This is a genomic window from Bacillus sp. FJAT-27445 (assembly GCF_001510665.1).
GTDB lineage: Bacteria > Bacillota > Bacilli > Bacillales > Cytobacillaceae > Bacillus_D.
Map to the genome: position 1 here is coordinate 580,262 of NZ_LMTI01000001.1, position 107,140 is coordinate 687,401.

A 107,140-nucleotide genomic window follows, 5' to 3' on the forward strand; every position below is an offset into this window, starting at 1 on the left:
CATTTCTGACAAGCAAGAGCCAAAATCCGGCTTGCTTGTCATAATTAGCCATGATTTCTGACAAGCAAGGGCCAAAATCCAGCTTGGTTGTCATAATTAGCCATGATATCTGACAAGCAAGAGCCAAGATCCAGCTTGGTTGTCAGAAAAAGCCGAGATATCTGACAAGCAAGAGCCAAAATCCAGCCTGGTTGTCATAAAAAGCCGTGCTACGTAAAAACCAGAGAGGATAATCAAAACCCCTATGAGTCTATCGTCCTATGTTCTTCTAAGTTGAACAGGACTCTAGAATCATTTATATCAGAATTTTTAGAAAATTTGTATTTTTAGAAGGAAAAGGTAATAAGCTTATCGTATTCTTTCGATTATCAAACTAATGGAGGTGCAATTATTTGCCGTTTTTACGAAAGAAATCTATGAGAAAGTGGTTTGCTGTCCTGTTGTCGCTTTTGGTTCTATTTTCAACATTTGCGCCGCAAAGTTTCGCGGCGGAAGCAAAGCCAGGCACTTTTTCCGAGGAAGATCTTCAGCTTGAAAAAAAGCGGGAGCAGGGTGCCAGGGCCGTTGACCTGAAACAAGGCGACCCCGAAACGAGCGGCAACAGTGGCACGGATGAGCTTCCCGATCTTCTGAAAGACCTTGGGATAGAGCCGGCACCGCTTGAAAAGGCTCCAGACCCAAAAAAGGAGACAGACCTTCAAGAAGCTTTTGAGAAAAACAGTGAAGTAGACGTCATCATCCGAATGAAAGAGCAGCCAGACCTCCAGGCAATTTACCCCCAGATGAAACAAAAGAACAACCGTACCGAAAAAATCAAAGCCATCAAAGACCACCTCACACAAAAAGCCAACAACTCACAAAAAGGGATTCAACAAGCGCTTAACGCGATGGAATCAAAAGGAAAAGCAAAGAAGAAGGATACGCTGTGGATCATAAACGGCATATCCGCTACCGTAACGAAGGAAGGCTTCGATGAACTGAAGCAGCGCGATGATATCGCTGAAATTACACTGGACGAAATCCTGACTGTTCCGGAAATTACAGTAGAGGAATCTTCCCCGCGCCTTCCAGAATGGGGTCTTGAGAAAATATCCGCTCCAAAGGTATGGGGCCAATATGGCATGAAGGGCGAAGGGATTGTCGTCGGCATCATGGATACGGGTGTTGACGGAAACCATGAAGCACTCCGTAAGAATTACCGAGGCCGCGATGGCAATCATCAATATTCCTGGATTGACGTATCGGGTAATAAGTATGAAACGCCAACTGACGGGAACGGACATGGCACCCACGTTGCCGGAACATCTGTCGGAGGCGGTGATGGTGAACCAATCGGCGTTGCTCCGGGAGCGCAATGGATTGCCGCGAAAATTTTCAACGACAGCGGGTCGGCGACAACTTCGGGCATTCACCAGGCGTTCCAGTGGTTCCTCGCACCAGGGGGAGACCCATCGAAAGCGCCGCATGTTGTCAACAATTCATGGGGGAATTCGAATACATATAACCTCGAATTCTATGAAGATGTAAAAGCTTGGGTCGCTGCGGGCATTTTCCCATCCTTTGCGGCGGGAAATGACGGGCCGGGCTCCCAGACCATCGGTTCACCGGGCAGCTTTCCGGAAACGTTCGCGGTTGGAGCGACCGATATTTATGACCAGACGGCTTCCTTCTCGAGCCGGGGACCGGTATATTGGCAGGATGGAAATGGTGAAACGAAACGGCTCATCAAGCCGGACATTTCAGCACCGGGGCACCGGATTTATTCCGCTTGGCCAACGAAACTGAATAAAGGGAAATATAACACGATTAGCGGAACATCAATGGCAACTCCGCACGTAACCGGGGCACTGGCGCTTCTTTACCAGGCAAATCCGGACTTGACGGTTGATGAGGCTAAACAAATCCTCAAGGATACTGTTCGCAAGGAACCTCACATGGGCACTTTGCCGAATGATTCATACGGAAGCGGCATCATCAATATTTACCAGGCCGTCACCGAAGCGGCGTTTGCCGGTGAATTGAAGGGCACTGTCAAAAACAAAAAGGGCGAATCAATTGCCGCAAAATTGGACATCCAGGCTGAAGGGCTTTCCTACCCAATCGCGAAGGCTCGCGGTTTTTCTTTTAAAATAAGGGAAGGGTCGCACAAAGTAACAGTTTCATCCTTTGGCTACAAAACATATGAAGGGACAGTCACCCTCAAGAAAGGGGAAGTAACAAACGCCAATTTCGTTCTTGAAGATGCGGAAGCTTACACGGTTAGCGGAAAAGTCGTTGATGAAACCGGAAAGCCTGTACCTTATGCATTTATCCGAATCAAAAATACGCCTCTTACCGCAATACGGACCGATGGCTCGGGCAATTTCGAAATCCATCGGGTTCCGGCAGCTGCTTATGGCCTTCAAGTAACCGGTGAGGGCATCAAAGCTAAAGCGGAAGAAATCACTGTAAATAAAAACTTATTGCTTGAACTAAAGGTTCAGAAACTGGCAACAGCACCAAACAAGCAATGGGGCGTCGCGAATGGAAATGTCCAACGGAATGCTGTTTCCGGAAATGCGATTGACGTCCAAGCGCTTGAAAAAGGCTGGGAATACAGCACGGAAGCGAAAGGCGAAATCCTTTTCTCGACTCCTGCCGCTTCAGATGGAAAAGTTGTTTTAACAACAGACAAGGGCTGGGTCGTCGCGCTTGATTCCAAATCGGGCAAGGAATTATGGACAATCAGGATTGGCAGTACGAACCGCTCATCACCTACGATTGAAGATGGCACCGTCTACCTTTCCGGCGGCCAGGATGGGAAGATTTATGCTCTTGACCTGAAATCCGGCAGCATCAAATGGAGTACCGTGGTCGGGTCAATGGCAATCTATGAATCTCCTGTTTACTACGATGGCACGCTGTTCGTCTCCTCGGATTTAACAGCAAACGCCCAATTGCATGCATTGAATCCTGAAACGGGCGGCAAGCTGTGGAGCGTGAAGCTAGGCGCGCCAACATATTTTGGGCCAAGCATCGGAAATGGCCTGATTTATGTAGGAAGCTATGACAATCAAACCATCCGCGCTTTGAAAATAAAAGACGGCACAGAAGTGTGGCAGAAGAAACTTTCCGGGGAAGGGATTGCTTCCAAGCCGGTGTATGACAACGGGGCCGTTTATTTTACAGGAATCAATTTTGATACGGACGGCGGCACTCTTTATGCATTCGATGCAGCCACAGGCGCTGAAAAATGGAAAGTTCCCGGCATCGGGGACACCCAGGCGGGATCACCGATTGTCTATGAAAATATGGTAATCATGGGTTCGTCCGCACAGTCCAATTTACGCGCTTTTGAGCAGGAAACAGGGAAAGAAATTTGGAGCAACAAGTCGGTTGGAACGACGTTGAATAGCGGCTCTGTCACTGCCAACGGACTTCTGTTCTTTGCTTCGACTACTGGTTCTGTAACTGTCCTGGATGCTTTTACAGGAGAAAGGCTGAAGGATATCATTTTGCCGGTCTACAGTACATCAGGAATACCGATCCTGCCGGGCCAGGCCATTCTCCCGCATTTAAAAGGCGTTCAAAGTTACCATTCTCCTGGAATCCTTACCGGGTCATTGAAGGATGTCAGTGGCCAGCCGGTCAAGGGAACGCTGACTGTCGAGGAAACAGGTGAAACTGTGGCGGCGGAAACGGACGGCCGCTTTGTGCTGAAACATGCACCTGGCGAAAACAACGTCATTATTTCGCATTATGGCAAAAAGCAGATTTCCGAAAGGTTTCAGTTTGTATCTGGCTACACACTTTCAAAAGACTTCAAGCTTGAAGATGCGAAAATAGGAACAATGGCGATTACCGTAAAAGACAAACGTACCGGAAAACCTCTTAAAGGCGTAACGGTCGATATGAAGTCCACCGGCATTAGCGGCGTGACGAATGACAACGGCATTTTTGCCAAGGAAGATGTCTTCGAAGGCACATGGGACATCGCATTCTCCCTCGGCGGCTTTAAGGACGGCACAGGTAAAATTACAGTCAAGCCAGGTGAATCGGCAACACTAACCTTTGAGCTTCAGCCAATCGATGTGGCTGTTCTGAATGATTACAAAGGCCAAATTACAAGCCTTCTTGAAGCGAACGGCTATACAGTTGAGGAACGTGGCTGGGATGTCATTGGCGATATTGGCCGGTATAAGGTTTTATACATGAACGGCGCATACGGTTCGGACGGAGTTAAGCCAACGGAGGCAGAGGTCAAGAATTTGATTAATGAAGCGAATAAAAATGATGTGAGCATCATTTTCACCGACCAATGGGGTGGAAACTACGGTTCGATCCACCACCTGAAGGATTTTTTCCAAAATCCGGCCGACCTTGGACACAGCTATGATGATGGCGCGGTATCCTTGAAGGTGGAAGCCGAACATCCGATATTGAAAGGTTACAAGCAAGGGGCTGAAATCCCGATTCTAATGCACAATGCGGACTTTGCCTGGTTCAACCACTATTCAGGACGTACGATTGGCAAAATTGGCGCAGCTAAAATCGGCTATGTAGGCTCAGGCGTTGCCTATCAGGCTGTCTCGGAAAACAGCGCACACCTCTTGTTATCCAGCTTTGCATCAGCACCATGGGAAACAACGGATAACTGGCTGCATGGCCAAAAACAAATCCTTTTGAACAGCCTTGACTATTTGTATGGCTCACAATTTGGAAAAGTTTCCGGGACAGTGGTGAACTCGGACGGGGTACCGGTGGAAGCGAGCCTTGAAGTAGTCGAAACAGGCGTGAAGGCGAAAAGCAACGCAAAAGGGGAATTTGAGTTTTTCCATGACGAAGGCACATTCACACTTGAAGTACGAGGTAAAGGCCTTGGCACGTATTCAGGAAAGTTCACTACAGCAAAAGGCAAGGCTGCACAAGTCTCAGTGAATCTCGGCACCTCGGAAAAAGGAATTTTGTCCGGAATCGTTACAGATGCTTTGACCAACCTTGAGATTGCTGGCGTGAAGGTTGAAGTGACGAATGCCGCCGGGGAAAAAGTTTTCGAAACCGAATCAGCCGCAAACGGCCGTTATGAATTCACTGGACTCCAGGAAGAAACGTATAAGCTTGCCTTCACAAAAGCAGGCTATATTATCCACTTGGAGACGGTCGATATTGCCCGCCATACTGGCGACATCGATGTTAAGCTTCATACGATGCCATCGGTGGGGGTAGTAGGGGACTATAGTTCAAGTACCACCAACTTTAAAGCGTTTCTCAAGGAATTTGGCATCCCGGCTGTCGATGTCCTGCCGGCCGACCTTCCGAAGAGAATGGCGGAATTTGATGTCGTCTTCATAAACGATGTAAGCTCGAGCTCTTTTACAAAAACAATCTTTGAAAACTCCATGAAAGCCGCCGATGAAGTGGGAACGAGTGTGATTTTTGGCGAAGCATACTGGAGCAGCTCGGGACTCAACCATCTTGTAAACTACAGGAAGGATCCCGAATCCCGGACGACCGTCCGCAGCACGACACAAGCGGCTGTCTACAAAATCCTTTCCGAACATCCGATTTTTGCAGGCGCAAAAGCAGGGGATTCTGTTAAGATTTTGGCTCCGGCCGCAAGCACCTTCGCTTATTTTAAAAATTACAGCGGCTACTCGCTAGCTGAAATCGGGCTTGATGGAACAAACGCAACCCACGGCCTCGGCATGGCGTATAAACCGAGGACCAACAACAGTGTCGAGCTGTTAATGGGCGGGCACGGATTCGCCTCGTATCATGGTTCGAAGGATTATACTCCGGAAGGAAAACAGATTTTAATCAATGCCATCCTTTGGGCAGCCAATGCGAAGTTCGATACGATCACAGGAACCATCCTCGATGAAAATGGGGAACCATTGAAAGCTGATATCAAAGTTGACGGCCATCCGTTTGCCACCCAATCTGATGCTGAAACGGGCGCATTCTCGATCGCTCTCCTTGAAGGCGACTACGATGTAACCATCAGCGCATACGGGTATGAAACGAAGACGGTCAAAATATCGGCTGCGGTGGATGGGGAGCCGCAGACAATTTCGATGAAAGTTGCCGGAAATGTCGCTTCGATTACCGGTACAGTCGAAAACGAAAGGGATGGCAATGCGATTTCCGGGGCGAAAGTTACACTGGTAGGCAAGCCGAGATCCGGGGAGTCGACTACACAGGGGCAGTTCAACTTAGCGAAAATCGAACCAGGAACCTATACCATTAGGGTTGAAAAGGAAGGTTATGTCCGAGAGGATGTTCAAGTGCAAGTGGCTGGAGGAGAAAAGCTTGCCTTGAATGTAAAAATGATGCCATCCCCGACCATCGGGATCATCGTTGACCTTACAGCTTCAGGAACCACCTTTAAACAATACCTTGAGGAGCGGGGCTATAAAGTCGAATACCTGGACTTCAAGGAAATTGACAAGCTGGATACTGTCGACCTTGTATTCGCAAATTCGGATTATAAAAACGAAGCCATACCGAAGAAAGCGGATTTCAAAGCTTTCCAGGCAGCACTGGACCAAAAACGCAAATCCGTTATCTGGACCGGCCAGGCTGGCGGCCGCGGCTCGATCCGTTATTTGTGGGAATATGATGGAGATCCATCAGCCATTTTCGAAGGAACGAACAAAACGGGATCAAAAGGAATCGTAATGGAAGACCATCCATTAACGGCAGGCTATAAGGCTGGGGATGTGATTGAGATTCCTGGCAAAACCGGATACTACTACGGATTCAATGGCTATTCTGGTAAAACAGTTGTCAATTTTGAACAGAGCCAGACCGGTCAAAAAGGATCGATGGTTGCCTATAATGGAAGGACCAGTGAATCGGTGGAAATCCTTCTATCGAATATGACAATCGGCCATGTTTTCCATCCGGGTGATCCAACCCTCTTTGACGCCGGGAGGGAAAGGCTTATCATGAACGCCATCGACTGGGCACTTGCAGAAAAGGCTCCATTGGTTGGTGAACTGCATGGCGCAATAAAGAACGAGAAGGGCAACCAGCTAAAAGGAGAAGCTTTCATTAAAGAAACGGGCAAAAAGCTGACGGTTGATGGAGAAGGCAAATTCTATACAGCTCTTGAAACAGGGACCTACACGATTTCGGTGAAAGCGTTTGGCCACCACGAAAAGGATTTCACTGTTTCAATCAAGAATGGGCAAATATTGGATGAAACCTTTGTCATCCAATCGGAAAATGCAGGCACGCTGAAAGGCAAAATCATTGATGCGGCTACAAAGGATGTAATAGAAGGTGCTACTATTGAAGTTCTTGAAACTCCGGTTATTGGAAAAACCAATGCTGCTGGAGAATATGAGCTTACACTTCCATTGGGATCTTACGAAATCCGGATAAGCGCATCAGGATACAAGCCGATTTTTGAAACGGTCTCAATAGTGGAAGGGCAAGTGACTGCTATCAATAGTTCAATGTTTGCTACTGAAAAAATTGCTGTCCTTGCAACAGCGGTAAACGAAGGCAGGATGGCGCCACTTTTAAAATCGTACGGCTATGACTATGATTTTTACCTGAATACCAATTTTGAAGCGCTGATTGAAAATATTGGCGATTACAAGCTCATCATCGCCAATGACATATCAAGCACAATGAAAGACCGCTTTAAATTCATGGTCGAAAAGGCAAATGAAAATGAAACCAGCATCATGTTTGTTGGGCAATATTCGTCTGGCTCAATAAGTGAACTTTCTAGAGCCTATGGAGACCCTCTGAAGACGACATCCAATTTTGTTGAGAAAGAACTCAATGTCCGCGTTGAGCAGAACCACCCGATTTTCCGAGGCTTTGAGGCGGGCAAGGAGTATCCGCTCATGGTTAATATTAAAGGCGCGGTACAGTATTCCAACTTTGAACAATACAGCGGATCTATCCTTGGGACTTTGGCCAATCCGGTAAAAGGGAATGTTGGCGCTTCCGTGGCTGTTAAGTTCAGTTCGGCGAACAGTGTTCATATCCTGTTGTCGGCCCTGCAGATTGGAAGCTACGGCAATCCGGCGGACCGCTGGACTGAAAATGCGGTTCAGCTTTACCTGAATGCCATCGATTATGCGTTAATTGCCAGCCAGGGTGAAATCAAAGGTTCTGTGGCAGATGCACAGGGCAAGCCGATTGCCAATGCGCTCGTCACCATCCCGGGCACAAATGTTAAAACCGCGACCAACTCAGCAGGACTTTACAGGATTGGCATCGGTATCGGCAAATATGATGTGAAGGTGCAGGCGCGCGGTTATGCTGAGCAAACCGGCCAGGTGGAAATAGTGGAAACCGGCAGTAGCGCAGAATTGAATTTTGTTCTCGAGGCCATCGAAGGCTCCGACCTAAAAGGGATGGTAGTCGACAAAAAGAACGGTACTCCAATCACCGGTGCCGCGGTGAAGCTTATTCCTAAGGATGACCCGGATTTCATTGGCACCACGGCAAGCGGTGCGGATGGCTCGTTTGTGTTCGAGAATCTGCTTCCGGGAGAGTATGTAGTTGAGGTTGCCATGAATGGCTACCTGCCGTCGAGGATAGAGGTTCTAGTCGGTGAAGAAGATACAAACGTGAGCCTTGAACTCAACGGTATCGAAGTGGCTGTCCTCGGTGACCATAATGGTACGTTGAGCAGCTTCCTGAACGAACAGGGAATGTTCGCGGAGGAAAGAGGCTGGGATATTCTTGGCCAATTGAACAAGTATGAAACGGTCGTTGTTAACACAAATTCGGGTACGAAGGAACAGATAGACCAGTTGATCAAGGAGAGCGATGAGCATAAAGTCAGCTTGATCTTTACTGGAACATGGGGCTTGAAGGAAGGTTCAATCCACCTTCTGCAGCAGACTTTCGGTACGCCTGAACCAGATCAGCAAGGCTACAACGAAGGAGCAGTCTATCTGAAAACAAGCGCTGGACACCCATTGTTTGAAGGACTCCAGGCAGATGAAAACGGGCTAATTAAAATTCATAGCGAAAAGAGCCCATATGCAACCTTCAAAAATTACAGCGGGATTCCGCTTGCAGGACTGAATGTTGATGGCGTGGACAAAGGTACATCCATTGCCTACGAATTCAGGGGCAAAGATCATCTCCACCTGCTGCTGTCATCGTTCACTGCAACCAATATCATCGGGCCAGAACTCGGCTGGACAGCGGGAGGCAAGCAGTTGTTTACAAATGCGGTTCGCTGGTCGATGAACGCGGAACAGCAAGTTCCAAATGCGCCAGCTTGGGACGTTGACAATGTAATGGTAAAAGGTGAACCCGTTGTCCTTACAGGAAAATCAGACCCTGCAACAACAGTTTATGTGTACGAACAAGCGGGGAATAAGCGGAACCTTCTAGGTTCTGTAAAAGCTGCGCTCGATGGAACGTTCTCGATTCAAATTGACCTTCCGAACGGCCAGCATACACTATCCGTAGCCGCTGAAAACTTCGCCGGAATAACCGCGTCTCCGTCAACTATGAAAGTCGTAGTGACCGGAAAACCGGAAAAGAAAGCGGGTTAAATGTATAGTTGATTTGATTTAGTCGGGCTTCCCTTAATTGGGGGAGCCTTTTTTTGACTTTATGGATTAAAAACTAGGTTGAGTGTCAAGCAACCCCGGTTTGAATGGCATCAAGGTTCCAAATCGGGATTCGTTTTTCATCAAAAGCCCGGGTAAGTGACAATAAATAAGTAAAATCCGTTTCAGATTTGAGCGAATCTGGGTTTTATTAGGAAAAAGTGGTACCCGGGGAGACTAATTCGGGTTCACTTCTTCGGATATCGCCAACTTTTTGAATTTTATCGCTAACTTTTTCAATTATATCCACAACTTTTTCAGATATATCGAGGATTTTTTTAATATATCGAGAACTGTCACTTTTTAGAATTAGGCGAGAACCCTCGTGACTTCAGTCATGAGATGAATCGCCTTCGGATACGGTCTAGTGCTATAAATCATTTGGTTTTTGTACTAGACTAAGTATCCGACAGGTAAGCCAATCTTTCGTAAAGCTCAATATAGATGCTATAATATAACTAGAAATTGTTCTTTGAAAACTGAACATACAGGGTTGATGCAGGAAAAGCTCTGCATCGTCAAATGTTCAAGCAACAAGAACAAAAACCGTTACATGTAGCGATAGCCAAGCACATGTAATAGATTAAACGGGGTTTGCTTGGTTCCTCGTCAAACAGTTCACCTCTTAAAGAAGGTGATTAATTCGGTATGCCAACGGGCGTATATTGGGCTGTTGATACCAGAAGGCGATTTTTGCCTTCACAAGCTCGTGACTTCAGTCATGAGTTGTTGACACACAAATACCCACCGGTTGGATAGCACTTTTCAATTAAATAGGATGGTCTTATGCTAGCAAAATAGAAAGCTCTATCCCTCTAAAAAAACAGGCACACATAGGCCTCGCGCGCAAATACGGTAAATAAAGCAAGAAACGGATAGATGCCGATGCATCCGATGTTGCCATGGTCTCTTCCAACCATGAAGTGTTTAAAAAGAGGAACGAGAAGCTGGTATTGGAAATGTTGAAGAAGTAAAAGGAAAGCTGCCTGGACAATAGCCAAGGCAGCTTTTCCAATGGAACCAACTGGCTATTGGCCTTGTCGGTTCCGCATTGCTTGTTCGCCGAGGGCGACAAGGCGTTTCGTCATCTCGCCTCCGACCGAACCATTTGCCCTTGCGGTTGTGTCCGCACCAAGTTGTACTCCAAACTCATTGGAAATTTCTTCTTTCATTTGGTCAAGAGCATTGCCTGAACCAGGAACCAACAGTTTGTTTCTAGCCATGATCGATCACTCCCCATCAAGGTTTTGAGCAAGTTGAACTCGCTCAGTCTTACTGTATCCAATAAGAAAATCTTCATTCGAACAATGAACTTGTCGACATTTGAAATATATCCACTCTTTTTGAAAAGAAAGATGATAAAATAGACCTTACTAGAAAGGGGGAACCAAAATGGAAGAGAAAGAACTGTTGACGCAAATCGTGCAGGCTTTGGGCGAATTTAGGTCAGAATTCAAAGAATTCAAGACAGAAGTAAATGAATTCAGGAAAGAGGTCTCTGAGAAATTCTCTATCATCGACACACGTTTGTCTGGTGTTGAAAACCGTATGTCTGGTGTTGAAACACGCTTATCCGGTGTTGAAAACCATTTGTCTGGTGTTGAAAGCCGTATGTCCGGTGTTGAAAACCGTGTGTCGGGTATCGAAGGAGAGCTAAAGGAAGTGAACCAGAAAGTTACGCGAATTGAGAAGACAGTGGATGGGCACACCGACATTTTGAAATCTTTTAAATTCGACACTGATTACCTCGTTGAAAAGCAGGCGAAGAATGAGATGAAAATCAACAGGATTGAAAAAATGTATAACTCTTGATTTAGCGTTATTTTTACCAAAAAATAACGACTCAGTCCTGTTGCAAACTCCATTTTAAAAGGAAAACTTATACTTACTATTTACAAAAACCCCCAACTTCTCTGAAACACTTCTGTAACAGTTTGTAAAATTCCATCCAACTCTTTCACACACTGGTTTTCTCATCCAAAATTGGTTTCCAGGGAAGTTTTTTCCTGCTTCCTTGCCAGCTTGCTTGCCAATAGGCTTTATAAGGTTAGTTTTCACCTTGTTAAATTTTGGGCAATGAATAACAATGTTACAGCTGATAGCCTAGTAGTTGAGAAAACAACTGAAACTACTAGGGGGAAAAAAGATGAATAGATTTAAAAAACTAGTAATTGCAGCTGGTTTGATCTTTTCCTTGTCAGCTTTTACAATGGCAGGCGAAACAGAAGCTGCCACAACTCACCAGGTTAAAACAGGTGAAACTTATTATAAAATTGCAGTGAAATATGGCGTTCCAGTTAATACACTAATGAGTACAAACAATGCGAAAAGCTCTGCCTTGAATGCAGGCAAAAATTTAACAATCCCAAACTCTATCGTTACATCTGCTGAAAAGGATTTAATGGCGCGCCTTGTCCGCGCGGAAGCAGTCGGTGAACCGTATGCAGGGAAAGTCGCAGTTGCGACAGTCGTCCTGAACCGAGTAGCAAGCAAGGATTTCCCGAATACAGTAAAGGGCGTTGTTTACCAGGTTTCCAACGGCCACTATGCTTTCTCGCCAGTCCAAAACGGCCAAATCAACAAGCCGGCAGATGCCGAATCCAAAAAGGCAGTAAATGAAGCACTTGCTTTCAATGGCCAGGGAAAAGGTAGCCTGTTCTTCTATAATCCAAAAACAGCAGTAAGCAAATGGATTTTCTCAACGAAAACAACCGTCACAATCGGCAACCACCGATTTGCTATATAGCTATGTACGAGAGCACCATCCATCATTGGGTGGTGCTTTTAATTTTGAGTGCAACTTTTACATTGGAAAAAGGCTGAAGCGGAAAGGGCTTCAGCCTTTTTTCTATTTTGTAGAGATTTGTCATCTCTTATTGAATTTGGGAAGAGTGTTTATTTCGCTATAATGAAGTACATTATGGCAGAATCATCCCGAAATGAATGAAAAAGTTGTTTCTACCTCTAAAAAATCTTTTTTGGGAACAAAATAATTCTGTATAGTGAATTTCTTGTGAAAAAGAAGATCAGTTCATATGTTTTAAATAAAATTCAGGTGCGTTCATTGTCGTTTTTATTCTATTCTAGTCATTTTTCAAATGATTCTAGCGATTTTTTTAGATATTCTAGTTATATTTTTGCTTATTCTAGTTTTTCTAAATATTCCGAAAACTAGAAAGGTTCTATAGGGAAAATTACCTTTTCAACAATTTTCCAAAAATGGTATCCTTGAGTTAGAAACCTTGATGGGGGATGCTGTATGAAAAAATATATTCTTCCGCTGTTTATATTGATAGTAACGATTTTCTTTTTGAATAATGTTATCGATCCTGATGAAGAGAAAAAGCCGATAACAGAGGCAAAGACCCTTCCAATTCCAGAAATCATGACAACTCAGGGTAAGGAAAATGTGGCGTTGCTTTATAAGGGGAATAAGAATCCTAAAAAGCTTTCGAAGGAACAGGTTGAGAAGGCAGCACGGGAAATACAGCCGGTTATCGCCATGCCTTTTGAAGAGGCAATTGTTTCTTTTTCAAATATGCCGGCCAGTTTGTCCATCACTGAATGGGACAATGGCAAAGAAACAAAAGTAAGCGATAGCAATATCATTACAACTGTAGGGGCTCCTAGCTACAAAATCTTTATTATCAGGGGTGAATGGCTTAACGATGGCCAGGCTACGTATGTCGCGAAAATAAGGGTGACGAAGGTTTACTCGTACCAGGAACTTTTAACGCCAAGGGTAAATCACTACACAGTCGTTGGCTTTTTTGATGAAAATGACCAAGTAAAAAAAATGCCGGCCAAAAATGGGAATCCGCTTGATTATAGGGAAGTCAGCAGTCCACTCGGGCACCTTACATTTACATTTCCTGATCTGGCTTTCGAAAAGCTGCCAACGTATTATGTGTTTGGAAAAGGAAGTGTTCCGATTCGATTCGATGATTATGAAGAGCTTACAGCGTTCCTTGGGGAAGGCCTGAATTATGTATTCAGCGGCGAAACTGAAAATTGGAAGATTGAAATGACTTCAAACCAAAAACTTGGAGAAGGGAAAATTGAAACGGCCATTACCTATATTGGGAACGAAGAAAAACCAGGCTGGGACGTCTCTTTTCGTCTTGCAGGCACTTCTTTAACCTGGGGCGAAGAAGGATTCCCTCTAGACCAAAATGGCAGGTACCTTTCCGTATTGTATGGCTACCAAACGGTTTTAAAATCGGATTCCATTTTAGCCACAGTCAATTGGAATGGAAAGGAAGAGCTTATTCCACTGGAATTTAAAGCGGAAGTGGGTCAATGAAAAAATCCATTCTGCCGGCTATCATAATACTTCTATCAATCTACTTCATCAATACATTCATAGATAAAAAGGGAGAAGATGTAGAAAAAATTGTTGCAAAGAACATGCCTGTTCCTGTTATCACTTCCGGAAATCAAACTGTCAAGCCCGTATTACTTTTTGAAGGGGAAGGAAAGGTTACGAAAGCCTTGGTTGATAAAGCAGTTAAGAAGGCACCCGCCATTAAAGTAGATCCCTATGGTGAAGCTGTTTTCAATATACCAGATAAAGAGTCGAGAATCACATTGTCTGAATGGGATTTAAAAAACGGTAAGGAAATCAAGCAGTTCGATGAAAATTACATATCAGGAATGGCAAACGAACATGGGACCAGGATTATCCTTATTCGTTCGGAAACGGAGGAAAGCTCGGCAGTATATGTCGGAAAAATAAATATGTTAAAGCAATACTCTTATCAGGAATTGCTCAATCCAGCAAGAAATATTTATACCATTCTTATTTTTAAAGAGGGTGAACCCGGAATTAGGGAGGTCCCATCCGACAATGAAAACAAATATGTTACGCGCGAAATAAGAGCCTCTATTTCTGAGTTGCGTAAACGTTATCCCGACCTTGAATTTAAAAGTCTCCCCGCCATCTATGTCTTTCACCAAGGTTTCATTATTTTTAAAAGCCAGGATATGAGGGAACTGCAAACCTTTATTACAGATATGGAAACAATGGTTTTCCGGGGAGAGAGCGAAAACTGGCAGGTTGAATTTAAAGCGAGACAAAACTTGACTGAAGGAGATGCGGAACTAACCGTAACGTATAAAGGAATAGGACCCATGCCAAAGAGTGTCGACTTTGGATTGAGCGGCCGAGGATGGAGCTGGGGGAGCGGCGGGAGCAAGCTGGATGATTCGGGTAAAATTTTCATTTCTAACGAGATGAGATTTAAATTATCCGAAAACGATTCCATTCCCGTCGAGCTAACGTGGGACGGGAAAAGTGAGGAAATCATCCTTGCGTATAGGAAAGACAGGTAATGAAAGGAGGAACTTATGAATAATAAATACCTTCTGCCTGCAGCCATTTTGATTTTTTCGATTTGGGTCTTGAATACGTTTATTGATAAAAAGGAAGCAGTGGACCAGCTTGAAGCAAAGGATAGCCAAGTACCGGAAATCAGCTTCTGGGATAATAAAGTGAATGCTGTTTTTTTGTCTAAAGGGAATCGGAAAATCACGAAAAAGATGGTTGCCAACGCGGCAAAAAAGGCTGCTGTCCTTGAGATTGAACCTTATGAAAACGCGTCAGTGCAATTGGCTGATAACCAAAGCGGGATGGAGTTAAGCGAATGGGATTTAAAGGCAGGCAAGGAAACACAGAAGTTGGAACCATACTCTATCCACGGAACACTTAACAGGCTAGATACCAGGATTATTCTGATTCGAGCAAAAACGGACAAGGGGCCGGTAACTTACCTGACAAAAATAAAAGTGAAGAAATTATACTCCTATCAGGAATTGCTCAATCCTGATTTGCAGGGTAATACACTCGTTGTTTTCTCCAATGATAACGAAGGAATTGGCGGCCTGGCACTCAATTCACAAAATTACATTACCCGGGAAGTGAATGGGAATCTCCCGGAACTTCAGAAAAAGTACTCGGATCTCGGAATTCGGAATCTTCCTTCCATCTATATTTTTCAGGGAATGATGAGGATTTTTAAAAGTGAGGATATGAGTGACCTGCGTTCCTTAATAACCGATGTTACAACCTTGGAATACGTGGGTGAAAACGTGAATTGGCACGTTGAGGTAAAGGCAAAACAAAGCATTTCCAATAGGCACGCTGAATTTTTATTAACGTATAGAGGAAAAGAGGATTTTACTGGGGATGTCGATATTACTATGAACGGGGACAATTGGGGTTGGGGTGTCGGGGTCGGGATGCTGCAGTCAGGAATGCTTACAGTCTCCGGTAAATCGCCGGTTTTCCTATCTAAAACGGATAAACTCTCCGTCGTTATTAGATGGTACGGAAAAGAAGAGGAAATTGCCCTTGAATATAAGGGGGAGAAATGATTTTTTAAAAAATTTAGGGGAGTGGTCCGTATAAAAAAATACATCATTCCAGCGGCCATCGTATTGTTATCAATCTTTTTCCTTAATAATGAAATTGAATCGAAAAAAGAAGATAAGCTTACCAGAAATGAAAAAACGCTTCCTGTATTGGAGTTAATTAACCCATCTGGTGATAAAACTGAGCCCGTATTATTAGCCAGGGAACTAGTTGCTCCCGGGGAACTGTCGAGCGAAGCAGTAGCCGAAGCAGCAAGAAATGCGGATGCTTTGGTGATCGAGCCCTATTCCGAAGCTGGTCTTATTTTTTCAAAGAAAGAAAAGAGCCTCTCTGTGACTGAGTGGGACAGGGAAACCGGTGAAGAGTCGGAAAAATTGCCGAATAATATTTTGCTGGCTGGGGGAACCTCCGGGGTTAAAATTTTGATTATCAGGATAGAATGGCCGGAATCCGGGCCGGCTACGTATGTGGCAAGAGTCAAAATCAAAAAAATCTATTCCTATCAGGACCTTTTGTCGAGGGACAGGGAAAAATATACCGTATTTAAGTTATTGCCTCCTGAGGACGAAGAATTGGATTTGCCTCCCGTCAATAAGCCCCTATATGAAGAACGGAGAATTGGATGGACGCTTGAACAGCTTCAGCTATCGTTTCCGGAGCTGGAAATCACGATATTACCATCGTATTTTGTTTTCCATAAGGGAATAAAAGTAGCCGCCACCGAGGATGAATCCGAACTTCATCGCTTTCTGAACGAGACGATAACGATTACCCACGCAGGCCAAGGGGAGAATTGGGAAGCAGAGTTAATTGCCAAACACAAGCTAGGGGAAGGAGTAGTTTTGCTGGCAATGCAGTATATTGGAACCGAAAAACCGATACCTAGTGAAATCTCTTTTAATGTGCAGGGAACGGAATGGAACATGGACCAATACATCGAGGAATTGGATGCTGCAGGCCAGGCACTTTTGTCATTCGATTTTAAGAAGATAATTCGGAAGGAAGATAAAATCAGCCTGACAATGAAGTGGTCCGGCAAGGAAGAAATGATTTACTTAACACATAAAATCAACTTGAGCAGTTTGGAACCGAAAGTTTCCATCAAAGCAAAAGTAAGTAAATTGACAGATGAGCAGTACGGTGAAGTAGGAACAACTGGATTGGAAAACCCCCAGAAGGATGATTTTCGCTATTTTACATTTAATTTGAAAACCAGCGATTCGGAAAAAGCAATACAGAAGATTGACTTTCCTATCGCAAGTGTATTTAAAAGAGCAATCGACAATATCGATGGCAAGGAGCGATATTGGTACGGCAACGGGTACAGAAATCCGGACGGCGAGGAACATTGGGAATCCGTCTTCTACTCAAAAGGTCTATCCGAAGTACAAATCAGGAAAGCGTTTGACTTAATGTTTTTGGCTGTTCATTTTACCAACGGGAAAAAGGAATACAAACTTGGGGATTACCTGCAAATTGAAGAGTAACTTGTAGGACGCATGTGGTGTTCGATAGTTGGAAATGTGATATCTTGATTGATTCGAAGGGGAACCTCTTAATATGGGGATTCTCCTTCCTTTTTTTCTTAATTTTTCGGGGTGAATTATTATTTTTTTCGTTCAGGACATATGTCCTTTGCAATAATACTGTTCCAGATTGATAATAGGGTCATCACAGTTTGGGAGAGTAGAACATGAAAGGTATATTATTTGCTTTATTGGGTGGGGCATTTATTACTTTGCAAAGTGTCGCCAACGCGCGGATCAGCGAGGATATCGGCATGTGGCAAACGGCAACGCTTACTCAGCTGACCGGATTTCTTACGGCCCTGCTTATTCTCCTGGCCACTAGGGATCGAAGTTGGCGAGAATTCAGAAACGTGAAGCCACTCTACCTGCTTGGTGGCGCTTTTGCCGCTTTGATTTTATCGAGCAATGTGGTGGCGATTCAGCTTGTTGGCGTGACCCTAACGACATCGGCGACGTTGATAGCCCAGCTGGGTTCTGCTTTTATCATTGATGGTAAAGGCATTTTTGAAGTGCCGAAGCAGGACATGAAGTTACCTCAATTCATTGGAATAGGGCTTATGATCGCTGGCGTTATGATTTTGCAATTATAAAAGAATAATTTTATCCCGTTAAAAAATTTCGAGGAGGCTCGTTATGCAGGAATTGCTTGACCGAGATCTAAAAGAGAGCTTTCTGGAAGAACATGGGCTCCGGGAAATCTTCGAAGAATCATTAATGCCGCATCTTGGGCTCTATAGTTTCGAGCAGGGGGAACTGGTCTGCTCACAGGGAGACCATTCCGAGTTTTTGTACGTTTTGGTAAAAGGAAAGATTAAAATTTTCACCACCTCTCCGGAAGGCCGGACGCTGATTCTTTCCTTCAAGACGCCGCTTGAAATCATCGGCGATATTGAATACATCCAGGAGCGTGACATTATTAATACGGTGGAGGCCGTATCGCCGGCACTTTTTCTTGGCATCCATTACCGCTGGCTGAGAAAATATGCGGAAAACCACGCGCCGCTTCTGAAATTCATTCTCGGCATTATAACAGAAAAATTTTATGCCAATTCACACGCGGCTAACTTTAATTTGATGTACCCCGTCGAAGTGCGGCTGGCCAGTTACCTTCTTTCTGTTTCATACGATGAATCGGCTGGAGGGAATAGCGGGAGGCTGAGCACAGAGGAGCTCGCCGATGCGGCCAACCTGATTGGGACAAGCTATCGGCATATGAACCGGGTCATCCGTAAGTTTAGCGAGGCAGGGCTTATTGAAAGGAAAAAGGGATTCGTCTGGATCATTGACCGGGAAGGCATGCAAGGGCTAGCTAGCCGAAATATATACGAGTAGGATTTTTTTAATGTTTAAGGGCGTTATTTTAAAAAAAGTCCAGTTCTTCACGTTGTCAAAATTACGTAATAAAAGGAGAGTACAGTATGATTACCGGACTCGTTTTAGCGTCTGTATCCGGGGCGCTGCTCAGCGTCCAAAATGTGTTTAACAGTAAGGTTAGCTTCCGTGCGGGAACAAAGGCAACAACAGCGCTCGTGCTGTTCCTTGGGTTTCTCGCATCGTTTTTGATTGGCTTCGCGGTTGAAGGAAAATTGATGTTCGCGCTGCATAATATGCAGCCTTGGTACTGGTTTAGCGGGATGTTAGGTGTTGGGGTAGTCGTTTCGGTCGTCCAAGCGGTGATGCGGCTTGGTCCGACATATGGCATTTCAATTGTTATGGTCTCGCAGCTCATATACGCACTGATTATGGATTCGTTCGGGCTGATGGGGCTTGAAAAAGTTGCTTTCTCCGCAAAGCACATCGTTGGAGTACTCGTCATTGTGGCAGGCATACTTTTATTCAAATTTGGCGGCGTGCGGAAAACGGACAATAGTTAAAAAGTGATGATTGCCATTTGTATCAAAATGCCCTTCTTGAAAAAGTGGAAAAACCCTCCTTGCATTGAATATACATATAGATAGAGGAGGAGGAAAATATTGAAGAAGTTAAAGTTAATGGCATCCATATTATTACTTTTAGCGCTAACAACCCTGACATCTTGCAGCAAAGAAGAGGGAATAGAAGCAAAGCAAAAAACAAAAGAAGCTGTAACTGAGAACGTTAAGCAAGACCCTGCGAAATCAGAACCAGTAAAATCAGACCCAATGATTAAATCTGAAGGACTTGCAGAATTAATTAGTTATTTTAAGTCATCTGGCTTTACTATTGGTGAAGTTAAAGAAAAAGCCTTCGAAATGTTGGGGGCAAAAGACGGATTCGGAATAGAAATTAACGGACATGAAGTCGAGTTTTATGAGTTTGATGTAAATGCCGAAAACCTTAAAGAAGCAGAGTCAAAAGGAACAGTAAGTATGGATCAGATTTCATTTCCGGTTCTTTTGAATGGAAGTATTATTTTAGTTCATGCCCAGTATCATCCTGACAAAGAAAGTTTAATTAATACGTTTAATAATTACAAATAAGGCATCCTTCCCAGGGTGCTTTTTTATATTCCTAATCTCCTGGTCACGGCCGACTGTTTGAAGCATCAGACCGTGTCTTTTGAATTCCCTTCTTTTTGCGCCTGTGGCTAAACCGAATATGGATTGGTTCGCAGCTGTTGCTTCTACCGAAATAAAGATGATTTCCATATGAAAACATGGAATCGGGCTTGCTTCCGCTGTTTAAAGGAATTTTTGTATTCGAGGAACCCCAAATTTTAGCTCGCAGTCCAATGCCATTATTAACCGCCATACCAAAAGAAAGGTGCCCAGCCATCCCATCCTAGGGTGCAGGCACCTTTCATTACTGCTTAAACGCAGTGTTTTTAATGGAAATGATAGTGTTCTTCATCTCGATTTCAAATACGAGTTCATAAATATCAGATATGCGGTCGCCTGACAGCTTTTTTGTTCGCGGTTTTGCTTCGCCTTTTTTAATGTAGGTGACGATATATTGTGGCATCCAATTTTCCTCCCAGCTATTCGTGTTGGTAAGCTCTAAAACTATACCCGATTTGTGTGCAATACTAACAGGCCGCTAGGAAAAATTAGCATATGAATCTGGCTCGAGCCACAATTTCTCCAAAGTGGTACGAGGCATGTCTTTTTTACAACCGCAAAACTTTTCAGAAGTACTGTCAGTAAGATACCTGCTAAAACCATCTCAACTATACGGTAATCCTATACATATTGATATAAATATTTTAGAATAATTTTATACATCTTCGACTGCAAGTTTCTTGCGTGTAATGGGAGAGAGCGATACAGCTAAGATTTAGGGGAGTGTTGGTTATGCGCGCGAAGGGGCTTGCGATGATTGTAATTGGCGCGATGCTGTGGGGGACCACCGGGCCAATTATGGAATGGATTTTATCAGAAACAAAAATTACGGTACCATTTATGCTGACAATCCGTATGCTCGTTGCCGGTGTTTTGTTAGTGGGAACATTGGTAATCTCAAAAAAGCCGGTGCTTGAAGTGTGGAAAAACCGCTACTGGGCAAAGCATCTCATCATATATAGCATTTTCGGAATGCTCGGGCTCCAGTACACCTTCGTTTCCGCCATTCATGCCAGTAACGCGGTCATGGCAACTTTGATGCAGTTTTCCGCGCCGATTTTCATTATTATTTTCGTATCGGTAAAAGCACGGAAGTTTCCGCCTGGCTATCAGGTGATCGGCATCCTCGGGACACTGGCCGGGCTTTTTCTGCTTTTGACGAATGGCTCGTTCAACAATCTCTTGGTTAGCAAAGAAGCGCTGATTTGGGGAGTACTTCTCGGGTTAACATTTACTTTCTATACACTCCATCCAATCCGACTGATGAATGAGTGGGGAGTATTGATTGTTGTCGGCTGGGGGATGTTGGTCGCTGGAGTTGCCCTAAGTTTTGCCAGCCAGGTTTGGAATTCAAATGAGTGGGGCGAGCTTGCCGACCCTAAAATATTGGCGCTGATGACGGTTCTGATTATCTTTGGCACAGCCGCATTCGTCCTGTTCCTCGGCAGCCTGAAATATATTACTCCTGTTGAGAACAGCGTGCTGTCCAGCATCGAACCGCTGACCGCGATGCTCGTCTCGGTCATCTGGCTCGGCGTCATGCTCGAAGGAATCCAGCTTTTAGGTGCGTTCCTCATGCTTGTTTTTGTCATAAGGCTTTCTTTGAAAAAATAAGGACACCATAAATATTGTAAACTGCTTATCTTAAAATAGTTCTTTAAGTTGCAAAACTATTTAACTGAAACTTTTTTTACCAAAAGGTATAATGTCTTTAATCAATTTCCTTAGAAAAGGAGCTGACGCTTTGAGGAAATGGTTGGGAGCCTTGTTGTCGGGGTTTTTGCTGCTTTCTGGCTGCGGTTTTGATAAAGAAAGCCGTCCGGTTCACGATGAAAAGGAGAGTGCAAAAGTGGGAAAAGGGTTGAATGAGCAGCTGTTTGCTGCAGCGGAACATGGAAATGTGGATGAAATCAGCCGCCTGATTGAGAAAGGCGCGAATATCAATGCCCAGGATTCAAACGGCAAGACGCCAGTCATGATTGCTACATACAACAATGATGTGGCGGCGGCGAAAATATTAATTGACGCTCGAGCCGATGTGGACATCCGCGACAATATGAAAAACAATGTGTTTTTGTATGCCGGCGCGGAAGGATATATCGATATCTTGAAGCTGGCCATAAATGCAGGCGCGGACCCGCACATTACGAACCGCTATGGCGGGGTTGCGGTAATTCCAGCAGCGGAACGCGGACACGTCGATGTTGTGGAATTGCTTCTAACCGAAACGGATATTAATGTGAACCATGTCAACAATCTCGGTTGGACAGCGCTCATTGAAGCGATCATTTTGAACAAAGGCGGCAAACGGCAGCAGGTAATTATCCGACTGCTAATCGACCACGGTGCCGATGTAAACATTCCGGATGGCGATGGCGTAACGCCGCTCGAGCACGCTCGGAACAAAGGGTTTAGAGAGATTGAAAAAACGCTAATCGAGGCAGGCGCTAAATAGTGCCTGCCCTTTTGTTTATATAGCAAGTTTTTTCCTCTATTATTTTATATACATAATGCACCATCTTCGTTTTTCTGCTATATTAATTTGGATATTTTTTCGTTTGAAAATCTTTCTAAATATTAGTAAATTAGTTTCTATAGGAAAATCAATTTAGTATACAAATATAACTTGATGTGATGATTACAATTTAATAACCAAAGGAGTCATTCTACTAATGTCCAGTTCAACACATTCTGATAACCATGCCCACACGGACACTGAAAGTGAATATACAATTTTCAAAACATACTTTTTCTTATTTTTAATTCTTTTCATAATTAAAAGGGTTGCTTTTAATTCCCTGATTTTTTCGGAATTTAGCATTCGTTATTTTTTCGGGCTTGAAATTGTTACAGTGATAAGCATTTTCCTTTTCGTGGAGTTACTATTTAAGAGGAAGAAATTATGGGGATACTTAATTTTTAATCTTCTTTCTTCTTTCTTCTTTATATTCGTTATTGTATATCACAACTATTATGGGACCATTCCCAACTATCAGGTTCTGCTTCAATTTTCCGAAGCAGGCAAGTTAGGCGAAAGTATCGGTGCGTTACTAAATCCCGTGTATTTTTTATTTATGCTTGATACAGTAATACTTGTACTATTGCATAAAAGAATCGACTTAAAAACAGATATTTTTAGTACGATTAAACCCAAAAAGCTGTTTTTCAGTTTTCTCCTATTCTGTATTTTTTCAATCGCCGTACCAATCACTCATGCTTCGGAAATAGCGAAAGAAAGAGACAAAAAAATTCAAGGCATGGGTATTATTAATTACCAATTAGCTAGTACCTATAGCCAGCTATTTGCTGAGCCGGTAATTACTGATGCTAATCAAATCACCAATAAATTAATAAGTGAAACCAAGGGAATAAAAGAAATTCCAAACCCTGAATTGTTTGGGGCAGCTAAGGACATGAATGTCATCATGGTCCAGTTGGAGGCTTTTCAAAATTTCCCTATAGGCAGAGAAATCAATGGACATGAAATAACTCCAGTACTGAATCAACTGTCTGGTGAAAGTTATTATTTTACTAATTTTTATCAACAGATTTCACAGGGGAATACGGTGGATGCGGAGTTTCTAGCTAATACGTCACTTTACCCGTCCGGACAATTCGTCACTTCCAAGCGATATGCAGAAAAAGAGATACCTAGTTTGCCAAGACTGTTACATGGCATCGGATATGAAACAGCAACTTTGCACACTAATGATAAAGAATTTTATAACAGAGGCGAATTTTATAAGGCTTTAGGTTTTGACAGAGTATACGACAAAGAGTTTTTTGGCGAAGATCGCACTCTGCTATTTGGCGAAATAGATGAACTGCTTTATCGGGACTCAATCAATGAGTTAGTCAAGCTAAGCGAAAACCATACCAGGTTTTATGCGCATTACATCGGAATGTCTAGTCATCATCCTTTTAAAATCCCAAGAGATTTACAGACACTGAACTTACCGAATAGTTATAAAGGGACCTTATTAGGAAATTATTTGCAATCCATCCATTATGCTGATTCCGCTCTTGGCATACTAGTCGAAGAATTAAAGAAAAATAACTTATGGGATAATACGCTCCTCGTTATTTATGGAGACCACTTCGCGATTCATTCCGATACCGTTCAGAAAAAAGATAGAACGATGTTAGAGGACTTCATTGGAGATACGTATACGAAACAAACAATGATGAACACACCTTTACTCATTAGAGTTCCAGGAGTAAAAGGTGAAAAGAGGGACAACTTAGGAGGCCAAGTTGATATTTTGCCAACTATAACAAATTTATTAGGCGTCAATCTTAATTCGGTTCATTTTGGCCAGGATCTGCTTAATGTACAACCGAATCTGCTGCCTCAGAGATTTTATATGGAAACCGGTTCATATATCAATGACCAAGTAATATATTCATCCTCTGATTCTAAAATACTTTCCTTAAACGGAACGTCAGACGGAATTGAAAAAAGTAAAATCGAGGAAGATTTTAATAAAACACTAAGACTACTCGAATACTCCGACCTTTACCTTAAAAATTTACCAAATAGATAAAGCTTAATAGAAAGCAGCCTTTAAATTGGCTGCTTTTTTTCATTGTGTTATTACTTTTTAGAAGAAATTTGTAAATAAGTTTTGATTTTGTTTTTCATCTATGACTAAGATGGTAGAGTGGGCGAATGCACAAATTTTTCCTGTTACTCTTGCCCTGTTCGTAGTAAATACAGTTACAAGACCGTCTGTTTCCTGCATGAGTTTAAAGTTACAATTTTCATAAAAAAAGAAAAGGAGCCTTTATGGAAAATAAAATCCTTTATACAAGCGAAGCTCCAGTGGATTTCGGGCAATTGGTTGAGCTTTACGAATCGCTGGATTGGAATTCATTGAATCTGACAGCCGAAGAGATGGAGAAGATGTGCCGACAAAGCTGGTTTGCTGTTTATGCGTTCGATAGTGAAAGGCTGATTGGCATGGGTCGGGTGATTTCGGATGGGATTATAAGCGGCGTCATTTGCGGGGTTTGCGTTCATCCGGAGTTCCAATCCAAAGGGATCGGGACCGAAATCGTAAACAAGCTTGCGCATCATTGCGAGCTGAATCGGGTTATTCCGCAGCTCATGTGTGTGGAAAGTCTGGAACCGTATTATGAAAAGCTTGGTTTTCACAGATTTACGATAGGGATGAAGAAGGATATTATTAGGTAAACCTTAAGGTGGAGTACTTTTATAAATGATTAGAAGAATACTTTTTTATTTATTTTGGGCTTGCATATTAATTGCCATTGTCTTGGGCTATGATTTTGTATTGTTTATTCCGGGAACTTGGTATTTATTAATAGCAATATATATTAAAAGAAATGAATGCAAGATTTTAAAATTATTGTTGGCTGATTTCCTGATTGGGGGGGAATACAATAGTAAAAAAGCTTTTGTTTCAGGTACACTTTTACTATTGTTAGGGGGCATTTCTTATCTATTATAATAGAAATTCATGGATGGACGAAAAACATGATGACCGGAATCATCATGTTTTTTCGTGTTGTATGAAAGGTTCATTTAAACGTTTGCTTAACCGTGCCTTTGACGCCTTCGAATTCGACCTCCGCAAACGCGCCGTTAATCAGTGTAAGCTGCGGAGGCATATGGCCGCAGTCAATATCGTATAGGATCGGCACGCCAAGTTCGTCATGCAAATCGTGATACACATCTTCTATTGTATAATTATCTACCGGTTCGTTCGCAGGGCTGCGCCCGAACAGAATGCCCGAACAGCCTTCAAACCAGCTGGCGAGCTTCATTTGCACAAGTGTTCTCCGTAAATCGGTCGTTTTCATATTGCAATTTTCAAAATACCAGATAATCGACTCACCAGGTATATGGCTTTCACGGAAGCGGCGGACATCCCCATAAGGCGTACCGACGAGATGCCTGATGATATCGATGCAGCCCCCGAGCAGCCTGCCGTTCATTTCTGATTTGCCAGATGAAACGGACTTCCAAACAGTAGGTTCAGTCAGGTGGAAGAGGAAAGGAGTCGGATTTTCATGCTGCCATTCCGGTTGGTACTTTTCCGAAGATGCTTGCAGGACGGATTCGCTCGGTTTGGTCGAAAGGACGGTTTCCCACATGGCGGTGACAGGATCGGAGTATTCCCCGCGCAGGTCGACAAGGTTGGTGCCATGGGCCGTCGCGATGCCGGTTCTCAAGGTAATCGCGAGGAGCAAAGCGCTCGTGTCCGAGTAACCAAGCACCCATTTATTTTTCAACAATTGAAAGTCGAGGTGCTCGAGCATTTCAATCAGCAGTTCGCCGCCCCATGGCGGGATGATGGCACCGATTTCATCATTCTGCATCAGCTCGGTAAATTCGTCGGCACGCTTGATTGCCGGGGCGGACCGGGTTTTGTCGTCCGTCCATACCGTTTCGCCGACCGCCAGCTTGTAACCTTTCGCCTCAAGTCTCTTTACCGCCTGCTTCACGATACCATGCAATTCCTCCGGGACGCCTGATGATGGCGCCGTGACCCCGATTGTCGTGCCTTTTTGTAAAAATGGATACGTAATCATCTGCAATAACCCCATTCGCTCTATCTTATCTCTATACTTCTATTCCAAAGGCTTATTTCCTCTATTTAAAAAACAGTCTTTCTATTTCATAAAGTCTATTTTTCGTTTATTCTGATATTATGGAACCTACATTTGGATAGATAGTCATTTTTTTACAATAAGAGAAAAGAGGTTTGCATCATGTTTAAAGATATTCTTACGAGCGAGGAACAATTTCTGGAATTGCGCGCGCAAGCGGGTAAACCAAGCGTTCGCGCGTTTAACAAGGTGATTAACCATCTGGATGAGCATTGCAGGGAATTCATTTCGAAATCGTCATTCCTCACCATGGCTACCTCTGGCCTAGAGGGCAGATGCGATGTTTCGCCCCGCGGGGATGCGCCGGGATTCGTACTTGTTTTAGACGATCATCATTTGTTCATTCCCGAGCGGCCAGGCAATAAGAGGATGGATTCTGTGCAAAACATCCTTCACAATCCAAACGTCGGGCTTTTGTTTATGATACCGGGGCTCGGCGAAACGCTGAGGATTAACGGGAAAGCGTATGTGTGCCGCGATCAGGAGCTGTTGGAAAGGACAGCGGCGAATGGGAAAACGCCGTTATTCGGAATAGGGGTAAAGGTCGAAGAGTGTTTTGCTCACTGTGCGAAGGCATTCCTCCGGTCAGGGCTTTGGAAGCCTGACACCTGGCTTTCCGAAGATTCACAGCCTTCCATGCCGAAAATGCTCGCAGATCATTGCAAAATCCCGGATATGACAGCGGAGGATGTAGAAAAGGCCCTCCAGGAAGGCTATGCAACAAGGCTTTATTAAGCATGGGGGTGAAATAATGGGACGCAGGATTATCTGGGTCATCTTTTTCGGCGTCTTAGGCGTGCTATTTTTCGAAAAAGGAATGAGTCTGCTTGGCGCGATTCATATGGTGGACGGTAACGGAATCGGGCTTTCATTTTTAGGATTTGGAGTAAGTGATAGTATTCCTGTCGGACAAATCATCTATTATTCAATTGGTTTTATTCTATTGGGGATAAGCCTGTTCTGTACTGCCTTTTTAATGGTCTTCCAGTCCATAAGAAAAGTAGCATTCAGAGACAATTATTAAGGAATCATGGACAGATATCTTTGGAATTCTATGTGGTATGTCGGTCTTTTTGTTGTATTTTTCTATTGGATGTGGAGTGGAATGGCTTCTGGCAATATTGGCCGATTAAACATCGCTTTATTGTTGTTATTCCCACTTTTTGGAATTTTAAAAGTGAGGAAAAGCCCAAACCGGGTTGGAAAAACCCTGCTCATCATCCTGCACATTATTGCAATATGTACTACCGTCTTTTTGTTATTGCTCGGTTTTGGGATGGGCGAAAAATAAAAATAGAAGTTTTCTAGGGGGAAATTGTTTTGGAGTTGATTATCATACGCCACGGTGAATCAGAAGCTGATCTGTTGGGAGTCCATGAGGGGAGGGCCGATTTTCCATTGACTGAACATGGCCGGGAGCAGGCCGGGAAAATGGCGGCTTATATAGCTGCAAAATGGAAGCCGGATATCATACTGGCCAGCACACTGAAACGCGCATGGGAAACGGCCCAATTTTTACAGCAAGCGTCTGGATGCGATTTATTCGCGGAACCTGACCTGATGGAGTTTAACAACGGGGTGCTCGCGGGGCTACCGAGGGAGATTGCCGCAACGAAATATCCACTTCCTCCAGGAGGGCGCCCGCCTCATATCCCGATTGAAGGCGGTGAATCGGAACTTGAATTCCGGTTCAGGGCGGAGTCGGTTTTACAGAAAATCCTTTATGAACAACCTTCTGATGGTCGGATTGCCATCGTTTCTCATGGCGGGATGATTTCGAAGCTCATCAATGCGTTTCTTGGGCTCTCAGCCATCAATGAGACGATTTTTCCAACGGGGGACACGGGATTTCACGTGCTCGAAATTAAGAATGGCAGGAAAATGATACGAATATTGAATAGCCAAGTCCATCTTGTTTAAAATTGGTGATCGGGTCGTCGCTGTAAATGGAGTTGACACGAAAACTTACCTTAAGGAGGCCGAGGCAAAAAAACCCGGTTCTCCGCAAATGAAAAGATACATGGCCATTGCTAAAATTTGCATCACTGACTCATTCGAAAAGGAAATTACATTGACTTTAAGCAGGGATGGCAAAGAATTAGCTCCGATTACGTTGAAATACGATGGATTTTTTTATGGATGAATTCAAAGGGAATCGAAGGAACCAATTCATGAAATTGAGGAAGGCATCTACTATGTTGATTTGAACAGGGTGAACTCAGAACTATTTAATGAATATATTGCGACGCTTGCAACGGCCAAGGGAGTCATTGTAGATTACCGCGGCTATCCAGCAGATTTTCAAATGAATGTTTCTTTGAAAAGCTATTTAATTGACAGTACTGTTAAATCGCCAATCATCCTGGTTCCGAAAATCTTTTACCTGGATCAGGAAAAGGTGGACTTTGAGAATGTCCAGTGGCCAATCGAGCTGGCCAGTCCTAAATTTACCGGGAAAATGTTTTTTAACATATCCGGGTGTAATGAGTATGCCGGAAACAACCCTGGCTATTGCAAAAGTATACAAACTCAGTGAAATTGTTGGTCAGGCCACTGGCGACAATAATGGAGCATAAGCACGGTAAATTTACTTGAACTAAACACAACAAAAAACTTTACTGGCGCAAAAGTTCTCAACCAAGACGGCAGCCAGCACCATCTTATCGGTATTCAACCGACCATCCCGGTAACACGAACCATTCAAGCTGTAAAAGAATGCAGAGACGAATAAATTGAAAAAGCACTCGACTTTAATAACAATAATAAATAATCCAAGCAAGACCATCCAGTCAATTAAATAGGATGGTTTTTTTAGTAGTCGCCGAACAAATAATTTACGATGAATGACAAAGATTTGTACAAAAGCAGAAAAGGATGTCACTCAAACCCCGTTGAGTGACATTGTCTGTACAAAATTCGGAAAGGTTGTCACTCAAATCAAGATGGGCGAACAAAAATATCTTGGAAACCCCCAAACCTACCTGCCGTCCAGGAAAATCTTTCTTGCAAACAGCCTCCTTTGTGATTAAATGGAGATTAGAGGAAGACCGTTTTTAGTTATCATTCGTGATTTCATCAAAAAAGAGAAACCTATTCGGGTGGGGGTTGCATCATGTACCAGTTTGCAGGTTATTTGGCCAAAGTGCTGTTGGCTTTTTTTACAAGGCCAAAGATTTATAATCGGGAGGTCTTCCCCAAGGAAGGCGCCTTTGTCCTTGCCTGTACTCATACAGGCTGGGTTGATGTGCTCGTCCTCGGAACCGCGGTACTCCCGAGGCAAATTCATTATATGGCAAAAAAACAATTATTCCGCAGCCGGTTCGCCGGGTGGTTTTTGAAGAAATTGAACGGTTTCCCTGTTGACAGGGATGCGCCGGGGCCAAGTGTGCTTAAAATTCCACACCGGCTTTTATCAAAGGGAGAAATTGTCGGCATTTTTCCTAGCGGGACACGCATTAAAGAACAAGCAGAGCTGAAGCAGGGGGCAATCACGATTGCAATGCGTTCTAAAGTACCAATCATACCTGCTGCATTCAATGGCCCAAATACCATGAAGGAATTATTCACGTTCCAGCGTTCAACCCTAATATTTGGCGAACCGATCGATATCCCGTCAACCGCGAGAGTGGAAAGGGAACATTATACCCAGCTTCTCGAGGAAAAACTGAGTACCCTTCAGAAGAAAATTTCGGCATAACCAGTAATGTAACGGCTGTTTTGGAATAGCACACTCTTTTTTGGAAAAAAATAAAAAGGCAGTTTTAAAAGGAGGGTTCCAAATGGCCAGGAAGAATACCGAAAAGAATCGTTCTACCGACAAAATGAGCGGCGGCCCGGTCGGCAACGAGTTTACCAGTGACAATGCCTTCAGCGACCACGGGTTAGCCAATGAAGAACGCCTAAACCAAGCTTTAACAAAAGGAAAAGGTTCAAAATAAGGGATGAACGTAGGGCCGGATATCGGCCTTTTTTATTTTATGGCATTTACCCTATTACCCCAATTAAAGGCAGTTTTACATTTCAAACAGGTCTCCTTCATACATAATAATGTACATAAAACGATGAAATCGGGTAGAATGGCTTAAACAAAGGAGGTTACGCATCTATGTCAATTGAAAGCGTGAAAGAGCATCTGAAAAACTGGAACAGGGAACAAGATATTATGCAGTTCGAAACGTCGAGTGCAACGGTCCAGCTTGCGGCCGAAGCGGTTGGCGTCATTCCCGCGAGGATTGCAAAGACACTGTCCTTCAGGGGCGAAGGTGATGAAGCCATTTTAATCGTCGCCGCCGGGGATGCAAAGATCGATAATAAAAAGTTCAGGCAAACGTTTGGATTCAAAGCGAGGATGCTCGACCCTGATGAGGTACTAGAGCAAACGGGTCACGCGGTTGGCGGAGTCTGCCCGTTTGGCTTGAAAAACGAACTAGCCGTCTACCTGGACGAGTCGCTGCAGCGGTTTACAACCGTTTTCCCAGCTTGTGGGAGTGCCAACTCCGCTATCGAAGTAACTCTCGAAGAATTGTATACATATTCCTCTGCAAAAGGCTGGACCGATGTCTGCAAGGGCTGGGGGGAGCCACAGGAAAAAAGTGAATTTGCAGCCCAAACGATTGAGGGGCGTTAAAAACGAAACAGGCAGCTGAATGGATGGCTGCCTGTTTTCTTAATTGGAGTGATTAAGCATGGACATTCCATTTAATATGGAATTTTCTTTTGATGAAAGTTTAAGGGAAGTCCCTGTTTCAATACCTGATATGAAATCGGGGGTCTCATTCTTGAAGGACCAGCTGCACACGAAGGATTCCGAAACGAAGGAGCAGGCGGCCCTAAACGGGCTGATTGGCGTTTACTGCAGAATCTTGAAAAATTTTGAAGAAAGCAAAAAATATTTGCTGCATGCAATTGAAATAAATGAGAAGTTGAACAATAAAAAGGGCTGGTTCGTAAATGAACTCAGGCTGGCGCATACGTACCAATGGGAAGGGGATTTCCAAAAGTCTAATGGGATGTTCGGAAAGCTCCTTAAGGATGCGGAATGTTCACAAGATACGAATGACTACCTGGACTTTTTGTATCAGCATCAGGGGAAGAACCTATTCGAGCAGCAAAATTACGAGCTGGCAGCGGTTTTTTTTGAAAAAGCATTGGTTATCAGGATGGAAAAAGGGAATGAGGAATTGATTGTTTCCACTCGTCATGCTCTTGAGGTTTGCTCAAATAAGAAAAATGATTCTTTACACATAGGAAAAAAGAAACAGTTTTCAGAATAAACTGCAAACTTATAGGTCGATTGCGGCATGGACACGGCACTTATTCCTTGTTACGGTTAAAATGGCGGCAGTTGTAAGCCTTTACATATAAAAATACATTAAGCCGCGACTGCCCAATGTTCCCATTTAGCCACTAAGGAGGAGGAAGATTTTATTGAAAATTAACCGATTTTTAATTATGGCAATGGTATTGTCCCTTGCCTGCCTAAGTCTGCCGTTTTACGCACAGGCAAACTTGCAGGATGCGACAAAACCTGGCTGGAAAGCTGGGGAGGTAAAGAAAGGCTGGATTCAGAGCAAACTTCAGCATATGACACTTGAAGAAAAAGTCGGCCAGCTTTTCATCGTCCACGTGTATGGAAAGAAAGCGGAAGACCCGGCTTATGAAACAACAAATCTAAATAGCAACCGTGGAGGCAAAAACTTTAAAGAAGTAATCGAGAAATATAAAATTGGCGGAGTCATTTATTTTAACTGGAGCCAAAACATCACCACTCCCGCTGATCCCGTACAAGTAAATACGCTGTCCAACGAACTGCAGGAAATTGCGATGTCACAGCGCATGCCAATCCCGCTGTATATTTCAACTGACCAGGAGGGCGGAATCGTCCAGCGGCTGACTTCGCCGGGAACGGTCTTTCCTGGAAATATGGCACTAGGAGCGACTCGCTCAACAGACTATGCTGCGAAAACTGCTGATATTTTAGCAAAGGAACTGAAGGCAATCGGCGTAAACATGGACTTTGCGCCTGTAGCCGACGTAAATATGAATCCCGCAAACCCAGTTATCGGAGTCAGGTCTTTTGGGGAAGACCCGAAGCTAGTGTCCGATATGACCGTCGCGCAGGTGAACGCTTTCCAAAACCGAAATGTAATCGCTACGGCAAAGCACTTCCCTGGCCATGGGGATACGGCAGTGGATTCGCATTATGGTTTGCCAATCATTAATCATGATTTAGAAACTCTTCACAAAGTTGATTTGGCGCCTTTTAAAGCTGCGATTGCAGCCGGTGTCGATTCCATTATGACGGCGCATATTGTCGTTCCCGCCCTTGATGATTCGGGTCTCCCGGCAACACTGTCTAAACCGATCCTGACCGATTTGCTTCGTAAGGAACTTGGATTTGATGGGCTGATCATCACGGACAGCCTCGATATGTCGGGTGCAAATGTTGTTCCAGCCGACCGGATCGCTGTAGAAGCATTTAAGGCAGGCTCCGATATTTTGCTGAACCCGCCAAATGTTGAAGTTGCATACAACGCAGTCCTTAATGCTGTGAACAATGGGGAAATCAGCAAAAAACGCCTGGATGAATCGGTTTTTCGAATCCTGGAATACAAAATGAAACGCGGGATTTTTGAAAATCCGTATACGGATCCTGCTTCGGTTAAGGATGTAGGGGCACCCGAACACCTGGCTGCTGCTGAAGAGATTGCCAATAAGAGCATTACGCTTGTAAAAAATGAAGGCGGGCTGCTTCCTCTAAAGAAAACGGAATCTGTCTTGATTGCCGGTCCATCAACCGGAAAGCCAGCTTTATTGGCAGACCAGCTGAAAGCGAAGGGGTATACTGTTAACGGATATGCCGCATCTGCCTCTCCAACGGCTGCACAGATTTCGACTGCTGTAAACTTGGCAAAACAGGCTGACAAAGTAATAGTCACCACCTATAACGGCGCCACTAACTCGGCACAGCAACAGCTAGTTAAAGCGCTGCAGGATTCAGGCAAGCAGGTAATTGTCGCGGCAATCCGCAATCCGTACGATTTAATGGCATTTCCAACTGTTCATGCCTATCTGACAACGTACGGGGACCGCGATGTCTCAATCCACGGGCTTGCAAGGGTACTTGCTGGGGAAGTGATTCCATCCGGAAAACTTCCGGTCAGCATTCCAGGCCTTTATGGATTTGGAACGGGCTTAAGCTATTAAAGGGATAAAAAAGGGGATATATAAAAAGCAGGCGTGTAAAATGCGCCTGCTTTTTTGCGATGTTTACTGGCAATCAATCCATAAAAATGGTCGAAGCGACATCGATGCGCTGCAGGATGCCGGTCTCCGGATCAAAGGTAAAGAGAACATATACTTTTTCGCTAAAATAAGAACGAAATTCAAATTCACTTGTCGTGTTCGTTTCTCCCTCGCCGAAAATCGCAAGGACGTCAGGAAGGGCAACTTCTTTATTAGGGCGCATCCGGATGACGAGAATTATATCCCCATATCTTTCAACTACAAAGCTTCCAAAATCGTAATTGTTTTTTTCTATCTTCAAAGGGGCAGAGAATTCAGATCTTGAAATAAACTCGTTAAAATCTCCACCAATCGTAATACCGAACAATTCATTTGTCTTTAGAGCACCCTTTATTTCTCGAAGTATTTGGTCCAAATTTACGCCTCCTAAAGTTGTATAACGATTAATTCTACGTTAAGTTTGTTTAACCCTTCGGGAAATGCGTAATATTTATGATAGAAACTAAAAATCGGGGGTAAGTGTTATGAGTTTTTCAAAAGCTGCGGAAATTGTCGGGAAATCTAAGAACATTGTTGTCCTAACTGGAGCGGGAATTAGCACGGAGTCGGGGATTAAGGATTTCCGCTCACGAACGGGACTTTACCAGATGGCGCCTGAATACATCCTTTCGATTGGCTATTTTTTTGACCATCCGAAGGAATTTTACCAATTTGCATTGGAAAATTTATATCACCCCGAAGCAAAGCCGAATATGGGACACGCAATTTTGGCAAAATGGGAGAGGGATGGGAAGGTCAGCCAAGTTATAACGCAAAATATTGATGGCCTCCACCAAAAAGCGGGCAGCAGGGAGGTCATAGAATTTCACGGTACAATGGCAACTGCCAGCTGCCTAAACTGCGGAGCAAAGTACAGTTTGGATGAAATGCTGCGGCGCTTTCAAGAAATGGACGATTTTTATGTGTGCGACAGGTGTGAAACGAGGAAAGTGCGCGACCGTTACATAAAGCCGGACGTTGTTCTGTTTGGCGATGCCGGTGAATGGTTTACGCCGGAGGGCTTTTCCACGATTCTCGGTCTAGTTGGCGGGGCTGACTGCATATTGGTACTCGGAACCAGTCTGAAAGTGGTCCCGTTTTCGTCCTTTCCGCAGCATAGGGGACCAAAAGTGCCGCTTATCATCATAAATAGGGATGAAACGCAATATGAACATGCCCATAACACGGTTGTTATCAAAGATTCCATAGGGAAAACGCTGTCCGAAATTGATAAATTGCTGTGAATTTTTACGCAGGAAAAATATATCGCCCACTTTTTGCTACATATCGAAAGTTTTTACCCATATATCGAAAATATTTTTGTTATATCGAAAATTTCAACCCGGATATCGAAAACTGTCACATTTCCGCCACATCCCAAGCTTGGTTAGCACCAAATCTTAGTACCAAATCATAAAAATAACTCTCAAATATGACATTTGTCATGTATGTCACATGACAGCTGCTACTGCACAGCTTTCTCTCTTTCCTATATACTCATGGTAATAAGATTGTAAACGGAAGGGGCTTTTACAAAATGACTGTACAAAACCAGCAAAAAGCATTAAAAAAACAGGTCGCTCCTTATGAGAAATCGGATACTAGGAAAAGTATCCAACAAATAATAAATACAATTATCCCGTTTTTGGGGCTATGGTTCCTTGCTTACAAAGCTTTATCAGTCAGTTATTTGCTAACACTCGTTTTGGGTGTCCTGGCTTCAGGGTTCATGATCCGAACATTCATCATTTTCCATGACTGCTGCCACCATTCATTTTTCAAGAACAGAAAAGCGAATAAAGTTGTCGGCACCATTACTGGTGTTCTAACACTTTTCCCTTACAGTCAATGGGGCCGTGACCACAACATCCACCACGCTTCGAGCGGAAATCTTGATAAGCGGGGAACAGGCGACATTTGGGTGATGACGGTTGAAGAATATGCCGCAGCTTCCCCAATGCTAAAACTGGGGTACAGGCTATACCGTAATCCGCTTGTCATGTTCGGGATTGGGCCGATTTGGCTTGTAATTATTAAAAACAGGTTCAACCGCCGTGATGCACGTATGCCAGAAAAAATGAACACATGGTTGACTAATGCAATCATTGCCGCAATTGTCGCGCTCTTAGTATTGGCGATAGGCTGGAAGGCATTCTTGATGGTACAGCTGCCTATCATGTTCATAGCGGGGTGCCTGGGCATTTGGTTATTTTACATCCAGCACACGTTTGAAGATTCTTATTTTGAGCATAACGAGGAATGGGAATATGTATCGGCTGCTGTTGAGGGAAGTTCATTTTACAAGCTGCCTAAAATCCTTCAATGGGTAACGGGAAACATCGGCTATCACCACGTCCATCATCTTGCACCAAGGATTCCGAATTACAAGCTTGAAGAAGTCCATAACAATACACAGCCGCTTCAGCATGTACCGACTGTCACATTGTCAACGAGCCTTGAATCATTAAAATACCGCCTATGGGATGAAGAGAAGAAGCGATTCGTCGGATACTCGGCAGCAAAAGCATTTTCAAAAAAACCATCTGGCATTAAAATGAAGCCTAATGAAATAGGCGATTAAGTGAAATCCTCCTTATCCGCTCCCCTCACTGAAGGGGAGCGTTTTTGTATATCCTAAGTGGAGAAAGGCATGTTCTATGATAAAATATTGGTAGAAGATTTCATTTGAATGAGGTTGAACTATGTTTAAAAAATATTGGGCTTTACTTGGAAGTACAGGAATTTCCCCTTATATATGGACAATACTCGGGATCCTCCCGTTTTACTTTATCTACCTGTCTTCCTCGACAATGAAGATAATGGCCGGAATCATCCTGACTCTCTCATTTTTCGCAATATACCGGCTGGCCTTTATTTCTAAAGGGTGGACGGTTTATTTATGGACCTTGTTGCTGATTGGCATTTCGATTACGCTTACCAGTATGTTCAGTTATGTGTATTTCGGATTTTTCATCGCTTATTTTATTGGCAATATCAGGTGGAAAGTTCCTTTTTTCATCCTTTACTTTATTCATATTGTCGGAATGGTTATTGCTATAAATTTGAAAATCATTCTCCACGATGATTTCTTCCTGAAGCAATTGCCGCTAGTCGTCATTGTTGTCCTTAGCCTGATTCTCCTGCCCTTCAGCCTTCGCCACCGGAATGAGCGGGGCCAGCTGGAAGAGAAGCTTGAGGATGCTAATAAACGGATAGGCGAGCTCATAAAATTGGAGGAGCGCCAGCGGATTGCCCGTGACCTGCATGACACACTAGGGCAGAAACTTTCCCTTATTGGGTTAAAAAGCGATCTGGCAAGGAGGCTTATCTCACAAGATCCGAATCGAGCAGCGGATGAAATGAGGGATGTACAGCAAACGGCGAGGACCGCCTTGAATGAGGTCCGGAAAATGGTCGCCCAGATGAAGGGAATCAGGCTTAGCGAGGAAATTATCAGAGTCAAACAGATGCTTGATGCCGCGCAAATAGAGTTTTCAGGCGGTTCGGAGTGGTCATTGCCAAACGTTCCACTTTTGGTTGAGAATATTTTAAGTATGTGCTTGAAGGAAGCTGTTACAAATGTTGTCCGGCACAGCAGCGCGACCCGGTGTGAAATAACACTTTCATATACGAATAAAGAAATTACCCTTTCTGTGAAAGATAACGGAGTCGGGAATATAGACAAGGTCCATTTTTTGAAAGGCAGCGGGCTTTCTGGCATGAGGGAGCGTCTTGATTTTGTAAATGGTACACTCGAAGTACTCTGCATTAATGGAACGGAATTGCTGATTCGTGTACCGACAGTTGTGAAGCATTTGGAGACGGAGGGTATGAGATGATTCAGATTGTAATAGCGGAAGACCAGCGGATGCTGCTCGGGGCGTTCGGCTCCCTGCTGAACCTGGAGGAAGACATGGAGGTTGTCGGTATGGCCGCGAACGGTGAGGAGGCGGTCGCGCTCGTCCGCTCGCTTAAGCCGGATGTGTGTATCATGGATATTGAAATGCCTGGTAAAAGCGGCCTTGAAGCTGCGGAGGAATTGAAAGACTCTGACTGTAAAATCATGATTCTGACAACGTTTGCCCGCCCCGGCTATTTCAAGCGGGCGTTGAAAGCGGGAGTAGCTGCGTATTTACTGAAAGACGGCCCAAGTGAAGAACTGGCCGGCTCAATTCGAAATGTAATCGCAGGAAAACGTGTATACGCGCCCGAATTGATGGATGATTTATACAGTGAGGACAATCCGTTGACGGAAAGGGAAATGGATGTGCTCGGGCTGATTGCCGATGGGAAAAACACAAAGGAAATCGCAAGCGAACTGACACTTTCCGCCGGAACAGTGCGCAATTATATATCAACCATCCTCGATAAGCTTCAAGTCAAAAACCGGATTGAAGCCATCACCCATTCAAAAGAAAAAGGGTGGTTTAAGTGAAAGGCGGCAGGATTATCCGGCCGCCTTTTTTGCCTTTATAGTAAACGTTTGGGTCCTCTTGTACAGATTAAGCAAGCATGGCCAGAAGAAGCAGCAATTCAGTATAAGAGGGAAATTGCAGGTTGAACTAAATTCCTACAACTATTATATGGAAAAGTAAGTTAAATGAAGGAAAGTGGCTGCAGCTGAGAGCAACCAAAAAATTCAACCTCAAGAGGAAAATTCTATAGGTTAATTGACCGATAGAATTGTAGCTGTATGCCTTGTGTAGAAATTGCTATATCGATAGTATATTTCCACTTCAACCTTATGGCTTTCATAAGGAAATAGATAGGTTGTCTTGAAAGGGGAGCTTTTTTTAGCAAAATGAAGAGAATGGTGCTTTGCCAGTTCCTCAAGATAAGATTCCAGTTCTTGCTTCTTTATGGCTGGAGTTAGCGCGGCAGCCTGCTTGGCCGCTTGCTTTTCTTTTATAATTCTCTCTATTTGCTCAATTATCTCATTTTCCCTAACTATATCTACATCGTTTCTCATTAAGTGTAAATCCCACCCCTTCAATTTTCATTAATTTAGGCAGCAAATGGAAAAAAGAAAAAGCCAGAAAAGGAGAAGTGTTTCTTTCTCCTTTTCTGACTTATGTTTGGCGCATGTCCATTCATTACCATCAGAATATAATAAATTAAACTGTGTTTACGTGTTTGTAAAAATACTGGGCAGGATTTTTGTCTTGCCCTTACTCCTATTGTACCATTGCTAATAAGGGCAATCAATAGAATTCGTTATATGTGGCCTTTATTTCATTTTAAGATGAAAAGGGCGTAGCTTAAGTCTTTTTGAAAATTCCAATCCACAAATATGTCTTCAACCTGGCATTCCAAATATTTTTCCAAATTTGGCCGATGCTCATCTATCAATTTCTTTTCAAGGCTTCTCTTTGCGAGCTTCAATGTTTCCTCAAAACCAAGAAGGATTAATTCCTTCTCTATTTTCACAAGAATGCCTGTCCTGGCAATAAGGAGTACGCGTGGGCTCAACAGTGAAGAGTATGTTGCCTCTGGATGCTTCTGGGCCTCAATACTCAAATCAATGATTTCCTCATGAACTTTCTCTTTGTTTCCGTACGATTCAGTAAGTGTCAAAAAGCCAGTTGGGGAAAGAACAACTATAAAAACCCCCGATTTCAGCTCGAGATTCCAATCATAGTAAAACTCTTCAACGTTACGGCCAATATTCAATATAAAAAAACTTTTTATCTCTTCTATTAACGTTTCCATCATTAGGTCGCGGGTCTTTTCTACATAAACACTTTGCTGGCTGCCCATTAGCGACTTTTCCATTGGTGACAGGAAATTTGTAATGTGAATCGTAATGAACGGTTCGGCATACGTGCAATGGACCGATCCAGGGCCACGGCCGAAATTATCCCTAAGCAGCCTCCCAATATAGCCGCATACTTCTTTCTCCAAGGTCAAGGTTTCCATAAATATCCACTCCAAACAGTATTTACCCTTTAATTATGTTTCCTCCTTTTTACCCAATTTAAACGTTTTGAAAAACACATATGAAAAAAAGCCCGCTCTAAGAACGGGCTTTGATGCTATTCCTATTTATACAGCCTGGCCTTTTACCTGAGTCATACTGATGGTGTTCCAGTCTGTCCGGTAGTAGCGCACCATAATGGTGAGACCGCAAACAGTCAGGTAGGAATAGAGGGTAATCCAAGCTCCATAACTGGACATATCCAGAACGAAGACAAACACATAAGTGACCGGGACAAAAAATCCCCATGCAAGGGCCAGCGATGTTCGAAGGAGGAAGGTGGTGTCTCCTATTCCTCTCAACCCACCGGAATAGAAGCTATACAAGCCATCAAACAGCTGGAGAAAAGCGGAAATCATAATTAATTTTGCAGTAAGCTCAAATACAAGTGGTTCATTCGTATATATACGGGCAATTTGTTCGGCGAAAATGAATTCAATAAACCCGAGGGACAAAATGAACAGGCTTCCCATGATAGCAGTCTGCGTTCCCATACTTTTTGCAATCGCTGGCTGCCTGCGTCCAATTTCCTGTCCGACCAGAATGGTTGCAGTCGAACCAAATGCCGCCGCGGGCATAAATCCAAAACTCATGATACTTAAGGCGATTTCATTTGCGGCGAGAGCATTGGTTCCAAGCCTTGTTACAAAAGCTGTAAAGACAAACATCGCCATGCTTTTCGAAAATTCCTGCATCCCGATCTTGAAGCTTTCGATCGAAATCAATTTCGCTTCCGCTAATTTCACAAACGGCAAAATGGAAGGTTTTATTCGTTTCAAGAAAAATACGGCGGTATATAAAAGCCCAACGACTTCCCCTATAAAAAGTGCCCAAGCCGCGCCGACAAGGCCAAGCTCGGGAAAACCCATTTTTCCATACGTTAGTGTGAATGTGAAAAAGATCATTACCACGTTTGCAAGCAGGGAGGCAGCCATCGGTGTTCTTGTATTTCCTATACCCCTAAAAAACCCATGAATGGTGAAGCTGAATATCGCAAATATCATTGCAAAGAAGCGGATTTTCAAATAGTCATTCCCTTGGCTAAGCATTTCAGGCGAGCTTCCCAATAAATAAAAAATGGCTTCGGTCCCTGTAAATCCTAGAAGGATGATGAAAATTCCCGCAATTGTCGCAAGCAGCAGCGCTATGTATGTCCGCTGAAGCCCTTTTTCCATATTACCTGAACCATAATTTTGGGCGACAAGGTAATTTACTGTATGTCCAATCCCCGAAAATAGGGCCCATACATTATACATGACAATATTAGAGACTCCTACGATGGCTATGGCCATAGCTCCCAGATTCCCAATCATAATGAGATTGATTGTGCCGGTTACCGTCATCGATGCAAAGGAAGCTATTGATGGAATTGCGAGCAATAAGATTGTTTTCCAGTTTTTAAGCATGTAGGTTCTCCTAATTTGAATTGCGATTAAAGCCGGCTTGTGTTATAACTCCCAAGTACCTGGACCTCATGGCCAAACGCACGAAGAATGGTCAGCGCCTTTCCTGTTTTGGCTTCATCTTGGCCTGTTTCAGCTTCAATAAAGAAGTGATAAGTGCCCAGCCTTTTCTTCGTCGGGCGCGATTCAATCCACGTCAGGTTGATGGAAAGGGCGGAAAACACGTTCAAAATGGAGGACAAGACGCCGGATTGATCGAGAGCTGGCGCTATAAGAAGCATGATTTTGTTTCGTTTATGGAAAGGGAGGACCTCGGCGCTCCGTTTTCCGACAACGAGGAACCGAGTATGGTTTTCACCATTGTCCTGTACGGAGCTATTGGCAACCTTCAGCCCGAAAAGCCTGGCCGCTGCGCTAGAAGCAATTGCCCCGGCGTCCATTCGGCCCTGTTCCTTCAAAGCTTTAGCCGCAGAAGAGGTGCTGTCGAATTCCTTTGTTATCACCCGGGCTTCCTTTATGAATTCCTTGCACTGGGCGAGGGCAGGATAAATCGACCAAACCTCGCGGATCTCTTCCAATGAAGCTCCTTCATTGACGAGGAGATTAAGCGTCACAGGAAAGATGACCTCCGATTCAATAAAAAGGTTGTTCGCCAGAAGGCCGTCCGCGGTAATATTGATGGTTCCTTCAATTGAATTTTCAATTGGCACGATGCCTTTATCCACTTTCCTGTCACCGACTGCCTCAAGTACTTCGAGGATTGAGTCGCATAGCTGCCAATCGACATCCTTGCCGGTAAACGTCCGTAACGCAGCTTCTTCTGAAAAACTTCCATGGGGTCCTAAATACGCTACTTTCATTTCTATACACTCCTTTTTTGCCATGTTAATAAGTATACACAATAGCGGCGGGAGGTCTAGCATTTTTCGAATTTCCACGAAATTTGGCGAAAAACGGGGGCAACCTTTCAAGGAGGGGTTCTGGTTTGAGGTGGATTTAAATTTGCATAAAGATTCGTTGGCATTATGGAAAGAAAATTAGCACAAATAAAGCCTGGAGACCGACTGGCTCCAAGTTTTATTGTTTAAAATTACTTTATTGAATTAAAGGGGACCAGATGCATAATAAAAATTGTCTACTATTCCTATTATTCAATTGCGTATGGAATTTCTTCCTTCTTTTCCGTTTTGCCATTACGAATAACCACAAAAAAGCGGGGGTTTTCCTTTATAGATAAACCATGAATCACATAGGGGTGGGGTACCTCCCCGTTTTTTGCCTTATGGCTCGTCATTTCAATAATCAGGTTTTCACCTTCAATCCGTGCCGCAGCATTCTGATAATCTCCTTCTGATACTTTAGAAAATATTTGAAAGGACTGTCGATTTCCGTGGGCATGTACTCCGGTAACATACACACCATTCTCCACCTTTTCAATAGGAGTAGGGTTTTGATATCCTATATAAAAACCTACGTCAGTTGGACTCATTGGAAAATTAGTATTAGAGGACATATCCAGAGTCCCATTTGGTTTAATGGAACAACCGATTGTCCCGAACAAAAATAATATAAACAGGCTGATCCAGCAGATTCTTTTCATAACACATCTCCTTTAAATAGATGTTATCTTTGACCACAAAAAGTGGTTTTAGCCCAATGTGTAGATATGCGCTCATTTCCTCAAATAAAGTAGGCATTTTCAAAATAAATTAGCACTTTTTTTGAATAACCAATTCCTATAAATTTTAACATAAATATCCAATAACTCCCCGAAAATTATCGTTAATGCACAAAAAACAAAATCAAACGCTGACAATAACGTCCGTCAACCTGCCATAAGGGTTGTGATTTAGGTTCTACTTCGTTCTCAATGTGGTAAAACCCCATTTATATCAACAAAAACAAGCAGTCAAATTCAGGTGCGAATTGGACTGCTAATTATTATGCAAATTTAGTGGCTCGTCAACTTCACAAACCAGGGTTTTCTACTCCTATTCTAAAATAACCCCATCCTGGTAACCGGCCATGAAGCTGCCGAGGGTTTCCTCAAGCGGCCCATTATTTTCCGGTATCTGCACAATGAGTTCATTCCTTTGCTCAACGGCTGTAATCCCAATATTGTCGAACCTGTTAATGCTCAGCTGGACCTTTAGCGCTTCGGCGATATTTTCGGCATCATAGCCATCCTGGATGATATAGCGTACGTTTTTCATTTGTCATCCTCCTTCCTCTCGTGTAGTCTTTGCCGGTTTTGAAGGCGCTAACCGTTTAAGGGCAAGGATTTCTTCTTCGTGTGAAACTCCGAGGTCGGACGGGGTTTCCAGAATAAATGGAATTTCCGAAAACGCAGATATTATTGATTCCATTTGTTCAGGGAGGATTTTACCGCCTCTATAGATATTGGCGTGACGGTCTTTCCGGGAGCCATACGGGTGCATTGAGTTATTGAGATGGATGGCCTTCAAATGCTCCGTATAGCCGAGACCATCAGCTTTTTCTTTGAATGTACGCGTATTTGAACCATCCCACATCCCACTCGCGAACGCATGGCAGGTGTCCAGGCAAAAGCCAATTTTTGCTGGATACCCGCACAGGTTCCTCACTTGGACCAGTTCCTCGAGTTCCGTGCCGAGTGCCGCTAGCTTTCCCGCGTTGTTTTCAAGTAGAAGAAGGCAGCCGCCATTCCAATTTTCAAGGATTGCATTTAGCATTTCAAGCATGAGGTGATAGCTTGCGAGTGGATCTTCTTCGCTGACGCGGCTCCCGAAATGGACAACAATTCCAGCTGAACCGCATGCATCCGCGATGGTGAGATCGTTCAGGATTGAGGCTATGTTCAGCTCTTTTTTGGAGGGAGAAGGGGTGATGCTCGTTGGATAAGGAGTATGGGCAATCGAAAAAAGACCGTTCTCTTCACAAAATCGCCGGCAGCTTTCCGCGTCAGCAAGGTCAAACTTCTTCACTGAAAGGCTCCGGGGATTTTTCGGGAAGTACTGGTACGCCTGGGCGCCAATTTGCTTTGCATGCTTGGCGGCGGAAAGATAACCGCCTCTTATGCTCACATGGCAGCCGAACTTCATTTCGAGCCACATCCTTCCTTTTTGATTAGCGTTCAGCAGAAGGGAGGTTTCTATTCGTATTCAAGACCGTGAATAGCTCCAATGTTGGCTGCGTACCGGATAATCGGACCAGGAATTAGAGCGCCGGAACGGTATCCCGAACATAGGAATCTTCGGACTTATGACCGCTGGTTTTTCGAAAAGCTGTCCGAACTTGGGGCATATTCGGACTCATGACAGCTTGTTTTTTGAAAAGCTGTCCGAACTTGGCTCAGATTGGTACACTCCCGTAGGATTGGCACTCGGAAGGAAAGCGAATAGGGCCCACCCCTAAAGGGTACACTACCGTGGGATTAACAGTTACCAGGAAAGGGGATTGAAGATGAAGGAAATTTTGCAGCAGGTGAAAAAAGAAATGGAAAAGGCGTTTGACCACCCTGAAATGCACAATTTAGATGAGAGTATTGCCAAGCTCCGTTCCGCTCTTGAGCAGCACGGCGATAAAGGGACGATGATAGAAGATGCGATTACGTCACTCACCCAGGCGAGGAATGCGGCTGCAGAACTCGAGCATGCCGGAACTATTTCGTCTTCGGCGGCTTTCGGGGAAGCATTCAATGCATTGGATCAGGCAATTGAGTCCTATATTGACCCAAACAACGATCCATATTAAAAGACAAAAAGCAACCGCTGTGGTTGCTTTTTAATTTTAGGCAATGAACCGGCATTTTGGGTAGTTTGAGCAACCTTTGAATGAGCCGCCTTTTCCGTTTCGGGTGACAAGATGGCCGCCGCAGCGTGGGCAAATATTGTTGGCGATTTGCAATTTCCTCTCTTGCAAGTTGTTTTTTATTTCACTTATGTGGTTTTCGCTCTGAATTTTTCGGGCCTGCTTGTCACGTATGTATAATTTTGTTAAAAGGAGCTTGATTTTTTCCTGCCGAAATTTTGTGACTGGATTTGCAGCGGGTTTCGCTTCAATCAGATAAAGAAGATCCCTTAATTGTACAACATCCGCATTTTTGAAAGGATTCTTTAACTTTAATGTGGCATTATGGCAGAAGACAACAACGGAATAATAGGGGACATTGGCCGCCGCTTCTCCGAGATAATCCTGTATTGCTTTGATATGGCCGTAATTTTGCCAGATTGGGTTTGGGAAATATGTACGGTGCTTAAATTTGATGATAGTCCAGGTGGGGTTGTTTTCCGAACCGACAATCCATCCGTTATAGTTCTTTGTTTCAATGACAAATATCCCTTTGCTGCTCAACAGCACATGGTCTACTTGGCTCGTTTGTCCATTTTCTTTTGGGATATAAAGATCATTTAGGACGACATTGGTTTCCGGATCAAGAGTTTGCAGTAGCCTGATAACTTGTTTTTCACCCATTCTCCCCTTAAAAAAAGCGGGATTGAAGAGAAGATCTCGGAAAATATCAAAAATTTCGGCAAGGAACGCGGCCACAAAAACAACTCCCATTTTACCTTTATAGGACAATTATACCATATTTAGACAATTGAATAAGACGAAATTTGCACAAAGGAACCAAAAGCCCGGGTAAGTGAAAATAAATAGGAAAAACCCGTCTCTGCTGTCAACTATCCTAGGTATTTTTTGAACAAACGGCACCCGGAGAGACAAATTCGGGTTCACTTCTTCGGATATCGCCAACTTTTTGAATTTTATCGCTAACTTCTTCAATTATATCCCCGAATTTTTCAGATATATCGAGAACTGTCACTTTTTATGCCCCCGGTTGGATAGCACTTTTTAATTAAATAGAATGGTCTTTTGCTACCAAACTAGAAAGCTCTATGCTGCTGAAATCTAACGGGTTTGGATTAGGAGTACATTTAGAGCATCAATCTTTGGTCCAAATCGCATATGATTTGGATCTCTTATTTTTGTTGATATAATATGCTTTTTTACATTTATATTTCGAATTTCAATCTTAATAGCAACTTATGTCAAAAGGACCTGAAAAAGGATGTTTTTTGATTTAGGAAATCCACTTTTATGATAGTATGAGAATAGGAATTTTCTTACAAAGGAGAACGGATATGAATATCAGTCGAACAAACGATTTTGAATTAGTGGCTAAATTGAATAAATATGTTCACGATTTACACGCGAATTTATACCCTGAGTATTTCAAAGAATATAATTTTGAGGAAATTAAGATTTTCTTTCAAAAGATTATTGATAAAGAGGAATTCTATTTCCTTCTGTTGGAGGACGATGACCAATCTTTAGGTTATGCTTGGATTGAGTTAAGAAATTATCCCGATAATGCCTTTAAAAAATCATATAAATCGGTATATGTGCATCAAATAAGTATCGTGGAGAGCCAAAGAAAAAAAGGATACGGTTCTGAATTGATGAACAAAATTACGGATATTGCAAAAGAAAACGGCATTAATAAGATTGAATTAGACTATTGGTTCAAAAACGAAATAGCAAAGAACTTTTATAAGAAGAATGAATTTGTGAAATATCGAGAGTTTGTCTACAAAGACATTTAATTCTAATGCTAATTCATTTGTTAAAGGATAAATAAAGGAGGTGCGAATTGCACCTCTTTCTTAATGCCTAATTAAAGTTTTGCACTTCTAAACCGAACCCGTTAAACGATAGCCAGGCAGCTTTCCTTCCGTCCTATTTTAAAAATACCATGACCTTTAAAAACCGGACTTCAAAAATCTTTTCCTTGGAGGATATTAGCCGCCTCACTCTTAAGCCATCCCACAGGAATAAGAAGAGGACTCCAATTATGGAGTCCCGGTTATTTTATCTTTTAAAAATAAAGAACATAAATCACGACTGCGATTACGATCCTGTAAATCGCGAACGGAACAAGTTTAATCCGGTTGATCAGCTTCAGGAAGAAACGGATCGAGATGAGTGCCACAACAAAAGCGGCAAGAAAGCCGACAATGAAAAACGGAAGCGCATCAAGGCTAAAGTATTCCCAGTTTTTCAATAGGGAGATTCCGCTCGCTCCCATCATGATAGGGACTGCCATGATGAAGGTAAAGTCAGATGCAGCACGGTGGCTCATCCCAAGCAGGACACCGCCCGCAATGGTTGAACCTGAGCGGGAGAATCCCGGCCAAAGTCCGAAGCACTGAAAAACACCGATTCCGAACGCTTGCTTGTAGCCGACCTGGTCGACTGTTTCCACTTTTGGCGTCTTTGGTCGGATAAAGTCCGCAATTAGCATCAGCACAGCACCAAGTACCAACCCGACAACGACTGTTTTTACCGAGAAAAGGTGCTCATCGATGTAATCCTCAAACAGTAGGCCAGTAATTCCCGCAGGCAGCAAGCCGACGAATATTTTCAGAAGGCTTAAGCTTTCGCCGGTATCCTTGTCGGTTGTTTTTTTGGCAAGACCAAGCAGCCCTAAAATACGGTCCTTGAAGACAATGACGACCGCAAGGATTGAACCCAGCTGAATGACAACTTTAAAAGTGTTGGCCACCGGCGGAGAAAAAAGCTCTTTAGAATGCAGCAGCAAGTCATCGACCAAAATCATATGCCCTGTCGATGAGACAGGCGCAAACTCCGTTAATCCTTCAACAATCCCAAGTATCAGTGCAACGAAAAATTCCCACAAATCCATAACATAAACTCCAATTCTAGCTGTTTTTAGTTTGCCTAAGAGTAAATGATAAAGGAATTTAGGAAAACAGACAAGGAAAAGGGGTATGAAAAATAATAATGTTTACATAACCTGGTTATAGTAAATCAACTCTTAAATCCTTCACTTTCCAAAAATGAATATGGTAAAGTAACATAAAGGAAGGCTTGGCTGTTTTTAGGAGGTAAAAGAGATGGTGCTATGGTATCTTGGATTATTCATTGTTGCATTTTTACTTGGAATGGGGGACGTTTCACCGCTCATAACTTTTTTTGCCGTTGCCCTGTACATAATTATAAGCATTCCATTTATCATGCCGCTGATCTGGAGTAAGAATCCGGCAAAAATGCTGGACTATTTGCGAAAGTCGCGAAGTCCTTATTACAAGTTTCTATATTTATTTTTTAGTGAAGAATATGAACCGGCCGAAAAAATTGCTCGAGCTATGCGTCCTGGGAAAATTAAGGATATGGCTTTGGCGATGCTTTACCTGAAACAAAAGCAATTTGCGGAGGCAAAAGAAATTCTGGCGGGAATGAAAGAGGGCACTTTTAAAAATTATTACTTTGCGGTGATAGCCCTGGAGGAAGGGGATCATTCGGAATTCGTTAGGCTTAAGGAAAAAGTTAGTGATTCCGATTACCGAAGATGGCTTGATATTGAAGAACTCGCCTATCAACGAAAATTCGCTGAAGCCATTTCAATGATGGATGCCGATATTTCCAGGCTGAAAGGCATAAAGCTTTTATCGGCCATAAAATATAGGGAAGAGCTTATAAAGCGTGAAAGCGGAGAAGGAGAGTGCTGAAATGGCAGGCTTTGGGGGAGAATCATTTATGTTCGAGATGGTACCGATCTTTATTTCCGCAATTTTTGTAATTGTAATCGGGTTTATACTCGTTTCGGTCGTTAAAGGTGTAGGGCAATGGTCGAACAATAACAAGCAGCCCCGCCTTACCGTTAAAGCGGTGGTGGTGGCAAAACGGACAAAGGTTAGTGGTGGATCCGGGGAATCTTCTGCAAGTACCTGGTATTATGTAACTTTTGAGGTCGAGAGTGGAGACCGGATGGAAATGCATGTTGGCGGAGCGGAATACGGGCAGCTTGCGGAAGGAGATGTCGGGGACCTGACATTCCAGGGTACCCGCTACCACGGATTTACCCGTACAAATGGACTGGCGGCAAAAGACTTTTAATATTTATATATAATCCATGATTCCCCTTTTGAAGACCGTTTTAGTATTGCCTCCATCAAAACGGTCTTCATCACTCAAGAACGAAGCCACCAAAAAAACCCTTTAATTCACTTGATGTCCCTATTGGTAAATTTTCCCCAACTTGAGCTGCTCCACCGGTTTGAATTCACCTGATTTTCCTGGATTCATACTGGCATTTTTCGGACTGATAAATTATACTGAATAGTAGGAATATTGTAAATTGATATGCTTCATTATATGTATTAAAACACGGCCAGCGTGGAAAGGTAAGTGAACAAGGAGGGAAGCATATGGAAACAAAACCAATTCACTTTGATGGAAGCGTGCATCCTCAGGGAGAGGAAGAGGACCAGGCCCTTTCACAGCCCTTTGTGTTAACGGATGAAGCCAGAATGAATATTGGAAAGAATCCGTATTCACTCGACATGGGAGAATAAGAAAAAGTTGATTTGACTGGCCGCCAGTATGGTTTTAAGGACTATAATACGGGGAGGTATGAACTGGATGGAGAAGCAAGAATTGATGAAAATTCTAGTGCTGATCGAATCTGTTTATCCTGAGTTTACAGTAAAAAATGAAACAGTGGAGAACTGGTTTGCTGTTTGCCGGGACATGGAGTACCCCCATGTGATGAAAAAGCTTTCCGCTCATATAAGGAAAAGCCCTTATCCACCCCTTATGGCTGAAATAGCCGCCTACTGCGATGATGATTTTTTTGCCGGAGGGAACGGATTGCTTTTAGAAGAGGAAGGCAGGATCCAGTTGAAGCATGACCGCCTGCTTCCAAAAGTGCCTCCGCAAATGGCGTGGCAGAATGAATATTTTGTCGGCTTATAAAAAATATAGCGGCGCAGCAACGTTTAATCGGCAAGCGTACCACATGAAAACCAATGATAAATACCAAAAGCCTGGCTTTTTGCGGGCTTTTTAATTTGATAAGAAATGGCGAATTGTAGCGTTATTTGTTTTCAATTAATTGAATTTTCGATACAATAAGGAGAACATGGCAAATGGGGGAAAATTCATGACTTTAAACGAAGAATTGTTCGACTTTTTTATGAGCAAAACATTGCAGCTATCAGAAGATTGGTATGCCATGGTGGATGATAAAGATCCTTCCTCCGTCTATTCAACAGACAGTCACGGAATCATTGCCGAACTAAAAAGGCAGAACCAGGAATATTTCCTACACTTTTATAAACTGTTTATTGAAGGGGAGGACCATCTCCAAGGAGAATTCAGGAAGTGGTCGCAGGACTTAGCTGATGATGGAAAGCACCTGGATACACCTTTGCATTACATCATCCGGGAATACATGAACAGCCAAAAGGTAGCTCTTAAGTATATCAATCAATTCATCGAGGAGAACGAAGATCGCGTTCCCATAAAACAGGCGCTTTCCTGGTATGAAACTACCATCAATGCGTTTAATCTTTCCATCGCAATCTTTGTTGAAAGCTATCATAAGAACACGATGGTAAGGCTTATGTCGCAAAAAGATTTAATCAACGAACTAAGTTCTCCGGTCATCAAACTTCAGGGCGATTCGGCACTCTTGCCCCTGATTGGTGATATCGACACAGCAAGGGCTAAAATTATTTTGGAAAACACACTCGTTCAATGTGTTGAACAAGGCGTCTCAAGCCTGTGCATTGACCTTTCTGGTGTCGCAATCATGGATACCATGGTCGCCAATGAGCTTTTTGGGCTAATAAAAGCGTTGAAATTGATTGGCGTCCGCTCAACTATATCGGGAGTTCGCCCGGAAATCGCTCAAACAGCCGTCCAGCTGGGCTTGAAATTCGAGGGTGTCGATTTCCTGCCGTCACTCTCACAAGCTCTGGATGCGGTAAAGAAATATTAAGCATACATAAGCAAGCCTCCTGTCAAATCCAAACTGGCAGGAGGCTTTTTCACTATTACAAAATCGGTTTGACTTCTTCAAAGCCCTTTGTTTTTTTTGAAACCATCGCATTCGACAATTCTATCAAACGGCATCTTTCTGCTAGCAACCTCTATCCAGTTGATAGCATCATCGTATTCATGGTGGATGGATGTGAGCAGAGCAGGCTTAATCGGCAGCCCCATTTCCAAACCCTCCCATATAACTGACATTATTATTATCACATCTGAAAAAATGATTTACAATGGGAAGGTGCATTTCTTTGAAAGGGGTTGATGGTGTTGCGGTTTAAAAAAGTATTCATTTGGACTTGTTTTTCTCTGTATCTGTTCGTTTTGTTTTATCTGTTATTCTTTTCAGCCTACAGGAATGGCGTGAGAGGAATAATTGCCTTTAATTTGGTTCCCTTTCAAACGATTGGCCGTTACTTTGCCAATTTCAAGGGGTTGTCGCCATGGATGGTGACGGATGAATTTTTCGGTAATATTCTCGCCTTTTTGCCCTTTGGCTTTTTTATGCCATTCTTTTTTCAACAAAAGAAGGTCCTCAAAAGGGTTGCTTTAAGTTCGTTTCTTCTTTCCTTTGCAGTTGAAGCAGCACAGTTCACCTTCAGAGTAGGCGCATTCGATGTGGACGACATTATTCTTAATACGATTGGAGGCGCAGCAGGATATGTGGTTTGGCTATTTCTTTACAGAAGAAGAAGGTGTCGGAAAATAAATTGACATTAACTATTTACATATGGAAATATACATTGTAGTATTTCTATATACATAAGATTTCTAGGTAGGTGAAAAGGATGTTTAATCGTGAACTAGTTAAAGGAAGTACATCGCTTTTACTGCTTCAGCTCTTGGATAGCAGGGATATGTATGGATATGAGCTTGTCAAGGAACTTGAGGCGAGAAGCGGGAATGGTTTGACCGTTAAAGAAGGAACACTGTATCCGGCTCTTCACAAGCTTGAAAAGCAGGAATACATCGATTGTTACTGGCAGGAGCAAGAAAAAGGACCGGCTCGTAAATATTACCGGATTTCCCCTGAAGGCAGGGAGCTTCTGAAAGAGAAAACCCAGGAATGGCAAGACTTTGTTCAGGTGATGAACAGAGTGATAGGGAGAACCGATCATGGAACGGCTGAAGAATGACTTTTTAATGGAACTTGACCGGAGGCTGGGTAAGTACAAAGAAAAGGAGTCCATTCTCCTTGAATATGAATCCCATCTTGACGAAATGCTCATGGAATTAATGTCATTGAGCACGGAGGGAGCACGCCAGGCTATAAATTCCAGGCTTGGCACTCCCGAAGAAATAGCGGCAATGTGGAAAGAGGAGCTTTCGGAAACGCCCAGTAATATGAAATGGCTGTTTGTTCTCTTGAATGTACTCCTGTTTTCAGGAGGAGTCTTCCTTACCGCGGCGCATAATCTATATGACTGGGCGTGGATTACTTTTGTCTGGAGCCACCTTACTTCCATTCCGTTTATCATTGCATTTGTTTACATATTTTTTTGGGCGCTGCTCGGCTATGAAATTGGACGGAGCTTCGGCCACAAGGGTAGGGAACTCGTAAAAAGAACTTTTTTTCTCGCCATTATTCCCAACCTGACACTTATGGTCCTTACTGTGTTCGGTATTATACCGCACCATTGGTTCCAACCGCTTTTGACAAAAACGTTTATTATAGCTTGTATCCTATTAACAGCCACTCTCTATCCCGTATGCATGCTTGCCTATAGATGGGGGCGAAGGGCTTCGGTATAAGCTTTTTTTTGCAAACATACCTAGTAATTCTATATACAAAGACTAACTATGTAAAAGGAGGATGAAAATATATGATTTTAAGAATGAGAAAAGAGGATTGGCTGTTTTTGGCCATTTGCCTAGGCTTGGGAATTTTGGCACAAGAAGCTTTTACACGCACACAGATTGGGATTTCGTATTTTGTATTTATCGCTGCTTTTTATTCAGCATTCTTTTGGAGGTTCCGTAGCTTCCCCTTTAGGCATCAGCGCCTCGGCTGGCTTGTACTCATAGCGGTGTGGCTGTTGTCGGCGAGTTATTTCCTCTACGATACCGAGGTTTTCTATGCATTGAACATTCTTGCAATTCCGGCATTGGTTATTTTCCATATTGCCCTCATCACTGGGCCAAACCAAAAGCACTGGGCCAAACCTGTATTTTTGGTTTATATCTTAAAAAGGATTGTTCAAAGCATTGCCTTTAACGCAGCCTTTACAAGGATCTTGGCAAGGCTAGCATGGAAAAAGACAGACAACAAAAACGCCGCAGTCATTAAAAAAATACTAATCGGAGCGGGCATTTCAATTCCTGTCCTGGCAGTTGTACTCTCATTGCTCATTTCTGCAGACAGCCAGTTCGAGCGAATTGTAACAGGATTTCCGGGTTGGTTCAGCATAAGCGGTGAGAGCATCTTCCGAACATTGGCCAGCCTGTTTTTCGCCTTTGCTATCTTTGGATTCCTACAGGTGAATTTAAAAAAGAGAATGGAAATCACGCCGATTAAAGGCAGCGGAATCGGTTTTGGAATTGACCCCGTTATAGCCTTGACTTTGCTTATCCTGCTTGACGCGGTTTACGCGCTGTTTGTCGCAGTGCAATTCAAATACTTTTTCAGTGGAACACTAGGCGAAGGGTTCACGTACGCAGAGTATGCTCGCCGCGGCTTTTTTGAGCTCGTTTTCGTTTCGCTCATCAATTTGACTGTAACAGTTGCGGTTGTTTCTTTTGTTAAACAAACTGCAAGTGGAATATGGCGGGCCATACAAGGGACCTTGTCCGTTCTTCTCATCGCGACGGGGGTCATTCTATCATCAGCATTCATGCGTCTTATGATGTATGAGGAGGCTTATGGATTTACATTCACCAGGGTGCTGGTCCATTCCTTCATGATTTTTTTACTGGTCATTTTATGCTATACATTCGCAAAAATCTGGCTCGGCCGCCTGTCACTGATCCATTTTTACTTCATTGCGTCACTCGTTTATTATTCAGTGATCAATGTCATCAACATTGACCAAATTGTAGTCGATCGAAATCTGGACAGATACACGCAGACGGGGAAAATTGATATTCCTTATTTGGCAAACATGTCCGATACCGGGCTGCTTGGCCTTGTCGGCCTGTACAATGAACATCCCGATGTCCCAAACCTACAGGGCGTATTATATGAAAAGAAAACCGGCATTTCTAAAAGTACGGCCTGGCAATCGTATAACCTGACAAGGGCGAAGGCTGAAGAGGCGTTAAGGAAGCTTCAGTTTGATTAGCACGGTAAAAAAAAGCGGCAACCTTCACAGGTGCCGCTTTTGCCATTTCAATTAATATTCTGGAATTTGCTGATCACGGTTTTCAATTAGCTTTTGGTAAAAGGAAGCGAGAGACGCGGTAATATACGGAACAAGCCAGATTAATCCTATACCAAGCGTTAAAATAGATAGGAGGAACCAGCCAATGAAGCTTAGGTTCAACAGGAAATACTTCCCTTTGTAGCCATCCATCAGCTTTCTGCTTTCGGTTATCGCATCATTGATGACGATGCCTGGATTGTCTTTTAAAATAAAGTAAGCTTGTGAATAGGCAATTCCCTTAATGATTCCAGGTACAATCAGGAGCAGTGTCCATAGAATGGTATAAATAGTTGTCAACAGGGAAAGTCCAATCATTTTTATGTAAGTCCCTGCAGACAGGTTCCTAAATAAGCTGCCGATATTAATTTCATGCCCTCGGCGCATGTCAAGGAAAACCCAGTAATAGCTGAACAGAAGCGGAGCAAGTGCCAAATTAAACACAAATGAAATTCCCTCTGAAGCAGGAGATACCCCTTCTTGATCGATCCAATTAGTGAATCCCCCGCTAACGAGGATATCTGCGGTTGTTGGAAGAATCAAATATATCCCGTAACAAATAATCGTCAACAGAATCGCAATTCCCCATCGTCCTTTAAGTGAATCCAAAGCATCTCTTTTAATGTCTCTAATTCTCAAAAACCTTTCCCCCTATGATAATAGTATTTACAATAAGTAGTATATAGTAAATTATATGGGAAAGGTTCATAATATTTACTGGAAATTTTTGTTGTTGATTAAATAATTAAATATGGGGACCGCCTAGTGGGGTGTAAAAAGATTAAATAGCGTTGGAGGGGAGAGGAAAATAAAGACCGTTTCGGGATGGAGCCTCGGAAACGGTCTTGAAAAAGATTTAATGGGGGGAAAAACTTTATTCCTGACTACTGTTAGTGTCACTGTTAAGTTCCTTCATTATTTCAGCTGCGATTTCAAATGATTTGAGCCGTTCCTGGTGATCGTAAATTTGTGCATTGATTATCACTTCTTCTATGCCGGTTTCATCAAGAAATGCATGCAGCTTTTCTTTTACCTTATCCTTCGTACCTGTAATAGTAGACCCTAGCCTTCCTTCTAGAAGAGTTAATTCGTAAGGGCTAGCGACTTCTTCCATATTTTCTACAGGCGGCTGCAGTTTGCCAGGGCGGTTCCTTAGAAGGGAAAGGAATTGCTGCTGCATCGATGTAGCAAGGAATTCTGCCTTTTCATTCGTTTCGGAAGCAATGATATTTATACCAGCCATGCTGTATGGTTCCTTAAGTACTTCTGATGGCTGGAAGGATTGCCGGTAAAGGTTTAATGCAGCCAGGGTATGTTCTGGTGCAAAATGGCTAGCGAACGCAAATGGAAGGCCAAGCCTTCCTGCGAGCTGGGCGCTGAAACCGCTTGATCCTAGGAGCCAGATTGGGACCTTGAGTCCTTCACCGGGAATTGCCCGGACATGGATGACGCCTTCCCGTCTTGTTGGGTCAAAAAAAGCACGTAGTTCTTCCACTTGGTTCGGAAAATCATCAGCACTCATTCGCCAATCCCTTCTGAGTGCGGAGGCGGTAAGCTGGTCGGTACCCGGAGCCCGGCCAAGGCCCAGATCAATTCGCCCCGGGAACAGTGACTCGAGAGTTCCAAATTGTTCCGCTATCACCAACGGCGAGTGATTCGGCAGCATGACTCCGCCTGAACCAACCCGGATTTTTTCCGTATTGGCTGCAACATGGCCAATTACTACAGCGGTTGCGGAACTCGCAATCCCAGGCATATTATGATGTTCCGCTAGCCAGTACCGGTGATAGCCCCATTTTTCAGCACACTGTGCAAGGTCGACTGTATTCTGAAGCGAGGCTGCCGCTGTACTGCCTTCAACAATAGGGGAGAGGTCCAAAACTGAAAACCGAATTGCTTTCTTTTCTTCATCTATCTTCATCTAAATCACTTCTTTCAAAGAGTTACTATAGTGATTGTAACAATTCCCAGCCCTTTCTCAAAATGAGTTGCCTAAGAAAGCCTTGATAATGGATCCATATCTAGCTTCTTTTATGATATGAATTTAAACTAATTAATGCCAGGCAAAGAGAATTGTAGTATATAATGGTTAAAGAATAAGTTGAAAAAGGGGAGTTAAATGTCTAATTATTTCTTAATACTCATGGCCTTTTTTATTGTAACTGCAAATATTATTGGATTTATAACCTACAAAAAAAAGAAAAATCTGTATTATGCCGGTTTCATAATATTGCTGCTGGCAGTTTTATTTGGGTCAATCGGTGGGTTATTAGCGCTATTTGTAATTCGTGATGCTTTTGCAATATTCTATGGAATGCAACTAGGGTACTTTTTAGTAATAAATAGTGTTATCGTCTTTTTAATAGCCATTTTAGCAACGGTTGTAAAAAAATATATCAGCCCCAATATGTGATTCACAAGTAGAATTACAAAAGGAATTAATCGGCTTAGATAAATTAAAAACGCGGTTGATGTTAATAAATCAACCGCGTTTTCCTATGTGTTTATTTATTTGAAATACTATTCGAGGGGAAACAAAGTGTTAGTTCAAAATAAGTGTTAAAACCCAAAGAACATTCCCATGATTTTACGTTTTTTCTTCCTCTTTCCTGGTACGGTCGGGTCGAGTAGGATTGGCGGCACACTTTGAGGTTCTCTTTTTCCCACAAGAGGTTCCATCTTTTCAATGGCAGCTGCCAAAGTAGCCACCTGGGACTGAAGGTCTTCGATTTCCCTGCGGTGCTGAATCAGCTGATAAGCGGTGACCGAATCGGCTTTTCCATCGATGCGCCTTTCAAGGTCGGAAAACATCAAAAATAACTCGTCGAAGTCAGGATGCACTTCGACGGACTTGACCACTCCGGTTCTGGTGCTTTTTTCATTTACGGGTGCGATTTCCTGCAATAGTGCGCCATTTTGGATTTGTTCACGGATGCTCTCGAGAAGGGCGATGTCTTCTTCTTTAAATGTATAGTGGCCGCGTTCATTCCGTCCCATAGGCAAATTCAGCTGTTTGACCCATCGTTGAATTGTGCTTGTAGACACTCCGAGAAGTTTGGCAACTTCGCTTGAATTCATGTTTATTCCCCCGTTTTTGGTAGTGAGCTATTTTATAAAAATAGTATGAGTCCGCACCTTATCCCCAAAACTTCCACCATTTCTTTTCTTTTGCGGCGGCCGTATTCCGAAGGCTTGAGACGATTTCCTGAAGCAATTCTTCACGGCGGTCCATTTCCTGGCTGTGGACCATTCTTTCCATATGAAGGGTTTCGAGATAAAATTCTCGATCCTTTATTAGCGTTTCATTGAAACTCTCGACAACGCTTTCGGTAACAATATTGGCATCTGCCATTGATTTAATGAGTGCTTTCATTTCTTTGGAAGACCGGTCAGAATTCTGGGATAGACGCTTGTTTAAGCTTGCTAATTGTTCGGAGGTTGCTTTCGAAACGCTCGAAATGCTGCTTGAAAGGAAACGTGCTGTTTCGGAAGCTTGTTCCGAGGTTCTCGAAACCGTTGTAGAAAGCTCCGCAACTTCCGAAGCCACCCTTTCCCCAGATTTGTAAATCGAATCAGATAGGCTTTTTACTGTATGGAAGGAGCCTTTTGAGACTTCCTTTTTGACTTCTTCGACTATCTCCTTCCTAAGTGAGCCCCTAATTTCTTCCCTAACTCCAGCAAGGAAATCCTGCTTGTAAACATCCATTGCGGTAAAAAAGGCTTCCAAGTCGAAGGGGGTCTGAATTGAGGCATCCGCGGGTACAGGTTTTGAATCTTCTACCACAGAAATGTGGGTTGCGATTGATTCGGAAGCTGTCTCCGAACTTTGCCTGAAATGTTCCATGATGAGCTCCTTAATCATTTCCTTCCCAAGATTTTTTTCACGCATTTGTTTTATTTTTACAAGTAGGTTGATTTCAGTGTCTGTATAAAAACGTGAGCCCTGCCTAGTCCTGGGGATAGATACCAGACCATTGAAGTCTCGTTCCCACTGGCGGAGCGTACCCTGCGGAACATTGATGAGTCTAGAAACCTCCTGAATTGTATAAGCCTTCATGATTTGTCCTTCTTTCATTTGCACGCATCCTTTCATGATAAATTATTTCTTCAAAGGGGAAGGAAGTATATAAAACGATACTAGATAAGTTTGCTGAAAAAGAGGCGTTTTCCTGCATCATGACAAAAGCTATCAAAACTAGTGGGAAACTGAGCAATTTAAACAAATGCCAAGGAATTTGCCGTGTAAACACGAAATCGGGCTTTTGTAAAAACTTCCTCACAAAATATAGACAAATTTCTCAACTGCAGATCTTGTAATTCCCTCACACTAACTTGATTTACTAGCAAACAGAAAAAATCACCACTGCATCCATCCGCCCATATACTAATTTTGAAGAGGAGGGGAAGAAGATGTATCCATATTATTATGAGGGTGATTATTTAAGGCAGCAGGAAAAGCTTGTGGGTGACGTGTTGCGGGCAATTAATGGGGAGTATTCCGCTATCCAGTGCTATGAACGGATTGCAAGGCTTGCTCCGAACGAGGGTATCCGGCGGCAAATCAATGAGATTAGAAAAGATGAGCAGAGGCACTATCAGGAATTCGTGAGAATCTATACCAATCTGACAGGGAGGCAGCCGAATGTAAAGGCAGCGGAAACATGTCCGGCAACGTATCGCGACGGCATCGATTTTGCTTTCCGGGATGAGCAGGAAACCGTTGATTTTTATCACCAAATAGCAAAAGAAGCAACATCGGCGGAAGTCAAGGAAGCTTTCCGGAATGCTGCGGCAGATGAGCAAAATCATGCAGTTTGGTTTTTATTTTTCATGACGGCTGGTCGTTAAAGTGAATTTTTCGATCCTCCCTAAAAATACGAATGCCAGGCAACTGCCCGCCCCTGGCTGAATATGCTAATGGAAAAGGCGTGAAAAAACATGGTGCATATAGTAAAACCAGGTGAAACGCTTGCCATCATTGCGATGAATTACAGAGTCAGCCTCCACATGCTCCAGAGAGCCAATCCGGGAGTTGGGGCTTTGCGGGCAGGGCAGCGGATTGTTATTCCGGGTCTGCCTGATCCCTCAGCAATTCCATACGGTATTGAAGTCTCCGTTAAGAAACGGACTTTGGCGCTTTTTAAAAGCGGAAAGTTTGTGAAAATTTACCCTATTGCAGTTGGAAAGATGCTTACATCAACACCAACAGGGGAATATGTCATTGTCAACCGGGAGCCGAATCCCGGGGGACCTTTCGGGGTGATGTGGCTATCACTATCTAAAGCCGGCTATGGCATACACGGAACAAACCGGCCTTCTTCAATTGGAAAGGCTGTCTCGCATGGCTGTATCCGAATGTACAACAAAGATGTTCTTGAGCTTGCGTCCATTGTACCGAATGGAACGAGGGTCATCACTCGGAACTAATCCGGCAAGGTGGCCTTCCTTTTTTTAAAAAAATGTTAAGGGTGCTTTTTAAATTTATGAAAATATGTGAAGGGTTTCTTTTGTTCTTGTCGAATGTAACGAATAGGGTTCTATCATTTTTTGGAAAAACACGCAGAGTCTTTATGCAAAATGGCTAATAGTTTATTACCATTCAGGGTTGGGGTGCTGTATGAAGATGTTTGGACGAATTACAATTGTAATCGTATCACTCATTTTATTGATAGTGGATAAAGCTTATCACGGTGAAAATTTTTTCAGGCTTCATACTCTTGGCTATACTGCAATGGCCATTCTGGTTGGCTGGCAATATGCCCGGCTAACATTCTATATCACAAAGACTAGGGAGAGTGAGGAAAGCTATAAGCGTTTAATCGAATCCCTCCCGGAGGCTGTTGTTATCCACCAAAACAATAAAGTCATTTATGTCAATAAAGCGGCAGTAAGAATGATGCGGGCTAAAAACAAGGAAGAACTGATTGGCCAACACATTTTAGACTGTATTGCTCCTGAATATATTGACCGAATCAAGGAAAGGATGCGACTGACGGAACAGGAACGGAAGCCACTATCCCCAATTGAATACAAACTGCGGAGGATGGATGGCGAATACATATTTTTCGAAGTATCCTCAATGGCTATTACATTTGGCGGGAAAGATTGCCAGCTTTCATTAGGAAAGGACATTACAAACAGAAAGATAGAGACAGACCGCTTGCTTCAAAAATCTGAAAAGCTCGCACTCCTTGGGCAAATGGCGGCAGGCCTTGCACATGAAATCAGGAATCCGCTTACATCCATTAAAGGATTCATCCAGCTTTTTAAAGCGGAAAATAAGAAAAAGGAATACTATGATATCGTTTTGGCAGAACTCGATCGAATTAACAGTATCGTCAGTGAGTTTCTTGTCCTGGCAAAGCCGTCCTCCGCAGTATTTAAGGAAGGGAATCTTGTCCAGCTTCTAAAAGACGTTGTTACCTTGATCAATACACAATCGGCGCTGAATAATGTTGAAATCAGCACAGCGATTGGACCTAATATCCCAACAATCATTTGTGAAGAAAATCAATTAAAACAGGTTTTTATCAATCTATTAAAAAATTCAATCGAAGCAATGCCTCAGGGCGGAAATATTTATATCAGTGTCCAAAAGTCCGGCCCCGAGGAAATTATGATTAAAATTGTTGATGAAGGTGTCGGAATTCCAGAAGATAGGATGGGAACGATTGGAGAGCCCTTTTTTACGACAAAGGAAAAGGGGACGGGCCTTGGGCTGATGACCTGTTTCAAAATTATTGAAAGCCACAATGGAAAGCTTAGCTTTTCCAGCCAGGTCGGTAAGGGGACGACTGTTATCATCCATCTCCCGGCCCTGACACAGGACTTCCTTAAAAAGGAGCAATAGATTAGATAAATAGATGTAATTTTTAAAATAAAAAAACCCCTTCAGTATGCCGGCCCGGGGGAGTTGGGCGGCGGCTACCAAAGGGGTTTTTCCTAGTATTGCCAAAACTTTTATCTGTTATGCAGCATTTTTTTCGATATGATTATTTTTGAAAACAGTCTTGCGGATGAACGGAACAACCCAGCGGTCCAAGCCGTAGCGGCCAGCGTTGTAGCCTGCGAACAGAATGATTGCACCAAGGAAGATGTCCGTTGGGTTATGGGAAATGGTTCCCGCGAGCATAAAGCTGAAGTTCATGACAAGACCGAAAAACATTGCGGCAGTTGTCAGGCATCCAAGAAGCAAGCCAAGGCCGACGAGAAATTCACCAATCGGAATTAAAGTGTTAAATATATCCGCGTTCGGGATGGCGAAAGAATTCAGGAAGTCCACGTACCAGCCATATACCAAAGATCCGTCTGGCCCTTTAATAGGGTTTGCGGCCGCTCCTTTCAAAAATCCTGATGCATCAAATCCGCCTGTAAGTTTATGATAGCCTGCTGTCACCCAAGAATAACCAAGATAAAGGCGAAGGACTGTAAGAATCCCTGCTGCGATTTTGTTGTTCCTTAAAAAATTTACTACCATGATATTTCACTCCTTAAAGGTTAATTACTGTTTCTATGGTTAGAATATAACATTTAATTTTTCTCTTGCGGGAGTTATGTTTACCGTTTCACAAATCTGTAAAAATGGTTTGAACAAATTATGACTAGTGAGAAAGAGCTATTGAAAGGAGAGAACAAGAGCGTTTTATAGGGCTTTATAATTGAGTAAAATAAACAAGGCACCCGGAATGCGGATGCCTTTAAAAAGTTAGGAAGTGATGAAGGATTTTTTCACCATGATAGGCTCTAAATCAAGCATTTCCTCTAGAATCCGGCCATCCGTATCGCCAAGGCTGAGGCCTAGCAGCCTTGCAAATGTAGGACCTTCGTCAACAAGCCTCATAGATGGTATGCGAACGCCTGACAGGACGCCCTTACCTTTTGCAAAAAAGACTGTACTGTATTTTTCCTTGAACGGAGAATAACCGTGGCACGCAAATGAATAGTTCTTTTTTGTGGTTGATTCTTTGGTAACCTTCTCAATGAACTCCCCCTCATGGCTATCCTCAAAATAAAATCCTCTTAATGCCTCCAGTATGAAAAGTGCATTGCCATCAGCACCCATTCGTGCCGCTTCCTGGCCAGTATAGGCAGTTTCTATCCCGTTGCGTCTATCGATAAGCAGACTGCCAATTAGGTTCTCAACTACATTCTTCGTTTTGAAATCCTTAGGGTCGTTTATATACAAATAGGCCGAACCGTCACAGCTTTTGCAGTACGCTTTCCAGCTGGTGATTTTTCCAGCTTTGTCTGTTTCAATCAAACCATTTTCCTTTAAAAGTACATTCATTTTTAGCACTTTCAACACGTCCAGTGCACTGTGGTCGCCAAGAATTACGATTGTTGACGAATCAGCCAAGCCTGCTTCCCTGATTGCCCGCATTATCCTTCCAAGCCGTTTGTCATGACGTTTGAGCGATTCATTGGCTTCGTTTGACGAAAAACCATGGTGATGGCGCTGCGAGTCCAGGTCAACAAAATGGACCAGCATCAAACCTGGCTTTTTCGCTTTGATTGTTTGGATGGCGGACTCAAGAACAAAGTCGTCAAGCTCAGGCTGCCTGATTCCTTTGCGGATTTTCCCGAATCGCGCTTCCATTTCGATCTGAAAAAGGGGAGAACCGTTAAAAAGTGAGACCATCACTTGATTTTGCCACGGCCGGTTTGCGAAAATTTCAGGCATATTGTAGTCGATTTTCGCTTTTGCGGTTACCGGCCAAAGGAGGGCGGCTGTTTTCATCCCGGCCTTTTTTGCTTCATCATACAGCGTTGTCCCTTTGATTGTGCTTCGGTGCCAGTACCAGTCGGAAGATGGCCTTCCAGGCTGAATGAAGGTATTGTTCACAACGCCGTGCCGGTTTGGGTAGTTCCCTGTAATAATTGATGTATGGCAAGGATAGGTAACAGACGGATAAATTGTTTCGACATTGCTGCAATAAGAGCTTCCCTCAATGAAGGATTTAAAGTTAGGAAGCTTTAATAGGGCAGGGATATCAAGTGATGAAAGGCAATCAAACGATAAAATGATAAGGTGGTCAGTTAGCCGGTTCATAAAAGCCTCCATTAACGTTTATGATAGATTGATAGAATGGCGGGGAGCTTTAACAAAGCCTCTCCTTTTGGGTTGCGTCTTTTCCTGAATTTTACCATAACGGAGAATATATTTAGTCAATCTTAAACTGGTAAAAAAGACTGCCTGCTGCCTTCCCGGTGCCAGAATGGGGTAGAATGTTGTTAAGAAGGCAGAGGCAAGGGGGTTATCATGGTTTCAAAAGGATATAAAATAATTCTTGTTTTCTTGCTGTCGTTATTCTTGGCGGCAGGCTGTTCGCTTCCATTGAAAATCGGCGGAACGGAAACAGGAAATGTGCCGGCTGAAGTAAAATCAGTCAATGAGCTATTTAAAGCAAAGGTCATTAAAAATATTGACGGGGATACAGTTGTCATTTCCCTTAAAGGGAAGGAAGAAACGGTGCGCCTCCTTTGCGTGGACACTCCCGAAACACAGCATCCCCGACTGGGAGTCCAGCCGTTTGGGCCGGAAGCATCCGATTTCGCAAAAACAGTACTCCATAAAGGGAAGGAAATCGAAGTTGAGCCAGGGATTAACTGGGGCAGGGACAAATACGGAAGGCTTCTTGCATATCTTTATGTGGACGGAAAAATGTTCAATGAGCTGCTGCTTGAAAAAGGCTTGGCCCGGGTAGCTTATGTGTATCCGCCAAACACCAAATATGTAGACCGGTTTTACAAAATCCAGGATAAGGCGAAAAAGAAAGGCGTCGGTATTTGGTCCATTGAAAATTATGCCACAGAGGAGGGCTACCAGACTGGCATTCCGGGAAAGGGAACAAACGGCGAGAAAACTTCCAATAAGCAGGCAAGATGTGAAGGGAAAATAAAGGGGAATGCAAACTCAAAAATCTACCATGTCCCCGGAGGCGCCTTTTACAAAACCGATATAAAGGAAATCGTCTGGTTTTGCACGGAGAATGAAGCCCAGAAGGCCGGTTACCGAAAGTCGAAAAGGTAATAAAGTAAGTTGCCGGCTATCAACAGGGTTAATACTCTTCAGGGGTTTGAGTGACTACTAAAATGGATTCCGGGCTTTTTTGTCTCGCAACGAGGCTTTACGTGACAACTAAATTCGATTTTAGCCTTTTTTGTCACGTGTTCACAGGTTACGTCATTAACGACAAGAAAGGAAGCATCCGCAAACAGATGCTTCCTTTTTACACTTCGTTTTTTTCCTGTAATTCCTTAAGGCGGGCTGTAAGTGCTGGATCGTCCTGCAGCAGCTGCACTAGGTCGCCAATCCTGTCGATCGCATTCCAGCTAAGGTGATGTTCGATTCCTTCAACATCCTCGTATATATTTTCCTCATCAACGCCAATCAGGCTTAAAAACTGTTCCAGTAAATCATGGCGGTATACAAGGCGCTTGCCAATTTTACGCCCTTTCGGTGTCAGCGCTAGCCCGCGGTACTTTTCATAGATAAGATATTCATCTTTATCGAGCTTTTGGACCATTTTTGTAACGGCAGAAGGCTGTACAGACAAATTGACGGCAATATCCGAAACCCGGGCATAGCCTTTCTGTTCAATTAGCAAATAAATTTGTTCAATATAATCTTCCATGCTCGGTGTCGGCATTTTCTTCCCACTTTCATCCTATACTCTCTATTATTATATAAGACCTTGATACCCCTTACAAGCCATCTGGCCATCTGCCGGCCGAAGAGGAAAGCTGATATAGATATAGGGGAGGGAGAAAAGTAAAACCGGGTCCTGATTTCGGACCCGGTTTTATGCAAATTATTTTTTTGAGCTGTTGAAATTATAGAAGAACTTGGCGGTAATAGAACCGTCCTTGTTTTCTTTAATGTCTGTAACATGGATTCCTGAATCAGCTGGAGTGCTGCTGTAGCCCTTCCAGAAGTAGTAGGATCCTGTGTGTACGTTTCCGGAAACCGGCGTCAGTGTGTTGGCGGACTTGAAGAAGTCACCAGAGTCTCCTCGGTTCAAATTCTTTTCCAGTTCATACAGGCCGTCCTTTTGGAGTACAGATAGGCCATAGTGTGTAACGACTGTGCCGTTGCTCGCTGTTTCCGACTGGTTGAACTGGAAGCGCTTATTCATCCAGTTTTCAACATTATTCGGGCGGAATCCGGCTGTTTGATAAAGGCTGATGACATTTTCATCAACATGCCATGCCAGGAGCCCATGGGCGTCTTTGCCCTGGCGGATGAGGCCTTCGTTAAAACCTTGCTGCTGAACGTTTTCGAATAGGAAGTACTCCGTTCCGTTCGAGCCTGGAACCTCCATTTTCACGATTGCGTTATCATGCTTAGCTGCATTGACTGGTGGAAGGGTGATTGTCTGGACGCCATCCTCCGGCCTTACTTCCTTCGGTTTAACCCATTCAAGGAAAACTTTTGAGAACGGATCGAAGTGGATAGGCGAGTTACCGGAATATGCCGCCGCGTCAGGGTAGCGCAACCAGGATCCTCCGGCCATCATTGAATAGTTTCCTGCTCCTTCGGAAGAATAAACAGTGTCATAGAAGTCAGGCAGGCCAAGTGCATGACCGAATTCATGGGCATAAACACCAGTCTGGGCAGGGAATGGGCCGGCTTTCAATTCTTCTTTATACGAATCGGTTGCTGCATCGTAGCCAGCAACGTTTCCGCCTATGCCAGGCTGCATGTTGTAGTTGTTGACGATTACGCCGTCAAATGTCATTTCCTCAGCAACTGTCTTGTTGATCCAGTCACTTTGTTTCATGCCGGCATGAACATCCGCTGGTTTTCCAGTTTCATAGTATTTTCCATAGTAAAGTGCACTTAGAAGGCTCCATTTATGGGACCAAAATTGGGCAGGGTCACGGCTAAATTCCGCACCTGTTCCTTCATGAACAATGAACACATTCGGCACTTCGCCGTTTTCATCAGCGTATTTAGAGAAATCAACTTGGTCGTCAGCAGCTTTGAGAAGATCGCGGATAAACTCACCAGTACGCGCATCACCATTTACGTTGCCATACACATACTTGCCATTCTCCGCATATTTGCCTTCCTGGTCAAGATAATAGGAAGCTCCGTGCGGTAGCTCAACCCACTCCAGAGCGGCGTTTTCCAGATGGACAAGATTTGTTTTTCCATATGAAGATTCCTTATAAACATTCTGCATGGTTTTATTGGTTGGGGCTTTTTGTCCATTATGTACGGCATATTTCGCAAAATAAGGCAGCTCATACGGATTGTATTCCGTTCCAAAGATCAGGTCTTCATAGTATTTTCCAGGCACCTGGCCTTTTAGGTCTCCAATCGGCTCATCGCCGTCCTTATACTTTGCCAGAAGTACAAGAACCGGAATGTCCCCTGTCGCTTTCTTATAAGCCACATAGTTATCACCAGCCTGCTTGAACTTGGCGCCTGTGTTTCCGGCGATTTTTTCAGCCGGATCAGCCTTGGAGAGATCAATCCCGAGCTTTTTTGCCTTATCGGCCAGTTCAGGGGCGGCACTAATATAGTGTGCGAGGCTTAGATCATACGAAGCCTTGGCCTTTTCTGCAGATTCACCCTGCGTCTGGATGCCAGCAAGGCCAATGCTTCCTGCCATAGCCAGCGCAATTGCTGATTTTGAAAGTACTTTTAACAAATATCACCACTCCTTTAAGATTTTACTATTTCAATATATCAGAATTGTTTGTAAACAAACAACGAGACTTTCTAATCATATTCCAACCCTTAAAAATTCCTTAATTGTAAAAAAAGTTTAAAAAAACAGGACTTAACGGGGATAAAAAAGGAAGATTGTGGACTATTCTGATAGGGTAATCATGCTAAATGGCTTATTAATTTGTCTTTTGCCAGCTTCTTTTTAAGCCAAAATATTTTTCGGGAATCGAAGAATAATGTAAAAAGGTTAAAAGGTGGAGGGAGGAACTAGGAAGTTTTTTCAACGAAAAAAGGCGCAAACACAAGTGTTCGCACCTTTTTTCTGTCCCGCTAGTGCAGGACCCTACCCTTTGTCCCGAAAAAGCCAGGACTACTTACCAGACTTTGGTGAGAGTTACGATTTGCACGGGGTCGAATCGATCTTAAATATATCGATTGTAGACAAGCGTGCCTTTCGACAGCTCTGCAAATGTTCCTTCACCACTTGCAAGCCCAATAACTAACCTTTGAGTCGCTGTTTCCATTGCATATTGCATGTGAACCAGTCCCTCCTGTTTTGTTTTGGTCTTGCATTATCTATTTACCTCTTTCAAACAAATCTAAACAGGAAAAACCAAAAACTTTATTGGAAAAATGAACCATTACCTTTATTGGAAAAATAAAAAAACATTAGCAGCTATTAGGAACTGGTGATAAATATCACGGTATTTTATTTTTTACACGTTTACAATAAAAGAAGATTTATTAGCTTAAATAAGAAAAGAGGAATTTACATTGAAACTTCCACAATTACGAATCGGCCAAATGGCTCCTAAATATCCAATTATCCAGGGTGGCATGGGAGTCGGCATTTCCTTGAGCGGGCTTGCCTCGGCAGTAGCTGCGGCTGGCGGCATCGGAATTATTTCAGGAACTGGGATTACCATTGAAGAATTGCGTTTCCATATTAGGCGCGCTCGTGAACTTTCAAAGGGAAATGGCTATATAGGCGTAAACGTCCTATTTGCTGTAAACGATTTTGCTGAGAAAATGAAAACCGCCCTGGAAGAAAAAGTTGACTTTATAATATCAGGAGCCGGAATCTCAAGAGATATGTACGCGTGGGGGAAAGAAGCGGGCATCCCTGTGCTTTCAATCGTTTCGACTCCGAAGCTTGCAAGACTGTCCGAACGGCTTGGCGCTTCCGCGGTTGTTGTGGAAGGCTTCGAGGCAGGAGGGCATCTTGGGACTGATAGGCCGATGTTTGATATTTTGCCTGAGGTCGTTGAAGCGGTAACGATTCCAGTCATTGCGGCTGGGGGGATTTTGACTGGGGATGATATTGCGAAGGCGATCAGACTTGGCGCATCAGGAGTCCAGATGGGCACCCGGTTTGTCGCCAGTGAGGAATGCGATGCCCCTCAAGCATTTAAACAAAAGTATGTTGATGCGAAGCCTGAAGACCTAACTCTTGTCAAAACAACCGTTGGACTTCAAGGCAGGGCAATCCGAAATGCCTTTACCGAAATTATCAAGGATGACGGGAAATTCAAAGTCGCGAAATGCCTCGATTGCCTTAAAGCGTGTTCTTATCGCTTTTGCACAATGGATTCGCTCCTCCGTTCCTTGAATGGGGATGTTGAAATGGGCTTAGTATTCGCTGGGGCTCGAGTCGGCGAAGTCAATGATATCCTGCCGGTCAAGCAAATCATTGAAAAGATAGCAGCCGAGTACCAATCCGCAACAGGACAAGCCGTTTAAGCTGAGTACTCCAGTTAAGCCAATTCAATTCCAGGCAAGGACTGCATAAATGTGGCAGCTCATTTTACTGGCGACAGTGGCATACTAACCCAGAAAACAGCCGAAGGGAAGGATGTACATGTCAATGGAATGGTTTGACCGGGTAAGCTCGGAGTTGCAGGACCATTTAGAATCCATTTGTGAAAAATACGACCAGGCAGGCCAGATGGCAGTCGAGAGGAGTTCAAAGCACCCAAGAATTGAATTCTTCGTTGAAACCGATGATTGTGACGGGCGCGATTATTTTTGCACTCTTTTCTTTGATCCGTATAACGAGGAGTTTTATGTAGAAACCTATGACGCTGAACTTGAACAGCCGGCCCGGACAATTTTACCAGACATTGAAAACATCATTGATGCTGTCCATGAAAGTTTCCATGAATACATGAATGACGACCTCGATGAATATGACGATATTGATGAAATTCTTGAGGATGAAGAGGATGAAGCAGATGACCTCACCGTTATAGCTTATTCCGACGACGAGGTTTACGAGGAAATCGAAGTAGAGTGGGAGACTCCCGAAGTGACTGCCTTTCAGCAAGAAGACGAGGTCGAAGTAACCTATCAGTTCGGCGTCGTGCAGGGGACAGGGGACGGCGTACTCCGCCGGATTAACCGGATGTGGACCGAGGACGATGAACTAATTAAAGATGAAACAAATTTTATTTTTACAAAGGAAGAAGCGAGTACGATTATCGCGATGATTGCCAGCCACATGGATCAAATGAAGGGCTATGAATTAGAGTAGCTATAAAAATAGACGGAGCCAATCCCTTTTTTCAAAGCGGACCGGCTCCGTCTATGGTTTATTTTCTTCCCCCAGTGTTATCGCCATTACTGCGCCCATTGCTTCTTGACTTGCTCAAGAGCCAGGTGCATGATTTCCTCATCGCTTGCCTGTGGGTTTGTAATTACATTGGTCAAGTAATTCTTGCCAAGGTACTCTACTTTCACGTTAACTTGTACCATTTCAACCATCCTTTCCACTGTATATTGCTATCTTGTTATAACAAGAAGTACTTTTTTATACCAACTATCCAACCAGCCTAAACATGAATACTTTTCCAATTTATTCGCCAGCTCACGGAATATGCATGTTTTTTTAAAAAAGCCAGCTTGCGGCTTTCCTTTATTATAACTTGAAGAAAATACCAGTACCTTATCTTACCATGGTTGACCAAACCGCACAATAGGGTTAGCCACTCTATTATTCGGGGGTTTTTGATATAATTTGCGGAATTTCATATGAAATGTGAACAAAATTAGGGGCGACCATTGTTTATTAAAAAACTTTATCAAGTACGGCAACCAAGACAGCCTCTACAAAAGAAGGAACCGAGTAAATGAAAGAAACAGATTGCCCTTTAAATGTGACATCCTTTTTGAATGCTGTCCGAACAATGTCACTCAACGGGTTTTGAGTGACTTCCTTTTCGGATTTTACCCCGACATTGTCTCTCATCGGAACCTTTCGAAGCTAATATAAAGTTTCTTAGCCAATAAAAAAAGCCCCCAAACAGGGAGCTAGGCTAGGCATTAGGCTTCTATCAACAGATGCTGTTCAACGAACTTTTGGATTTCCACTTTATTAACGAACTGCTTTTTCAAGGCGGCTTCAGAGGTTTCAATAAGGTGAAGCATAGCCATGTCCGCCCTCAATTCTCGAAGATCTGTTTCTCCGTTCAGCAAATCAACGGCTTTTGCCTTCACTTCAGGGTTATCGGTCGCATGATAAAGAATAAATGCAATACTTGTTATCTTATCCACTTCAACGTCCCCCTTTATTTGCTTCTACATACCTATTTTCTCCAAAAATCGATTTTTTCCTGCCTTTTATGCAAAATTTCTTCCGATGTAAAAAATTTCTCAGCCTAAAGTTGTAGGAAAGTTCAAGCTTCTTTCCGAGGAATGCTTTTCAGGAACGGACTATCATAAAAGCATAGGAACCAGTAAAACGATTAGGGGAGAGAAGTAATCATGAAAAACGTAAAACATGTAATGATCACCGGAGCTTCAAGGGGTCTTGGAAAGGCATTAACATTGGCATTTGCAAAACAGGGGGCAAGGCTGGCGATTTGCGCCCGCAATGAAAAAGCGTTGCTGGAGGCAAAGATAGAAGCTGAACAGGCTGGAGCGACAGAGGTCCTAGCCATTCGGGCAGACATTTCAATTGCACGTGATGTTGAGCGGTTTGTCGCATTGACAGAGGAACGGTTCAGCCATATCGATGTCCTTATCAACAATGCCTCAATTTTGGGCCCTAGCCCAATGCCGCTGCTGCTCGATTTTCCTGAAGAGGATTTTGCCGATGTGCTACGGATTAATACGATGAGTACTTTCCTGGTTACACGCAGGGTGCTTCCGGTTATGCTCCAACGAGACAGCGGTTCAATTATCAACGTTACTTCAGAAGCAGGAAATACCGGGTATGCTGGCTGGGGAGCATATGGAATTTCAAAATTTGCGGTTGAAGGGTTAACAGAAACGTGGGCGGATGAATTGAGTGAAACCGGGGTAAGAGTGAATATGGTCGATCCGGGTGAAATGAACACGGAAATGCATCGCCTGGCTGTTCCGGATTGCGATTATGAACTGGCGGATCCCAGCGAAGTGGTACCTGTCTTTCTATACCTGGCCACCGATGAAGCTGCTTCAATTAGCGGGCAGCGGTTTTCGGCCCAGGAGTTTAACGAGGGGAGGCGGACCACATGATTGCAGACAGCCTTCCTTTTCATTTGCCTTCTTCCCTAAATGCCGCCGCCCCTCCTGAAAGGCGTGGTGTTAGGCGGGACCATGTCCGGATGATGATTTTGTCAAAAGAAACCGGCTATGCCTGCCATGATTCTTTTTATCATCTCGACCAGTACCTTCATGAAGGGGATGTCCTGGTCCTAAACAGCTCGAGGACGATTCCGGCTATCCTCCGCGGCCGATTGAAGGATAGCCAGCAAGAAATTGAAATCCGGCTTGCTAGTAAAATTGATGAAAGCCGCTGGCATGCATTGATTGTTGAGAATGGAGTAGAAGCAGGGGAAAAGATTGATTTTTCCTCCCGGCTTGATGCCGTTGTTGAGGAGAACGACCAGACCTCGCCGCTGTCAATTATTTGTTTTTCAAAATCAGGAACTAGCCTGTTCGACGAGATTTATTCATTGGGTGAGCCCGTCCGTTATGAATATATCGAAAATCCGTGGAGCTTGGATTACTACCAGACTGTATTTGCATCCCACCCTGGTTCGGTGGAAATGCCATCAGCTGGGAGGCCGTTCAGCTGGGAGCTTTTATTCAAATTGCGCAAGAAAGGAATCAAGATCGCGTTCATTCAGCTTCATACAGGCTTAAGTTATTTCCTGGATGACAATTTCGACCACCATCCATCGAAAAATAAAGAAGAATACTCAATTCCGGAAACTACGTGGTCATCTATTCTAAAAGCCAAGGAATCAAGGAATAGGGTAATCGCTGCAGGAACAACGGTTGTACGGGCGCTGGAAACAGCAGTCGCAACCGGGCAACTGCAGGGCTGGACGAATTTATTCATCCATCCGGGTTATGAATTGAAAACAGCCGATGGAATCCTGACAGGGCTCCATGAACCCGAAGCCAGCCACCTTTCAATGTTGTCTGCATTTGTTCCCCAGGAGAAACTGTACGAAGCGTATCGGCATGCAGTCGAAGAAAACTATCTTTGGCATGAATTTGGCGATATGAATCTTATTTTATGAGAGGGAAAATCTATGATCTTATTTCATCACTATGCGATTGAAACCTCGAATCTTGCTAAAGTGCTCCACTTTTACCAGACTGTGCTTGGGTTCCATACAGAAGAGACCTTTTATTTTCAGGGGAATAAAATCGTGTTTTTAACGCTTGGCAGTTTCCGCATTGAATTGGCAGAATCGGACGAGGAAAGTAACGGCGATGGCCCAGTTCATTTATGTTTTGAAACAGATGGCCTCGATAACATAATGGAGGAGCTTGATCAGGCAGATTTGACCAGAGTGGAGGGGCCTTATAAATTGGAAAATGGATGGAGAACGGTTTTTTATACAGGACCTGCGGGCGAACTTCTGGAGTTTTTGGCCATGGGTTAATTGGAAGGAAGGGATGATTGGATCCTTTCCTTTTTCTTTTTGAAAAAAGTTGTTTTCTCAGTTCTTCTAATAATTGAAATAAACTATTAAATTTACCTCAGCATCCAAGGATGTTATTTTAGAATATATCATTTTAATAGGGAGGGGAACTGGATGCAGCTAGTAGGCATTGCAATCGGATCAGTCATCATCGCTGCAGCCTTTAATTGTTTCCTGATTCCGCATGAGGTCCTATCAAGTGGGATTAGCGGATTATCAATGATGGTAGGGATGCTTACGCCGCTCGATACAGGTATTGCAAACTTTCTTTTGAATCTGCCCCTGCTTGTACTTGGTTATATGAAGCTTGGCAAAAAATTCATTGTGAATACTATTCTCTCTGTCGTCCTCATTTCGATTGGGCTTTCCATAATCCCGGTACATGAGGTTGCCAGCAACAGCATTCTTTCATCCATTTTTGGCGGTGCCCTGGCAGGTGTGGGGATGGGCCTGGTTTTACGCCAGTCTGCTTCAACAGGCGGGCTAGACATTATTGCAATGCTTGTTTCCCGCAAAAAAGATTTTCCTATCGGGTCACTGCTAGCAGCTATGAACGCGGTTATAATTGCGATTAGCGGGTTCCTGTTTAACTGGGATACTGCATTGAATACAATGGTATCGATTTTTATTACAGGTAAAGTTATTGATACAATTTATACCCACCATGTGAAACTAACTTTGACAATCATTACTGACAAAGGCGAGGAAATGCGCGATCAACTCGTGAAGAATGTCTATCGTGGCCTGACTGTGATTGATGGAATGGGCGGCTTTTCAAAAGAGAGCCGGAACATCTTGATGACAGTTATTACCAGATATGAGTTGGCCGAGGTTAAATCCCTGATCGCCGATGTTGACCCGAATGCATTTGTCAATATTACTAAAACAATAGAAGTGATGGGGCTCTTCCATAAACAGAGTACCTGAACAATCGCCGGTTTCCCTGTGAAATCGGTTTTTTGCATCCTTTACAAAAACAGAATTTTTAATTAATCTTGGATAATACAGATTTTTGCAAAAACATCGACTGGCATGCCTTATCCTAATAGGCGGTCCCGGTGTAGTATAAGGCCGAATAGTGGAAGAGAGGGTTTGCAATGTTTATTTCATTCACCAAACAGCAAAAAGATCAATTAATTAGCGATATCCAGGAGTTCTTTTTAAAAGAACGGGGTGAGGAGCTCGGGAATTTAGAAGCGGAAAACGTACTCGAGTTTTTTAAAACTGAATTAGGGCCTTATTTTTTCAATGAGGGCATCAAGCAATCCCGAAAAGCAGCCGAGGAAAAAATGGCGCAGCTGGAAGAGGAATTGTATTCGCTTGAACGGCCTATGAAATAGGGGGAAAGTATGAAACCGATTGTCCTTGGAATCTCTTCCGCTTTTTTCTTCGCATTTACGTTTGTCCTGAACCGGTCGATGGAGCTATCCGGCGGCCATTGGATTTGGAGCGCGTCATTAAGGTATTTCTTCATGGTTCCGCTCCTTTTCCTCCTTGTCGCGGGAAAAAAAAATCTCAAGCCGCTTTGGGCGGAAATGAAACAAAATCCTGGTTCATGGCTTTTATGGAGCACGGTCGGTTTCGGGCTGTTCTATGCGCCGATTTGTTTTGCCGCGGCCTATTCTCCCGGCTGGCTTATTGCCGGTACCTGGCTCGTTACAATTGTGTCAGGATCCCTGCTTTCGCCGCTATTTTTTGAAACACGAAATGGCGTACAAGCAAGAGGACGCATCCCCGTGAAAGGTCTATTTATGTCGGTTATCATCCTGGCAGGAGTTGCCGTGATGCAACTGGAACAAGCGAAGTCGCTTGGCGCAAAGGAATTTCTCTTTGGGGTGGTCCCGGTACTGATTGCTACGTTTGCTTATCCCCTTGGGAACAGGAAAATGATGGAGGTTGCCGGAGGAAGGCTGGATACATTCCAGCGGGTGCTCGGAATGACAGCGGCAAGCCTGCCGTTTTGGATTTTGTTAGCCGTTTATGGAATAGTTACGGTTGACCTACCTTCTAAAGGCCAAATCATCCAGTCTGGCGGAGTTGCAGTAACCTCCGGAGTCATCGCAACCGTCCTGTTTTTCATGGCAACCGACCTTGTCAGGGGAGATATGACGAAAATCGCCGCAGTTGAAGCAACCCAATCCGTTGAGATTCTGTTCGCTTTGGCTGGCGAAGTGCTATTTTTGGCCGCTCCAATGCCATCACTACTCTCTTGGGCCGGGATTTTCCTGGTGGTTGCAGGTATGGCGCTGCACAGTTTTTCGGCAATCCTCTTTTCTGGCAAAAAGAAAAAAGCCTTCGTCCAGGAACAGGCATGACGTTTGTGAAGTCACCAATTTTTAATGAGAAATCCTCATTCAAAAGCCCCCCATCTATCATGGGAGGGCTTTTATTTCGTTTTCAAATGCCCGTTCGACTATACTTATATCAACACGTTGAATATTTGGAGGAAGAGGCCAATGGTGAATGGCTGGACAATAGAAAACATGAACGATGTCACTGGAAAAAGGGTCGTTATTACTGGCGGAAATAGCGGGATCGGCTTCGAAGCCGCACGCGTATTTGCCGCAAAAGGCGCCGATGTCATCCTTGCTGTAAGGAATATGGCGAGGGGGGAGGCTGCTGTCTCAATAATTAAAGCGGAAAGTCCCAATTCTTTCATCCGGCTAATGCAGCTGGATTTAAGCGAACAGGCGTCGATAAGGAAGTTTGCCGAGGAATTTGCTGCACGCTATTCATCGCTAGATATCCTGATTAATAACGCGGGGATCATGATGCCGCCACACAGCAAAACCCGCGATGGATTCGAGGCACAATTTGGCAGCAACCATCTTGGCCATTATGCTCTGACGGGGCTATTATTCGGTTTATTAAAAAATACCGCGGGTTCCCGTGTTGTCACCGTAAGCAGCCTCGCAGCACACAAGGCTCGGATTGACTTCGACAACCTTGATGGATCACATGGCTATAAACGATACAAGTTTTATGGACAAAGCAAGCTTGCCAATATGCTGTTTGGAAAAGAACTACAGAAAAAGATTGAAGGAAAGGGACTTGATGTGATGAGCATTATCTGCCATCCCGGCGTTACTCATACGAATCTTGCTTCCAGGAATTCTGGCCGTGAGATGAATCGTTTATTCAGGTTGATTTCACAGGCAATCACCCAGCCAACCGCGATGGGGGCTTTGCCGACGCTTTATGCGGCAACCGAGACTTCATTGCAAGGCGGGGAATACATCGGTCCGGACGGGAAGAAGAAGCGGAAGGGCTACCCGACAAAGGATCCGGTCATTGAAAGGATCTACGATGCCGAAACCGCGGTGAGGCTATGGGATCTTTCTGAGGAATTGACGGGGATAGCATACGATTTCAATTAGGGCATTAAAATCTTTTTTTCCTCCTAAAGTTCAAATAGTTGCTTTGCTAATTTTTGTGGAATTTGGCATAACTTTTCGCTTCCTTGGCATTAATAATTGCGTTTTTGGCATTAATCCTTGTGTATTTGGCATTAATATTTGCCTGAACGGCATTATTATATCCCTTATTGGCATTAATGAACTTTAATAGGGATGGCCTCTCAATTTAAAATGCGAAAGGAAAGCGTTTTTCTCAAATAGGAACCCCATTTTTGCGATTTTCTTTATTTGTGATTGGTTGCCAAATCACTCCCACCCCCGTTTGACTTTTGCCTCCTAAATTGAAATACTTGGAGTGACGTTCAACCTAAGAATAAGGCTGGTGACCAAAATGAAAGTAAAAGAGTTTATGATCACGGATGTAATTAGCGCGGCACCAGAGATGACACTTGCCGAGGTAATGGCCCTTTTTGTCGAAAAGAAGATTGGCGGGGTACCGGTTTGCAATAAAGACGGCAAGCTGCTTGGTATGGTTACGGATGGAGATATCCTCCGCGCAATTCAGCCGATTGACCGTAAAATCGTAAATTTCCTAATATATATGGAATATTTGGAAGAGATTGATGTTAAAACAAGACTCAGTGATACGTCGGATACCTCGATAATATCCATCGCAAAGACGAAAAATATTATTACCGTTTCTCCGGATGATGACATGGACATCGCCGTTAAGCACCTTTCCTGCCATCATTTTAAAAAGCTTCCGGTTGTCGACGCGGAAAACCGTGTTGTTGGAGTGATCAGCAGGGGAGATGTAATCAGGAAAATCCAGGTGACCATTTTAAAGGAACTCTAAAAGAAAACGATAAAGGAATTTACTTATATGACATGGACGTTTGTGGCAGCTATTGCGGCTGCTTTGATTATTTATGGGCTTATTTGCTTTTATATCTGCTACAATGGCTGGGTATGGCTCAGGCTTAACCCGGCACTGAAAAAATATAAATATATCTACATTGCTCTAGCCATTTTTCTATCCGTATCACTGTTTGCCGGAAGATTTATTCCCTGGCCATTTTTAAGTCTCATCGGCGGTTATTGGATGGTTGTGGTCGGTTACAGCCTGCTGATTTTTCCAATAATCAATATCCTAATGTTTTTGTTAAAAAAGAGAGGCATGTACTGGATTGGTGTTGGAATCATTGCGTTTTATGCCTTGATTTTCGTATATGGAACGTTTAACGCCTGGAGCCCAATTGTCCGTACTTATGACATTGAAATCAACAAACCATCGGATAGAAAAGAGATGAAAATCCTGATGGCTTCGGATTTCCATCTTGGGTCAATTGTCGGGAAAAAGCATCTTGACCGCTTTGTAGATATAGCGGAAAAAGAGAATCCGGATATTATTCTTATTCCCGGTGATTTAATTGACGATTACATTACACCTTTCCTGAAAGGCAACATGGGGGAAAGCTTGAGTAAAATCCATGCACCACTTGGGGTATATGCTGTACTTGGCAATCATGATTATTACGGCGGTGACAAGGAAAGAATTGTAGAGGAAATGGAAAAGGCTGGAGTAACTGTCCTTGAGGATGAAACCATACTGGTCAACAATGAATTGGTCCTCGCCGGGCGAAAGGATCCGACCGATCATAGCCGAGCAGCTCTGGACAATTTTCTGGTTCGCACCGATTTGTCAAAAACGGTTATCTTGATGGACCATCAGCCGATTGCACTGGGGGAAGCCCAAAAGTTGGGTGTCGATTTACTCGTTTCCGGGCATACACATCATGGACAGGTTGCTCCGGCACAATTCATCACAAACCGAATCTATGAAAATGATTGGGGATATCTTAAAAAAGGGAAGCTTCATTCTATCGTTAGTTCAGGTTTCGGGACATGGGGGCCTGCGCTCCGAATTGGCACCCGATCCGAAGTTGTCATCATCAACGTTCATTTTGACTAGTAAGAAAACGCTTGGGCATTCCAGGCGTTTTTATTTTACTTCATTTTCGCTGTTCGGCTGAAATAGTGACAACACCAACCGGTTTCGGGTGCTATTAGACTAGCTATTTCAGCCATTAATTAAGTCGCCGCCCAAAAATCGGCAGCGTGTTAGCGTTTTTCGAAAATTTCAGGTCGGATATCGAAAAATTTTACAAGATATCGAAAATTCCAATGCTGATATCGAAAGCTGTCAAATTTCGGACACAATTTCATATGCAAACCCTAGGTTGAAACATAACCATGATGGATTCCAATCCATAGAACAAATGGCGCAAGGTGTTCGCGACACAATTTCTTGAAGCCCGCAACTAAAAACGGAAAACGCCAAATGATTGGCGTTTGAATGACCGTTCTACCGGTTGTTGTTATTATTTTGTCTGCCTTTTTTTCGATTGTTGTTTTGGTTATCACCAGTAACGGCGTCAACTACATTCTCAATTGTTTGGCTCACTTTATCCATAAATCCGCCGTTGTTTCCTCGATTGTTGTTTCCTTGACGATTGTTTTGGTTTTCCACTTTTGTCACCTCCTCTAATAGAGTGTGCAAAATCAACCTGGTTATGCGTTCCTCTCATATGGTCCCGAATTTTTAAAAATAATGGTCATTAAACGCTTTTTCGGCCGCTTCCTCCGACCTGAATAGCGCGTCTTCATCTTCAATGACATGAAAGGTTTCGTTCAGGAACAGGGCAAGCGCATTAGGGTCTTTTGGGTGCTTCACGATCTCAGCTGGGCGTATATTTGCCACTGTCGGAGTATGCGGATTGTTATAAATCACATACACCTCGTCTCCCGCCTTTACATCCTTGGGATTAATCGTTTCCAAATGTCATTCCTCCTTCAAGTCAATTGGTAATTGTAGTGTCCTCCAGGTACCCGAACTTTATTCTTAAGGAAGGCTATTTCTTGTATTACGCTTAGCTATAGATAATTAGTATATAGGAACATTGGTTTTCTTGAGAAGGTGTTTGAAATAGCCATTCCCCGTTCACCCAGCTTTGTCCTCACCCTAGAGCTTGGCCACCCCGGGCTTTTTCCGCTTCCGAAAAAATTGGAAATCCTTCTTGTCATCTAAAACACCGTCCTAGAAACAAATCAGCCCAATTTGCCCACTTCTACGCAAATCCAATGCAAATTGAACACTACCAGGCAAGGGTGAAGAACAACCTTAAAACAATTGCAGTTAAAGATGGTGAGGACATTATCCTGGATTTTTTAAAATTGGAATAGGGAAAAGTGATAGGAAATCAATGAGTAAATAGCTATGGGGCGCACGATATCCGCGGGAGGCAAAAAAGGGGAGAAATAAAATAAAAACCCTTGAAATATCAAGGGTTTTTTAGCGTCCCAGAAAGGATTCGAACCTCCGACCTACAGTTTAGGAAACTGTTGCTCTATCCTACTGAGCTACTGGGACATGATATAAATAATAATAAAATTTTCATTTCACTCCAAGATGGCATTATCCCACCCCTGCCTCAGTGAGCCTATGCAAGTTGCGGCTCGGCAGGTGCGCTGATGATTAACCACTGAAGCTTATTCAACGTACTGAGCTACTGGGACATGATATAAATAATAAAATTCAGCGTACTTAACTACTGGGACATGATGGATATGATGTCCGGCCATTTGTTATGGCACAAAAATTATTATAGCGGCAAAAGTTAAAAAGGTCAATTAGATTTTAAATATTTTTGATGAAAAATATAATATTGGACCAAACATTGTTTGGAATAGGTTTATGGCCAATTCCGGTGCCTGTTTTCATTATACCATTCTTTTGAAACCCTGTATGGCCCGATGGTGGGGCTGCAGCTGTAGTTATAGATAACAAAAAGGGAAGCTGCTCCTTATTGGAGGCCTCCCGCCATTCATTTTAAAAATAACTTTTGTACACTTCCGTGTTTTGGCCACAAATAGAGCAGTGGTATTCAATTTCTAATGAGTCCTCGAGGGCAAGATGCTCTGTCTCCTGCTTGCAGTTTTCACAGTATCTGATTTCTGTTTGGCGCTCCATGGATCCTGCCTCCTTTTTTAAACGTACTCATTACTGTTTTGACCTATTTCGGGTTCAATAAACCAACTTTTTATAAAAAAAAGGAGGCATAAAGGAACAATCCCCAAAAAAACTTCCGAAAATAGAGTTATTTTTGCGGGAAGTCGGGCTTTTGTTCCTGTATAATTAAAATATGTAAAAAAAGGGAGGACCATGAATGACAGATTTAATACAAATGAAGGCCAAACATAAACGGCTTACGAGAGTCCAGATCCTTACCAGGACAATCGGGATATTCGTAGGGGCCGTCCTGACTGCAGTAGGGCTGGAAATATTCCTTGTCCCGAACAATGTCATCGATGGAGGGATTGTTGGTGTCTCCATTATGCTTTCCCACGTTACAGGCATCAGCCTCGGATTATTTATTTTTATCCTCAATATTCCATTCTTTTATTTAGGGTACAAACAAATTGGCAAAACTTTTGCCTTTTCCACGGTATTCGGCATTACAGCCTTATCTATTTTCACTGCCCTTTTTCATCCGGTTCCAGCTTTTACAGCTGATATCCTGTTAGCGACCGTTTTTGGGGGAATGGCTGTCGGAGTAGGTGTCGGGTTGGTTATCCGCTACGGGGGTGCCCTTGACGGCACTGAAATCCTGGCCATTTTGATAACAAAGAAAACGCCATTTTCGGTTGGGGAAATTATCATGTTTTTCAATATTTTCATTCTTGGGACTGCAGGATTCGTCTTTAGCTGGGACCGCGCTATGTATTCCATCCTCGCCTACGTCATTGCTTTTAAATCAATCGATGTCGTTGTTGAGGGGCTGGAAGAATCAAAATCAGCCTGGATTATCAGTGACCAATACCAGGAAATTGGCGATGCCATCCTTCACCGTCTTGGACGTGGTGTTACCTATCTAAATGGGGAAGGGGCTTTTTCAGGAGACAATAAAAAGGTCATTTTCTGTGTCATTACTCGTCTTGAGGAAGCAAAATTGAAGGATATTGTCCAAGGCTATGATAGCACAGCTTTCCTTGCGCTGGCAGATATTTCGGAGGTAAGGGGAGGCCGATTCAAAAAAAGGGATATTCATTAACTTCAAGGTCCTCCGCAGGGCCTTTTTATATATTCATTTTTTACAGTGTCAACTTGGAAAACTCTCTAGAAGGGGCGATGAAAAAAGCTGGCCGTATAATTCGGACCAGCTTTATTTGGGATTGTTAAACTTCAATTGGAATTCGAGCCATGGCTTTTGCGGCTATAAGAGCCTTTGCCTTCGCTTCTTCTACAATCTCAGGCGCTTTTTTCGGGTAAACATCTAAGCCTTCCGCAATGACTGAATCAAGAACATTGATGCCAAGAAAACGGAGGGCGATTTTCAAGTAACGGTCACCTGATTCAAACTCCTCCATCGGCATACCGGAATACAGGCCGCCTCTTGTTTGGATATGGATGGCGTTTTTCCCTGTGAGCAATCCTTTTGGGCCGTTTGCTGTATGGACAAATGTTTTCCCGGTGACAAATAGATTATCCAAAAACGTCTTCAGGACAGCAGGGGAGCTGAGGTTCCATAAAGGTGAAACAAACACATAGTAATCGTATTGAATAAATTCTTCTGCCAGCCCATGCATTTTCTTAATTTTACTTTTCTCCTGGTCTGTCAGGTCATCAAAGGACATGCCATAGCCCGCAAGCTTTCCTCTCGCCGAAATGAGGTCAGCGTCCATCCTTGCCATATCAAAGTCGAATAGATCAATTCTTTTAATTTCGGCATCAGGCTGTTCTTCAAGGAAGGATTGCAAAAATGCCTCGCCAATTTGCATTCCTTTCGATTTGCCGGGACCTTTTGGATTTGCGGTAATGTATAGCAGTTTGGTCATTATCATCCATCCATTTCTAAACAAAGTTTTATTACCACCATTATACAAACAAAACTTTGCTCATTAATGCACAAATATTGAATATTACGTGACCTGTTTGGATCGACAGCAAATCAGCAGTTTCCTTTTTTAAAAAAGGGTATTATATAGGAAAGGGGTGATCCAATGCTGGTTTGGTACATTGTTATTTTTTCAGCAGTTCTGTTAGGATTTGGATTTGCCGTGGACATGTGGTACAAGAAGAAGGGAATAAAAGATGTGAACCCTGAGGAGAATTCAGCCCATGTGAATGGGATGGAGAGAGCTTATGTAGAGTCGCATCTGAATCATATGCGTGATGATTTGAATAGCAATGGAATATAACAAAGTGCGCAAGCGCCTTGGTCAGCCCCGACCAGATTAAGACGGGGCCCGCAGGATGGGCCTGCCCTCCGGAGGGAACCGGCTTAAGACCTCGAGGGGCTAGGCGCTGGAGCTGGATTACGAAAACCTTTTTCGAGTTATCCACCATGTTGGATTTTAAAATTTCCTAAACAGTAAAAAGCAAACCCCCGCAAAATGCGGGGGTTTATTCTATGGTTTCCACAAGAGTGTATCCGTATTTTTTCCACATATACCGGATTCCCTGGTTAAACGACTGGAACGTTTTTACCCCAAGGCTGATCCTCTCATTAACGATGGTTTTGGCCATATCTGGGCGAATGCCGATATAGATAGGTTCTATTCCCATTAAACGGAGGGAATTCACCATTTGTTTCAATCGGAAGGCAATATGTGTATTGATTTCGGCTGAAACCCCGGAAAAATCAAACATAATCGATTCCTTTTGGTGCTCTGCGCAGTAGGAAAGGACCTTTAGTTCCATCCGGGCCAATCTCTCATCATCGAGTTTGCCAAGGATGGGTACGAGGACTATCTGTTCAATCGCCATTGGAATAATGGGAATTTCAAGCTCTATAAGCTGTTCCCTTCCTTCCTTAATGGCCGTTTCATATTCAGTGACATCCTTCCATGTCAATATGTAGCCGATCATTACCCCGTTTTCGTCATCAAGCCGGTCGACAACAATATTTGCGGAAAATGTCCTAAAAAGGGAGATTTGAGCCGAATGGGGGAATTGTCCTTTTTCAAGGATCATTTGTTCTCGCTCCCCATGGAAACGAGTGAGGCTCATCCCGATAAAATCTTCTGGGTTTTCAATCCCAACAAAAGGACCGATTTTCTTTAATAGCTGTTTTGCTGCGTCATTTATCCACACAATATGATAGTCTGAATTGGCGATTAGTATATTTTCATTAATTTTATTAAGAAGATAGTGTGCACTGATACCATTCAAGAAACGATCCAGCATTTGCATTCTCCCGTTTTTACATTATTTTTAAAAGTATACTTTAGAATTCTAATATAAACAAACGTGAAACATTTGAAAATTTTATTTGGTACTTTTAAAGCACTCAATTTGTATTTTGGATATGGTAAAATTGGTAGTAAAAAGGGGGAAATTTGAATGGATAAACTCGTACTTGATAGTTTAACGGTGGCAGTCATGGCGATCGACAAAGACTATCGGATCACAGTCGCAAATAAAATGTGCAAGACCATTTTGGACATTGATCCGGCTGAGGCTCTGGGACAGCATATTGATGACTTTTTCGATAACCCTCCGGAATTTACGCGAACTGTCCAGCACTCACTGGAACAGGAGCGAGACTTCAGGTACGATGTTTTTCCGTATACATGGGGGAAATACAAAAAAACCCTTAGCCAACGTTCATCTTTGCTTCGTGATGAAGATGGCACTATCCTTGGTGCAATGGTTGAATTCGAAGACATAACCGAAAGGCATGACCTCGATAACGAGTTCAGGGCCTTTATGGAAGCAAATTCAATCAACATTATTCCAATTGGGAAAGGCATCGGCATGATTTCAATGCAAACCCTTCCTTATGAAATGGAACGTTCCAAATTTGCGGAACTTGGGGCAGAAGCGATGCGGAAGGCCTCAAAGATGGATTTGGCACATTTAATTCTTGATGCTTCTTCTTTATCGCTGCTTAGAATGGAATCGAATATATCCGTATTCAATCATTTAATCCAGGGGTTCAGGCTAATTGGGATTTCGGTTGTCATAGCCGGAATCCGTCCGGAAATAGCCGTACATGCTGTCAATGCGGGGATTGATATAAAAGGGACAAGGACATTCACAAATATGGGACAGGCTATAGAATATTTAAGGAATGTGGAAAAATAGATACACTATTCTTTCGCTGGCAAAATAAAAAGCTGAAAGAAATGCATATTGAGGTGGTTGCAAGATGGCAAAAAAACTTTACTATGAAAACCCCTATCAGCACTCCTTTGAAACGAACCTTGCAAGGCAGGGGCAGGATGAAGAAGGGACTTGGTATGCTGTTTTAGAGGAGACGGCATTTTATCCCGAAGGCGGTGGCCAGCCATTCGATACAGGTACGTTGAACGGAGTACAAGTGACAAAAGTAGAAGAAAAGAACGGAGAAATCCGACATTATTTGCAGAGACAACTGGAACTGGAAGCAGGGGCGACTCTTGCTGGCAAAATCGATTGGGAACGAAGGTTTGACCATATGCAGCAGCATAGCGGACAGCATATTTTGTCTGCAGCATTTGACAACCTCTTTGGTTTTAAAACGGTGAGCTTCCATTTAGGCAGAGAAGAATCTACTATTGACCTGGGCATAGACTGGCTAGATGACAGCCATATTGAAGCTGCTGAAAACCTTTCAAATCAAATTGTTTTGGAAAATCGGCCAATTGAAACAAAATGGGTATCAAAAGAGGAAGCGGATAAACTTCCATTAAGGAAAGCGTTATCTGTGGAGGACGGTATCAGGCTTGTGATTATTCCTGAATTTGACTACAACGGCTGCGGCGGAACTCATCCATTCTCAACCTCCGAAGCGGGCATGATCAAGATCCTTGGTGCTGAAAAGGAAAAGAAAAAAGTAAGGATAACTTTTGTTGCAGGAAAGAGATCTTTCCACCAATTTTCAAAAAAGCAGCAAGCCATCACACGCCTTACCCCACTTTTGAATGTGCCGCAGGAGGATATGGAGGCAGCTGTCCTGAAGCTTCTTCAGACAAAAAGTTCCCTTGAAAAAAGGCTGGACGAGGCGGAGGAACAGATTATTGGATACGAAGCCAATCATATACTGCAAAATAGGAATGAAAAGGACATACCCATAGCCCGCCTATTTAAAAATAGACCCATCCAGGATTTACAAAAGCTTGCAAGGGCGATTGTTAAGGACGAAGATTCGGTAACCGTGGTACTTGTCTCCGAAAATGATGATAAGCTGCAATTGGTTTGCGCCAAAAGCGAAGGGGGCAGAGGCAATATGAAAGAAGTGCTTGGAATCGCGTTAAAGATCATAAATGGAAAGGGCGGCGGCAACGAATTGTTTGCACAGGGGGGCGGGGACGCACTGTGCAGCGGCCAGGAGCTGCTTGAAAAAACCGTCTCAAGTATGTAAAAACAAACAAGAAAGGCGCCTGTCACAAGGACAGGCGCCTTTCTGCGTATTGAGGCGGAGAACCATGCGCCACATCGCATGCTCCCAGAGGGAATGTTCCCCGGCTTACACAACTCAGCTCATCGCTAAGCTATTATACCATGGGGAGCATATATTAACAAGTATTATTTTTTCAGCTTTGATTGAGGTGTTTCATTTGCCGTCCAGGATATTGAAAAGTCCTTTGGCTAGGCTGCCTTCATCGCGAGCACCGCCGTTTTGCGGCATGGCAGCAAAGACCCGGCTGGCAAGACGGCTGAATGGTAGGGATTGAATCCATACCGAACCTGGACCCCTCAAAGTCGCAAAGAAGAGGCCTTCACCGCCAAACAGGGCTGTTTTAACCCCTTTTACAAATTCGATATTATAGTCAACTTCGGAAGTCATGGCTACCAGGCAGCCAGTATCAACCCTTAAAACTTCACCGGGCTGAAGATCTTTCTTATGTATTGTACCTCCCGCGTGGACAAATGCCATGCCGTCTCCTTCTAGCTTTTGCATGATAAAACCTTCACCGCCAAAGAAGCCGGCTCCAATTTTTCTTTGAAATTCTATCCCGACGGATACCCCCTTCGCAGCAGCCAAAAACGCATCCTTTTGGCAAATGATTTTTCCGCCGAGCTCACTCAAATCCATCGGAATGATTTTCCCAGGATAGGGAGAGGCAAACGAAACATGGCGTTTCCCAGTTCCAACGTTCGTAAAGGTTGTCATAAACAAACTTTCTCCCGTAAGGACCCGTTTACCTGCCGAAAAAAGTTTCCCCATCAAGCCGCCATTGTCGCTTGAACCGTCACCAAAAATAGTTTCCATGGAAATGCCATCGTCCATCATCATCAGCCCACCAGCTTCTGCAACGACCGTTTCGCGCGGATCAAGCTCCACCTCGACAAATTGCATGTCGTCCCCATAAATTTTGTAATCAATTTCATGGTTATTCACATTTCTTCCTCCTAAAACAATATATTCTTCCCCACAAGTATAATCGAAAAGGCACTCGAACGCTTCTTTTAATTAACCTATTCCTCCTGTATGAGATGCTTGAACGAGCTGGCCAACTACGTGAAAAGGTTTTATTGATTAGACGGGACAAAAAGGCGGCAACAGTGTAAAATAGCCATAAACTAGCGCATTAGAAAAAATGAAAGAGGAAGGAGGAAGATCGAATGCGAGGCGATATAAAAACTGGCCTTTTGGCGGATACGGAGACCACTGGCCTAAAGCCTGGGGCTGATGAAATCATCGAGCTTGGCCTTATATTGTTTACATATAATGAAAGAACGGGAGAAATTATCGACATTCTCGAAGAGGCGGAATTCCTTAGGGAGCCCCTCTCAACAGCAGCAATCCGCAATTACCCTGGAGCATATAAAATTCACGGCATTCCATTCACCCATGTTGAAGGAAAAGTGTTTGATGATGAAAAAATAAAGAAGCTTCTTGAATATCCGGATTCCGTCCTGGCACATAACGCTTCTTTTGACAGAAGCTTTCTTTATCATATGTACCCTGAGGTCAACGACATGAGATGGTATTGTACGATGAGGAATATTCCTTGGAAACAGTATGGATTTCAAAGCGGCAGCCTTCTTTCCCTTTTGAAAGCACATAAAATATCGGGATCGCAGCAGCACAGGGCACTTGATGACATTCAACAACTAATGGAGTTAATGAAGCAACCCAATCAGGATGGCTATCCTTATTTACGTGAGGTGCTTCTGAAAAAACCAATGTCGAAATATAACCCTGTTTCAAAAAAGACTGGATATCGCAGCTGGAGACAGCCTTCCACAACAAGAAATATGCCTTATCAGGGCAAATAAGCTCTATATTATTATTGTTCGGGAGTGCCAAGTAAAACGCTGAATTTAAGTGCCCGCTGAACATTTTTTAAGAATAAAACCTTTAAACCTGTCAACATTAAGGCAAAAGGGGGTAGCAGTATGCCACGGGGAAAAGAATTGGAACAGCTTCCTATGAGCAATAGCTTACCTGGAGCCGGTAAGGACAGAGGGCCCTTCACGAGAGATTCCCTCGGAGGGATGCCCCGAAAATCACAGCCTGTACCATCATCAATTAGGGAAGGCACGAAAGAAAAATGAAAACAAGCCCCGCTTAATTTGCGGGGCTTGTTTTATTCTTCTTTTAACTCCTTAATATCAATAACTGTCCTCTCTTCAAGCGGCCCTCTTAAATGGACAGTCGCCATTTGCCCATCTTGATGCAATTCATCTATCCAAACAGAAGCCCCATTGTAGGTTACATTAATTTCCGCTGACGATGAAAGAATTTGCCTAACCCTATTTGAATCCATATATTAACCCTCCTCAGTCTAGCTACCTAATATGGTAATCAGATACCTTATAAATTATCCTGAAAACCCAATTGAAACAAAAAAAGCACATTTTTTTTTAAATGGATACTTGTCCACTCATTTTTACCCTGCAAAACATAAGTTAAATTAAGATTCAGGAAAGGGGGGAAAACAATGTCATTCAACCAAAACCATAACCAAGGCCAAATGCAAATGCGCAACCGTGTAAGACGCATTGAAATCGATGCGGATCAAGTAATTATCCGGACAAATAATGTACGGATTGAGGGCTTGAAGCATGGACGAGGCTACGATTCGATGAACAATGTCGCAGGTGCGGAAGATTATAATTGGGATGATTCTTACTCAGGAATGGATGATAATGTAGGCGGCGCTCAAAACAGAGGCCGACATTGCAAGGACAGGTTCTGGATCTAGCAGGAAAAAGGACAGGGAATGGCAAGCTCATTTCCTGTTCTTTTTCCATTATTGCTTCTATTATATATCTTTCAAGTTCCAAAGCTAAAAAATGGTGAAATGCCGTGCAGTTCATTCGCTCTTAATTGTTTGTCATTGTACGAATGCTCGGGTATCCAGCTGGCATGTCTTTGTGTGTGAAAGATTCCTTTTTAATAATTTTTCTTAAAGGCAAAATACGTCTTGCAGGTTTCTTGAAGCGGGTTTATGATAACAAATGAAGTTGGTTCTTCACCACAAAAAGTGGTTTTAACGATGTGTTGATTTCCACTGCGGGCACACGCTTTCCGCGGGGCGTCAGTGGAGCCTCCTCGGCGCTTGCGCCTGTTTGTCCAGCTACAGCGCCTAGCCCCTCGAGGTCGCTTCGGTCCTTCAGGTAAAGTCAAAGAGCGACTTTTCCTTCAGGCCCTCCAGCGCTTGTCGGGGCTGACCAAGGCACTTTCGCTTTTCGTGGGTCTCCACCTTGCCGCTGCATCCCGCAGGAGTCGGTGCCCTCCGCTCCAATCAACATATAAGTTACGTATATTAATCATAAACCAGCTCTTATGGTGAAGAACCATGAAGTTATCAAAAAGGCATTTTTTACAATTTAAAGGACGATGAAGCTGTGAATGTTAATCACCTGCCGGATACGGTTAAAGTTAATGAGAAATTCAGCATAAAAAATGGGGTTGCATCCACCATTGTACAGAACTTAACAAATAATTATTTTTCATTATTTGCAATTGGTGTATTGGGTGCATCAAATTACCAGGTAGGTCTAATTAGTTCAATTCCTCAATTCATCGGCATGTTTGCCATGATCATTTGTTCGATCATGATGGGAAGAATCGGCGAGAAAAAAAGGTTTACCGCGTATTCAGTCCTAGGTACGAGGCTCTTTCTGTTATGCATGTTTTTAGTCATTTATGTACCAGATACATATAGAAGCTGGGTTTTCGTACTTCTAGTAGGTTTAATGAATTTCCCGGGATCCTTTGCGATGCTCAGCTGGCAGTCCTTCATTGGCGATCTTATTCCGGACCACCGCCGGAACGGTTTTTTTAGCGAAAGAAATAAGATTTTAACGATTGTTGGAATGGCAGCCACGTTTTTAATCGGACTTACATTGCAGCAATTCGACAAAAGCAATCCATTGCCATACCAGATGCTGTTTCTTATGGCGTTCATATTTGGGATTGCGGAGGTTTATTTCTTATTAAAGCACCGAGAGGCTAAAGGATCTCCAATGCCAAAGGCGCCAGGAATCAAATTCAATTATAGGATATTCGATTACAAACCCTATGTTTTTTTTCTTGTATGCGGCCTTTATTTCAATTTCGGCTGGCAAATGGCCTGGCCATTGTTTAGTATTTACCAAATCAGCTATGCGCATGCCAATGGTTTCTGGATTAGTATTTTAACGGTCGCAAACCAGCTGGCCCAAATCGCAAGTTTTACTTGGTGGGGAAGAATGGCCGATAAGCATGGGAACTCAAAAATGATGATTCCAGTGGCATTGGGCATGGCGCTAGCTCCAGTTACCATGACCATTTCCACTAATCTTGTTTATATAACAATAGCCAACGGGTTGTCAGGATTTTTCGTATCCGGAACTGTCCTGATCCTCTTTAATCAGCTTTTGGAAGTAACAAAAGAAGATAATCGTGGTGCTTATATCGCAAACTATAATGTACTGCTGGCAATTATCGGTTTCATCGCACCTCAAATTGGGGTATTTCTGTTAGAAGCAACGAATATTGGTGTCTCAATGGCTATCTCTTCAGGAGTTCGAGCTTCAAGCGCCATTCTCTTTTTTATGTTTTATTTATATATGAAAAATAACAATAAAAATAAACCATCGTTAAATGCCGTTGGCTAAAAAGGGTAAGAGGAGGAATCATCATGGGAAAATGTAATCTTGACCACACTTTGGAAGATGTCCAAAAAAAATATGAAACCCAAAAGCAGTTTCTGCCGTCTAATATACATGGAGCGTTTGAAGCCCGTCTCCATGAAGGCCCGGAACAGCATATATTAAATGAACTTTTTCACCTTTTAAAGAAGTATGACCTTGCTTCTAGAGAGGAAAGGGCAGAAAGGAACCTCGAACTTGAGCACATCCTGTCGGGAAAAGGGGAATAGGGTTGATAAAAATATGGGGATGGCGCCAGTAAATGGCAGCATTATTATTTTATCTTTTCCCTATAATGTGTTATAGTAGTTGAGGTTCGTTTACCTGGGTTTTCGGTAAGTGAAAGGAGAATCAGCATGTTACAAATCAAACATCCAGGAGAATGGAAAAACAGGAAATATTCCTTTTTTACCATAGCAGTCATCCTATTTTGGTTAAAAACCTACATTGCTTATCAAATTGAATTTAATCTTGGAATCGATAATAGCCTACAAAAATTTCTATTATTGATTAACCCAATCAGCTCTGCCTTGCTCTTTTTCGGATTCGCGCTTTTGTTCCGAAAAAAAGTCCAATTCACCATTATGCTGATTATCAACTTCGTCCTATCCTTTCTGTTGTATGCCAATATCGTGTACTACAGATTCTTTAATGACTTCATTACCGTACCGGTTTTGATGCAGACAAAGACGAACGCGGGACAATTAGGCGACAGCGCGCTTTCGCTTATGTCCATCACAGATGTTTTTTATTTTACCGATACGATTTTACTAGCCTTTTTAGCCGTTAAGGCCTTCGGGAAATTCAAGGAACCAGGAAAGCGTTCCTTCAGGCTGGCAATGCTGTTTGCAATTACGACATTCCTCTTCAATCTTGGGCTGGCTGAAAAGGATCGTCCACAGCTCCTTACGCGTTCTTTTGACAGGGCGTATCTTGTAAAATACCTTGGAGCTTATAATTTCACCATCTATGATGCGGTTCAAAACATCAAATCATCAAGCCAGCGCGCGTTGGCTGACAGCAGCGATATAACCGAAATTCAAAACTACAGGAATGCGAACTATACCGAGCCGGATCCGAAATTATTTGGGCAAGCTAAAGGGATGAATGTTATTTACATTTCACTCGAATCCCTTCAAAGCTTTGCCATTGACTACAAGCTTGATGGTCAGGAAGTCACTCCATTTCTTAATTCACTAACAAGAGACCCAAACACATTCTATTTCGGTAATATTTTCCACCAGACAAGCCAGGGGAAAACTTCTGATGCGGAATTCCTGATGGAAAATTCCCTTTATCCTATGTCACAAGGGTCCGTTTTCATTAACAAAGCCCAAAACACCTATCATGCAACCCCTGCAATCCTTAAAGGTCATGGGTATAATTCCGCGGTTTTCCACGGGAATTACAAAACGTTCTGGAATCGAAATGTAATGTATAAAGCTTTAGGCTATGACCGTTTCTTTGATGCAGAGTATTACACAATGAAGGAAGAAGAAACGAAAAACTATGGCATGAAGGATAAGCCTTTCTTTAAGGAATCGATCCCATTGCTTAAAAGCCTAAAACAGCCTTTCTATACAAAATTCATAACGTTGTCTAACCATTTTCCTTTTGAAATGGATGAAGGAGATACCACCTTCCCAGCGGGAACTACTGGAAATGATGTAGTTGACCACTATTTCCAGTCGGCAAACTATATGGACGAGGCAATTGAACAGTTCTTCAATGATTTAAAGGCTTCAGGACTGTACGACAATACAATGGTTGTTATGTACGGTGACCATTACGGGATTTCTGAAAACCACAATGAAGCGATGAGCCAGGTTGTCGGGGAAGAAATTACCGCATTTAAAAACGCCCAGATGCAAAGGGTACCAGTGTTTATCCATGCCCCTGGAGTCAAAGGCGGACAAATAGACAGGTTTGGCGGTCAACTTGATGTACGGCCAACTGTGCTGCACCTACTGGGCATCGATACAAAGGATTTCCTTGAATTTGGTTCCGATTTGCTTTCTCCGGATCACCATAATGTTGTAGGCTTCAGGAATGGCGACTTTATTACACCGGAAGTTACCCAAGTAAACGAGAAGTGCTATGATACGTCCACAGGGGAATTGACCGAGGACGAAGCGATGTGTTCTGAAAATGCAGAAAGAGTAAAGAACGAGCTCGAAATGTCCGATGAAATCGTACTGAAAGACCTATTAAGATTTTACACCCCGGATGGTTTCAAGCCAATCAACCCAAACGACTATGAATATATTAAAGAAGGTGTTCCTGTAACAGACACACAGGATCAATAGAGCTTGGAGCGAGGGAGAAATCCTTCGCTCTTTTTGTTCTGCATCGGATATCATTCTTCCTTTTCCATGTTGCAGTATGATACCATTGAAGAACATATATTCGCAAAAGGGGGGAGAAGATGGCTGAATACCATATATCGGCAAGGGCTCTGGCAGAATACGTTTATAGAAGCGGAAATATTGAATCCGGGGTGAGGACAGCAGCTGTAATGGCCGAGGGAACTCGAGCCCACCAGGTTGTTCAGGGAGGCTACAAAGAAGGTGACCGAAAGGAAGTGCCAATGCGAATATCGATCAATTTTGAAGGCATCGATTATAGTATTGATGGTCGCTGTGACGGCTTACTGTCTGAAAATGGGCATTTCGTTATCGACGAAATAAAGTCAACTTCCTCCAGCCTTGAATGGATTGAAGCGGATTCGTATCCTGTCCACTGGGCCCAGGCAAAATGTTATGCCTATACACTAGCAACCGAAAACAAGCTTGATTCCGTCGTCGTCAGATTAACGTATGTACAAAGGGATACCTATGAACGAAAGTATTTTAACAAGGTTTTTACCACAGGAGAATTACAGGACTTTCTTTTCGGATTGCTTCAGGTTTTCACCCCTTTTGCCAAGATGCGCCTTGCCCATCAGGAGCTAAGGACTGAATCAGCAAAAAGCCTCACTTTTCCATTCTCCAGGTACAGGGCAGGGCAAAAAGAGCTGGCGGGTTTCATTTACAGGCGGATTAAAGAGGGCGGCACGTTGTTCGCCAATGCTCCAACAGGTATCGGCAAAACGATATCCACGTTATTTCCTGCCGTTAAAGCGCTGGGAGAAGGACAAATCGAACATATTTTTTATATTACCGCAAGGACGACGACACGTAAGGCGGCCGAGGACGCATTGGCCCTTATGGCTTCATACGGGCTTCACCTTACTTCAGTCACGTTGACAGCAAAGGATAAAATATGTTTTAGGGAGGAAGAGGGCTGTAAGGCTCTAGATTGCAAGTTTGCGGCCGGCTATTATGACCGGATTAATGAAGCTGTACTTGATATAGGTAAAAATGAAACATTGATCGATAGGGAAGCGGTGGAGGAATATGCCAGGAAACACAGTGTTTGCCCGTTTGAATTCTCGCTGGACCTAGCGTATCTTGCAGATGTGGTAATATGCGATTATAACTATATATATGATCCGCGTGTGTCTTTAAAAAGGCTTTTTGACGAAAAAAGGAAACGGACAGCCCTACTGGTGGATGAAGCCCATAACCTTCCTGACCGCGCCAGGGAAATGTACTCCGCCACACTCCAAAAGTCGCATTTCCTTTTCATAAAAAGAGCCTATAAATCAACCAATCCAGAATTATCAAAGGCCGCTTCAACAGTAAACCAGCTGTTCATCGCGGTGAAGAAAAAGGCAGGCGTGGAAAAAGAATTCCTTCTTAAAGAGCTTCCTGAAGGGTTGGTAGAAGCGGTAAAGAATTTTGTTGATAATGCCGAGCATCATCTTCTATCTATTCCCGCCCCGGAGGAAGAACTTCTTGAAGCCTATTTTAGCGCGCAGAATTTCCTTCGTGCTGAAGGAGTGGCGGATGAAAGGTTTACGGTATTTCTTCAGCAAGGGCAGGGGGAAGTATCCGTTAAACTCTTTTGCCTGGACCCATCCGAGCTGATCAAGAAAGCCGGTAGAGGATTCAGGGCGAAAATCTTTTTTTCGGCAACCCTTGTTCCTTCTGATTATTTTAAAGAGATGCTTGGGGCGGATGAAGAAGACCCATTCATTTCGTTACGTTCACCTTTCGATGCAAGCCAGGTAGACGTATTTATCCAGCCATTGTCAACCAGATATAGGGACAGGGATGCCTCCTATAGCAGGATTGCCAACACAATCGGCATGCTGGTCGCCGAAAGGCCAGGCAATTATTTTTGTTTTTTCCCTTCCTATTTATTTATGGAAAAAGTATACGAGTGTTTTGAAGCAAGCGAAAACGTGGATACAATCATTCAAACCTCCCAAATGGCCGAGGAGGAGAGGGATGCTTTTCTTTCCCGCTTCAAGGCTGGCCGTTCAGGCAGCCTCGTTGGATTTGCTGTTCTCGGAGGGATTTTTTCCGAAGGCGTCGATTTGCCTGGCGACATGCTGAACGGCGTCATCATTGCAGGGGTCGGGCTGCCGCAGCTTTCGTTTGAACGCGACTTGTTAAAACAGTACTTTTTCTCAACGGATCGGCAAGGGTATGATTACGCTTATACCTATCCCGGAATGGTCAAGGTACTTCAGGCCGGCGGACGGCTTATCCGGTCAGAGGAGGACAGCGGAACCATCCTGCTGATCGACGATCGCTTTCTTAACCAAAAATACACGAGTCTATTTCCAGATGAATGGAAGTCATTTACCGTAATTCAGTAGTCCAAAGTGAAAAATAAAAAACAGGCCGGCCCACGTGTTAGTGGGCCGGCCTGCAAGAATTGTTTTGGCTTTTTTTCATGATGAAAATTTATTTCCTTTTCACAAATCCTTCTTCGCCCATGTACTCTTCCACTTCGCTATATGTTCCGAAGCTTTCCTCCAAATTGGCACCGTAATACACATTCCATAGTTCATCTTCATTTGCGACGGTAAGGACATGGTTTTTCTTGTTTACCCACAGTTCGGGTTCAGTTTCGCCGGCTTCCATGTCTTCTTCATTGCCTTCGGACAAAAGTGAAATTGACTTTTCAACCGCGCTTTTCAGTTCTTCCGCAGAAAAATCCCTTATGTTTACTAGGCCCTTTTCGTCTGTTTCATAGCCATCAAGGCCGGCGGCATACACAAATCCGTTTCCGTTTGGATGCAGGTGGTAGACGACATTTTTTTTATCCGATGTACTGCCTTCAAATTGGAAATTAACACGTCCGAGCGAAACATTCTTACGGGAAAGCTCCGGAAATGCCTCGATAATTGCGAGTTTTTCGTTAAAAGTTAGCATAATGCCTCCAGGTCAAGTTATTTCCTTTCAAGTATACCAAATCGACGGAATGAACAGCAAATAGCTTTTGGAATATTGGCTAGGATAAGAAGAGTGCACCTTCTTTCACAGTTACCCTGAATGGTTGCTCCAAAAGTAGGGTATAAGTGAAAAGAACGAAGGAATTGGAGGTTGGATTATGGAAAATAAAGCTGAAAAAAGAATTATTCCAATGACAAGCATCGACAGCGGCATTGGCCAACAAATCACGAGTGACTTATATTACTTCCCTTTCCAAATTGTAAATGTTGTTTTTATCGGGCAGCCAGGCGAGGGCAATGACTGGGTTTTGATTGATGCAGGAATGCCGCGGTCGGGGGATAATATCATCCTCGAAGCCGAGGAGCGATTCGGGAAAAACAACCCGCCAAAAGCACTTATATTGACTCATGGCCATTTTGACCACGTCGGAGGAATAACTGAACTTATCGAAAAGTGGAAAATGCCTGTCTATGCACACGAGCTTGAAATACCATTTTTACGTGGAGAGCAGGATTACCCCCAACCTGATCCCACAGTCGAAGGTGGATTACTTGCAAAAATTTCTCCTTATTATCCGAATGAAGCCATCACTCTTGATGGCCATGTTCAGCGTTTACCAGAGGATGGTACAGTTCCATTTTTGGAAGGGTGGAAGTGGATTCATACCCCGGGCCATACCCCGGGCCATGTCTCGCTTTTCCGCGCAGCTGATCGCGCCATTATTGTTGGGGATGCATTTGTAACGGTAAAGCAGGAGTCGCTTTATAAAGTGTTTACCCAGGAACAGGAAATTAGCGGTCCGCCTCGTTACTTGACTCCAGATTGGGAATCGGCAAGGCAATCAGTTGAAAGACTGGCCGCCTTAAAACCGGGTGTCGCGATTACAGGCCACGGGCGCCCAATGACAGGTGAAACCCTGTATGAAAATCTAACCCTGTTAGTCGAGAAATTTGATGAAATTGCTATCCCTGATCATGGAAGGTTTGTCGACGGGGAAAAGAGCGAATAAATAATGAGGGCAGCCCCCAAACATTCGGGGCTGCCCTTTACATTTACATGTTATTGTCTAGTTTATAAAGGTACCGCGAAATAACCTCAAGCCCCTTATCAAAATTCTCAAGATTAAAATGTTCATTTGGCGCATGGAAATTCTCATCCGATAGGCCAAACCCCATCATGACAATCGGCATTTTCAAGATTTCGCTGAATGATGCAACAACCGGGATTGACCCGCCTCCACGGATATAAGCTGTCGGAACTCCGTATACCTCTTCATATGCCATTCCTGCTGCCTGGATGGCCGGGTGATCAATTGGAGTAAGAAATGGTGCGCCTTTGTCAAATTGGGTAACCGTTACGGTCACACCCTTTGGCGCGGCTTTTTTCACATGCGCTTCCAGCAGGTCAGCGATTTCCTGGGGATCCTGGTCAGGAACCAGCCTGCATGTAATTTTAGCATGGGCTTCGGAAGGGATGACCGTTTTAAGGCCCTCACCCTGAAAGCCTCCGTAAATCCCGTTCACTTCGAGAGTTGGCCTTGCCCCAATCCTTTCGAGCGCGGTAAAACCTTCTTCACCAAAAAGTTCCGGAACGCCAAGCTGGCTGACCAGAGCGTCTTCGCTTTGGCCAAGGCTTGCAAACTCAGCCCGTTCCTCAGTTGTTAGTTCCCTGACTTTATCATAAAATCCTTCCACCTGAATTGACCCATTTTCAGCTCGCATCGAAGCAAGGATTTCAACGATGGAATGGATTGGATTCTGCACGGCCCCACCGTATAGACCAGAGTGCAAATCACTTGAAGCACCCTTAATATCAATCTGAATTCCTGTCATGCCACGCAGTCCGTAGACGATTGCCGGCTTGCCCCGCTCGAGCAGGGTCGTATCGGAAATGACAAGCACATCTGCCGCAAGGAGATCCTTCTTTTCTTCCACAAAAGAAGGTAGGGTGGGGCTGCCGATTTCCTCCTCGCCCTCAATAAGGATTTTTATATTTACCGGAAGTACACCTTCTGTCTGCAAAATCGCCTCCACTGCTTTTAAATGCATGAAAACTTGGCCCTTGTCATCACTTGAACCGCGGGCATAGAGCTTGCCATCTCGGATAGTGGCCTCAAACGGCGGAGTTTCCCAAAGTTCAACGGGATCGACTGGCTGGACGTCATAATGACCATAAACAAGGACAGTTGGCTTTCCCGGAGCCTTCATCCATTCGCCATACACGATTGGATGGCCGTTTGCTGTATAAACATCCGCTTTTTCCAGGCCAATTTGCTTCAACATTTCAGCAGTCCAGTTTGCAGCCTTCATCATGTCCTCTTTGTAAGCTGGAATGGCAGATATACTAGGAATTGCTAGATATTCCTTCAATTCATTCAACTGTCTTTCCCTGTTATGTACAAAATAATCCTGAAGCTTTTGATTCATTCCTTTTTGCCTCCTTAAAGTTCTTCCTGCATTATTTCTTTCCTCAAGATCAAAAATCCTTTATTTAAAAAATGGTCTCTTATTTATAGCCCCTCTATAACAATATCCAAAAATGGGTCTTTCAGCAAAAAAACAATTGAAACTTTTTGCTAATGGTGTAAAATTACACTATAGGGATTAAATTACTGGAATTTGTCATAAAATTTCATCGTTAAAAAAGGAGGAGTCAGGATGGAACCTCATTTCAGGAGTGAAGCTCGGCGGATTTTCAGGCGGGAACTTTTTAATATGAAAGAAGAAGGCTATCTTAAGCCTGAGATTGTCGATGAAGTAGCAGATGCCCACTTCAAATACCACCAAGATCTTTTGGAAGAAGACAGGAGGAGGGAAGAAGCGCGGGCGAGCATAATCCATAAGCAAACGCCTGCTGTCGGCCAGCAGGCTGCCCCACAAGTATCACTGCCCGTACCTCGCCAACAGGTGCAAAGAAAGGAGAAAAAGATACTTACATCAGAACAAATCAGGGAACGGAACATCTCCTGGCTGTTGAATATCGGGGTTATTTTTCTTCTTGTAGGAGGCCTATTTGTCGCGACAAGCAATTGGGAATCAATGACCCAGGTTATGAAAAGCACCGCAATAGCCCTTGTTTCTCTACTCTTTTATGGATTCGCTTATTTGTCCGCCAGGATCCTTAAGATCGAAAAGACGGCTTTCGCCTTCACTGTGCTTGGAAGTTTGTTTTTGCCGATATTCGTTCTATCGCTTGGCTGGTTTGGCCTGCTCGGACCCTATTTATCGGTTACAGGAGAGGGACGCTTTTTATTAGGCTTCCTGGGAAGTTTCGTTCCCGGCGCTGTGTATGCTGTTTTTGCAAAAAAGCTTACATCACGGCTTTTTGTCTGGTTTTCCTTTATTGCCTTTTCTATTGCAGCGGGATTTCTGCTGGCATCCTTCAGGCTTCCTGTCGATTATTTCTATCTAGGGATCATGGCTTACAATGCGGCGATTATTTTTCTGTTTTTCAAATTGCGGAACAGAGGAACGCTCGCATTGTATGCAAAAGAATTCCCTGTATTCATCCAGGCGAACCTGGTCGTATCTACACTTCTGATGCTGTTTTTCTTCGATAATGAGCTTATTTATAGTTTTAATCTCCTGCTTACCGCAGCCATTTATCTTTCGATGATGTATGTTAGCGGCAGAAAGGAATACCATTTTATTTTCAGCGCGATGATTGTATATGGGGCTTATCAGTTGATTGAACATACATACCTGAAAGGTGCGGATGCCATCTTTTATGCATCAATCGCATTTGCTTTTGTCTTCATCCCTAAAACATTGAAAGGGAACCTGTTGCTTGAAAGGGCCTTCCGGTATACAAGCGCCGCGGTCTCCTTGCTTGCATTCTTCTACATTTCCGTTGAAGGCATGTTGCTAAGGGCAGGAGAGCCGTCTTTTGTGCTAGCGCTTGCTTATGTGATAATCGCCGGAAACTTTCTGTATTTGGCGCATGCGGAGAAACAGCTGGCATTTCCTTATTTAAGCGCCGCATTTTTGGGAGCAGCATTCTTCGAGGCTTCCTCACTGTTTGGAAAATATATATATGATATGAACCTGCAGACAAGCATCTTTATCGCTGCTATGATACTTTTCATCTTGATTGGATGGGTTAAGGCGAAAAGGGTATTTGCTCCTCTCAGGCTGCCGGCACGGGATTTGGGCATAGTGGGAATGATACTCGCCATATTACTTTCCTATGGATTGGGCGATTGGATAGAACTCGGAACGATGCTGATCCTGTTATCCGGATTCTCCATCATTGTCAGGATGAATGAAGAAAGGGCGGCAATCAAGTGGGTTTCCATTTGGGCTGTACCTGTATTCGCGGGGTTGGCGGTCCTGGTCTTTGGCCACGAGGCTATTTTGGAATTGCCAATATACCGATTTAATTTCGGGTATCCGATATCCTTTGCTGCTGGCGCTGTCCTTCTTTTGGCCGCTTCGTTTGCTTGGAGGAAAAGGGGGGACGGGGAACTCGCGGCTTCCTTCTTCTATTCAGCCCAGCTATCCTATACTTTCGGGCTGATTTTATCGGTATTTCTTGAAATGGATTCAGTTGCAGTCCGCCCGATTCTAGTGCTTGGGGGATTGGGAATATATTATCTTTTATACCGTTCTCATCGTATCCTGCCGGTTGCAGCACTTCTTAGCATCGTCACGTACGGTTTTTACCTCTCAGTGGTTGTGTCCGTTTATAAACAAGTACACTTCGGTGAGGGCGTAAGTTCCTTTATCGGCACGGGGGGAGCTGTTTTCGTTTTATTGCTTGCTTATGTTTTTCGGAAAAAGGATGTCCTTTTGTATACTGGATATGCCTGGACTGGCCATATCATTTTGCCGGTTACCTTGCTGCTTGTTTGGTTCGCATTCCCGGGATGGGCTATCTATAGCTTAGCTGCCTCCGTTGTGGTTTACGGGATCAGCACCTATTTGGCTGCCCTGGAATGGAAGAATACACTCTTTTTATACGCGGCGTTTACTGCTGCATTTTTGACAATCAGCAAAGGTTTTGATATGGCTGTAACGGATTATAGTGGAAACTATGAATTTCCAGTTACGAGTCTTATTATCTTGGGAGTCTGGCTGCTGGTAAAATCAAATCTAAAAAAATGGACAGAGTATTATCTGGCAGCCTTTTCAATCTTCGGTATCGCTGCCATGGCGTTTACCTATCCATTCACTCTAATTCCCTATAGTATTACCATGGTATATGGGGCGGGAATACTGCTGTTTTTGCATAGATTAAAATGGGATTTACTTGGCCTATTGCCGATCTTATTGATGTTTTTTGCCAGTATGGGATATCTTTCGAATGCGGGTCTTGCGAATATCCGGGTTATCGGAGTCACGGCGGCGCTTGGCATGGCGCATGCTGCGATAGGCCTTTACGTTTATCCACATCTATATAAAGTGAACAGCCGGATATATGATTCACAAATCGACTGGTATGCATTGGGTGCATTCCTATATTTCGCATCGCTTTATTCCTATCCGGATCCATCTATCTGGATGAGTGCGCTTCCTGGCGTGCTAATTTCTATTACCATTTGGCTTCAAGGCCGCAGGGTCGATAAGAAGATCGGCTTCTTTATTCCCATTTTGGCGGGCATATATTTACTTGAGCCTTATTATTCGGTAATCGCGAGACTGGATATCCCGGCTCTTTTCGATAGGGAGGCCTTTGTCTTGCCGTTGATCGCCATCATGGTCTTTATCCGGAAAGCAATAAAAGGCAGGTACCATGAAATCATCAGCAAGCTTCAATGGGCTGTCCTTATTATTACTGCTATTCTTCTAATCCAAGACGGGCTAGAAAGTAATACGGTTTACGATGCGTTGATTCTTGGGACACTTTCTCTCTTATCCATGCTTGCGGGAATGTTTTATCGGATGAAATCCTATTTCTTTACGGGTGCGGCAGTCCTTCTATTAAATCTGTTGCTGCAAACCCGGCCTCTGTGGGGCAATCTCCCATGGTGGGGCTATCTGTTGGGGGCGGGGTCGCTGTTAATTGGGATTGCCAGCTATAATGAATGGAAAAAACAAAACGATGGCAAAGGCAGGGAATCGTTGGCAGCGCGCCTTAAGATTAAAATTGTCACTTTACTTAAAGGATGGGATTAAAATACCACGGGATGGCATTTTCGCCATCCCATTTTATTTCTGCCGTTTCGCCTCTGCCCATTGACCTATCCGGACATTGTCCCTTATGATTTAGTTTGGGATAATTTTCAAAACCACCCGAAAGGAAGTACATACATTTGAGACACCTCATTGACTTTTCGCTAAAAAACAAGTTTGCCATCTGGCTGCTCACGATAATGATCGTTGCAGCAGGTATTTACTCAGGGATAAGAATGAAGCTCGAAACCCTGCCGGATATTACAATACCCGTAATAACAGTGACAACCATCCTTCCAGGTGCCTCACCTGAAGAAGTTGCCACAAAGTTATCAGAGCCTATGGAAAAGCGCATCCAAAACTTGGACGGCGTAAAAAATGTAAGTTCAAGCTCATTTCAAAATGCCAGCTCACTTCAAATTGAATACAGCTACAAAAAGGACATGGAAGAAGCGAAACGTGAAGCAGATGAGGCTTTAAGCGACTTTCAGCTTCCCGAGGGGGCAGGAGATCCTGAAATTTCACGGATATCCTTTAATTCCTTCCCAATTATTGCAATGAGTGTATCAGACGAAAGCGAGTCTTTGGCTGGCCTGACAAAGGAAGTGGAAGGTGAACTCGTCCCAGCGCTTGAAGGCCTTGAGGGAGTCGCCTCCGTGCAAATTTCGGGCCAGAACATCGAGGAAGGGCAGCTCATTTTTAAAAAGGACAAGCTTGCCCAATACGGCCTTACAGAAGAAACGGTCAGGAATATCCTTAAAGGGTCCGCTATTTCCATGCCGTTGGGATTGTATACCCTTGGTGAAACGCAAAAATCAATCCTTGTAGACGGCCAGATTACGACACTTGAAGATTTAAAGAGTGTAAAGATTCCAGTCATTCCTTCGGCGCACGGTGAAGCCGGCCAAGCTGGTTTAGGGCAAGGAGCAAAGGGAGATCCTTCTTCCGCCCAAAACCCTTCCAGTCCGCAAATGCAGCCAGCTGCTACAGGGACAGGTAATGGACAACAGCCGCAGGCCGTCCCTCCGACAACAGGTGGGCAGCCCCAACAGCAAGCGGGACAGGTAATCGCAAATCCGCTGCTGGCAGGGCTTCCAACGGTTGAGCTTCAGGATATTGCCGACATAAAAATCATCGGCAGGGCAGAATCCATTTCCAGAACGAACGGAAAGGAATCGATTGGCCTCCAGGTTGTAAAGGCTCCCGAAGCGAATACAGTAGAAGTAGCCAATGCTGTGAAGGATGAATTGAAAAATTTCAAAAAAGAGTGGAAGTCGGCCGAATTTACAATCACCTTTGACCAGGGAACGCCGATAGAGGAATCCGTCAAAACCATGCTCAATAAAGCATTGTTCGGTGCATTGTTTGCGGTTGTAATCATTCTTTTGTTCCTGCGCAGTTTTAAATCAACTGTTATCAGCGTCATCTCGATTCCACTTTCCCTGCTGATTGCCATCCTTGCACTGAAGCAAATGGACATCACGCTAAATATTATGACGCTTGGGGCGATGACGGTTGCCATTGGAAGGGTTATCGACGATTCCATCGTTGTCATTGAAAATATTTATAGAAGGATGTCGTTAAAGACTGAGCGGCTAAAAGGGAAGGAACTTATCAAATCGGCAACGCTGGAAATGTTCATACCGATTTTGTCTTCGACGATTGTTACCGTAGCCGTGTTCCTTCCACTCGGATTTGTCGAGGGGCAGATCGGCGAGTTATTCCTGCCATTTGCACTAACAATCGTGTTTGCCCTTATGGCTTCATTGCTTGTAGCGGTAACTTTGGTGCCAATGCTTGCAAATACACTTTTCAAAAAAGGTATTGGGATTAAACATAGCGAAGGAAGTCCGGGAAGGCTGGCCGGAACCTATAGGAAAATTTTAGAGTGGTCCCTTAACCATAAATTGGCCACTTTTGGCCTTGCTGTACTACTCTTGGCGGGAAGCTTCTTTCTCGTACCAATAATTGGCGTCAGCTTTATTCCTTCCGAGGAAGAAAAAATGGCCATCATAACCTTTAATCCCGCTCCGGGGCAAACACTTGATCAGGTTGCCGATACGGCAGCCAAAGCCGATGATTTCCTTCTCGACAGGAAAAATGTGCAAACTGTCCAATATTCAGCTGGAGGAAGAAACCCCATGAACCCGGGCGCATCCAGCCAAGCTATGTTTTTTATAAAATACGACAATGACACTGAAGACTTTGAAAATGAAAAAGAAAAGGTTGTCGCTGCCCTCCAAGAACGGACAGCTAAAGGTGAATGGGCGACCCAGGACTTCTCAGGTGCTGGAGCAAGCAATGGCGTTACTTATTATGTATATGGAGAAAACCTTAAGCAGCTCGAACCGATTGTCGGCAAAATCGAAACAATCATGAAAGGCCATTCCTCATTAAAGAATGTTGAGACAAGCATTTCATCATCCTATGAGGAATATGCTCTCAAAGTGGACCAGGACAAGGCAAGCAAGTTAGGCTTGACTGCAGGCCAGGTGGGTATGGCTTTGATGCAGGAGAGAGAACGGCCGGTCGCAGCGACGATTAAAAAAGACGGCAGGGACATCATGGTATATGTTCAGTCGGAAAAAAAGGCGTTTAACGATATCGATGATGTCACAAACCAAACAATTGCATCCCCCCTTGGGATGGATGTAAAAATCTCGGATTTAGTAACGGTTGAAAAAGGGAAGACTTCAGACACTGTCCAAAGGCGGAACGGAAAATTATATGTGTCTGTCAGTGGAGAACTGAAAACGAAGGACGTGGCGAAGGTTTCTGCTGATATACAGGAGAAGGTGGATAAAATTGACCTTCCATCACAAGTGGAGATTAAATTGGGCGGAGTAACAGAGGATATTAAGGAATCCTTCACTCAGCTTGGGATTGCCATGCTTGCCGCGATTGCCATCGTTTACTTTATACTAGTTTTAACTTTCGGAGGTGCTCTCGCGCCATTTGCAATTTTATTCTCATTGCCATTCAGCATTATCGGCGGGTTGGTTGCGCTTCTAATTGCGAAAGAAACCATTTCGATTTCCTCCATGATTGGCGCGCTTATGCTGATTGGGATTGTCGTAACGAACGCAATCGTCCTAATCGACCGGGTGATCAATAAGGAAAAGGAAGGGTATTCAGTGCGTGAGGCGCTGCTTGAAGCAGGTGTTACCCGGCTTCGTCCGATTTTAATGACAGCAATTGCTACAATTGGAGCATTAATTCCGCTAGCGCTTGGTGTTGAAGGAAGCGGCGTAATTTCAAGGGGACTTGGCGTCACCGTAATCGGCGGTCTTACAAGTTCAACCTTGCTAACACTCGTTATTGTTCCAATCGTGTATGAAGCATTAAAAAGGCCGGGGAGAAAGAAAGCGTAAATACATGCAATTCCAACCTATTTAACAATGCTTCCTACCCGATGTAAAAAAATCCTTGACTGGACTTGATTGGTTTTCTAAAATAATACTATAGTCCTTAAAGGGGAGTAGCAGGACAGCAAAGTCGTCATGACGGGATGAATCCCCGGCTTTGCTGGCAACGTATCGTTGTAAGCGAGACCTTTACCGATAACCGGTAAAGGTCTTTTGTTTTTCTAAACGCCTGGAAATAAATGTACTTTTACCCATGGCTTTAAAAGGGAAAAGTTAAAGACATCCCTTTACCTAGACCAATACCTTTGAGGTGAAAAGATGAAGAGATTTTGGAAGCGAATCAAGTTGGTTTTTACTATTAAAAAGTTTGGCCCGTTCCTGCTGGATTTTTTTAAATCTGATAAAGTCCCAGTAAAAAGGAAGTTTTTATCCGTCGCCTTTTTTGCAGGTTACCTTCTATTCCCTTTTGATGCAATCCCGGATTTTTTCTCATTTTTTGGACTGCTTGATGACCTTGGCGTCCTGCTGCTGGTCCTGCAGCAAATCATCAAGCTTGCTCCCGATTCATTAAGGAAGAAGCACGGGCTCGGGTTGGAATAGTATTTAGGCTCACCGTAAATAATATCTTTATGGAGTGATAATGGAATGGAGTTATTTTCAGCGGAATTTTGGTCAGCACTTTTTTCCCTAATCATCATCGACCTGGTACTTGCAGGCGATAATGCAATTGTAATAGGGCTTGCAGCAAGAAAACTTCCCAAAAACCAACAAAAGAAGGCAATCATATGGGGGACGGTTGGCGCCATCGTCATTCGCGCTACAGCAACCGTCCTTGTGGTAAAACTGCTGATGATTCCGGGCCTCCGCCTAATAGGGGGAATCTTGCTTGTATGGATTGCTTACAAGCTCCTCACTGAGGAAAGCGAGCATGACATCAAGGCTGGAGCAAACTTCTGGGGTGCGATTAAAACAATTATCGTTGCCGACGCACTAATGGGACTCGATAACGTCTTGGCAGTAGCGGGTGCCGCAAATGGCCATACGCTATTGGTCATACTTGGGCTGCTTATATCGATTCCGATTGTAGTTTGGGGAAGCACAATTATCCTAAAATGGATGGAGCGTTTCCCAATCATCATTACATTCGGAGCAGGAGTTCTTGCCTTTACAGCAGCAAGAATGATAACGGAAGAAAACTTCCTTGCAGGCTTTTTCCATGACAACTTTTTCATTAAATGGGCATTTGTTGGATTGGTGGTTATTGGAGTCCTCCTTGCCGGGAAGCTTAAGCAACGAAAGCTTGCGGAACAGCATTAATTATTTTGGGGCTCCTAGTAGTAGGGGGCCCTTTATTAAAAATCTGAGATTTGGCTATGTTAAATTTGGCTGTTGATTTCCACTACGGGCACACGCTTTCCGCGGGGCGTCAGTGGAGCCTCCTCGGCGCTAGCGCCTGTGGGGTCTCCACCTTGCCGCTACATCCCGCAGGAGTCGGTACCCTCCGCTCCAATCAACATAAAAGTTAGGCATATTAATCATAAACCAGCACTTATGGGGAAGAACCAGGTTAACAATCAACATAAAAGTTAGGCATATTAATCATAAACCAGCACTTATGGGGAAGAACCAGGTTAAATTAAACTTAAGAATTATTTTCAATTGCTTGCATTCATTGGCTTGATTTTTAGTCATGATGGCAGGTTACCCCGTATATAGTATCCTTTATATAAAGGAAAAATTTCAGTTGATTGAAATGGAGGGTGGCGACTCCTCGAAAATGCTACCGCATTTCCTTCGTGCAAAGCTTATTCGGGGA

Annotated in this window: 107 protein-coding genes and 1 tRNA gene; 72 read left to right on the forward strand and 36 right to left on the reverse strand. The window is 43.6% G+C overall.

Features of this window, described 5'->3' with window-relative positions:
- Positions 1–392 precede the first annotated feature (392 nt).
- Entirely contained in the window at positions 393–9,512 is a 9,120-nt protein-coding gene (locus AR337_RS02890; RefSeq protein ID WP_156424287.1) for a carboxypeptidase regulatory-like domain-containing protein, read from the forward strand.
- Between the two features lie 1,085 nt (positions 9,513–10,597).
- On the opposite strand, the gene AR337_RS02900 is transcribed toward AR337_RS02890, so the two are convergent.
- A complete protein-coding gene (locus AR337_RS02900) occupies positions 10,598–10,792 on the reverse strand; it encodes an alpha/beta-type small acid-soluble spore protein (RefSeq protein ID WP_059170500.1) in 195 nt (64 codons plus the stop codon).
- Positions 10,793–10,961: 169 nt separating this feature from the next.
- Here AR337_RS02900 and AR337_RS02905 point away from each other — a divergent pair, with 169 nt between their 5' ends.
- From AR337_RS02905 to AR337_RS02950, 10 genes are all read left to right on the forward strand, one after another.
- A complete protein-coding gene (locus AR337_RS02905; RefSeq protein ID WP_059170501.1) occupies positions 10,962–11,381 on the forward strand; it encodes a hypothetical protein in 420 nt (139 codons plus the stop codon).
- Between the two features lie 334 nt (positions 11,382–11,715).
- Positions 11,716–12,315, forward strand: coding sequence for a cell wall hydrolase (locus tag AR337_RS02910; RefSeq protein ID WP_082686809.1), 600 nt, complete (start codon positions 11,716–11,718; stop codon positions 12,313–12,315).
- 513 nt (positions 12,316–12,828) lie between these two features.
- Positions 12,829–13,872, forward strand: a complete 1,044-nt coding sequence (locus tag AR337_RS02915; RefSeq protein ID WP_059170502.1) for a hypothetical protein — start codon at positions 12,829–12,831, stop codon at positions 13,870–13,872.
- Complete coding sequence (locus AR337_RS02920; protein WP_059170503.1) at positions 13,869–14,900, forward strand: hypothetical protein; 1,032 nt, start codon at positions 13,869–13,871, stop codon at positions 14,898–14,900. The genes AR337_RS02915 and AR337_RS02920 overlap by 4 nt, the downstream gene beginning before the upstream one ends.
- Positions 14,901–14,915: 15 nt before the next feature.
- Positions 14,916–15,941, forward strand: a complete 1,026-nt coding sequence (locus tag AR337_RS02925; protein ID WP_059170504.1) for a hypothetical protein — start codon at positions 14,916–14,918, stop codon at positions 15,939–15,941.
- Between the two features lie 21 nt (positions 15,942–15,962).
- Positions 15,963–17,426, forward strand: a complete 1,464-nt coding sequence (locus AR337_RS02930; RefSeq protein ID WP_059170505.1) for a hypothetical protein — start codon at positions 15,963–15,965, stop codon at positions 17,424–17,426.
- A gap of 206 nt (positions 17,427–17,632) precedes the next feature.
- Positions 17,633–18,058, forward strand: coding sequence for a DMT family transporter (locus AR337_RS02935; protein WP_059170506.1), 426 nt, complete (start codon positions 17,633–17,635; stop codon positions 18,056–18,058).
- Positions 18,059–18,101: 43 nt separating this feature from the next.
- Complete coding sequence (locus AR337_RS02940; RefSeq protein ID WP_059170507.1) at positions 18,102–18,800, forward strand: Crp/Fnr family transcriptional regulator; 699 nt, start codon at positions 18,102–18,104, stop codon at positions 18,798–18,800.
- A gap of 86 nt (positions 18,801–18,886) precedes the next feature.
- The gene (locus AR337_RS02945; RefSeq protein WP_059170508.1) at positions 18,887–19,342 is read left to right on the forward strand and encodes a DMT family transporter; all 456 of its coding nucleotides are present in this window, start codon (positions 18,887–18,889) and stop codon (positions 19,340–19,342) included.
- Between the two features lie 99 nt (positions 19,343–19,441).
- Positions 19,442–19,927 carry a hypothetical protein gene (locus AR337_RS02950; protein WP_059170509.1) on the forward strand — a complete coding sequence of 162 codons (486 nt, stop codon included), beginning with the start codon at positions 19,442–19,444 and terminating at the stop codon, positions 19,925–19,927.
- Between the two features lie 322 nt (positions 19,928–20,249).
- Here AR337_RS02950 and AR337_RS23005 read toward each other — a convergent pair whose 3' ends face one another.
- Positions 20,250–20,408 (reverse strand): hypothetical protein, encoded by a 159-nt coding sequence (locus AR337_RS23005; protein ID WP_156424288.1) that lies wholly within the window; start codon positions 20,406–20,408, stop codon positions 20,250–20,252.
- 329 nt (positions 20,409–20,737) lie between these two features.
- On the opposite strand from AR337_RS23005, the gene AR337_RS02960 reads away from it, so the two are divergent.
- The 5 genes from AR337_RS02960 to AR337_RS02980 all read left to right on the forward strand — a co-directional run bounded on the left by AR337_RS02960 (position 20,738) and on the right by AR337_RS02980 (position 25,476).
- A complete protein-coding gene (locus AR337_RS02960) occupies positions 20,738–21,619 on the forward strand; it encodes a DMT family transporter (RefSeq protein WP_059170511.1) in 882 nt (293 codons plus the stop codon).
- Positions 21,620–21,749: 130 nt separating this feature from the next.
- Positions 21,750–22,460, forward strand: coding sequence for an ankyrin repeat domain-containing protein (locus tag AR337_RS02965; RefSeq protein WP_253701452.1), 711 nt, complete (start codon positions 21,750–21,752; stop codon positions 22,458–22,460).
- A 217-nt stretch (positions 22,461–22,677) separates the two neighbouring features.
- Positions 22,678–24,549, forward strand: coding sequence for an LTA synthase family protein (locus tag AR337_RS02970; protein WP_059170512.1), 1,872 nt, complete (start codon positions 22,678–22,680; stop codon positions 24,547–24,549).
- A 242-nt stretch (positions 24,550–24,791) separates the two neighbouring features.
- On the forward strand, positions 24,792–25,199 hold the full coding sequence (locus AR337_RS02975; protein ID WP_059170513.1) for a GNAT family N-acetyltransferase: 408 nt from the start codon (positions 24,792–24,794) through the stop codon (positions 25,197–25,199).
- Between the two features lie 25 nt (positions 25,200–25,224).
- Positions 25,225–25,476 carry a hypothetical protein gene (locus AR337_RS02980; protein WP_059170514.1) on the forward strand — a complete coding sequence of 84 codons (252 nt, stop codon included), beginning with the start codon at positions 25,225–25,227 and terminating at the stop codon, positions 25,474–25,476.
- A 70-nt stretch (positions 25,477–25,546) separates the two neighbouring features.
- Here the strand turns inward: AR337_RS02980 and AR337_RS02985 are convergent, their stop codons facing one another.
- Entirely contained in the window at positions 25,547–26,560 is a 1,014-nt protein-coding gene (locus AR337_RS02985; RefSeq protein WP_059170515.1) for a S66 peptidase family protein, read from the reverse strand.
- Positions 26,561–26,740: 180 nt separating this feature from the next.
- On the opposite strand from AR337_RS02985, the gene AR337_RS02990 reads away from it, so the two are divergent.
- The 9 genes from AR337_RS02990 to AR337_RS03035 all read left to right on the forward strand — a co-directional run bounded on the left by AR337_RS02990 (position 26,741) and on the right by AR337_RS03035 (position 33,844).
- Positions 26,741–27,373: a pyridoxamine 5'-phosphate oxidase family protein gene (locus AR337_RS02990; protein WP_059170516.1), complete on the forward strand. Its 633-nt coding sequence runs from the start codon at positions 26,741–26,743 to the stop codon at positions 27,371–27,373.
- Positions 27,374–27,389: 16 nt separating this feature from the next.
- A complete protein-coding gene (locus AR337_RS02995) occupies positions 27,390–27,662 on the forward strand; it encodes a hypothetical protein (RefSeq protein ID WP_059170517.1) in 273 nt (90 codons plus the stop codon).
- 296 nt (positions 27,663–27,958) lie between these two features.
- Positions 27,959–28,558 (forward strand): histidine phosphatase family protein, encoded by a 600-nt coding sequence (locus tag AR337_RS03005; RefSeq protein WP_059170519.1) that lies wholly within the window; start codon positions 27,959–27,961, stop codon positions 28,556–28,558.
- Between the two features lie 292 nt (positions 28,559–28,850).
- Positions 28,851–29,174 (forward strand): hypothetical protein, encoded by a 324-nt coding sequence (locus tag AR337_RS03015; RefSeq protein WP_059170521.1) that lies wholly within the window; start codon positions 28,851–28,853, stop codon positions 29,172–29,174.
- 576 nt (positions 29,175–29,750) lie between these two features.
- The gene (locus tag AR337_RS03020) at positions 29,751–30,335 is read left to right on the forward strand and encodes a 1-acyl-sn-glycerol-3-phosphate acyltransferase (RefSeq protein WP_059170522.1); all 585 of its coding nucleotides are present in this window, start codon (positions 29,751–29,753) and stop codon (positions 30,333–30,335) included.
- A gap of 82 nt (positions 30,336–30,417) precedes the next feature.
- Entirely contained in the window at positions 30,418–30,576 is a 159-nt protein-coding gene (locus AR337_RS23010; RefSeq protein ID WP_156424289.1) for a hypothetical protein, read from the forward strand.
- A gap of 167 nt (positions 30,577–30,743) precedes the next feature.
- A complete protein-coding gene (locus AR337_RS03025; protein WP_059170523.1) occupies positions 30,744–31,265 on the forward strand; it encodes a YbaK/EbsC family protein in 522 nt (173 codons plus the stop codon).
- Between the two features lie 58 nt (positions 31,266–31,323).
- Positions 31,324–31,911 carry a tetratricopeptide repeat protein gene (locus AR337_RS03030; protein WP_059170524.1) on the forward strand — a complete coding sequence of 196 codons (588 nt, stop codon included), beginning with the start codon at positions 31,324–31,326 and terminating at the stop codon, positions 31,909–31,911.
- A 154-nt stretch (positions 31,912–32,065) separates the two neighbouring features.
- Positions 32,066–33,844, forward strand: a complete 1,779-nt coding sequence (locus AR337_RS03035) for a glycoside hydrolase family 3 protein (RefSeq protein WP_367576241.1) — start codon at positions 32,066–32,068, stop codon at positions 33,842–33,844.
- Between the two features lie 73 nt (positions 33,845–33,917).
- On the opposite strand, the gene AR337_RS03040 is transcribed toward AR337_RS03035, so the two are convergent.
- Entirely contained in the window at positions 33,918–34,298 is a 381-nt protein-coding gene (locus AR337_RS03040) for a hypothetical protein (protein WP_059170525.1), read from the reverse strand.
- 109 nt (positions 34,299–34,407) lie between these two features.
- Here AR337_RS03040 and AR337_RS03045 point away from each other — a divergent pair, with 109 nt between their 5' ends.
- The 4 genes from AR337_RS03045 (at position 34,408) to AR337_RS03060 (ending at position 38,357) form a co-directional block, all read left to right on the forward strand.
- Complete coding sequence (locus AR337_RS03045) at positions 34,408–35,166, forward strand: NAD-dependent protein deacylase (RefSeq protein ID WP_059170526.1); 759 nt, start codon at positions 34,408–34,410, stop codon at positions 35,164–35,166.
- Positions 35,167–35,459: 293 nt separating this feature from the next.
- Positions 35,460–36,503 carry a fatty acid desaturase gene (locus tag AR337_RS03050; protein WP_059170527.1) on the forward strand — a complete coding sequence of 348 codons (1,044 nt, stop codon included), beginning with the start codon at positions 35,460–35,462 and terminating at the stop codon, positions 36,501–36,503.
- 121 nt (positions 36,504–36,624) lie between these two features.
- Complete coding sequence (locus AR337_RS03055; protein WP_059170528.1) at positions 36,625–37,761, forward strand: sensor histidine kinase; 1,137 nt, start codon at positions 36,625–36,627, stop codon at positions 37,759–37,761.
- On the forward strand, positions 37,758–38,357 hold the full coding sequence (locus tag AR337_RS03060) for a response regulator transcription factor (protein WP_059170529.1): 600 nt from the start codon (positions 37,758–37,760) through the stop codon (positions 38,355–38,357). Before AR337_RS03055 ends, AR337_RS03060 begins: the two co-directional genes overlap by 4 nt.
- A 231-nt stretch (positions 38,358–38,588) precedes the next feature.
- On the opposite strand, the gene AR337_RS03065 is transcribed toward AR337_RS03060, so the two are convergent.
- From AR337_RS03065 to AR337_RS03095, 7 genes are all read right to left on the reverse strand, one after another.
- Positions 38,589–38,891 carry a hypothetical protein gene (locus tag AR337_RS03065; protein ID WP_059170530.1) on the reverse strand — a complete coding sequence of 101 codons (303 nt, stop codon included), beginning with the start codon at positions 38,889–38,891 and terminating at the stop codon, positions 38,589–38,591.
- 263 nt (positions 38,892–39,154) lie between these two features.
- Positions 39,155–39,838, reverse strand: a complete 684-nt coding sequence (locus AR337_RS03070) for a DUF2294 domain-containing protein (protein ID WP_059170531.1) — start codon at positions 39,836–39,838, stop codon at positions 39,155–39,157.
- A 126-nt stretch (positions 39,839–39,964) separates the two neighbouring features.
- Positions 39,965–41,302 carry an MATE family efflux transporter gene (locus AR337_RS03075; protein WP_059170532.1) on the reverse strand — a complete coding sequence of 446 codons (1,338 nt, stop codon included), beginning with the start codon at positions 41,300–41,302 and terminating at the stop codon, positions 39,965–39,967.
- A gap of 26 nt (positions 41,303–41,328) precedes the next feature.
- On the reverse strand, positions 41,329–42,159 hold the full coding sequence (gene pheA, locus AR337_RS03080; RefSeq protein WP_059170533.1) for a prephenate dehydratase: 831 nt from the start codon (positions 42,157–42,159) through the stop codon (positions 41,329–41,331).
- A gap of 287 nt (positions 42,160–42,446) precedes the next feature.
- A complete protein-coding gene (locus AR337_RS03085) occupies positions 42,447–42,899 on the reverse strand; it encodes a hypothetical protein (RefSeq protein ID WP_059170534.1) in 453 nt (150 codons plus the stop codon).
- Positions 42,900–43,290: 391 nt separating this feature from the next.
- Positions 43,291–43,512, reverse strand: a complete 222-nt coding sequence (locus AR337_RS03090; protein ID WP_059170535.1) for a hypothetical protein — start codon at positions 43,510–43,512, stop codon at positions 43,291–43,293.
- 3 nt (positions 43,513–43,515) lie between these two features.
- Positions 43,516–44,379 (reverse strand): deoxyribonuclease IV, encoded by an 864-nt coding sequence (locus AR337_RS03095; RefSeq protein ID WP_059170536.1) that lies wholly within the window; start codon positions 44,377–44,379, stop codon positions 43,516–43,518.
- 361 nt (positions 44,380–44,740) lie between these two features.
- Between AR337_RS03095 and AR337_RS03100 the strand changes: the two genes are divergently transcribed.
- On the forward strand, positions 44,741–45,031 hold the full coding sequence (locus AR337_RS03100) for a hypothetical protein (protein WP_059170537.1): 291 nt from the start codon (positions 44,741–44,743) through the stop codon (positions 45,029–45,031).
- A gap of 36 nt (positions 45,032–45,067) precedes the next feature.
- Here the strand turns inward: AR337_RS03100 and AR337_RS03105 are convergent, their stop codons facing one another.
- Both AR337_RS03105 and AR337_RS23015 read right to left on the reverse strand, forming a co-directional pair.
- Positions 45,068–45,826, reverse strand: coding sequence for an NERD domain-containing protein (locus tag AR337_RS03105; RefSeq protein ID WP_172797490.1), 759 nt, complete (start codon positions 45,824–45,826; stop codon positions 45,068–45,070).
- A gap of 139 nt (positions 45,827–45,965) precedes the next feature.
- Entirely contained in the window at positions 45,966–46,103 is a 138-nt protein-coding gene (locus AR337_RS23015; RefSeq protein WP_156424290.1) for a hypothetical protein, read from the reverse strand.
- Positions 46,104–46,422: 319 nt separating this feature from the next.
- On the opposite strand from AR337_RS23015, the gene AR337_RS03110 reads away from it, so the two are divergent.
- Positions 46,423–46,884 (forward strand): GNAT family N-acetyltransferase, encoded by a 462-nt coding sequence (locus tag AR337_RS03110; protein ID WP_059170539.1) that lies wholly within the window; start codon positions 46,423–46,425, stop codon positions 46,882–46,884.
- 272 nt (positions 46,885–47,156) lie between these two features.
- Here the strand turns inward: AR337_RS03110 and AR337_RS03115 are convergent, their stop codons facing one another.
- Positions 47,157–47,984 (reverse strand): undecaprenyl-diphosphate phosphatase, encoded by an 828-nt coding sequence (locus AR337_RS03115; RefSeq protein WP_059170540.1) that lies wholly within the window; start codon positions 47,982–47,984, stop codon positions 47,157–47,159.
- Between the two features lie 211 nt (positions 47,985–48,195).
- Between AR337_RS03115 and AR337_RS03120 the strand changes: the two genes are divergently transcribed.
- From AR337_RS03120 to AR337_RS03135, 5 genes are all read left to right on the forward strand, one after another.
- The gene (locus AR337_RS03120; protein ID WP_059170541.1) at positions 48,196–48,810 is read left to right on the forward strand and encodes a hypothetical protein; all 615 of its coding nucleotides are present in this window, start codon (positions 48,196–48,198) and stop codon (positions 48,808–48,810) included.
- 1 nt (position 48,811) lies between these two features.
- Positions 48,812–49,198, forward strand: coding sequence for a DUF2500 domain-containing protein (locus AR337_RS03125; protein WP_059170542.1), 387 nt, complete (start codon positions 48,812–48,814; stop codon positions 49,196–49,198).
- A 311-nt stretch (positions 49,199–49,509) separates the two neighbouring features.
- The gene (locus AR337_RS23420) at positions 49,510–49,656 is read left to right on the forward strand and encodes a hypothetical protein (RefSeq protein WP_172797491.1); all 147 of its coding nucleotides are present in this window, start codon (positions 49,510–49,512) and stop codon (positions 49,654–49,656) included.
- A 67-nt stretch (positions 49,657–49,723) separates the two neighbouring features.
- Positions 49,724–50,056, forward strand: coding sequence for a replicative helicase loader/inhibitor (locus AR337_RS03130; protein ID WP_059170543.1), 333 nt, complete (start codon positions 49,724–49,726; stop codon positions 50,054–50,056).
- A 187-nt stretch (positions 50,057–50,243) separates the two neighbouring features.
- Positions 50,244–51,083, forward strand: coding sequence for an STAS domain-containing protein (locus AR337_RS03135; protein WP_059170544.1), 840 nt, complete (start codon positions 50,244–50,246; stop codon positions 51,081–51,083).
- Positions 51,084–51,160: 77 nt separating this feature from the next.
- Here AR337_RS03135 and AR337_RS23020 read toward each other — a convergent pair whose 3' ends face one another.
- Entirely contained in the window at positions 51,161–51,307 is a 147-nt protein-coding gene (locus AR337_RS23020) for a hypothetical protein (protein WP_156424291.1), read from the reverse strand.
- Between the two features lie 90 nt (positions 51,308–51,397).
- Between AR337_RS23020 and AR337_RS23990 the strand changes: the two genes are divergently transcribed.
- The 4 genes from AR337_RS23990 (at position 51,398) to AR337_RS03155 (ending at position 54,411) form a co-directional block, all read left to right on the forward strand.
- The gene (locus AR337_RS23990; protein WP_082686812.1) at positions 51,398–51,847 is read left to right on the forward strand and encodes a VanZ family protein; all 450 of its coding nucleotides are present in this window, start codon (positions 51,398–51,400) and stop codon (positions 51,845–51,847) included.
- Between the two features lie 74 nt (positions 51,848–51,921).
- Positions 51,922–52,269, forward strand: coding sequence for a PadR family transcriptional regulator (locus tag AR337_RS03145; protein WP_059170546.1), 348 nt, complete (start codon positions 51,922–51,924; stop codon positions 52,267–52,269).
- The gene (locus AR337_RS03150; protein WP_059170547.1) at positions 52,250–52,885 is read left to right on the forward strand and encodes a hypothetical protein; all 636 of its coding nucleotides are present in this window, start codon (positions 52,250–52,252) and stop codon (positions 52,883–52,885) included. Before AR337_RS03145 ends, AR337_RS03150 begins: the two co-directional genes overlap by 20 nt.
- A gap of 71 nt (positions 52,886–52,956) precedes the next feature.
- Entirely contained in the window at positions 52,957–54,411 is a 1,455-nt protein-coding gene (locus tag AR337_RS03155; protein WP_059170548.1) for a DUF4153 domain-containing protein, read from the forward strand.
- A gap of 51 nt (positions 54,412–54,462) precedes the next feature.
- Here the strand turns inward: AR337_RS03155 and AR337_RS03160 are convergent, their stop codons facing one another.
- Positions 54,463–55,128 carry a DUF975 family protein gene (locus AR337_RS03160; protein ID WP_059170549.1) on the reverse strand — a complete coding sequence of 222 codons (666 nt, stop codon included), beginning with the start codon at positions 55,126–55,128 and terminating at the stop codon, positions 54,463–54,465.
- 235 nt (positions 55,129–55,363) lie between these two features.
- Positions 55,364–56,410: an LLM class flavin-dependent oxidoreductase gene (locus AR337_RS03165; protein WP_059170550.1), complete on the reverse strand. Its 1,047-nt coding sequence runs from the start codon at positions 56,408–56,410 to the stop codon at positions 55,364–55,366.
- Positions 56,411–56,608: 198 nt separating this feature from the next.
- On the opposite strand from AR337_RS03165, the gene AR337_RS03170 reads away from it, so the two are divergent.
- On the forward strand, positions 56,609–56,902 hold the full coding sequence (locus AR337_RS03170) for a hypothetical protein (protein ID WP_059170551.1): 294 nt from the start codon (positions 56,609–56,611) through the stop codon (positions 56,900–56,902).
- 146 nt (positions 56,903–57,048) lie between these two features.
- Here AR337_RS03170 and AR337_RS03175 read toward each other — a convergent pair whose 3' ends face one another.
- Complete coding sequence (locus tag AR337_RS03175; RefSeq protein WP_059170552.1) at positions 57,049–57,567, reverse strand: MerR family transcriptional regulator; 519 nt, start codon at positions 57,565–57,567, stop codon at positions 57,049–57,051.
- A gap of 58 nt (positions 57,568–57,625) precedes the next feature.
- Positions 57,626–58,564: a MerR family transcriptional regulator gene (locus AR337_RS03180; protein WP_059170553.1), complete on the reverse strand. Its 939-nt coding sequence runs from the start codon at positions 58,562–58,564 to the stop codon at positions 57,626–57,628.
- Between the two features lie 335 nt (positions 58,565–58,899).
- Between AR337_RS03180 and AR337_RS03185 the strand changes: the two genes are divergently transcribed.
- The 3 genes from AR337_RS03185 (at position 58,900) to AR337_RS03195 (ending at position 61,339) form a co-directional block, all read left to right on the forward strand.
- On the forward strand, positions 58,900–59,337 hold the full coding sequence (locus AR337_RS03185) for a ferritin family protein (protein ID WP_059170554.1): 438 nt from the start codon (positions 58,900–58,902) through the stop codon (positions 59,335–59,337).
- Between the two features lie 90 nt (positions 59,338–59,427).
- Entirely contained in the window at positions 59,428–59,916 is a 489-nt protein-coding gene (locus AR337_RS03190) for a L,D-transpeptidase family protein (protein WP_059170555.1), read from the forward strand.
- A 190-nt stretch (positions 59,917–60,106) separates the two neighbouring features.
- Positions 60,107–61,339 (forward strand): ATP-binding protein, encoded by a 1,233-nt coding sequence (locus AR337_RS03195; RefSeq protein WP_059170556.1) that lies wholly within the window; start codon positions 60,107–60,109, stop codon positions 61,337–61,339.
- Between the two features lie 117 nt (positions 61,340–61,456).
- Here the strand turns inward: AR337_RS03195 and AR337_RS03200 are convergent, their stop codons facing one another.
- Together AR337_RS03200 and AR337_RS03205 are read right to left on the reverse strand one after the other, a co-directional pair.
- Positions 61,457–61,966, reverse strand: a complete 510-nt coding sequence (locus tag AR337_RS03200; protein WP_059170557.1) for a DoxX family membrane protein — start codon at positions 61,964–61,966, stop codon at positions 61,457–61,459.
- Between the two features lie 228 nt (positions 61,967–62,194).
- Positions 62,195–63,538, reverse strand: coding sequence for an ectonucleotide pyrophosphatase/phosphodiesterase (locus tag AR337_RS03205; protein ID WP_059170558.1), 1,344 nt, complete (start codon positions 63,536–63,538; stop codon positions 62,195–62,197).
- Between the two features lie 210 nt (positions 63,539–63,748).
- On the opposite strand from AR337_RS03205, the gene AR337_RS03210 reads away from it, so the two are divergent.
- Positions 63,749–64,519 carry a thermonuclease family protein gene (locus tag AR337_RS03210; RefSeq protein ID WP_059170559.1) on the forward strand — a complete coding sequence of 257 codons (771 nt, stop codon included), beginning with the start codon at positions 63,749–63,751 and terminating at the stop codon, positions 64,517–64,519.
- A gap of 199 nt (positions 64,520–64,718) precedes the next feature.
- Here AR337_RS03210 and mntR read toward each other — a convergent pair whose 3' ends face one another.
- Positions 64,719–65,138 (reverse strand): transcriptional regulator MntR, encoded by a 420-nt coding sequence (mntR, locus tag AR337_RS03215; RefSeq protein ID WP_059170560.1) that lies wholly within the window; start codon positions 65,136–65,138, stop codon positions 64,719–64,721.
- 162 nt (positions 65,139–65,300) lie between these two features.
- Positions 65,301–67,145 (reverse strand): M6 family metalloprotease domain-containing protein, encoded by a 1,845-nt coding sequence (locus AR337_RS03220; RefSeq protein WP_059170561.1) that lies wholly within the window; start codon positions 67,143–67,145, stop codon positions 65,301–65,303.
- Between the two features lie 824 nt (positions 67,146–67,969).
- Here AR337_RS03220 and AR337_RS03225 point away from each other — a divergent pair.
- The gene (locus AR337_RS03225) at positions 67,970–68,905 is read left to right on the forward strand and encodes a nitronate monooxygenase family protein (protein WP_172797508.1); all 936 of its coding nucleotides are present in this window, start codon (positions 67,970–67,972) and stop codon (positions 68,903–68,905) included.
- 118 nt (positions 68,906–69,023) lie between these two features.
- On the forward strand, positions 69,024–69,695 hold the full coding sequence (locus AR337_RS03230; protein WP_059170563.1) for a hypothetical protein: 672 nt from the start codon (positions 69,024–69,026) through the stop codon (positions 69,693–69,695).
- An 86-nt stretch (positions 69,696–69,781) separates the two neighbouring features.
- On the opposite strand, the gene AR337_RS03235 is transcribed toward AR337_RS03230, so the two are convergent.
- The 3 genes from AR337_RS03235 to AR337_RS03245 all read right to left on the reverse strand — a co-directional run bounded on the left by AR337_RS03235 (position 69,782) and on the right by AR337_RS03245 (position 70,714).
- Positions 69,782–69,916 (reverse strand): BA3454 family stress response protein, encoded by a 135-nt coding sequence (locus AR337_RS03235; RefSeq protein WP_059170564.1) that lies wholly within the window; start codon positions 69,914–69,916, stop codon positions 69,782–69,784.
- Between the two features lie 313 nt (positions 69,917–70,229).
- Positions 70,230–70,409 carry a hypothetical protein gene (locus AR337_RS03240; protein WP_059170565.1) on the reverse strand — a complete coding sequence of 60 codons (180 nt, stop codon included), beginning with the start codon at positions 70,407–70,409 and terminating at the stop codon, positions 70,230–70,232.
- Positions 70,410–70,483: 74 nt separating this feature from the next.
- The gene (locus AR337_RS03245; RefSeq protein ID WP_059170566.1) at positions 70,484–70,714 is read right to left on the reverse strand and encodes a hypothetical protein; all 231 of its coding nucleotides are present in this window, start codon (positions 70,712–70,714) and stop codon (positions 70,484–70,486) included.
- Positions 70,715–70,924: 210 nt separating this feature from the next.
- Here AR337_RS03245 and AR337_RS03250 point away from each other — a divergent pair, with 210 nt between their 5' ends.
- The 9 genes from AR337_RS03250 (at position 70,925) to AR337_RS03290 (ending at position 78,408) form a co-directional block, all read left to right on the forward strand.
- The gene (locus AR337_RS03250) at positions 70,925–71,659 is read left to right on the forward strand and encodes an SDR family NAD(P)-dependent oxidoreductase (protein WP_059170567.1); all 735 of its coding nucleotides are present in this window, start codon (positions 70,925–70,927) and stop codon (positions 71,657–71,659) included.
- A complete protein-coding gene (locus AR337_RS03255; protein ID WP_059170568.1) occupies positions 71,656–72,672 on the forward strand; it encodes an S-adenosylmethionine:tRNA ribosyltransferase-isomerase in 1,017 nt (338 codons plus the stop codon). Before AR337_RS03250 ends, AR337_RS03255 begins: the two co-directional genes overlap by 4 nt.
- A gap of 12 nt (positions 72,673–72,684) precedes the next feature.
- Positions 72,685–73,041, forward strand: a complete 357-nt coding sequence (locus AR337_RS03260) for a VOC family protein (RefSeq protein WP_059170569.1) — start codon at positions 72,685–72,687, stop codon at positions 73,039–73,041.
- A gap of 153 nt (positions 73,042–73,194) precedes the next feature.
- Entirely contained in the window at positions 73,195–74,007 is an 813-nt protein-coding gene (locus tag AR337_RS03265; RefSeq protein ID WP_059170570.1) for a YitT family protein, read from the forward strand.
- A gap of 170 nt (positions 74,008–74,177) precedes the next feature.
- Positions 74,178–74,420 (forward strand): DUF2164 domain-containing protein, encoded by a 243-nt coding sequence (locus AR337_RS03270; protein ID WP_059170571.1) that lies wholly within the window; start codon positions 74,178–74,180, stop codon positions 74,418–74,420.
- A gap of 9 nt (positions 74,421–74,429) precedes the next feature.
- Positions 74,430–75,395, forward strand: a complete 966-nt coding sequence (locus AR337_RS03275) for a multidrug resistance efflux transporter family protein (protein ID WP_059170572.1) — start codon at positions 74,430–74,432, stop codon at positions 75,393–75,395.
- A gap of 141 nt (positions 75,396–75,536) precedes the next feature.
- Positions 75,537–76,457 carry an oxidoreductase gene (locus tag AR337_RS03280; RefSeq protein WP_059170573.1) on the forward strand — a complete coding sequence of 307 codons (921 nt, stop codon included), beginning with the start codon at positions 75,537–75,539 and terminating at the stop codon, positions 76,455–76,457.
- Positions 76,458–76,827: 370 nt separating this feature from the next.
- On the forward strand, positions 76,828–77,292 hold the full coding sequence (locus tag AR337_RS03285) for a CBS domain-containing protein (protein WP_059170574.1): 465 nt from the start codon (positions 76,828–76,830) through the stop codon (positions 77,290–77,292).
- Between the two features lie 27 nt (positions 77,293–77,319).
- Positions 77,320–78,408 carry a metallophosphoesterase gene (locus AR337_RS03290; RefSeq protein ID WP_059170575.1) on the forward strand — a complete coding sequence of 363 codons (1,089 nt, stop codon included), beginning with the start codon at positions 77,320–77,322 and terminating at the stop codon, positions 78,406–78,408.
- Positions 78,409–78,801: 393 nt separating this feature from the next.
- Here the strand turns inward: AR337_RS03290 and AR337_RS23025 are convergent, their stop codons facing one another.
- The 4 genes from AR337_RS23025 to AR337_RS23425 form a co-directional block, all read right to left on the reverse strand.
- Complete coding sequence (locus AR337_RS23025) at positions 78,802–78,966, reverse strand: hypothetical protein (RefSeq protein WP_156424292.1); 165 nt, start codon at positions 78,964–78,966, stop codon at positions 78,802–78,804.
- A gap of 72 nt (positions 78,967–79,038) precedes the next feature.
- Positions 79,039–79,275 carry a transcriptional regulator SplA domain-containing protein gene (locus AR337_RS03295; RefSeq protein ID WP_059170576.1) on the reverse strand — a complete coding sequence of 79 codons (237 nt, stop codon included), beginning with the start codon at positions 79,273–79,275 and terminating at the stop codon, positions 79,039–79,041.
- A 517-nt stretch (positions 79,276–79,792) separates the two neighbouring features.
- Positions 79,793–79,866 (reverse strand) — tRNA-Arg (locus tag AR337_RS03300).
- Between the two features lie 459 nt (positions 79,867–80,325).
- Entirely contained in the window at positions 80,326–80,466 is a 141-nt protein-coding gene (locus AR337_RS23425) for a hypothetical protein (protein ID WP_172797492.1), read from the reverse strand.
- Between the two features lie 196 nt (positions 80,467–80,662).
- Between AR337_RS23425 and AR337_RS03305 the strand changes: the two genes are divergently transcribed.
- Positions 80,663–81,547 carry a YitT family protein gene (locus AR337_RS03305; RefSeq protein WP_059170577.1) on the forward strand — a complete coding sequence of 295 codons (885 nt, stop codon included), beginning with the start codon at positions 80,663–80,665 and terminating at the stop codon, positions 81,545–81,547.
- 124 nt (positions 81,548–81,671) lie between these two features.
- Here AR337_RS03305 and AR337_RS03310 read toward each other — a convergent pair whose 3' ends face one another.
- Complete coding sequence (locus tag AR337_RS03310; protein WP_059170578.1) at positions 81,672–82,331, reverse strand: FMN-dependent NADH-azoreductase; 660 nt, start codon at positions 82,329–82,331, stop codon at positions 81,672–81,674.
- Between the two features lie 165 nt (positions 82,332–82,496).
- Between AR337_RS03310 and AR337_RS03315 the strand changes: the two genes are divergently transcribed.
- Positions 82,497–82,694, forward strand: coding sequence for a hypothetical protein (locus tag AR337_RS03315; protein ID WP_156424293.1), 198 nt, complete (start codon positions 82,497–82,499; stop codon positions 82,692–82,694).
- A gap of 205 nt (positions 82,695–82,899) precedes the next feature.
- On the opposite strand, the gene AR337_RS03320 is transcribed toward AR337_RS03315, so the two are convergent.
- The gene (locus AR337_RS03320) at positions 82,900–83,682 is read right to left on the reverse strand and encodes a PAS domain-containing protein (protein WP_059170579.1); all 783 of its coding nucleotides are present in this window, start codon (positions 83,680–83,682) and stop codon (positions 82,900–82,902) included.
- A 156-nt stretch (positions 83,683–83,838) separates the two neighbouring features.
- Here AR337_RS03320 and AR337_RS03325 point away from each other — a divergent pair, with 156 nt between their 5' ends.
- Both AR337_RS03325 and AR337_RS03330 read left to right on the forward strand, forming a co-directional pair.
- On the forward strand, positions 83,839–84,582 hold the full coding sequence (locus AR337_RS03325; RefSeq protein ID WP_059170580.1) for an STAS domain-containing protein: 744 nt from the start codon (positions 83,839–83,841) through the stop codon (positions 84,580–84,582).
- 64 nt (positions 84,583–84,646) lie between these two features.
- Positions 84,647–85,840 (forward strand): DHHA1 domain-containing protein, encoded by a 1,194-nt coding sequence (locus tag AR337_RS03330; protein WP_059170581.1) that lies wholly within the window; start codon positions 84,647–84,649, stop codon positions 85,838–85,840.
- 192 nt (positions 85,841–86,032) lie between these two features.
- On the opposite strand, the gene AR337_RS03335 is transcribed toward AR337_RS03330, so the two are convergent.
- Positions 86,033–86,821, reverse strand: a complete 789-nt coding sequence (locus AR337_RS03335) for a TIGR00266 family protein (RefSeq protein WP_059170582.1) — start codon at positions 86,819–86,821, stop codon at positions 86,033–86,035.
- A gap of 224 nt (positions 86,822–87,045) precedes the next feature.
- Between AR337_RS03335 and AR337_RS03340 the strand changes: the two genes are divergently transcribed.
- Positions 87,046–87,702: an exonuclease domain-containing protein gene (locus AR337_RS03340; RefSeq protein WP_059170583.1), complete on the forward strand. Its 657-nt coding sequence runs from the start codon at positions 87,046–87,048 to the stop codon at positions 87,700–87,702.
- Between the two features lie 120 nt (positions 87,703–87,822).
- Positions 87,823–87,981 (forward strand): hypothetical protein, encoded by a 159-nt coding sequence (locus tag AR337_RS23430; protein WP_059170584.1) that lies wholly within the window; start codon positions 87,823–87,825, stop codon positions 87,979–87,981.
- A gap of 32 nt (positions 87,982–88,013) precedes the next feature.
- Here AR337_RS23430 and AR337_RS03350 read toward each other — a convergent pair whose 3' ends face one another.
- Positions 88,014–88,193, reverse strand: coding sequence for an H-type small acid-soluble spore protein (locus AR337_RS03350; protein ID WP_059170585.1), 180 nt, complete (start codon positions 88,191–88,193; stop codon positions 88,014–88,016).
- A 174-nt stretch (positions 88,194–88,367) separates the two neighbouring features.
- On the opposite strand from AR337_RS03350, the gene AR337_RS03355 reads away from it, so the two are divergent.
- The 5 genes from AR337_RS03355 (at position 88,368) to AR337_RS03375 (ending at position 95,269) form a co-directional block, all read left to right on the forward strand.
- Entirely contained in the window at positions 88,368–88,631 is a 264-nt protein-coding gene (locus AR337_RS03355; RefSeq protein ID WP_059170586.1) for a hypothetical protein, read from the forward strand.
- A 646-nt stretch (positions 88,632–89,277) separates the two neighbouring features.
- Positions 89,278–90,531 carry an MFS transporter gene (locus AR337_RS03360; protein WP_082686814.1) on the forward strand — a complete coding sequence of 418 codons (1,254 nt, stop codon included), beginning with the start codon at positions 89,278–89,280 and terminating at the stop codon, positions 90,529–90,531.
- A gap of 23 nt (positions 90,532–90,554) precedes the next feature.
- The gene (locus AR337_RS03365; RefSeq protein ID WP_059170587.1) at positions 90,555–90,794 is read left to right on the forward strand and encodes a hypothetical protein; all 240 of its coding nucleotides are present in this window, start codon (positions 90,555–90,557) and stop codon (positions 90,792–90,794) included.
- Between the two features lie 126 nt (positions 90,795–90,920).
- Positions 90,921–92,870, forward strand: coding sequence for an LTA synthase family protein (locus tag AR337_RS03370; protein ID WP_059170588.1), 1,950 nt, complete (start codon positions 90,921–90,923; stop codon positions 92,868–92,870).
- Positions 92,871–92,989: 119 nt separating this feature from the next.
- Positions 92,990–95,269: an ATP-dependent DNA helicase gene (locus AR337_RS03375; protein ID WP_059170589.1), complete on the forward strand. Its 2,280-nt coding sequence runs from the start codon at positions 92,990–92,992 to the stop codon at positions 95,267–95,269.
- An 88-nt stretch (positions 95,270–95,357) separates the two neighbouring features.
- Here AR337_RS03375 and AR337_RS03380 read toward each other — a convergent pair whose 3' ends face one another.
- Positions 95,358–95,828: a hypothetical protein gene (locus AR337_RS03380; protein WP_059170590.1), complete on the reverse strand. Its 471-nt coding sequence runs from the start codon at positions 95,826–95,828 to the stop codon at positions 95,358–95,360.
- A 178-nt stretch (positions 95,829–96,006) separates the two neighbouring features.
- Between AR337_RS03380 and AR337_RS03385 the strand changes: the two genes are divergently transcribed.
- Positions 96,007–96,858 (forward strand): MBL fold metallo-hydrolase, encoded by an 852-nt coding sequence (locus AR337_RS03385; RefSeq protein ID WP_172797493.1) that lies wholly within the window; start codon positions 96,007–96,009, stop codon positions 96,856–96,858.
- Positions 96,859–96,901: 43 nt separating this feature from the next.
- Here the strand turns inward: AR337_RS03385 and AR337_RS03390 are convergent, their stop codons facing one another.
- Entirely contained in the window at positions 96,902–98,275 is a 1,374-nt protein-coding gene (locus AR337_RS03390) for a dipeptidase (RefSeq protein WP_059170592.1), read from the reverse strand.
- Positions 98,276–98,506: 231 nt separating this feature from the next.
- On the opposite strand from AR337_RS03390, the gene AR337_RS03395 reads away from it, so the two are divergent.
- From AR337_RS03395 to AR337_RS03410, 4 genes are all read left to right on the forward strand, one after another.
- Positions 98,507–101,962, forward strand: coding sequence for a hypothetical protein (locus AR337_RS03395; protein WP_059170593.1), 3,456 nt, complete (start codon positions 98,507–98,509; stop codon positions 101,960–101,962).
- A gap of 137 nt (positions 101,963–102,099) precedes the next feature.
- Complete coding sequence (locus tag AR337_RS03400; protein ID WP_156424295.1) at positions 102,100–105,330, forward strand: efflux RND transporter permease subunit; 3,231 nt, start codon at positions 102,100–102,102, stop codon at positions 105,328–105,330.
- A gap of 312 nt (positions 105,331–105,642) precedes the next feature.
- Entirely contained in the window at positions 105,643–105,924 is a 282-nt protein-coding gene (locus AR337_RS03405) for a DUF1232 domain-containing protein (protein WP_059170594.1), read from the forward strand.
- 45 nt (positions 105,925–105,969) lie between these two features.
- Positions 105,970–106,641, forward strand: a complete 672-nt coding sequence (locus tag AR337_RS03410; protein ID WP_059170595.1) for a TerC family protein — start codon at positions 105,970–105,972, stop codon at positions 106,639–106,641.
- The last annotated feature ends 499 nt before the right edge of the window (positions 106,642–107,140 follow it).

What these genes read in the sequence shown, in the direction of transcription:
- AR337_RS02900 (WP_059170500.1), bottom strand. Translation starts at nt 10,792, where the DNA reads ATGGCTAGAAACAAACTGTTGGTTCCTGGTTCAGGCAATGCTCTTGAC.
- AR337_RS02905 (WP_059170501.1), top strand. Translation starts at nt 10,962, where the DNA reads ATGGAAGAGAAAGAACTGTTGACGCAAATCGTGCAGGCTTTGGGCGAA.
- AR337_RS02910 (WP_082686809.1), top strand. Translation starts at nt 11,716, where the DNA reads ATGAATAGATTTAAAAAACTAGTAATTGCAGCTGGTTTGATCTTTTCC.
- AR337_RS02915 (WP_059170502.1), top strand. Translation starts at nt 12,829, where the DNA reads ATGAAAAAATATATTCTTCCGCTGTTTATATTGATAGTAACGATTTTC.
- AR337_RS02920 (WP_059170503.1), top strand. Translation starts at nt 13,869, where the DNA reads ATGAAAAAATCCATTCTGCCGGCTATCATAATACTTCTATCAATCTAC.
- AR337_RS02925 (WP_059170504.1), top strand. Translation starts at nt 14,916, where the DNA reads ATGAATAATAAATACCTTCTGCCTGCAGCCATTTTGATTTTTTCGATT.
- AR337_RS02935 (WP_059170506.1), top strand. Translation starts at nt 17,633, where the DNA reads ATGAAAGGTATATTATTTGCTTTATTGGGTGGGGCATTTATTACTTTG.
- AR337_RS02940 (WP_059170507.1), top strand. Translation starts at nt 18,102, where the DNA reads ATGCAGGAATTGCTTGACCGAGATCTAAAAGAGAGCTTTCTGGAAGAA.
- AR337_RS02945 (WP_059170508.1), top strand. Translation starts at nt 18,887, where the DNA reads ATGATTACCGGACTCGTTTTAGCGTCTGTATCCGGGGCGCTGCTCAGC.
- AR337_RS23005 (WP_156424288.1), bottom strand. Translation starts at nt 20,408, where the DNA reads ATGCCACAATATATCGTCACCTACATTAAAAAAGGCGAAGCAAAACCG.
- AR337_RS02960 (WP_059170511.1), top strand. Translation starts at nt 20,738, where the DNA reads ATGCGCGCGAAGGGGCTTGCGATGATTGTAATTGGCGCGATGCTGTGG.
- AR337_RS02970 (WP_059170512.1), top strand. Translation starts at nt 22,678, where the DNA reads ATGTCCAGTTCAACACATTCTGATAACCATGCCCACACGGACACTGAA.
- AR337_RS02975 (WP_059170513.1), top strand. Translation starts at nt 24,792, where the DNA reads ATGGAAAATAAAATCCTTTATACAAGCGAAGCTCCAGTGGATTTCGGG.
- AR337_RS02980 (WP_059170514.1), top strand. Translation starts at nt 25,225, where the DNA reads ATGATTAGAAGAATACTTTTTTATTTATTTTGGGCTTGCATATTAATT.
- AR337_RS02985 (WP_059170515.1), bottom strand. Translation starts at nt 26,560, where the DNA reads ATGATTACGTATCCATTTTTACAAAAAGGCACGACAATCGGGGTCACG.
- AR337_RS02990 (WP_059170516.1), top strand. Translation starts at nt 26,741, where the DNA reads ATGTTTAAAGATATTCTTACGAGCGAGGAACAATTTCTGGAATTGCGC.
- AR337_RS02995 (WP_059170517.1), top strand. Translation starts at nt 27,390, where the DNA reads ATGGGACGCAGGATTATCTGGGTCATCTTTTTCGGCGTCTTAGGCGTG.
- AR337_RS03020 (WP_059170522.1), top strand. Translation starts at nt 29,751, where the DNA reads ATGTACCAGTTTGCAGGTTATTTGGCCAAAGTGCTGTTGGCTTTTTTT.
- AR337_RS23010 (WP_156424289.1), top strand. Translation starts at nt 30,418, where the DNA reads ATGGCCAGGAAGAATACCGAAAAGAATCGTTCTACCGACAAAATGAGC.
- AR337_RS03025 (WP_059170523.1), top strand. Translation starts at nt 30,744, where the DNA reads ATGTCAATTGAAAGCGTGAAAGAGCATCTGAAAAACTGGAACAGGGAA.
- AR337_RS03030 (WP_059170524.1), top strand. Translation starts at nt 31,324, where the DNA reads ATGGACATTCCATTTAATATGGAATTTTCTTTTGATGAAAGTTTAAGG.
- AR337_RS03045 (WP_059170526.1), top strand. Translation starts at nt 34,408, where the DNA reads ATGAGTTTTTCAAAAGCTGCGGAAATTGTCGGGAAATCTAAGAACATT.
- AR337_RS03050 (WP_059170527.1), top strand. Translation starts at nt 35,460, where the DNA reads ATGACTGTACAAAACCAGCAAAAAGCATTAAAAAAACAGGTCGCTCCT.
- AR337_RS03055 (WP_059170528.1), top strand. Translation starts at nt 36,625, where the DNA reads ATGTTTAAAAAATATTGGGCTTTACTTGGAAGTACAGGAATTTCCCCT.
- AR337_RS03060 (WP_059170529.1), top strand. Translation starts at nt 37,758, where the DNA reads ATGATTCAGATTGTAATAGCGGAAGACCAGCGGATGCTGCTCGGGGCG.
- AR337_RS03065 (WP_059170530.1), bottom strand. Translation starts at nt 38,891, where the DNA reads ATGAGAAACGATGTAGATATAGTTAGGGAAAATGAGATAATTGAGCAA.
- AR337_RS03070 (WP_059170531.1), bottom strand. Translation starts at nt 39,838, where the DNA reads ATGGAAACCTTGACCTTGGAGAAAGAAGTATGCGGCTATATTGGGAGG.
- AR337_RS03075 (WP_059170532.1), bottom strand. Translation starts at nt 41,302, where the DNA reads ATGCTTAAAAACTGGAAAACAATCTTATTGCTCGCAATTCCATCAATA.
- pheA (WP_059170533.1), bottom strand. Translation starts at nt 42,159, where the DNA reads ATGAAAGTAGCGTATTTAGGACCCCATGGAAGTTTTTCAGAAGAAGCT.
- AR337_RS03085 (WP_059170534.1), bottom strand. Translation starts at nt 42,899, where the DNA reads ATGAAAAGAATCTGCTGGATCAGCCTGTTTATATTATTTTTGTTCGGG.
- AR337_RS03090 (WP_059170535.1), bottom strand. Translation starts at nt 43,512, where the DNA reads ATGAAAAACGTACGCTATATCATCCAGGATGGCTATGATGCCGAAAAT.
- AR337_RS03095 (WP_059170536.1), bottom strand. Translation starts at nt 44,379, where the DNA reads ATGAAGTTCGGCTGCCATGTGAGCATAAGAGGCGGTTATCTTTCCGCC.
- AR337_RS03100 (WP_059170537.1), top strand. Translation starts at nt 44,741, where the DNA reads ATGAAGGAAATTTTGCAGCAGGTGAAAAAAGAAATGGAAAAGGCGTTT.
- AR337_RS03110 (WP_059170539.1), top strand. Translation starts at nt 46,423, where the DNA reads ATGAATATCAGTCGAACAAACGATTTTGAATTAGTGGCTAAATTGAAT.
- AR337_RS03115 (WP_059170540.1), bottom strand. Translation starts at nt 47,984, where the DNA reads ATGGATTTGTGGGAATTTTTCGTTGCACTGATACTTGGGATTGTTGAA.
- AR337_RS03120 (WP_059170541.1), top strand. Translation starts at nt 48,196, where the DNA reads ATGGTGCTATGGTATCTTGGATTATTCATTGTTGCATTTTTACTTGGA.
- AR337_RS03125 (WP_059170542.1), top strand. Translation starts at nt 48,812, where the DNA reads ATGGCAGGCTTTGGGGGAGAATCATTTATGTTCGAGATGGTACCGATC.
- AR337_RS23420 (WP_172797491.1), top strand. Translation starts at nt 49,510, where the DNA reads ATGGAAACAAAACCAATTCACTTTGATGGAAGCGTGCATCCTCAGGGA.
- AR337_RS03130 (WP_059170543.1), top strand. Translation starts at nt 49,724, where the DNA reads ATGGAGAAGCAAGAATTGATGAAAATTCTAGTGCTGATCGAATCTGTT.
- AR337_RS03135 (WP_059170544.1), top strand. Translation starts at nt 50,244, where the DNA reads ATGACTTTAAACGAAGAATTGTTCGACTTTTTTATGAGCAAAACATTG.
- AR337_RS23020 (WP_156424291.1), bottom strand. Translation starts at nt 51,307, where the DNA reads ATGGGGCTGCCGATTAAGCCTGCTCTGCTCACATCCATCCACCATGAA.
- AR337_RS23990 (WP_082686812.1), top strand. Translation starts at nt 51,398, where the DNA reads ATGGTGTTGCGGTTTAAAAAAGTATTCATTTGGACTTGTTTTTCTCTG.
- AR337_RS03145 (WP_059170546.1), top strand. Translation starts at nt 51,922, where the DNA reads ATGTTTAATCGTGAACTAGTTAAAGGAAGTACATCGCTTTTACTGCTT.
- AR337_RS03150 (WP_059170547.1), top strand. Translation starts at nt 52,250, where the DNA reads ATGGAACGGCTGAAGAATGACTTTTTAATGGAACTTGACCGGAGGCTG.
- AR337_RS03155 (WP_059170548.1), top strand. Translation starts at nt 52,957, where the DNA reads ATGATTTTAAGAATGAGAAAAGAGGATTGGCTGTTTTTGGCCATTTGC.
- AR337_RS03165 (WP_059170550.1), bottom strand. Translation starts at nt 56,410, where the DNA reads ATGAAGATAGATGAAGAAAAGAAAGCAATTCGGTTTTCAGTTTTGGAC.
- AR337_RS03170 (WP_059170551.1), top strand. Translation starts at nt 56,609, where the DNA reads ATGTCTAATTATTTCTTAATACTCATGGCCTTTTTTATTGTAACTGCA.
- AR337_RS03175 (WP_059170552.1), bottom strand. Translation starts at nt 57,567, where the DNA reads ATGAATTCAAGCGAAGTTGCCAAACTTCTCGGAGTGTCTACAAGCACA.
- AR337_RS03180 (WP_059170553.1), bottom strand. Translation starts at nt 58,564, where the DNA reads ATGAAAGAAGGACAAATCATGAAGGCTTATACAATTCAGGAGGTTTCT.
- AR337_RS03185 (WP_059170554.1), top strand. Translation starts at nt 58,900, where the DNA reads ATGTATCCATATTATTATGAGGGTGATTATTTAAGGCAGCAGGAAAAG.
- AR337_RS03190 (WP_059170555.1), top strand. Translation starts at nt 59,428, where the DNA reads ATGGTGCATATAGTAAAACCAGGTGAAACGCTTGCCATCATTGCGATG.
- AR337_RS03195 (WP_059170556.1), top strand. Translation starts at nt 60,107, where the DNA reads ATGAAGATGTTTGGACGAATTACAATTGTAATCGTATCACTCATTTTA.
- AR337_RS03200 (WP_059170557.1), bottom strand. Translation starts at nt 61,966, where the DNA reads ATGGTAGTAAATTTTTTAAGGAACAACAAAATCGCAGCAGGGATTCTT.
- AR337_RS03205 (WP_059170558.1), bottom strand. Translation starts at nt 63,538, where the DNA reads ATGAACCGGCTAACTGACCACCTTATCATTTTATCGTTTGATTGCCTT.
- AR337_RS03210 (WP_059170559.1), top strand. Translation starts at nt 63,749, where the DNA reads ATGGTTTCAAAAGGATATAAAATAATTCTTGTTTTCTTGCTGTCGTTA.
- mntR (WP_059170560.1), bottom strand. Translation starts at nt 65,138, where the DNA reads ATGCCGACACCGAGCATGGAAGATTATATTGAACAAATTTATTTGCTA.
- AR337_RS03225 (WP_172797508.1), top strand. Translation starts at nt 67,970, where the DNA reads ATGGCTCCTAAATATCCAATTATCCAGGGTGGCATGGGAGTCGGCATT.
- AR337_RS03230 (WP_059170563.1), top strand. Translation starts at nt 69,024, where the DNA reads ATGTCAATGGAATGGTTTGACCGGGTAAGCTCGGAGTTGCAGGACCAT.
- AR337_RS03235 (WP_059170564.1), bottom strand. Translation starts at nt 69,916, where the DNA reads ATGGTACAAGTTAACGTGAAAGTAGAGTACCTTGGCAAGAATTACTTG.
- AR337_RS03240 (WP_059170565.1), bottom strand. Translation starts at nt 70,409, where the DNA reads ATGAGAGACAATGTCGGGGTAAAATCCGAAAAGGAAGTCACTCAAAAC.
- AR337_RS03250 (WP_059170567.1), top strand. Translation starts at nt 70,925, where the DNA reads ATGAAAAACGTAAAACATGTAATGATCACCGGAGCTTCAAGGGGTCTT.
- AR337_RS03255 (WP_059170568.1), top strand. Translation starts at nt 71,656, where the DNA reads ATGATTGCAGACAGCCTTCCTTTTCATTTGCCTTCTTCCCTAAATGCC.
- AR337_RS03260 (WP_059170569.1), top strand. Translation starts at nt 72,685, where the DNA reads ATGATCTTATTTCATCACTATGCGATTGAAACCTCGAATCTTGCTAAA.
- AR337_RS03265 (WP_059170570.1), top strand. Translation starts at nt 73,195, where the DNA reads ATGCAGCTAGTAGGCATTGCAATCGGATCAGTCATCATCGCTGCAGCC.
- AR337_RS03270 (WP_059170571.1), top strand. Translation starts at nt 74,178, where the DNA reads ATGTTTATTTCATTCACCAAACAGCAAAAAGATCAATTAATTAGCGAT.
- AR337_RS03275 (WP_059170572.1), top strand. Translation starts at nt 74,430, where the DNA reads ATGAAACCGATTGTCCTTGGAATCTCTTCCGCTTTTTTCTTCGCATTT.
- AR337_RS03280 (WP_059170573.1), top strand. Translation starts at nt 75,537, where the DNA reads ATGGTGAATGGCTGGACAATAGAAAACATGAACGATGTCACTGGAAAA.
- AR337_RS03285 (WP_059170574.1), top strand. Translation starts at nt 76,828, where the DNA reads ATGAAAGTAAAAGAGTTTATGATCACGGATGTAATTAGCGCGGCACCA.
- AR337_RS03290 (WP_059170575.1), top strand. Translation starts at nt 77,320, where the DNA reads ATGACATGGACGTTTGTGGCAGCTATTGCGGCTGCTTTGATTATTTAT.
- AR337_RS23425 (WP_172797492.1), bottom strand. Translation starts at nt 80,466, where the DNA reads ATGGAGCGCCAAACAGAAATCAGATACTGTGAAAACTGCAAGCAGGAG.
- AR337_RS03305 (WP_059170577.1), top strand. Translation starts at nt 80,663, where the DNA reads ATGACAGATTTAATACAAATGAAGGCCAAACATAAACGGCTTACGAGA.
- AR337_RS03310 (WP_059170578.1), bottom strand. Translation starts at nt 82,331, where the DNA reads ATGACCAAACTGCTATACATTACCGCAAATCCAAAAGGTCCCGGCAAA.
- AR337_RS03315 (WP_156424293.1), top strand. Translation starts at nt 82,497, where the DNA reads ATGCTGGTTTGGTACATTGTTATTTTTTCAGCAGTTCTGTTAGGATTT.
- AR337_RS03320 (WP_059170579.1), bottom strand. Translation starts at nt 83,682, where the DNA reads ATGCTGGATCGTTTCTTGAATGGTATCAGTGCACACTATCTTCTTAAT.
- AR337_RS03325 (WP_059170580.1), top strand. Translation starts at nt 83,839, where the DNA reads ATGGATAAACTCGTACTTGATAGTTTAACGGTGGCAGTCATGGCGATC.
- AR337_RS03330 (WP_059170581.1), top strand. Translation starts at nt 84,647, where the DNA reads ATGGCAAAAAAACTTTACTATGAAAACCCCTATCAGCACTCCTTTGAA.
- AR337_RS03340 (WP_059170583.1), top strand. Translation starts at nt 87,046, where the DNA reads ATGCGAGGCGATATAAAAACTGGCCTTTTGGCGGATACGGAGACCACT.
- AR337_RS23430 (WP_059170584.1), top strand. Translation starts at nt 87,823, where the DNA reads ATGCCACGGGGAAAAGAATTGGAACAGCTTCCTATGAGCAATAGCTTA.
- AR337_RS03350 (WP_059170585.1), bottom strand. Translation starts at nt 88,193, where the DNA reads ATGGATTCAAATAGGGTTAGGCAAATTCTTTCATCGTCAGCGGAAATT.
- AR337_RS03355 (WP_059170586.1), top strand. Translation starts at nt 88,368, where the DNA reads ATGTCATTCAACCAAAACCATAACCAAGGCCAAATGCAAATGCGCAAC.
- AR337_RS03365 (WP_059170587.1), top strand. Translation starts at nt 90,555, where the DNA reads ATGGGAAAATGTAATCTTGACCACACTTTGGAAGATGTCCAAAAAAAA.
- AR337_RS03370 (WP_059170588.1), top strand. Translation starts at nt 90,921, where the DNA reads ATGTTACAAATCAAACATCCAGGAGAATGGAAAAACAGGAAATATTCC.
- AR337_RS03375 (WP_059170589.1), top strand. Translation starts at nt 92,990, where the DNA reads ATGGCTGAATACCATATATCGGCAAGGGCTCTGGCAGAATACGTTTAT.
- AR337_RS03380 (WP_059170590.1), bottom strand. Translation starts at nt 95,828, where the DNA reads ATGCTAACTTTTAACGAAAAACTCGCAATTATCGAGGCATTTCCGGAG.
- AR337_RS03385 (WP_172797493.1), top strand. Translation starts at nt 96,007, where the DNA reads ATGGAAAATAAAGCTGAAAAAAGAATTATTCCAATGACAAGCATCGAC.
- AR337_RS03390 (WP_059170592.1), bottom strand. Translation starts at nt 98,275, where the DNA reads ATGAATCAAAAGCTTCAGGATTATTTTGTACATAACAGGGAAAGACAG.
- AR337_RS03395 (WP_059170593.1), top strand. Translation starts at nt 98,507, where the DNA reads ATGGAACCTCATTTCAGGAGTGAAGCTCGGCGGATTTTCAGGCGGGAA.
- AR337_RS03405 (WP_059170594.1), top strand. Translation starts at nt 105,643, where the DNA reads ATGAAGAGATTTTGGAAGCGAATCAAGTTGGTTTTTACTATTAAAAAG.
- AR337_RS03410 (WP_059170595.1), top strand. Translation starts at nt 105,970, where the DNA reads ATGGAGTTATTTTCAGCGGAATTTTGGTCAGCACTTTTTTCCCTAATC.